Raw genomic sequence first — 111,198 nt, 5'->3', positions numbered from 1 at the left:
ACGAGCCTCGCAGCCCCGCACGACAAATCTAGGACGTCGCGGGGCGTTTTGCCAGAGGGTCGTGCACGATGTGCACCGCATCCGCCCGCAACGGCAGGAGAGCCGCCCGGCGCCACGTCGTCGCACCCGTCCATCCTCGGTCATGCCCGGCCACTTTTGGCCGACCTTGGCCGCGCTCAGCCCACCTTCAGCACGATCTTGCCGATATGCGCGCTGGTCTCCATGCGGGCATGGGCCTTGCTGGCTTCCTCGAGGGGGAACACCTGGTCCATCACCGGCTTGACGGTGCCAGCCGCGATCAGCGGCCAGACCTTCTCCTTCAGCGAGACGGCGATGGCCGCCTTCTCCGCCTTGGGACGCGAGCGCAGCGTCGAGCCCATGTGCGAGAGGCGCTTCAGCATCAGGCGCATATAGTCGATCTGCACCTTCGAGCCTTCCATGAAGGCGATCTGCACGATGCGCCCGAGCGGGGCGGCGGCCTCGTAGTTGCGCGCGATGTAGGAGCCGCCGACCATGTCGAGGATGACGTTGACGCCCTTGCCTCCGGTCTTCTCCTTCACCACGGCGACGAAGTCCTCGGTCTTGTAGTCGATGGCGTAGTCGGCGCCGAGCTTGCGGCAGACGTCGCACTTCTCGGCGCTGCCGGCGGTGGCGAACACGGTGGCGCCGAACGCCTTGGCGAGCTGGATCGCCGTGGTGCCGATGCCCGAGGTGCCGCCATGCACCAGGAAGGTTTCGCCCGCCTTCAGCCCGGCGAGGTCGAACACGTTGGTCCACACGGTGAAGAAGGTCTCCGGCAGCGCCGCTGCCTCGACCATGGAGAGCCCGGCCGGCACCGGCAGCGCCGAGCCGGCATCGGCGAGGCAGTACTGCGCATAGCCGCCGCCGGAGACAAGCGCGCACACCTTGTCGCCCGTCTTCCAGCCGCTCACGCCCTCGCCGAGGGCGACGATCTCGCCGGCGATCTCCAGCCCGGGAATGTCGGAGGCGCCGGGCGGCGGCGGGTAGAGCCCCTTGCGCTGCATCACGTCGGGCCGGTTCACGCCCGCGCCCGCGACCTTGACCAGGATCTCGCCGACGCCGGGGGCGGGCACCGGGCGCTGCTCGGGGACCAGGGCTTCCGGGCCGCCGGGGGTCGGCAGGCCGATGGCGGTCATGGTGGCGGGCAGATCGGTCACGGCATCCATCCTCTTCGCGGCAAAGCGTTCGTGCCGGCTTCGTAGGCCAGCGGGCCGTGACTGGCAACCGCGCCCGGCCGGGAATAGGATCGCCCGGCAGTGCCGGCAAGACGGAGGATGACCATGGCGATCGATGCGGACGACCTCTTCGGAGCGCCCCCGGCGAAGAAGCCGGCGACCCACGAGCTCGGCACCGACCTCTCCGCCCTGTCGGAAGCCGAGATCGAGGAGCGCATCGGCGCGCTCCAGTCCGAGATCGAGCGCCTGCGGCGCACGCTGGAATCGAAGCGCGCCTCGCGCACGGCGGCGGACACCTTCTTCAAGCGATAGGCTGCCCGCCCGGGCGACACGCACGGCGCGACGCAGCACCCGCGCCGGCCACGTGCCCGGGCCGTCACACCTGAAAGGAAGACCCATGAATATCCAGCGCGCGGGCGATCAGGCCTCCCGCAAGGGCCCCTCAGAATGGTTCACCGGCGAGGTGCGGATCGACCCGCTATTCGACGCGTCGGACCCGGCCCGGGTGGCCGGCGCCGCCGTCACCTTCGAGCCCGGCGCCCGCACCGCCTGGCACACCCATCCGCTCGGCCAGACGCTCGTCGTCACTGCGGGCGTCGGGCGCGTGCAGCGCGAGGGCGGCCCGGTCGAAGAGATCCGCCCCGGCGACGTGGTCTGGTTTCCGCCCGGCGAGAAGCACTGGCACGGGGCCGGCCCGGCCACGGCGATGACGCATATCGCCATCCAGGAGAAGCTGGACGGCAAGGCGGTCGACTGGATGGAGCATGTCAGCGACGCGCAGTACGGCGGCTGAGCGGCCGGGCGTCCCCGCCCGCCCCCGCCCGGCGCGGGCCAAGTATTCGGCGAATATCCGGGCGCCTCTTGCGCCGGGCATCTGCCTGCGTGCCGGCATCGGCACGCGGCTGCCCGCCTTAACTGCGCATTAAGCTTTCCGATCTATTACTGGTAGCGGTCGATTTTGGCCGTGAGTGGCCCCTGTCCACTCTGTTTGACGCATCCCTGTCTAGACTTTCGAGCCGCCCCTCCGGGCGGCTCTTTTTTGTGCGGTCCGCCGCCGCGGGGCTTGGCATGGCTGGACAGCCGGGCTCATCTGCGCGACAGGCTTGGTGCTGGCGCCTCGTGGCGCGATCAGTCGTCGGGACGGCAGGATGGGACACGCGGACAGGAATGAGCGGCAGCCGGTGAACCTCGCCGCGCGCCGCCTCGATTCGGCGGCGTTCGAGACGCTGTTCACCGAAGGCATGGCGCTGGTCGACGAGGCCGCGGCCTATCTCGACGGCAGCGGGCGCGCCGAGAGCCGCGCGCTCGACCGCACCGCGCTCAACGCCTATGCCCAGCAGAGCCTCAAGCTCTCCACCCGGCTGATGCAGCTCGCCTCCTGGCTGCTGCTGCAACGGGCGGTGGCCGAGGGCGACATGTCGGTGGAGACGGCGCGGCGCGAGGCGGCGAAGATCGACCTTCTGGGCTCGCCGCGCGACGAGGAGCAGGAGACCGCGCTGCCCGAGAGCCTGCGCGCGCTGGTCGAGCGCAGCCACACGCTGCAGGCGCGCATCGTCCGGCTCGATGCCGGCCTCGCGGCGCCGGAAGCTCCCTCGGACAACGCCGTGGCCGGCCATATCCGGCGGCTGCGCTCCAGCTTAGAGAGCGGCTGACGCGCGCGCGGGACCGGCCGGACGATCCGCCGGCGACCCCTTTCCGCAGTCCCGACGAACAAAAACCCTCGCTGAGGCGGCCGCCTCACCGAGGGTTGATCGTCCATCGCGGCGCGGCCGAATGGCGCGGGCGAGGCCCGCACCTGCCGCTTCGGAAGGCTCGTCAGGACTTTAGAAAGCCTGCAAACTTCTTCTGGAAGCGGGACACGCGGCCGCCGCGATCAAGAAGCTGGGTCGAACCGCCCGTCCAGGCCGGGTGGGACTTCGCATCGATGTCGAGCTGGAGGACGTCGCCCTCCTTGCCCCAGGTCGTGCGGGTCGTGTACTCGGTGCCGTCCGTCATCACCACCTTGACGAAGTGGTAGTCGGGATGGATGTCGCTCTTCATGGGTAGCATCCTCGCCGCCGCACGGCTGGTCCCTTCCGGGAACCATGCGGCGATCTCAAAAACGATCCTGCCGGAAATCCGAGCGGCTCTATAACCGAGACATGCCTGTGACACAAGCCGCCAGCACAGACGCCAACAAGACAGACGCGCTTCCGCTCCAGACCCCCGCCTTGAGCCCTCCCGCCAGCCCCCGTCCGCGCCTGAAGCCGCTCGCCACGCTGTGGCCGCACCTCAAGCGCTATCGCGGGCGCACCTGCGCCGCGCTGGTGGCCCTGGTCGCCGCGGCGCTGGCGACGCTGGTGGTGCCGATCGCGGTGCGGCGGATGATCGATCTCGGCTTCGACGCCGGCCATGCGGGCTATATCGACAATTATTTCGGCATGATGATCGTGGTGGTGGCGGTGCTCGCCGGCGCCTCGGCCGCGCGCTACTACCTCGTCATGACGCTGGGCGAGCGCATCGTCGCGGACCTGCGCTCGCAGGTCTTCGCCCATCTGCTCACGCTCGACGGCGGCTTCTACGACCAGGCGAAGTCGGGCGAGCTGATCTCGCGGCTCACCGCCGACACCACGCAGATCAAGTCGGCGGTCGGCGCCTCCGCCTCGGTGGCGCTGCGCAATATGGTGCTGTTCATCGGCGCCACGGCGATGATGGTTGTCACCAGCCCGTGGCTCTCCGCCACCCTGCTGATCGCGATTCCCGTCATCGTCGCGGTGCTGATCGGCGCCGGGCGCGGCGTGCGCAAGCGCTCGCGCAGCGCGCAGGACATGCTGGCGCAGGCCTCCGCCTATGCCGCCGAGGCAATCGGCGCGGTGCGCAGCCTGCAGGCCAACACCGCCGAGCGCGCCGCCGATGCGCGCTTCTCCGGCGAGGTCGAGCACGCCTTCTCCGCCGCGAGCGACGCGATTCGCGCCCGCTCCTGGCTCACCGGCGTCGGCATCTTCCTCGTCTTCGCCAGCGTGGTCGGCATCCTGTGGGCCGGCGCCACCGCCGTGCTCGCCGGCACCATGACCGCCGGCACGCTCGGCCAGTTCGTGCTCTACGCCGTGCTGGCGGCGAGCGGGCTCGGCCAGCTCGGCGAGGTATGGGGCGAGATCTCGCAGGCCGCCGGCGCCACCGAGCGGATCGCCGAGCTGCTGGCCGACCGCCCCAGGGTCGCCGCCCCGGCCAATCCCCTGCCCCTGCCCGAGCCGCCGCGCGGCGCGGTGCGCTTCGACAATGTCGGCTTCGCCTATCCCGGGCGGCCGGACCTGCCGGCGCTGAACGGGGTAAGCTTCGAGGTGAGCCCGGGCGAGCGGATCGCCATCGTCGGTCCGTCGGGCGCGGGCAAGAGCACGCTGTTCCAGCTCCTGCTGCGCTTCTACGACCCGCTCTCGGGCGCGGTGATGGTGGACGGCGTCGACATCGCCAAGGCCGACCCCACGGCGGTGCGCACGCGCCTCTCGCTGGTGCCGCAGGAAGTGGCGATCTTCGCCGCCTCGATCCGCGAGAACATCCGCCTCGGCCATCCCGACGCCAGCGACGCGGAGGTCGAGGAGGCCGGCCGCCTCGCCCGTGCCGACGAGTTCGTCGCCCGCCTGCCGGAAGGCTGGGAGACGCCGGTGGGCGAGCGCGGCGTCACCCTTTCCGGCGGCCAGCGCCAGCGCATCGCCATCGCCCGCGCCATCCTGCGCCGGGCGCCGGTGCTGCTGCTCGACGAGGCGACCTCGGCGCTCGACGCGGAAAGCGAGACGCTGGTGCAGCAGGCGCTCGACCGCTCGATGCAGGGCCGCACCACGCTGGTCATCGCCCACCGCCTCGCCACCGTGCTGTCGGCGGACCGGATCCTGGTGATCGACGGCGGACGCATCGTCGAGGAGGGCACCCATGCCAGCCTCGTCGCCCGTGGCGGCCTGTACGCCCGGCTCGCCGCGCTGCAGTTCGGCGAGGGTAATGGCGGCTGAGGGCAATGGCGGCTGACGCGCGAGCCCGGCCTCTCCGGCCGGCCGCCCTTCACGCCCGGCGCGGCGGCCGCTCCATCTTCAGCGTCGGCCGGCCCGAGGTCGCGTTTACCCCGTGGCCGACGACGTTGAAGCCGGCGCGCTCGTAGAAGCGCACCGCGCGCTCGTTCTCCTCATTGACGTCGAGCGACAGACCCTTGCGCGTGCGCGCTTCCGCGGCCGCGACGAGCTGGCGGGCGACGCCCTCGCCCCAATGGTCGGGATGCACCACGAGCTGGTCGACATAGCCGGTGCGCGGATCGACCGAGACGAAGCCGAGCAGCCGCGCCGCCTCGTCGTCCGTCACCGCGAGATCGATCACCGCGCCCTCGTCGATCAGCGTGCCGAGGCGGTGGAGCAGCCAGCCGCGCCGCGATTCGAAGTCGATCTCCGGAATGGTCTCCTGCCACGCCTCGACCCAGAGGTCCGCCATGGCCGGCATGCGGCCCCACTCGAAGGGTGCGAGCCGGGCAGCGGGGCGCTCCGTCATCGCCGCCGGCTCATCTCTCGGTGAGCTTGAGCTCGATCCGGCGGTTGCGGGCGCGCGCGTCGTCGGTGTCGGCGGTGTCGATCGGCTGGTACTCGCCGAAACCGGCGGCGACGAGGTGCTTGGGCGAGACGCCATGGGCGGCGAGATACTGCACCACCGCGATCGCGCGGGCGGCCGAGAGCTCCCAGTTCGACGGGTATTGCGGCGTCTGGATCGGGCGGTCGTCGGTGTGGCCGTCCACGCGCAGCACCCACGGGAGGTCGTCGGGGATCTCCTTCTCGAGCGCCACCAGCGTGCGGGCGATATCGTCGAGCGCGGGCATCGCCCCGGACCGAAGGTCCGCCGAGGCGCGGTCGAAGAAGATCTCGGACTGCATCACGAAGCGGTCGCCCACCACGCGGATATCCGGGCGGTTGCCGAGGATCGCGCTCAGCCGGCCGAAGAACTCGGAGCGGTAGCGCGTCAGCTCCTGCACGCGCTGCGCCAGCGCGACGTTGAGCCGGCGGCCGAGATCGGCGAGGCGGGTCTGGCTCTCCTTGTCCTTCTTCTCGGAGATGTCGAGCGCTTCCTCCAGCGCCGCGATCTGCCGGCGCAGCGCGGCGATCTGCTGGTTGAGCAGGGCGATCTGCGCCGCGGCCTGGGCGGTCGCATCCTTCTCCTGGCCGAGCTGGCGGGCGAGCTCGCTGTTGCGGTTCTCGGCCTCGGCGATCTGGTCCGGCGTCGCCAGCGCGGAGGCGGCGTCGCGCAGCGTGTCGCGCTCCTGCTGGAGCTGGGCGAGGCTGGCCTTCAGCGTGCCGATCTGGCTTTCGGAATCGGCGTCGCTGGCGCGCTCCAGCGCCAGCAGGTCGGTGAGTTCGCGGATCTGCTGCTGCAGCCGCGCCATGGCGTCGTCCTTGGAGCCGATCTCTTGCGTCAGCACGAACTGGGCAAGCACGAACACCGACAGCAGGAAGACGAAGACCAGCAGCAGCGTCGACAGCGCGTCGACGAAGCCGGGCCAGTAGTCGATGTGGCGATCGCCGCGGCGGGAGCGTCCGAGTGCCATCAGGCCCGCTCGCGGTTCGCCAGCGTCTCGTTGAGGCGCTCCAGAAGCTTCTTCACGTCCTTCTGCTGCTCGGCCTGCGCCTCCACCCAGTCACGCACCATCTGCTGCTCGCCGCGCATGTGCTGCACCAGCCCCTGCAGGCTCTCGGCGAGATGGGCCATGGCGGTGGTGACGCGCTGCGAGCCGGCCTCGGTCATGGTCCGGTCGAGCCGGGCGATGGCCTCGGTGAGCTGGGCGAAATCGGGCGGCGGCAGGAGGCCGGCCGGGGCCACCAGCGCCGGCGGCGGGGCCGGAGGCGGGGGCATGTAGGTCGGCGGCACCGGCACCGGGGCGGGCCTGCTGCGCGCCACGTCGGCGCCGAGGTCCTCCACCGTGGTGGAGAGCCAGTCCTCGAGGTCGGTGTAGAAGCGGTTCTGCGCCTGCCCGGCCTGCAGGTCGAGGAAGCCGAGCACCAGCGAGCCGGCGAGGCCGAACAGCGAGGACGAGAAGGCGATGCCCATGCCGCCCAGCGGCGCGGCGAGGCCCGATTTCAACGTGTCGAGCACCGAGCCCGATTCCGGCCCCACGCTCAGCGAGCCGATGACGCGGCCGATCGAGCCCACCGTCTCGAGAAGGCCCCAGAAGGTGCCGAGCAGGCCGAGGAAGACCAGCAGGCCGGTGAGGTAGCGCAGCAGGTCGCGCGCCTCGTCGAGCCGGGTGCCGATCGATTCCAGGATGCCCCGCATGGTCATCTGCGAGATCGCCATGCGCCCGACCCGGTCGCCCAGCAGCGACGCCATCGGCGCCAGCAGGCGCGGCGCGCGGCGCACCTCCAGGCCCGGATCGGCGAGGCGGAAGCTGTTCACCCACTCGACCTCGGGCAGCAGCCGCATGACCTGACGGAAGGCGAAGATCGTGCCGATGAACAGCACGCCGAAGATGACGCCGTTCAGGCCCGGATTGTTGAGGAAGGCCGACCAGATCTGCTGGTAGAGCACGGAGGCCAACGCCACGCACAGGAGCACAAAGACGAACATCCGCACCAGGAAGATCCTGGGCGATGAAAGCTTGTGAAAGGGATCCGTCGCATCCATGCCCCTGGCCATCTCCTTCAATCGCAGGCGCCTAGCCTGCGACGCCGCCCTTGCGCCGGACTATGCCACAGCGAGAGGGAAATGGAATGCGGGATTTCCCTTTTGTCGTCAGGCTTTGCGCAGCGCCGCCAGCAGGTCGCGGCGGATCGTCTCGTTGCCGGCGATGATGTCGCCCTTGGCCAGCATCTTGTCGCTGTCGTCGAGATCGCTGACATAGCCGCCCGCCTCGCGGATCAGCACGATACCGGCGGCCATGTCCCACGGGCTGAGGTTGCGCTCCCAGAAACCGTCGAACCGGCCGGCCGCCACCCAGGCGAGATCGGTCGCCGCCGAGCCGGTGCGGCGCAGCCCCGCGACGCCCGGCGCCAGCGCGGCATATTCGCGCCCGAACTGGTCGGTGCCGCCCCGTCCCATATGCGGCATGCCGCAGCAAACGACGGCGTCGGCGAGCCGGGTGCGGGCGGCGACGCGGATGCGCCGCTCGTTGAGGAAGGCGCCGGCGCCCTTCTCCGCGACATAGAGTTCGTCGGCGATCGGATTGTAGATCACGCCCGCGATCGGCACGCCGTCCCGCGCCAGCCCGACCGAGATCGCGAACAGCGGGATGCCGTGCAGGAAGTTGGTGGTGCCGTCGAGCGGGTCGATGATCCAGCGGTGGCTGTCGTCGGTGCCGTCGACCTCGCCGCTCTCCTCCATGATGAAGCCGAAGCCCGGCCGCGCCTTGGCGAGCTCCTCATGCAGGATGCGCTCGGCCTTGCGGTCGGCGTTGGACACGAAGTTCGCCGGCCCCTTCAGCGAGACCTGGAGATTTTCGACCTCGCCGAAGTCGCGGACGAGCGAGCGGCCGGCCTTGCGGACGGCCTGCACCATGACGGTGATGAGCGGAGAGCGGATCATGGAAGGTTTCCGGCGGATGCGAGGGCGGCGGCACGGGCCGGCCGCGAGGAATGGGCATGGCCTTCCTCCTGCCCTCCGGCCGGCATGGCGTCAAGGCCGGCGCGCCCGCGGAGCGTGGCGGGCGGAGCGCCTAGCCCATGCCCACGCCGCCGGACGGGCTCGGCCCGAGCTCGCGGGCGAGCTGCTCCAGGCGCTCGGCGGCGGAGACCACCGTGCTCGCGAGCGAGGCTTCGACCCGGCCGAGCTGGCGCGCCGCCTCGTCGCGCGCCTCGCGCTCGGCGCTGGCGTTGCGCTCGGCCTCGCCGAGCCGGCGGCGGACCTCGGACAGTTCGTCGGCGAGCGTGATGGCGGCCATCACGCTGAGCCGCTGGTCGCCGATCTCGCCGAAGGCGGCGCGAAGCTGGTCGATACGCGCGTCGACCTCGGTGCCGAGACGGGTGAGGTGGTCCTCCTGCCCGTCGTCGCAGGCCATGCGATAGGCGCGTCCGCCGATGGTGACCGTGACCTGTGCCATCCGCCCCTCAGCGTTCATGCGCGGCGAGCACCGCGCGGATGGTTTCCATGGCGCTGCCGAGCCGGCGCGAAACCTCGTCGGTCGCGCTCTCCATCCGCTCGGCGCGCGTCTGCGCGTCGTCGAGCTGGTCGGCGAGGCGCGAGCGGTCGATGCTGAGCACATGCACCTGCTGCGACAGCGCCGCCTCCTGCCGCTCCACCTCCAGCCGGCGTTCAATCGCCGACTCGAGGGTTCCAAGGGCCGCATCGAAACGCTTGAGCGCGGCGTCGAGGGCCGTGGATTCGCCCGCAGCCGGCTGATTCATGGGCAATAGCTCCGAAAGACGTTCCCCCGCCCCGCGCCTGCCCTTGCCCGGCGCGCCCCCGGGCGGAGGCGTCGCGGACGGAACGCGCAGGCGCAACGCAAACGGATGGTTTCGCACCCGATTCCGGCGACATTGAGCCTGCCCGTCCCGCCAGCGTCAACCGCGCGGCGGCCCGGCCGCGCGCGCAGGCCGCCGATCCGCGCCCGATCTTCGCCCCCAGGCTTGTGACATCCCCGGCTTTGACACGGCGCGGCGGGGTGATATCACTCGCCCGCCCGTCGCTGCCGCACTGCGGGATGTGGGGTGAGGCGCCGGCGGGCCGCATGCCTCGAGCCAGGAGCCCCGGAGCCAGGAGCCCCGACGGGCCCCGGCGGCCCACCAACAAGCCTCGGCGAGTGAGGCTCGCCCGGAACGATCACCGTCCAGCAAGCCTCGACGCCGAACCATTCGCCAGACCATTCGCCCAAACGCCCCAGACACATCGCCCAAGAGCAACGCGATCCCTTCGGAGACATCGGTCCTCATGTCGAACCGCGAAAAGCATGATCGCATGGCCAACGCCATCCGGGCGCTGGCCATGGACGCCGTCGAAGCCGCCAATTCCGGCCATCCGGGCATGCCCATGGGCATGGCGGACGTCGCCACCGTGCTGTTCGGCAAGGTGCTGAAATTCGATCCCACCGACCCGCACTGGCCGGATCGCGACCGCTTCATCCTCTCGGCCGGCCACGGCTCGATGCTGCTCTACTCGCTGCTCTACCTCGTCGGCTACGAGGGGATGACGATCGACGACATCAAGCACTTCCGCCAGCTCGGCTCGAAGACCCCCGGCCATCCCGAATACGGCCACACGGTCGGCGTCGAGACCACCACCGGCCCGCTCGGCCAGGGCCTCGCCAACTCGGTCGGCTTCGCGCTCGCCGAGCGCATGCTGGCCGCCCAGTTCGGCGCCGACCTCGTCGACCACCACACCTATGTGATCTGCGGCGACGGCTGCCTGATGGAAGGCATCTCGGAGGAGGCGATCGAGATCGCCGGCCGCCAGAAGCTCTCCAAGCTGATCGTGCTGTGGGACGACAACCACATCACCATCGACGGCGCGACCAGCCTGTCGGTGGCCACCGACCAGCTCGCCCGCTTCGAGGCCTCGGGCTGGGAGGCGACCCGGATCGACGGGCACGACCCCGACGCCATCCTCGCCGCGCTCGAGCACGCCAAGACCACCGACAAGCCCTCGCTGATCGCCTGCCGTACCACCATCGGCTACGGCGCGCCGACCAAATCCGGCACCAACGCCGTGCATGGCTCGCCGCTCGGCGCCGCCGAGATCGCCGGCGCCCGTGCGGCGCTGAACTGGGAATACGAGCCGTTCGTGATCCCGAGCGAGATCCTCGACGCGTGGCGCCTCGCCGGCCTGCGCTCGCGCCAGGCGCACAAGAGCTGGAGCCAGCGCCTGAAGGACGCCGAGCTTGACAAGCGCGCCGAGTTCGAGCGCCGGGTGCGCGGCGAGTTGCCCTCCAAGATGGGCGACGTGCTGGCTAACGTCATCACCAAGGCCCGCGCCGACGGCGGCGCCGTCGCCACCCGCAAGTCCTCGGAGATCGTGCTGGAGGCGCTGACCGCCGCACTGCCGGAGATGGTGGGCGGCTCGGCCGACCTCACCCATTCCAACAACACCAAGACCAAGGCCACCTCGGTCGACGTGGTGCCTCCCGCCTATGACGGGCGCTACGTCAACTGGGGTATCCGCGAGCACGGCATGGCGGCGGCGATGAACGGCATCGCCCTGCATGGCGGCTTCATCCCCTATGGCGGCACCTTCCTGGTGTTCTCCGACTATTGCCGGCCCTCGATCCGCCTCGCGGCGCTGATGGGCGTGCGCGTGACCTACGTGTTCACCCACGATTCGATCGGCGTCGGCGAGGACGGCCCCACCCACCAGCCGGTGGAGCAGATCGCCGCGCTGCGGGCGATCCCGAACCTGCTCGTCTTCCGCCCCTGCGACACGGTGGAGACGGCGGAGGCCTGGAAGCTGGCGCTGGAGCACAAAACCGGGCCGAGCGTGCTCGCCCTCACCCGCCAGAACCTGCCGCTGCTGCGCACCGATTCGAGCGAGCGCTGCCGCACCGCCAAGGGCGCCTACGAGCTCGCCTCGGCTTCCGAGGAGGCGCAGGTCTCGCTCTTCGCCTCGGGCTCGGAAGTCTCGCTCGCCATGGCCGCGCGCGACGTGCTGGAGGAACAGGGTGTGCCGACCCGCGTGGTCAGCGTCCCCTGCTTCGAGCTGTTCATGAACCAGCCGGAGGAGAGCCGCCGCCAGGTCGTCGGCAAGGCGCCGGTGAAGGTCGCCATCGAGGCGGCGATCCGGCAGGGCTGGGACGCGATCGTCGGCTCCGACGCCGCCTTCGTGGGCATGACCGGCTTCGGCGCCTCGGGCCCGGCGCCCCAGGTTTTCGCCCATTTCGGCATTACCGTGGACGGCGTCGTGCAGACCGCGCTGAGCCGCCTGGGGCGCTGATTCGAGCCCTTTCAGCTATGCGTCTGGCGCATGGGAAATGCGCCAGACCCGCCCCCAGGGGGCATCAGTAGAATGTGCGACTGGTGTCCCAACGTCCGCCGCGCTATGAGGCGCACGCGCGGATCGTGATGAGAAAGCTCACCTGGGGAATTAAACGTATGACGCTCAAGGTTGCCATCAACGGCTTCGGTCGCATCGGCCGCAACGTTCTGCGGGCCATCATCGAGTCGGGGCGCACCGACATCGAGGTCGTTGCTATCAACGACTTGGGACCGGTCGAGACCAACGCGCATCTCTTCCGGTTCGACAGTGTGCACGGCCGCTTTCCCGGCGAGGTGAAGGTCGACGGCGACACCATCGATGTGGGCCGCGGCCCGATCAAGGTGACGGCGGTGCGCAATCCCGCGGAGCTGCCGCACGCGGCGCTCGGCGTGGACATCGCCCTGGAGTGCACCGGCATCTTCACCGCCCGCGACAAGGCCGCCGCGCACCTGACCGCCGGCGCCAAGCGGGTGCTGGTCTCCGCCCCCTCGGAGGGCGCCGACCTCACCGTCGTCTACGGCGTGAACCACGACAAGCTGACCAAGGACCACCTCGTCGTCTCCAACGCCTCCTGCACCACCAACTGCCTCGGGCCGGTGGCCAAGGTGCTGAACGATGCCATCGGCATCGATCACGGCTTCATGACGACGATCCACTCCTACACCGGCGACCAGCCGACGCTCGACACCTTCCACAAGGACCTCTACCGCGCCCGCGCCGCGGCGCTGTCGATGATCCCGACCACCACCGGCGCCGCCAAGGCGGTCGGCCTCGTGCTGCCGGAGCTCGCCGGCAAGCTCGACGGCACCTCGATCCGCGTGCCGACGCCCAACGTCTCGGTGGTCGACTTCAAGTTCGTGGCCAAGAAGCCGGTGACGAAGGACGAGGTCAACGCGGCGATCAAGGCCGCCGCCGCCGACGGCCCGCTCAAGGGCATCCTCGGCACCACCGACCAGCCGAACGTCTCTTCCGACTTCAACCACGACCCGCGCTCGTCGATCTTCCATCTCGACCAGACCAAGGTACTGGAAGGCACCTTCGTGCGCGTGCTGTCCTGGTACGACAATGAGTGGGGCTTCTCGAACCGCATGTCCGACACGGCGGTCGCCCTCGGCAAGCTGATCTGAGTGCATTCCGGCCGGACCTTCCCCTGGGAGATCCGGCCGTTTCGTATCAAGATCAACTTATCCGAGGGAGAGTGCCCCATGAGCGAGGCTTCCGCCTTCCGCACCCTCGACGACGCCGACGTCGCGAACCGGCGCGTGCTCGTGCGCGTCGATCTGAACGTCCCGGTCGAGAACGGAAAAGTCACCGACGACACCCGCATCCAGGCCGTGCTGCCCACCATCCGCGAGATTTCGGACAAGGGCGGCAAGGTGATCCTGCTGGCCCATTTCGGCCGGCCCAAGGGCGAGGACCCGGCGCTGTCGCTGGCGCCCATCGCCGGCGAGGTCGCCTCCCGGCTCGGCCGCAAGGTCGCCTTCTGCCCGGCCACCATCGGCCCGGTCGCCGAGGCCGCCGTCGCCGCGCTCCAGCCGGGCGACGTGCTGCTGCTGGAGAACACCCGTTTCGACAAGCGGGAAGAGAAGAACGATCCCGACTTCGTCGCCGCCCTGGCGGCGCTCGGCGATCTCTACGTCAACGACGCCTTCGCCACCGCCCACCGTGCCCACGCCTCGACCGAGGGCCTCGCGCATCGCCTGCCGGCCTATGCCGGCCGCTGCATGCAGGAGGAGATCGAGGCGCTGGCCAAGGCGCTGGAAGCACCGGAGCGGCCGGTGCTGGCGGTGGTCGGCGGTGCCAAGGTGTCGTCGAAGCTGGAGCTGCTCGGCAACCTCGTCGCCAAGGTCGACATCCTCGTCATCGGCGGCGGCATGGCCAACACCTTCCTGGCGGCGCAGGGCAAGGACGTCGGCAAGTCGCTGTGCGAGCACGACCTCGCGCCGACGGCGCTGGAGATCCTCGACAAGGCCAAGGCGGCCGGCTGCGAGGTGGTGCTGCCGGTCGACGCGCTGGCGGCGACCGAGTTCAAGGCCAACGCGCCCCATCGCGTGGCCTCGGTCGACGACATCAAGGCCGACGAGATGATGCTCGACGCCGGCCCGGCCTCGGTCGGGAAGGTCATCGAACGGCTCAACACGGCGAAGACCGTGGTCTGGAACGGCCCGTTCGGTGCGTTCGAGCTGCCGCCCTTCGACACCGCGACGGTCGCGGTGGCCAAGGCGGCGGCCGAACTCACCGATGCGGGCAAGCTGCTGTCGGTCGCCGGCGGCGGCGACACGGTGGCGGCGCTGAACCATGCGGGCGTCGCCGGGCACTTTACCTACGTGTCCACCGCTGGCGGCGCCTTCCTCGAATGGCTCGAGGGCAAGGCACTGCCGGGGGTCGAGGCGCTCAGGCGCTGAGGCCCATCGGGGTCGGGACGGCTCGAGGATCGAGACATCCCGCCCCCGGATGCTACACTCCAATCGGTCCGGCCCCGTCGGAAACCAGGCTGCGGGGCCGGGTCCATCTGTTTCGCGCGGGAGAGAGAGATGACGGCTAGCCTCGAAGAGGTTGCGTATAAATTGGCGGCGGGCGGCAAGGGAATCCTCGCCGCCGACGAGAGTTCAAGCACGATCAAGAAGCGCTTCGACGCGATCGGCGTCGAATCGACCTTCGAGAACCGGCGCGACTATCGCGAGATGCTGTTCCGGTCGGACGAGGCGATGTCGAAATACATCTCCGGCGTCATCCTGTTCGACGAGACCATCCGCCAGAAGGCGGTGGACGGCACGACCCTGGTCCAGTTGATCGAGAATGCCGGCTCCATTCCCGGCATCAAGGTCGACCTCGGCGCCAAGCCGCAGCCGGGCTGCCCCGGCGAGACCATCACCGAGGGGCTCGACGGCCTCGGCGAGCGCTTCAAGGAATATTACGACCTCGGCGCCCGCTTCGCGAAGTGGCGCGCGGTGATCGACATCGGCTCGCACATTCCCAGCTACACCTCGATCATCGCCAACGCGCAGGCGCTGGCGCGCTACGCCGCGCTCGCCCAGGCGGCCGGCATCGTGCCGATCGTCGAGCCGGAAGTGCTGATGGATGGCGACCACGACATCGACCGCTGCTACGAGGTCACGGAGTGGGTGCTGAAGGAAGTGTTCCAGCAGCTCTTCTACGGCCGCGTGAAGCTCGAGGGCACGGTGCTCAAGCCCAACATGGTGATCGCCGGCAAGAAGTCCGCCAAGCAGGCGCCGGTCGCCGAGGTGGCCGAGAAGACCATCCGCTGCCTGAAGAACTGCGTGCCGTCGGCGATCCCGAGCGTGGCGTTCCTCTCCGGCGGCCAGTCGGACGAGGAGGCGACCGCCCATCTCGACGCCATGATCCGCGCCGGCGGGCTGCCGTGGAACCTCACCTTCTCCTATGGCCGCGCCCTCCAGGCCGCGCCGCAGAAGGCGTGGTCGGGCAAGCCGGAGAACGTCGCCGCCGGCCAGGCCGCCTTCACCCACCGCGCGAAGATGAACTATCTCGCCGCGCTCGGGCAGTGGAGCGAAGAGGTCGAGCAGAAGAAAGCCGCCTGATCCGCGCGGCCATCGCGAAAACATCGAAGGCGCCGCCCGCGGGTGGCGCCTTTATTCTTTGCCGGCTCAGGTACTTCCTGCAAAAAACCGCGTCTGCCGCTTGATCTTACGCAAGACGGCACCCAAGCTCCTCCCCTAGCCTTTTCTTCAGCCAGAGGGGAGAACGGGCCGTGCGACACGCGCTGAGGGGTGGCCCACCGCATATCGGCTTCGAGGTCGAGAACCTCGCCGGCGGCTCGGCCGGCACGCCCCGGCCCTCGACCGTCAAGCTGGAGGTGCGCCATGTCAGCTTCCGGTATGGCGACACGCTGGCGCTGAACGACGTCTCGCTGCCGATCCATGCCAACCGCGTCACGGCGCTGATCGGCCCGTCCGGCTGCGGCAAGTCCACGCTGCTGCGCGTCTTCAACCGCATGCCCGATCTTTACGAGGACCAGCGCGCCGAGGGCGAGGTGCTGCTCGACGGCGAGAACATCCTCGCCGAGCATGTCGACGTGCTGACGCTGCGCCGGCGCGTGGGCATGGTGACGCAGAAGCCCTCCCCCTTCCCGATGTCGATCTACGACAATGTCGCCATCGGCATGCGGCTCAACGAGGAGCTCGCGCCCTCCGAGCTCGACGCCCGGGTGGAGGACGCGCTGCGCCGGGCCGCGCTGTGGGAGGAGGTGCGCGACATCCTCGGCCACAGCGCGCTGAGCCTTTCCGGCGGCCAGCAGCAGCGCCTGTGCCTCGCCCGCACCACGGCGGTGCGCCCGGAGGTGATCCTGCTCGACGAGCCGTGCTCGGCGCTCGACCCGATCTCGACGGCGAAGATCGAGGAGACGATCGAGGGGCTGAAGGCGGTCAGCACCATCGTCATCGTCACCCACAACCTTCAGCAGGCCGCGCGCATCGCCGACTACACGGCGTTCCTCTATCTCGGCGAGCTGATCGAGTTCGGACCGACGCAGACCCTGTTCGCCACCCCCGCCGACGAGCGCACCGCGCGCTACGTCACCGGCAAGATGGGCTAGGCGGCCGGCACTCCCGGCACATCACGGCTCCGAACGAAAATCCCCGGCGCGGGCGCCGGGGATCAAAGCGTCGCGCCGTCACGGGCGCAGGTAGGAGGACCCGGCGCCCGCCCGATGGACATCACGTCACCGGGCAGGCGTCGGATCGTCGTCTTCAGGCCTCCACCCGGCGCGAGCCGGCGCCCGCCTCAGCGGCGGAAGCCGCCGCCATGGAAACCGCCGAACCCGCCGCCACCAAAGCCGCCGCCGTGGAAACCGCCACCGTGGAAGCCGCCGAAGCCACCACCGCCGCCGCCGCGGAAGTCGTCGAAGCCGCCGGAACGGGCGAAGTTGTCGACCCGCTGATCGCCGAGCTGCTGGAAGCTGCGCTGCTGGTTCAGCCGGTCGATCTGGCCCTGGTCGGCGTCGGCGCGCCAGTTGTTGCCGTCGCGATGCTCCCAGCCATTGGCCCCGTCATACTGGTGAATGCTGCCGTCGTGGTCGGTGTAGATGTTGCCGTTGTTCCACGCCACGCCGTTGCCGGTGCGGGCGTTGCCGGCGACGCCGCGGCTGTCCACGTTGAGCTGCCCGTTGTCGCGGGTGACGCCAGTCTCGGAGGCATGGCCGAAGCCGGTGGTCGGGTTGAAGTTGGCCGACTGGCGGCCGGCAGCGAAGTTGCCGTTGTCGACATTGCCGACCACACCCGAGCGGGCCGCGCCACGCGCGCCGGTGGCCGGGTTGTAGTAGCTGCCCTCGCGCCCGGCGCCGTAATTGCCGTTCCACGGGTTGAAGGCGGCGCCCGAGCGGCCCTGGAACGCGGTGCCGCGCCCGGTGACGCCGGAAATCGCGTTGCCCGCGCCTTCCGCCCCGGTCCAGGGATTGTAGCCCCAGGCATGGGTCACGGTCGCGCTGCCGCCCCAGCGGCCATAGATGTTGGTCCGGTTGACGTTGACGCCGGCCCACGGGCCGCCCCACGGGCCGCGGCCCCAATACGGACCCCAGTAGGGACCCCACGCACCCCAGTCATAGGCGGCGGCGAAGCCGAAGGCGAAGCCGCCGACCCAGCCGAAGGCGGCGTTGTAGCCATAGGTCGCCGGGCAGCCGTACCAGTAGGTGCCGACATAGCCGAGGCACTCATAGCCGGTGCCGTAGACCACCGTGCCGTCCGGCGCGATGGCGACGCCCATATAGCCGGGCGTGTAGCCGACCGTGACCACTTCCGGCGTCGACGCGTAGACCCGCACATAGGTCACGTAATGCAGCGGCGAGGTGACCGGGATGGTGTAGATCGCCGCCGGCACCACGGCGGAGACGAACCACGGCCCTTCCGGCGCGCCGGCGACGAACCACGCGCCCTGGAACAGCGCGTAGTAGCGCGTCGGGTCGAGCATGATCACCGGGGTGCGGGTGTTCTCGGCATAGCTGAGCGTGGTGCCCTTGATCGGCACGAATTTCGGCGAGCCGCCGTCGTACTGGACGGTGAGCTGGGTGTCGCGCGAGATGGTCGCGGTCTGCGGCACGGTCGCCGCAATCGCCGCCTCCTTGGCCTGCGGGGTGCCGGGCACCGCCACCAGCGCGTTGGCGACCGGGTCCTTCGGCGAGATCTTGGCGAAGTCGGCAGGCAGGCTGGTGCCGGGGACGTAGGTCCACGGCCCGCTCAGCCCCGCGCCGCGGAACCAGCGCCCGGAGACCAGCACGTAATACTGGTTGTTCGAGGGATCCATCAGCACCGCGTGGTCGGCATTGGCCATGCGCAGCAGCGAGGTGCCGTCCACCGGCACCATCTGCGCCGCGCCGGCGGTGACGACGAGCTCGGTCGGGCTGGTGGAGGAGACGACGGCCGGCGGCACGGCGGGCTTCTGGCCGTTGGCCGGCATCATGGTCTCGGCCGATTCCTCATAGGTCGCCATACTCCCGGCCGCCTCCAGCGAGGGGCTCGGTGCGGGGGTGACGACCCACGGCCCGTCGATCGACTTCGCCTCGTACCAGGTGCCGGCCGCCTGCAGGTGGAAGGCGCCGGCGGTGTCGACCAGGACCAGCGGGTGGGTGTTGACCACCCGCTGGAAGCCGGCCACGCCGTCGATCGCGTGCAGCACCGGCTTGCCGGCGACCAGCACCAGCAGCGTCGGCTTGTCGGCGAAGATGATCCTGGGCGGCGTGTTGTCGACCGGCTCGGTCATCTCCTTGCTGAGATTCTTTGCGGCGGCGTAGCTGGTGAGCAGGTGGTCGAGCGCGACCGTCATCCCCTCCGGGGGAATGTGCGCCTCCAGCGCGCTGCGCACCGCGACGTCCTGCGAAGTGTCGGTGGGCACGTCCACCTTGGTGATGGCGATGTTGCCGAGCTGGGCGATCTTCGCCGGCTTGTCGACCGCGACCCGGGCGGTGAAATGGGCGATGCCGTAGGTCGGCGTGCCGTCCTTCTTGCCGATGGCGACGGCGGCGCGGCCGGTGAGCTGGTCGCCGTCCCACGCCTCGATCAGCGGCTGGTAGAGCTCGAGCTGCTCGTCCCCATAGGCGAAGGTCTTCGGCCAGGCCAGCGCGGCCGGAACCGCCGAGCCGGCGGCATCGGCGGGTGCGGCGGCCTGTGCGGGCGGGGTGGCGGCGGGCTGCTGGGCGAGGGCCGGGGCGAGAGTAAGCGCGGCGGCGGTCGTCAGGACCGCCGCGCAAGTGGCGAAGCGAACGCTGTGGCTGGGCATGTTTCCCCCGAAAGGCGTCGCCGGCCGACGACAGGCCGGCCGAGGGGCGCGCCAGGAATCTTGGCGGTCGATGTCTACCACCTCTCCACGGCCGCGGTGAAGCGCCCGGCCGGGCCGGCTCGCGCGGGATTGAGCGGCCCGCGCGGGGCCTGCGCCGCGCGCGGCGCGTTCGGGGCGCTGGACCCTCGCGCCATCGGCGGCTAGATGAAGACCGTGCGACAGCGCCGCGCTTTCGCCGCCATCCTGCGACATGGCTCGAACATGGCCCGATCCCGAACGGAACCCCAACCGACCGCCCCCCGCCTCTATCTGCTCGTGCCCGTGACCGGCGCGGCGGAGGAAATCGCGCGGCTCGCCGATACCCTCACCCGTGCCGGTGGCGCGGTGGACATCGCCGCCGTGCTCCTGCGCACCGGCGCGGCCGACGGCGAGGCATCGTCCGAGCGGCTGCGCCCGCTGGTCGAGGCCGCCCATGCGATCGGCGCCGCCTGCCTCGTCGAGGGCAACACCGCGCTGGCCGGCGCGCTCGGTGCGGACGGCGCCCATCTCGACGGTCCCGACGCGCTGCGGGCGGCGCTGCCGGCCCTGCGCCCGGACGGCATTGCCGGCGTCGGCGGCCTGCGCAGCCGGCACGATGCCATGACCGCGGGCGAGACCGCGGACTATGTGATGTTCGGCGAACCCGACGCGAGCGGGCGCCGGCCCGCCTTCGACGCCACGCTCGAGCGCGCCCAGTGGTGGGCCCATCTCTTCGAGCCGCCCTGCGTCGCCTATGCCGCCACGCTGGAGGAGGTCGCCGCGCTCGTGGCCGCCGGCGTCGACTTCGTCGCCGTGGACGGCCTCGTGCTCGACGATCCGGTCGAGGGGGCGCGCGCCCTCGCCGCCGGCCTCGGCGGGGCGATGGCGACCGGCGCCGGGGCGGGATGATGGCGGCACCGCGCCACCACACGGCCCGGAACCCGGCCCGCCGCACCGCCGCCGGGCTCGCCTTGCTCGCGCTCGCCGGCCTCGCGGCCCCCGCCGCATGGGCGCAGGCGCCGGGCGTCGACTCGTTCGGCCCGATCACTGGTGCGACTCCGACCAAGGCCCCCGCCTCCATCTCGCTCGACAAGCCCGGCAGGGCAGAGGCCGGCAAGGATTCGGCGAAGAAAGGCGCGGCCGGCGACGCCAAGGCCGGCCAGCAGAAGGCTGGCCAGGAAAAGACCGATACTGCCTATGGCGCCTACCAGCGCGGGCATTTCAAGACCGCGCTCGATCTTGCCGTGAAGCGCGCCAACGCCTCGGACGACCCGGTGGCGATGGTGCTCGCCGGGCAGTTGCTCTCGATCGGCTACGGCGTGCGCCAGGATTCGACCGCCGCGCGCGCCTGGTTCGAGGCCGCCGCCGCCAAGGGCAATCCCGACGCCCTGTTCGCGCTCGGCTCGATCAAGATGCAGTCCTCCTCGACCCAGCAGAAGGACGAGGCGGTGGAGCTGTTCCGCAAGGCGGCAGAGAAGGGCAATGCGGAGGCGGCCTACAATCTCGGCCTGGTCTACCTGCAGGGCCTGGTGGCGCCCAAGGAGCCGGCCATGGCCGCGGACTGGTTCCGCCGCGCCGCCGACGAGGACCAGCCGGACGCGCTTTACGCGCTCGCCATCCTCTATCGCGACGGCAACGGCGTGCCGAAGGACCCGCTGGAAAGCGCCCGCCTGCTGCTGCGCGCCTCCGACCTCGGCAATGTGGTCGCGACCACCGAGCTCGCCATCATGGTGTTCAACGGCACCGGCGTTCCCAAGGACGAGGAGCGCGCGGCCGGCCTGTTCCGCAAGGCGGCGCTCGCCGGCAACGCCATCGCCGAGAACCGCTATGCCCGCATCCTCTCGGCCGGGCGCGGCGTGCCGGAGGACAAGGTCGCCGCCGCCGCCTGGCACATGATGGCCAAGGCGCAGAAGCTCGACGACCCGATGCTCGACAAGATGGTCGCCGCGCTTTCGCCCGAGCAGCGCACCGAAGCGGAAAACCGTGCAAAGGCATGGACCGCCTCCGCCACCATGTAAGGTCCGCCGCAAATGCTTCACGATTGGGCCTGATTGTGCCCGCCTCGACATTCCAGGCACCCGATCCTCGGGAGGAATCGTCCGCCCGCCTTGCCCAGGCCGCCGCGCACCGCTACTCATCTCCCCGCATCGCCGAGGGGAGCCGGCGAGCGCGGCCCACGCACAAGACCAGAGGACCCGGTTTGGCCATCGTCCGTCGCCTCCTGTCCCTTCTGCCGGACCTGCCGGAGAGCCGCCGCGCGGGTAGCGGCGCGCCGGGCCCCGCCCCGCGCCGGGACATGAGCGCGGTGCGCGGCGTGCTGGGCGCGATGGCGCTGTTCCTCGCTTTGCTGATGCCCGCCACGCCGAGCTTCGCGCTGGAGGCGGTGGCGATCCGGCTCGACGCCGCCGTGGTCGACCTCGCCCCCGCCATCGAGCGCCGCACCAGCGACAATGACCGCATCCAGGTCTCGACCGTTCCCGGCGCCGACGGCATCGTGCGCCGGATCGAGGTGCGCGCGGTCGCGCCGGGGGCCAATGGCAGCAAATGGGCGGTGTTCGCCCTCGCCAACAACACCGACGAGCAGGTGGACCGGCTGATCGTCGCGCCGCATTACCGCATGGTCGGCTCCGGCGTGCTCTGGCCCGACCTCGGCGACCGGCGCATCATCAACATCACCGCGAGCCAGGGCTTCCGGCCGGAGCGCCAGAACGACCCGGACGCGGACGTGTTCCTCATCACGCTCGACCCCGGCACGACGGTGACGCTGGTCGCCGAGCTCGGCGACGCGGACCTGCCCCAGCTCTATCTGTGGGAGCCGGAGGCCTACAAGGACAAGGTCAACTCCTTCACCCTCTACAACGGCATCGTCATCGGCATCGCCGGCCTGCTGGCGCTGTTCCTCACCATCCTGTTCGTGGTGAAGGGCAGCGCCATGTTCCCGGCCGCGGCGGCGCTGGCCTGGGCGGTGCTGGGCTATATCGGCCTCGATTTCGGCTTCTGGTCGAAGGTGTTCGGCATATCGCCGGTGGCGCAGCAGTTCTGGCGGGCGGCGGGCGAGGCCATCCTCGCCGCCACCCTGGTCGTGTTCCTGTTCGCCTATCTCAACCTCAACCGATGGCATGTGCGCTACGCCCATGTCACCGCCGGCTGGCTGGTGTTCCTCGCCGCGCTGGTCGGCCTCGCCCTGCTCGACCCCTCGGCGGCGGCAGGCATCGCCCGGCCCTCGCTGATGGTGGTCTCCTTCATGGGCTTCGGCGTGGTGATGTGGCTCGCCTTCCACCGCTACGACCGCGCCGTGCTCATCATCCCCACCCTGTTCCTGCTGGTGGTGTGGGTCATCGCCGCCGGCATGGCGGTGTCGGGCTATATCGGCAACGACCTCGTCGCCCCGGCCCTGCTGGGCGGGCTGGTACTGATCGTCATGCTGATCGGCTTCACCGTCATGCAGCACGCCTTCGCCGGCATCGGCTCGGTCGCCGGCAGCGCGCAGGAGCTGGAGCGCCGCGCGCTCGCCGTCGCCGGCTCGGGCGACGTGGTGTGGGACTGGGACGTCGACACCGACCGCATCCATGTCAGCCCGGAGGCCGAGCAGCTTCTCGGCCTCAAGCAGGGCACGCTGGAGACCGAGGCCGCCGGCTGGCTCGACATCATCCATCCCGGCGACCGCGACCGCTTCCGCGCCACGCTCGACGGGCTGCTGGACCAGCGCCGCGGGCGCATCGACCAGGATTTCCGCCTGCGCTCGCATGACGGGCACTATCTCTGGTTCAACCTGCGCGCCCGGCCGGTGGTCGGCACCGACGGCGAGGTGGTGCGCTGCATCGGCACGCTGTCCGACGTCACCGAGACCCGGACCGCCGAGGAGCGCATGCTCTATGACGCGGTCCACGACAATCTGACCGGCCTGCCCAATCGCGAGCTGTTCCTTGACCGTCTGGCCTCGGCCAACGGCCTCTCCCGCGCGGATGAGAGCCTGAAGCCGACGATCATGATGATCGACCTCGACCGCTTCAAGCAGGTCAATGCCAGCCTCGGCATGCCCGCGGGCGACTCGATCCTGCTCACCGTCGCCCGCCGGCTGATGCGCCTGACCAAGCAGCAGGACACGCTGGCCCGGCTCGGCAGCGACCATTTCGCGCTGATCCTGCTGTCCGAGCGCGATCCCGAGCGCATCACCGCCTTCGCCGACACGCTCCGGCGCACGCTGCGCGCGCCCATCACCTTCGGCGACCGCGAGATCTTCATCACCGCCTCGATCGGCCTCGTGCTGGCGGACGGGCAGAAGCGCTCGCCCGGCGAGATGCTGAAGGACGCGGAACTGGCGATGTTCTTCGCCAAGCGCGTGGGCGGCGACCGCATCGAGGTGTTCCGCCCGAGCATGCGCACCCACAAGCTCGACCGGCTGAGCATGGAGGAGGATCTGCGCCAGGCGCTGGAGCGCGGCGAGATCAATGTCGTCTACCAGCCCGTGGTCGACCTTTCGAGCCGCGCCGTCGCCGGCTTCGAGGCCATGGCCCGCTGGCAGCACCCGAGCCTGGGCACGCTCGGCCCCGACGACTTCCTGACCATCGCCGAGGATACCGGGCTGGTGGTCGATCTCGGCCTGTTCCTGCTCGACAGCGCGGCGCGCCAGCTCGGCGGCTGGCAGCGCGCCTCGCGCAGCGAGCCGATCTTCGTCTCGGTCAACATCTCCTCCCGCCAGATGCTGCGCCACGACCTGCTGCAGGACATCAAGGCGGTGCTCGCCCGCAACGTGGTGGCGCCCGGCACGCTGAAGCTGGAACTCGCCGAGTCGCTGGCGATGGAGAACCCGGAATACGCCGCGCAGATCCTGACCCGGATGCGCGAGCTGGGCGCCGGCCTGTCGCTGGACGATTTCGGCACCGGCTATTCCTCGCTCGCCTATCTGCAGCGCTTCCCCTTCGACACCATCAAGGTCGACCGCACCTTCATGAAGGCGCTGGGACGCAACGGCAACAAGGCGCAGCGGCCGATCATCCTGCGCACCATCATCAACATGGCGCACGATCTCGGCATGGACATCGTCGCCGAGGGGATCGAGACCGAGCAGGCCGCGGTCGCGCTCGGCAAGCTCGGCTGCCGCTTCGGTCAGGGCCGACTGTTCGGCGAGCCGATGAACGCCGAGGAAGCGCGCAAGCTCATCATCGCCGACGGCACGCCGCCCTCGCTGATGGAGCGCGGGCGCGCACTGTCCGAGCGCGGACGCCAGCTCTCGCGCGCCGCCGCCCGCGGCGTGAGCCGCACGAGCACCCGCAGCGCGGCGCCGGGCGAGCCCGCCGAGGCCGGCGCCAGTGCGGCCACAGCGGAAGCGGCGGCCAACGCGCGGCCTCAGCCCGATGTCCGTCCGGGCGCGGCCGAAGGCGCCCCGGCGGGCGGCGCGCCCAATGGGGCGACAAACGCTCCGTCGAACGCTGCCACGGCGAAGACCGGCGCGGTCCGCGGCCAGCCCCCGGCGGCTGCGCCCGTTCGGGGCGACCAGCCCCCGCCGCGTCCCGCTCCCCCGCGCCCGGCGCCTGCCAGAACGGCGGACGCCAAGCCGGCGGACTCCAAGCCGACGGGCGGCAATCCGGGGGGCACGGGTGGATCGGCCGGCGCCGGCCCGGGCGCCGCGCCCTCGACGAGCCCCGCCCTCGCCCAGTCCAAACCGACTTCCTGAGCCGGCCGACTTCCGGCCCTCCCCGCAACGCATGCGGAGCTTGCGAGCGGAACCCGGTTCGAAGGCATTTCGTGGGAAGCTGCCCAGCCACCGCGCATGGCGAGCGGCGCGCTTTTTGCCGGACGTGACCCGCCCGGGCGCGCGTCAGGCGTGACCGGAATCGGAGGAGAGCATGCCCGGATCGATGCCGATCTTGCGCAGGGCGCGCTCATATTTCGCCGCCGTGTCGGCGCCGAACACCAGCGCCGTGTCGGCCGGGCAGTGCAGCCAGCCATTCTGCTGGATCTCGTTCTCGAGCTGCCCCGGCGCCCAGCCGGCATAGCCCAGCGCCAGCACCGCGCTCGCCGGCCCGCCGCCGGCCGCGATCGCCTTCAATATGTCGAGCGTCGCGGTGAGGCAGATGCCGTCGTCGATCGGCAGCGTCGAATCCTGGATGAAGAAGTCGGCGCTGTGCAGCACGAAGCCGCGCCCGGTCTCCACCGGGCCGCCGCGCAGCACCTTCACCCCGCCGGCACTGTTCGGCAGGTGGATGCGCTCCTCCTGCGGGATCACGTCGAGCTGCACCAGCAGGTCGGTGAAATTGATGTGATTTGCCGGCTGGTTGACGATGATGCCCATCGCCCCCTCGGGCGAGTGCGCGCACAGATATATCACGGCACGGGCGAAGCGTTCGTCGCGCATGCCGGGCATGGCGACCAGCATCTGTCCGTCAAGGAAGGTCCCGCCGGACCCGCCGCCGGCACCCTCGTCGCTTCCTCGTCCCATCAACATGAAGGAAAGCGTAAACCCAAGTGGCGCATTTTCAACCCCGCGCCACCGGCCCCGGCTTTGCGGCGCCGAGGGGCTCACACGAAAGTGCGGGCCGCATACTTTCGCGCCGCGGCGGGAGAGGCTATCGCCATGGTCATGTCTCGCAGCTTTCCGATCGTCCTCGCCCTGTTCGCCACCGCCGCGCTCGTGCCGTTCGGCACCCGCGCCGCGCGCGCCGAAGCCGCCTCCGACTGGTCCGCGCCGGACGGCACGGCGGTGCGCCTTATCGGCGGGCCGGCCGACCACACCTCGCTGACCGGCGGCGTCGAGATCCGCCTCGCCCCGGGTTGGAAGACCTATTGGCGCTATCCGGGCGATGCCGGCGTGCCCCCGCATTTCGACTGGTCGGGCTCGCAGAATGTCGGCGGCGTGAAGATCCTCTGGCCGGCACCGATCCGCTTCGACGAGGGCGGGAGCTTGTCCATCGGCTACAAGAAGGACGTCGTGATCCCGATCGAGGTCACGCCGACCGACGCGGCCAAGCCCGTGACGCTGAAGCTCAATCTCGACTTCGCCGTCTGCGAGAAGATCTGCCAGCCGGCCAACGCCACCCTCAGCCTCGACCTTCCGCCCGGCGGCGACGCCCCCTCCCCCGCGCTCGCCGCCGCGCTCGCCAGCGTGCCGAAGCCGGCCACGCTCGGAGCGACGGGCACGCCGGCCATCGAGACCGCGGTGCTGGAGCAGGCGGGCGACGACAAGTCGATCCGCATCGAGGCCAAGACCTCGAACGCCGACCATGCCGATCTGTTCGTCGAGGGCCCGGACGAGAGCTGGGCGCTGCCCCTCCCCACCCGCGAGGCCGGCCCGGACGGCAAGATCGTGTTCGTGCTGCCGGTCGACGGGGTGCCCGATGGCGCCGACATCGCCACCACGCCGCTGCGCTTCACCCTGACCGACGGCAGCCGGGCGGTCGAGGTCGAGGCCCCGCTTTCCACGCACTGAAGCTTCTTCCCGAGAAGCGGGAAATGACTATGCTACCGCGCCAGCGGGCCCGTGCGGCTCCGCCGCCGCGCGCGTATGATCGCGGCCGGGCGGAGCCTGCGGCCGCGGCCCGCCGACCCGCGTGAAATCATTGCGTCGAAAGGAAAAGCCCATGACGATCAAGGTTGGCGACATGCTTCCCAGCGCCACGTTCCGTGTCGCCACCGCCGACGGGCCGGTGCCGAAGTCCACGGACGAGGTCTTCAAGAACAAGAAGGTCGTGCTGTTCGCCGTGCCCGGCGCCTTCACGCCGACCTGCCACAAGAACCACCTGCCGAGCTTCATCGCCCGTGCCGACGAGATCCTCGCCAAGGGCGTCAGCACCATCGCGGTGACGGCGGTCAACGACCCCTTCGTGATGGCGGCCTGGGAGAAGGCCTCCAATGCGGGCGGCAAGATCCTGTTCCTCTCGGACGGCAATGGCGAGTTCGCCAAGGCGCTCGGCCTCGACTTCGACGGCGCGGCCGCCGGCCTCGGTGTGCGCTCCAAGCGCTATTCCATGCTGGTCGACGATGGCGAGGTGCTGATCCTCAATGTCGAGGACGTGCCGAGCAAGGCCGACAAGACCAACGCCGACGTGCTGCTCACGCAGTTCTGACCATCAGGCTCCGGCGCGCATGAAGCCTCGCGCGCCGGGGCCGCCCGGCGGGGCACCCCCGCCGCTCAGGCGATGATGTCGGGGCAGATCTGGTCCTCGACGAAGCTGATCCGGTCCTTCAACGCCAGCTTGCGTTTCTTGAAGCGGGCGAGCTGGAGCTGATCGTTGCCCGGCATCTCGTGCAGCGCCTCGATCGCTGCATCCAGATCGCGATGTTCCTGCTTCAGGCGCTCCAGAAGGGCCCGAAGCTCGCGTTCTTCATCCGTCATCTGTGCCTAACGCTCGAACCGCGACCGATTCGCCCCGTTCCGGCCGGGGCGTTTCACGCAGTATCGCCGTCCTTCCGCCGCCCCGCAATACGGCCGCCCGCACGCCGTCGTGTTGCGGTGCAGCGCATCGTTTCGTCGACAGCGGTAGCCGCAAGTGACAGACTGATGACGTTCACTTCCAGAGACAGGGAGATATTGTCCATGTCCATGCAGGCGCATGTTGCGGAGTTGGAACGTCGCCACCAGGCGCTCGAGAAGGAGTTACGGGAGGAAGTAGCCCGACCGGGCTCCGATGAAGTCCGGGTCATGGACCTGAAACGCCGCAAGCTTCATCTGAAGGACGAAATCACGCGGCTCAGAGGCTCGCCGCTCCACTGAGCGGAGTACCTGGCGAAACTAACTCCGCCGCCGGCCTCGCAGGCCGGCGGTTTGTATTTCGGACCCCTTCCGGAACCGAGCCCCACGACAGGCCGCCCGACAGGATTTCCGGCATCGACCAAGGTCGTAAGCATTTCCGCCTTCTTGAAATCACAGCCGCGGGCCGGAATTCTCGGGTCTAGAACAAGAAGAACAACCGGTCCCCTGGAGACGCCACCATGTCCGCCGAGCCACGCTCCGATCGCGCGAGCCGCTACCCCGCCATCCATGCCCGTTCGATCGACGATCCCGAAGGTTTCTGGGGCGACGCCGCCCGCGCCGTCGAATGGATCGCTGAGCCGCGCGCGATCTTCGATCCCGCGCTCGGCGTCTATGGCCGCTGGTTCGTCGGCGGCCTCACCAATGTCTGCCACAACGCGCTCGACCGGCATGTCGACGCCGGGCGCGGCCAGCAGCCGGCGATCTACTACGACAGCCCGGTGACGGGCGCCAAGCGCACCGTCACCTATTCCGAGATGCTGCGCGAGGTGCGCATCCTCGCTGGCGTGCTGCGCGAGCTCGGCGTCGGCAAGGGCGACCGGGTGGTCATCTACATGCCGATGATCCCCGAGGCCGTGTTCGCGATGCTCGCCTGCGCGCGCATCGGCGCGGTGCACTCGGTGGTGTTCGGCGGCTTCGCGGCGGCGGAGCTGGCGAGCCGCATCGACGACGCCCGCCCCAAGGTCGTGCTCTCCGCCTCCTGCGGCATCGAGCCGAACCGCATCGTCGCCTACAAGCCGCTGCTCGACCTCGCGCTGACCATCGCCAAGCACGCGCCCTCGGCCTGCGTCATCTTCCAGCGCCCCGAGGCCGAGGCCGGCCTCAAGGAGGGCCGCGATCTCGACTGGGCGGCGATGCGCGAGAAGGTGGCGACGAGCGCGCGCGGCGTGGAGTGCGCCACCGTCTCGGCGACCGACCCGCTCTACATCCTCTATACCTCCGGCACCACCGGCAAGCCGAAGGGCGTGGTGCGCGACACTGGCGGCTACATGGTGGCGCTGCGCTGGTCGATGGAGGGGCTCTACGACGTCAAGCCCGGCGAGGTGTTCTGGTCCGCCTCCGACATCGGCTGGGTGGTCGGCCATTCCTACATCGTCTATGCGCCGCTGCTCGCCGGCTGCACCACGGTGCTGTTCGAGGGCAAGCCGGTCGGCACGCCCGATGCCGGCGTGTTCTGGCGGGTGATCGAGGAATACAAGGTCTCCGCGCTGTTCACCGCGCCGACCGCGCTGCGCGCGATCAAGAAGGAGGACCCGGAGGGCCTCCTGATGAAGGACTACGACCTGTCCACCCTGCGCACCCTGTTCCTCGCCGGCGAGCGCGCCGACCCGGACACGGTGGTCTGGGCGGAGACCAGGCTCGGCATTCCGGTGGTCGATCACTGGTGGCAGACCGAGACCGGCTGGGCCATCGCCGGCAACCCGGTGGGCCTCGGCGCGCTCGACGTCAAGGTCGGCTCGACCGGCGTGCCCATGCCCGGCTACCAGGTCGACATCCTCGACGAGGGCGGGCATCACGTCGGCCCGAACCGGATGGGCTCGATCGCCATCAAGCTGCCGCTGCCGCCCGGCTGCCTGCCCACGCTGTGGCAGCAGGACGAGCGGTTCCGGGAGAGTTACCTCGCCGAGTTCCCCGGCTACTACAAGACCGCCGATGCCGGCTTCTGCGATGCCGACGGGCAGCTCTTCATCATGGGGCGCACGGACGACATCATCAACGTCGCCGGCCACCGCCTCTCCACCGGCGGCATGGAGGAGGTCCTCGCCTCCCACCCGGACGTCGCCGAATGCGCGGTGATCGGCATCCATGACGAACTCAAGGGCGAGGTGCCCTGCGGCTTCGTGGTGCTGAAGGCGGGCGTGGCGCGCGCGCCGAACGAGATCGAGGGCGAGATCGTCGCCCTGGTGCGCGAGCGCATCGGCCCGGTGGCGGCGTTCCGCATCGCCATCGCGGTGCACCGCCTGCCGAAAACGCGCTCGGGCAAGATCCTGCGTGGCACGATGAAGAAGATCGCCGATGCCGAGCCCTGGAACATGCCGGCGACGATCGACGATCCCTCTTCGCTGGACGAGATCGCCGCCGCGCTGAGCGCGCGGGGGCTGCCGAAGGCTTCGGCGGCCTAGGCGCCGGCGGGGCCCGCCGGAGCGGACGCTCGCGAGACGAACGGACAAAACAAAAGGGGCGCCGGTGCGCCCCTTTTTTATTCCGCCGGAAAGGCGTTTCCGCCGCGCGGGAGCCCTCGTCCCGCCGCAGCCGGAAGGCTCACTCGTCCTCGGCTTCGCTCTTGCGCGAGCCGCCCAGCTTGGCGAACACGGTCTCGAGGTCGATCGCCTCCTCGCGCGGCTTCTGCGCCGGCACGAAGGGCTCCTGGGCACCGGCGCCGGTGGTGACGTCGGCGGGCAGCAGCGTCGCCCCACCCTCGCCGGCGGCGGCCGCCGGGCGGTCCTTGGAGGAGCGCTGCACCTCGATGTCGAGGTCGATCTGCGAGCACAGGCCGAGCGTGACCGGGTCCATCGGCGTCAGGTTCGCCGCGTTCCAGTGGGTGCGCTCCTTGATCGATTCGATCGTGGTCTTGGTGGTGCCCACCAGACGCATGATCTGGCTGTCCTTGAGCTCGGGATGGTTGCGCAGCAGCCAGAGGATGGCGTTCGGCCGGTCCTGGCGCTTGGAGACCGGGGTGTAGCGCGGGCCGCGGCGGCGCTTGGCCTCGGGCAGCTTCACCTTCGGCTCCAGCAGCTTCAGCCGGTGATTCGGGTTCTGCTCGGCGCGCTCGATCTCCTCGCGCGAGAGCTGGCCGGTGGTTACCGGGTCGAGCCCCTTGATCCCCTGGGCGACTTCGCCGTCGGCGATGCCCTTCACCTCGAGCACGTGAAGCTTACAGAAGTCGGCGATCTGGTCGAACGTCAGCGCGGTGTTCTCGACCAGCCACACGGCGGTGGCCTTCGGCATCAGGGGGGCGTTCGCCATGGGACGCGTCTCCTCAAAGATTGGTTCGGCCAGACAAGCAGTCTCACGCGCTCCGCCGCCCGACTGGGGCGGAGCCACGGACCGTCTCACGATGACCGGGATGACTTAAATATAGGCGCGCCGCTTCCATCCTGCAAACGCAAAGACACCGCCCCGCGCCGACGGCGGCCTCGCCTGTCGCTTTCGGCCGCGCCGGGAACATTTGCGCCGCTTAGGAAGGATTTAGCAACGCGGCGCCCGCTTCACGAAATAAATAGCGCACGGATCGGCCTCGCGCCGACCGTGTTGATCCCATGGGCGGCGCGGGCGGCCACGCCCTGCGCCCGGCAGAAACGGAACGAATGTCGATGAAACCGCTCTCCCTACTGGCGCTGGCGTTCGCGCTGGGGCTCGCCATGCCGGCCGCGGCGCAGGAAATGCCCGGCAAGGCGGACGTCGCCCGCATCTCCGGCGGCACCTACGGCGTGGACACCAACCACACGCAGATCATCTGGACCGTCGACCATCTGGGCCTCTCCCCGCTCTCGGGCATGTTCGGCGCGGGCGAAGGCACGCTCAATCTCGACCCGAAGGCGCCGCAGGCGGCGACGCTCCAGCTCTCCATCCCGATTTCGACCCTCGCCGTCACCTCGAAGAGCTTCGGCCAGGATCTCGGCGGCTCCGGCTTCTTCGACGTGGCGAAGTTCCCGTCCGCCACCTTCAAGTCCACGAAGGTGACGCCGCACGGGGCGAAGGCGACCGTGGAGGGCGAGCTCACGCTGCACGGCGTGACGCACCCGGTGACGCTCGAGGTGAGCCTGTTCGGCGCCGGCATCAACCCGCGCAGCAAGCGCGAGGAGATCGGCTTCACCGCGACCGCGACGCTCAGGCGCAGCGATTTCGGCCTCGGCGTCGCCGTTCCGCTGGTATCGGACGAGGTGAAGCTCGACCTGGTCGGCGTGTTCCGCAAGAATTCCTGAGCGCGCCGGCGGAGCGGCGGGGCGCCGCGCGCGCTTGACACGGAGGGCGCCGCCACCCATGACGGTGGCGAACCCCCGATGGACCGTATGATGAGCGCCGCCCCAAAGCCCGATCTGCGCATCCTGCTCTGCGCCCCGCGCGGCTTCTGCGCCGGCGTGGTGCGTGCGATCGACGCGGTCGAGCGCGCGCTGCAGATCTACGGCCCACCGGTCTATGTGCGCCACGAGATCGTGCACAACAAATACGTGGTCGAGGGGCTGAAGGCGAAGGGTGCCATCTTCGTCGAGGAACTGCACGAGGTGCCCGCCGGCACCAGCGCGCCGGTCATCTTCTCCGCCCACGGCGTCGCCCGGTCGGTGCCGGAGGAGGCCGCGCAGCGCAATTTCTTCGCCATCGACGCCACCTGCCCGCTGGTGACCAAGGTGCATCGCGAGGCGGTCGTCCATTTCAAGCGGGGCCGCGAGGTCGTGCTGATCGGCCATGCCGGCCACCCCGAGGTGATCGGCACCATGGGCCAGCTCCCCGCCGGCGCGGTCACGCTGGTCGAGACCGCCGAGCAGGCCCGCAGCTTCGCCCCGCGCGACCCCGGAAACCTCGCCTTCACCACCCAGACCACGCTCTCGCTCGACGACACGGCCGAGATCGTCGCCATCCTGCGCGAGCGCTTTCCCTCCATGGTCGCCCCGCACAAGGAAGACATCTGCTACGCCACCACCAACCGACAGGAAGCGGTGAAGCGGGTGGCGCCGCAGGTCGAGGCGATGATCGTGGTCGGCGCGCCGAATTCCTCCAACTCGCAGCGCCTGCGCGAGGTGGCCGAGCGCGAGGGCTGCCGCGCCGCCCTGCTGGTGCAGCGCGCCGGCGACATCGACTGGGACGTGTTCGGCTCGATCGCCTCGCTCGGCATCACCGCCGGCGCCTCGGCGCCGGAAGTGCTGGTGGAGGAGATCATCGACGCCTTCGCCGAGCGCTTCACGGTGCGGGTCGAGACCGTCTACACCGCCCATGAGGACGTCTTCTTCCCCCTCCCCCGCCAGCTCCGTCCGGACGCCGCCGAATAATCCCATGGCCGTCTACACCGACGTTTCCCCGGAAGAGCTCGAAGCCTTCCTCGCCACCTATGAGATCGGCCGCCTGCGTGCCTTCAAGGGCATCGCCGAGGGCGTCGAGAACTCGAACTACCTGCTGCAGACCGAGGCCGGCAGCTTCATCCTCACTCTCTACGAGAAGCGGGTGAACCCAGCCGACCTGCCGTTCTTCATCGGGCTGATGGAGCACCTCGCGAGCCGCGGCATCGACTGCCCGCAGCCGGTGAAGAACCGCGCCGGGGCCGCGCTCGGCACGCTCGCCGGCCGCCCGGCCGCGATCGCCACCTTCCTCGTTGGCACCTCGGTGCGCCGGCCTTCCGCCGGCCATTGCGCCGCGCTCGGCACCGCGCTCGCCGGGCTGCACAAGGCCGGCGCCGACTTCACCGCTTTCCGCCGCGCCAACGCGCTCTCCGTGCCCGGCTGGCGGCCGCTGTTCGAGCAGGCCGAAGCGCGCGCGGACACGGTGGCGCCGGGCCTTGCCGCCCTCATCGCCGACGAGCTCGCGACGCTGGAGCCGAACTGGCCCACCGGGCTTCCCGCCGGCGTCATCCATGCCGACCTGTTCCCGGACAACGTCTTCTTCACCGACGGAAGGCTCTCGGGGCTGATCGACTTCTACTTCGCCTGCAACGATTTGCTGGCCTATGACATCGCCATCTGCCTCAACGCCTGGTGCTTCGAGCCGGACGGCGCCTACAACCAGACGAAGGGCCGCGCCCTGCTCGCCGCCTACCAGGCCGAGCGCCCGCTGGAGCCGGCCGAGATCGACGCCCTCACGCTCCTGTGCCGGGGCGCGGCGCTGCGCTTCCTGCTCACCCGGCTCGTCGACTGGCTGAACGTGCCGCCCGGCGCGCTGGTGCGCCCGCACGACCCGAAGGACTATCTGCGCCGTCTACGCTTCCACCGCGCGGTGCGCAACGTGCGCGACTACGGCATCGCCCTCGCCGGGAGCGCGGCGTGAAGACCGCCCCGGGCACCGCGCGCGTCTTCGACGACGACGCCCCGCGCGAGGCCGCCAAGGGCATCGTCGCGATCTGGACCGACGGCGCCTGCTCGGGCAATCCCGGCCCCGGCGGCTGGGGCGCTATCCTGCGCTATGCCGGCGCGCAGAAGGAACTCTCCGGCGGCGAATCGCCCACCACCAACAACCGCATGGAGCTGACCGCGGCGATCGAGGCGCTCGACGCGCTGAAGCGCCCCTGCACGGTCGACCTCCACACCGACAGCGAATATCTGCGCAACGGCGTCACCAAGTGGGTCGCCGGCTGGAAGCGCAATGGCTGGCGCACCGCCGACAAGAAGCCGGTGAAGAACGTCGATCTGTGGGAGCGGCTGGAGACGGCCATCGCCCGCCACGAGATCCACTGGCACTGGGTGAAGGGCCATGCCGGCGACCCGATGAACGAGCGCGCGGACGAGCTCGCCCGCGAGGGCATGGCGCCCTACAAGCGCCGCCACGGCGGGAGCTGAGCCGCCATGGGCGCCGCACCCGATCCCGCGCCCGAACCTACCTCCGGCGCCGTCCGCGGCGCGCCTGCCGTGCTGCTGCGGCTGGAGGGCCTCGCGGTGCTGGCCGGCGGCGTGCTCGCCTATGCCGCGCTCGGGCAGAGCTGGTGGCTGTTCGCGCTGCTGTTCCTCGCGCCCGACCTCGCCATGGCCGGCTATCTCGCCGGCCCGGCCGCCGGCGCCCGGCTCTATAACGCCATGCACGCCCATATCGGCCCGACCCTGCTCGCGGCGGCCGGCTATCTCCTCGCCGATCCGTGGCTCGGGGCGCTCGCCGCGATCTGGTTCGCCCATAACGGGCTCGACCGCGCCCTCGGCTACGGGCTCAAATATCCCGACGCTTTCGGCCACACCCATCTCGGAATGATCGGCAAGGCCGCCAATCCCCGCAAAGTCGGGGCGGATCGCCCGACGGCGGATTGACAAAAGCCCCTCCGCTCCGCTATCAGCCGGGCCTCGAATTCAGGCAAGCTGGCGGATCGGGGCGCGGCCATGGAGGCGCCGTCTCATGCGCAGGCGCTATCGATCCGAAGGTTGAGTGTCATGAAGATCCGCAATTCCCTCAAGTCGCTGCTTGGCCGTCACCGCGACAACCGTCTGGTGCGCCGCAAGGGCCGCGTCTACATCATCAACAAGACCCAGAAGCGCTTCAAGGCCCGCCAGGGCTGAGGCTTCGCGCCCAGCGGCTTCGGGGACGGTTCGCCGGCCACCGGGGCAGGGCGTTCCGGGCGGCCGCGTTCACGTTTTCGCGGCTGGGCCGGCCAAGAATTGACGAGGGCGCCATCGCTCCTACACTGGAGCCATGCGCGCCCTTTTTGCTGCCCTGATGATCGCCGCGGCACCGGTCGCCCTTCCGGCCCCGTCCGCACTGGCCCTTTCCGCCCAATCGCCGGCCGACCAGCCGCCGGCGACGGTGCATGGCGCCACGCGCCGGGCCGCCGGCCTCGAGCGCATCCTTCAGGTCCAGACCCCCGGCGTGACGCCGGAGGAGGAGCCTGCGGACCCCGGCCTCATCGATCCCGAGATCACCGGTCCGGAAGACACCAATCCCGACGTCGCCACGCCCGACGGGCCGGACGAGAACGCGACCACCGGCGCCGCGAAGCAGGACAAGGGGCTGGAAGCGCAGGCCAAGGCCGAACCCGACCCCAAGAAGCGGCTCGACGCCCTGTTCGCGGCGCTGAAGGCGGCGCCGGACAAGGATTCGGCCAAGGCCATCGCCGACCGGATCGACATCGCGCTGGCCCCGAGCGGCAGCGCCACCGCCGACCTGCTGATGGGCCGGGCGGCGCTTGCGACCGAGGTGAAGGACTACGACCTCGCGATCGAGCTGCTCGACGCGGTGATCCGCATCGAGCCCGATCATCTGGAAGCGTGGAACAAGCGCGCGACGGTGTTCTTCCTGCAGGAAGACTTCTCCGATTCGCTGGCGGACCTTCAGCAGGTCGTCACCCGCGAGCCGCGCCATTACGGCGCGTGGGCCGGCATCGCCATCATTTGCAAGCAGATCGGCGACGACAAGCATGCGCTTGAGGCCGCGCGCCGGGCGCTCGCCATCTATCCCCACCTCGAATCGGTCGAGGACATGGAGAAGACCCTCTCGCTCAAGATCGAGGGTCGGCCGATCTGAGCGGGCCCCCGCTCAGACCCGCTCGTAATCCACGTAGCTGACGGCGAAGTCGTCCTTCTCGCCCTGCGGCGGTTCCTCGCGGGCGACCTCGCGCCACTGCGCCCGGTCGAAATCGGGGAAGTGGATATCGCCTTCCGGCGTGCCGTGCACCTCGGTCAGCCGCAGCCGGTTCGCCAGCGGCAGCGCCTGGGCATAGATCTGCGCTCCGCCGACCACGACGATCTCGTCGGCGCCGATCCGCTCCGCCTCGCGCTCCGCCTTCTCCAGCGCCGCGCCGAGCGTCGGCGCCACCATCACGCCGTCGGGCGTGACGAAGCCGGTGTCGCGGGTGATGACGATCGTGGTGCGGCCCGGCAGCGGGCGGCCGATGGCGTCGAAGGTGCGTCGCCCCATCAGGATCGGCTTGCCCCAGGTGATGGCCCGGAACCGCTTCAAATCGCCCGAAATGTGCCAGGGCAGCTGGTCGCCGCGCCCGATCACCCCGTTCGCGGCGATCGCCGCGACGATGGCGAGGGTCGGCGGCGTGCCGTTCTCGGTCCCGCTCATGCCGCTTTCCCGGTGAGCTGGGCCAGCGCCGCGTCGGCGGCGGCAAGGCCGGTCTGGTGGGCGCCGTGGGCGGTCGAATAGGCGTGCGGCGACACCGCCTCGCCGGCGAACATCACGCGCTCGCCGAGCGTCTGGCCGAGCCGGGCGCGCAGCGGCGCGAGGCCCGGCAGCGCGCAGCTATAGGCGCCGCCGATGAGCGGGTTGGAAACCCAGTTGGTGGTCGCCACGCCGGTGACGCGACGACGTATATCCGCACCGAAGGCGTCGGTGAGCGCGGCCATGGCGAAATCCTCCATTGCCTGAGGGCCCGCCGCGACGAGCCCGGCGGCATTGTCGCCACCGAGCTGACCGATCGCCATCGGCGCGCCGAACGGGTTGAGCACGAAATTGATCGGCCGGCGCGCGGGATCGCGCAGGTCGATCGTGTCGACATAGCTGGTCGGGCCGACGCCGAAGACGTCGCCGTCGAACCGGATCGCGACCTTCTCCGCCGCGCCGAGCGGCAGCGCCTCGAACGCCTCGGCGAGGTCGGGCGGCAGCAGCGGGGCGAAACGCAGCCCGCCGCGCGCAATCACCGTGGTCGGCACCGCGACGATGGCGAGCCGGGCGAGGAGCCGCCCGCGCGGCGTCTCCACCGCGACGCCGCTGCCGGACCAGTCCACGAGGCTCACCGGGCAGCCGGTGACGACCGGCAGGTCGGACGCCATCTGCGCCGCCGCGGCCTGCACCAGTGCACCATAGCCGCGCTCGACCGGGTAGTTCTCGCCCGTGTCGCCATAGGCGGCGTAGTCGAGCGTCGAGAGCCGCTCCGGCTCGGCGGCGGACATCAGGGTCATCCAGTGCCGCGCCAGCCGGTACCAGGGGTCGGCCGGGTCCATCACCTCGCTGGCGGCGATGTCGCGCCCTTCCTCGCCGGCCCGGTGGACGGCGGTGAAGGCGGTGTCAATCGAGCGCCACGCCGCCTCGCGCTCGACCTCGTCCGCCCAGCGATCCCCGAGATGGGTCGCCCGGGCCTGCCGCGTGCCGCGCTTGAGATAGGTGAGGCCGAGCTCATCGGCGGCGGCGCGCAGCGGGTTGACGGATGCCGAATGCAGCCAGTGGCAGCCCTGGTCCCACGGCACGCCGAGACTGGTCGTGTCGGTGAAGGCGCGCCCGCCGGTGCGGTCGGCCGCCTCCAGCACGACGACGTCGGCCCCGCGCTGGTGCAACCGGGCGCCCGCGGCGAGACCTGCGGCGCCGGCGCCGACAACGATCACATCACGCATGTCGCTCACGCCACTAATCGTTCAAGCACTATTTCTTGCGGAACGCGTCGAGCCGCACGACCTGGGCGCCCGACTGGCTCCCCGCCGGCTCGGCTTCCGGCTTCGCGCCGTCCGCGCGTTCCTGGTCGGCGGCGGCCTTGCCTTTGGCGCCCTCGGCCCTGGCACTATCGCCCTTGGCACCCTCGCCTTTCACGGCGGCCTTGGAAGTCTCGGCCTTCGCCACGTCGCCCCCGGCCTCTTCGCCCTCGCCGATGCGCGAGCGCCGCGTCTCCGCCGCGACGGGACGCGGCTCGGCACGGCCGGAAGCAGCCGGAGCGCTCTCGCTCCGGGCGCCGGACTTGGCGGGCTTCGCCTCCGCCTGCGACGACCGGGCGGCCGGAACGGGGCCGCGCGTGGTCGGCACGGAGGTGGGGCGCATGGCGGCGGGCGCGGGCTGGGGCGCCTCGACCTCGGCCTCCTCCTCGTCCGGTGCCGGCTCGAACTGCAGACCGAATTTCACCGACGGGTCGAAGAAGCCCTTCAGGCTGGAGAACGGCACGTGCAGCCGCTCGGGAATGCCGTTGAAGGACAGACCGACCTCGAAGAACGTCTCGCTGACGATCAGGTCCCAGAACTGGTGCTGGAGCACGATCGTCATCTCTTCCGGGTACTTCTCCTTCAGCCGCGGGGAAAGCCGCACGCCGGGCGCGCAGGTGTCGAAGGAGATGTAGAGGTGATGGTCGCCGGGCAGGCCGTCCTGGGCGACGTCGTTCAGCACGCGGCGCACGACGGCGCGCAAGGCGTCCTGCACGAGAAGGTCATAACGGATCAGATCGACGCTCATGCCGGCAATGAACCCGATTCCAGCCCCGACCGCCAGCCGGACCTAAGATTAAAAGAAAGTGGAGGCTTCTGTTGCCAGGTGCCTCCGAACCCCGCCTTACAGTGCTACCCGCAAGGACTTATTTCCCAGAGATCAAACCGCTCACGCGGCCTGAGCAACCGGAGCATAGTTGTCGTTGGCAACTATATGTTTGGTCCGATGACGGCGGTACCATGCCGAGCGAAAGCCTACCCTTTACGCCCTCGTCGATCCTGTTTCGCCCCCGCCGGAACCCACCGGGCCGAAAGGCAGGCGGGATGGGCTCGGGTGGAGGCGCCGGGTACTGCCCCCGGGTCCGAAAGGTTTATTGCGGTAACCGTTTATCGCCGTAGCCGGCTTGCGCCGGCACCCGGAATATAGGCGCTCCCCCTCCCGCTTGGAAGGGGCCGGGCGCCTCTCGCACAGTTACCTATGCGTCGGCGGCCTCAAGCCTCGGTCTGGTCGCCATATTGCAGGCGCTCGATCGGCAGCTTGCCGCCCTCGGTGCCGGCGAGCTTCTCGTCGAGATCGGTGAGCCGCGCGCGCAGCGACTCCATCAGCATCTGCCGCATCAGTTCGTAGTCGAGCTTCACGTCGGAATGGGCGCTGCGCAGCGACTGGCCGGCGCGCAGCACCAGCGCGGGCGAGGTGTTGGAGGCGTCGACCTTGAAGTCGAGCGGATGGGTCGCATCCTTCTCCAGAAGATTCAGATGCATGGCGAGGCGGTGATACTCGCTCGCCAGAGCCTTGGTGCTGTCGGTGGCCTTCACGGTGTCGGTCATCGGGCTCCCTCCTCAACGTCGGGCGGGCGCGCATGGCGCCGGCCTCGATGACAAGTACCACGCGGCCGCGAAGTTCCGATGATACCGCCGTACCTTACCGCCCGACGTCATGTCCCCTGCTGCGCCGCGAAAACGCCGCAGAATGATCACGTCCCGCAGCGGAACGTCCGCCGCTGCCGGCCGTTCTGGTCCCGTCTGGGGGAGCAGACACGGAGACGAACGATGAAGATCGCCAATCTGACGATGAGCGGCGTGGCCGCTACCCTCGGCCTGTGCGCCCTCTCGGCAACGCCCGGCCTCGCTCAGGACGTCTATGTGCGCACCACCGAGCCCGCCGGGCCGGTGCTCGCCGTGCCCGCAGAGCCGGGTCCCACCGTCATCGTGCGCGAGGAGCCGTCCTACGACGCGCCGGACTATGTCGTGACCCAACCCCCGCATGTGGTGGTGCGCGAGGCCCCGACCTATGAAGCGCCCGCCTATGAAGCCCCGGCCGATGAGCCGCCCGCCTACGAGCCCCGGCAGGTGATCGTCGCCGAGCCGGCGGACGGCCCCTATGCCGGCAATGGCTGGTACCGCGAGGTGCCGCCCTATCCCGCGCCGCTGCCGCGCGCGGTGAACCGCCGCGCCCCGGCGTCGGACTGCCGCATGGTGGAGCGCGAGACCCGGTCCGGCCTCATCCGCGTGAGCACCCTGTGCGAGTGACGTCCCTCTGACGCGACGCACGCGCCAAAAAATTGTGGTTCACGCCCGGACAGAAGGGCGGGTGGCCGTGCGCCGCCCGCCCTTGCGCGCTATATATAGTGGGTCGAAACGCCAACGGCCGGCCCCGACCACGAGAGCGGCGCGGCACATGAGAGGCTCATGCGGCAATATCACGAGCTCCTGGAACGTATCCTGCGCGAAGGCACGCGCAAGGACGACCGCACCGGCACCGGCACCTATTCCGTGTTCGGCCACCAGATGCGCTTCGCCCTGTCGAAGGGCTTCCCGCTCGTCACCACCAAGAAGCTGCATCTGAAGTCGATCGTCCACGAGCTGCTGTGGTTCCTCGCCGGCGATACCAACATCGCCTACCTCAAGGCCAACGGCGTCTCGATCTGGGACGAGTGGGCGGACGAGAACGGAGATCTCGGCCCGGTCTACGGCCATCAGTGGCGGAGCTGGCCCGACGGGCGCGGCGGGGTGATCGACCAGATCGCCCAGCTCGTCACCGACATCCGCCGCAATCCCGATTCGCGCCGGCTGATCGTCTCGGCCTGGAACCCGGCGGACGTGCCGAAGATGGCGCTGCCGCCCTGCCACTGCCTGTTCCAGTTCTACGTCGCCGACGGCCGGCTCTCCTGCCAGCTCTACCAGCGCTCCGCCGACGTGTTCCTTGGCGTGCCGTTCAACATCGCGAGCTACGCCCTGCTCACCCACATGGTGGCGCAGGTGACGAAGCTGGAGCCGGGCGACTTCGTCCACTCCTTCGGCGACGTGCACCTCTATCTCAACCATGTCGACCAGGCGCGCGAGCAGCTCGCCCGCACGCCGCGCCCGCTGCCGAGGCTGAAGCTCAACCCGGCGGTGGACGACCTGTTCGCCTTCCGCTTCGAGGACATTGCGATCGAGGCCTACGACCCCTACCCCGCCATCCGGGCGCCGGTGGCGGTTTGACGGATCACGGCATGTCGCTCGCTATCCGTCCTGCGCGTCCCGGCGATGCCGGCCTGATCCACGCCTTCGTGCGCGAGCTCGCCGAATACGAGAAGCTGCTGCACGAGGTGGAGGCCGGCGAGGCCGACATTGCGCGCGACCTGTTCGGGCCGAGCCCGCGCGTCTTCTGCGACATCGCGGAATGGGAGGGCGAGCCGGCCGGCTTCGCGCTGTGGTTCTACAATTACTCGACCTTCCGCGGCCGCCACGGGCTTTATCTCGAGGATTTGTTCGTGCGCCCCGCCTTTCGCGGGCGCGGCATCGCCACCGCGCTGATGCGCCATCTGGCGAAGCGCTGCGTCGCCGAGCGCCTCGGCCGCTTCGAATGGTGGGTGCTGAACTGGAACGAGCCGGCGATCACCTTCTACCGCTCCATCGGCGCAGTGCCGATGGACGAATGGACGGTGCAGCGCGTCAGCGGCGAGGCCCTCGTCCGCCTCGCCGGCGAATAGGCACGCCGCCGGTCGAAACCGGCGGCGCTTTCCGTTGCAAATCGACCGTCGAGGAAGCTGGCAGGCGAAGGTCCGCCGGCAGGGGACCGCCGCTCGGCGGCGATCCCCGTCCGTGTGCCGCGATCAGAGGGTGTCGCCCTCGTCATCGGCCGGCCCGCCATCCGGGTTCATCATGCCCGGACCCATGCCGTTGTGCATGCCGGGACCCATCCCAGGACCCATGCCAGGCCCCATTCCGGGTCCCCGGCCCATGCCCGGGCCGCACGGGCCGTGGCCGCCCATCATGGCGAAGCCCTTACCGTGCCCGCCGGGACCCCAGCCATGGTGCGGACCGTGGCCGAAGCCGCCCTGCTGCGCCTCGCGGAACAGCAGGTTGAAGCGGAACTTCTGGCCTTGGTCGAGCGTGCCGTAGAGCGGCTCCGCGGCATCGGCGAGCTTCTTCAGGGCCCTGCCCCGTTCGACCATGCTGTCGGCCCGCTTCTCGAGCCGGGCGACGACGTCGCCGTGCGGACCGTCGGGACCGGCGCCCATGCGGGGACCGGGGCCGGGACCCGCATCGGGACCCGCGCCGGGTGCCTGACCCATGTCGGGACCGGGCGCGCCGGGAGGCGGCGCACCGGGGCCCGGCGCCGGCTTGCCGTCCGGACCCGGTCGGCCCGGCCCGCGCATCGCCTGATGCTGCTCGCGCCAGTCGCGATGCTGCTCACGCCATTCCTGGCGCCAGCCGGACTGCTCCTTGGCGTAGTCGTGCAGCGCGGTCTCGAGCGCCGGCCACAGCTTCTCCTGCTCCGGCGTCAGCCGCAGGCCCGCCTTCAGCGCCGCGATGCGCGCATCGGCCATCGCGTCGGCATTCGCCGCCCGCTGTTCGGCCGTCGGCGGCTTGGGGGCCTCGGCGTTATTCGACTGGGCGACCGCAAAACTGGCACTCGCCAGAAGGGCTGTTGCGGCAGCAGCAATGATCGTGCGTTTCATTGGCCTCATCTCCTTTCGAAGTGAGGCCGATGCTGACGCACGACCGGCAACTTACCAAGTGAAACTTCCGTAATGTTCCAGTAGAAACTTACGGATACTTAGATGAACAGTCATTCATGTAGCTGAACGCCTGTTAACCGGGCGAGATCATCTTCTCCGGCCGCACGATTGCGTCGAATTCCTCATTCGTCACATAGCCGCCGCCGACCGCTTCCTCGCGCAGCGTGGTGCCGTTCTTGTGCGCGGTCTTGGCGATCTTGGCAGCGTTGTCGTAGCCGATCTTCGGCGCCAGTGCCGTGACAAGCATCAAGGAGCGCTCCAGCGCCGCCTCGATATTGTCCTCGCGCGCCTCGATGCCGACGACGCAATTGTCGGTGAAGCTCACCGCCGCGTCCGCCATCAGCCGCACCGACTGCAGGAAGTTGTAGGCCATCACCGGGTTGTAGACGTTGAGCTCGAAATGGCCCTGGCTGCCGGCGAAGCTGAGCGCCGCATTGTTGCCGAACACCTGCACACAGACCTGCGTCAGCGCCTCGCACTGGGTGGGGTTCACCTTGCCGGGCATGATCGAGGAGCCCGGCTCATTCTCCGGCAGGGCGAGTTCGCCGAGGCCCGAGCGCGGGCCGGAGCCGAGCAGGCGGATGTCGTTGGCGATCTTGAACAGCGACACCGCCACCGTGTTGATCGCGCCGTGCGAGAACACCATCGCGTCATGGGCGGCGAGCGCCTCGAACTTGTTCGGCGCCGAGGTGAAGGGAAGCCCGGTGATGGCGGCGATCCGCTCCGCCACCTTCTCCGCGAAGCCGACCGGCGCGTTGAGCCCGGTGCCGACCGCCGTGCCGCCCTGGGCGAGTTCCATCAGCGAGGGCAGCGTCTGCTCGATCCGGGCGATGCCGTTCTCAACCTGCTGGGTGTAGCCGGAGAATTCCTGGCCGAGGGTGAGCGGCGTGGCGTCCTGGGTGTGGGTGCGGCCGATCTTGATGATGCCCTTCCACTGCTGCGCCTTGTCGTTCAGCGCGTTGCGCAGCTTCTGAAGCGCCGGGACCAGCCGGTGGACGATCTCCTCCGCGCAGGCGACGTGCATCGCCGTCGGATAGGTGTCGTTGGAGGACTGGCTCATATTGACGTGGTCGTTGGGATGGACCGGCTTCTTGGAGCCCATCGTCCCGCCCAGCATCTCGATCGCGCGGTTCGAGATGACCTCGTTGGCGTTCATGTTCGACTGCGTGCCCGAGCCGGTCTGCCAGACCGCGAGCGGGAAATGGGCGTCGAGCTTGCCCTCCATCACTTCCTGCGCGGCGGCGATGATGACGCGGGCGAGCTCCGGGTCGAGCCTGCCGAGCTCGAGATTGGTCTCGGCCGCGGCCCGCTTGATGACGCCGAGCGCGCGAACCACCGGCAGCGGCTGCTTTTCCCAGCCGATCTTGAAGTTTCCGAGCGAGCGCTGAGCCTGCGCACCCCAGTACTTGTCCGCCTCCACGTCGATGGGACCGAACGTGTCGGTTTCGATGCGGGTCTTGCTCATGATTTCTTAGCCTCTCGGATCAGCGCGTCCTTAAAACCGTCCCAATCGGGCACGAGGGCCTGGGGCGCGGCCGGGTTTAGCATGCGGGGCAGGCCCCGCAAATGCGCCCTGCGGAGAGTGGGCGGACCAGCCGAAAACGCGGATATCAACCCCGTTTCACGAGGCCGTGATGCGCCCGGGAGCGGCGCCGGCGTGCCGCGACGCCTTGCGCCGCCTTGCGCGGCGCGAAAGTGACCCCTTCCCGTCCGCAACCTGACTAGACTGAACCGAGCAGTTCAAGCAACGCAAGGTAGAGATAAGCCTATTACCTACAGATTCGCGACTCACGATGGGGCTGCCCACCCGGCGAATGGTCTCCGGCCACCAAATCACGGACAAAAAAAAGTCTGTATGCGGTCAAATTGCTGCACTAGAGGTATATCGGAAGAGCAATCTGGGCGGATGCGGTATTATTCTACTTATGGCGGATCTGATCAACCTTCATCGACATCGCAAGCGCCTTCGTCGCGAAGCTGCGGAACAAATTGCCGCGATCAGGCGTTTGGAGTTTGGCCGGTCGAAGGCGCAGAAAACGGCGGAGTCTGCCCAGGAGCAGCGCCGGGCGAACTTGCTGGACGGCCATAGGCGAATTCGAGAGGATGAAACATGAAGAGCCCTGTGGTGAAGCGATCGATCGTTATTGCCGGGCACAAGACGAGCGTAAGCCTTGAAGATCAGTTCTGGGATGCGCTCAAGGAGATCGCCTCAAATCGGCGCAGTACGCTGTCGGAGATCGTCGCCTCCATCGATTCCGGTCGGAACCAGGGCAATCTTTCATCGGCGATACGGCTCTATGTGCTTGCCCACTATCGTAACTCTCCCAACATGCGCGACGGCGCCGATCACGGCGAACGCAGCATGCCCGTGCGGTCTACCGTTGCGTAACATTTCGTACATTCCCATATGACGCCACGCGACGGCGCGTTGTAACCCGGTGTCTCGTCACCTATAACGCCCTCGCCCGCGTTTCTCGCAACGAGAGCGCGGAATCGATCTGCACGGTGGCGTCTCACGGTTCTGCGTATGCGGGCCTGGGCGATCGGGCACGCAAACGGAGTAGCCGCGCAATGTCGTGGAAGAACCAGAGCGGTGGACCGTGGGGCAGCGGTCCGCGCGGTCCCTGGGGCACCGGCCCGCAATCGCCGGGACCAAATTCTCCCGATCTCGAAGACCTGATCCGCCGCGGCCAGGAAAAATTGCGCAGTGCGATGCCGGGCGGCTTCGGCAGCGGCAAGGGCATCATCCTCGTCGTCGCCCTCGCCATCGTCGCGTGGCTGCTGTCGGGCTTCTACCGCGTGGAGCCGGACGAGCAGGGCGTGGTCCTGCGCTTCGGCCGCTTCGTCGCGACCTCGAATCCCGGCCTGAACTACCACCTGCCCTACCCGATCGAGACCGTGCTGACCCCGCAGGTCACGCGCGTGAACCGCATCGACATCGGCATCCGCACCGGCGACGATCCCCGTCGCGGCGCCGCCATGCGCGACGTTGCCGAGGAGAGCCTGATGCTCACCGGCGACGAGAACATCGTCGACGTCGATTTCGCCGTGTTCTGGATGGTGAAGCCCGCTGCCGCCGGCTCGACCGAGGACATCGGCGCCGCCAACTTCCTGTTCAACGTCCAGAATCCCGAAGGCACCATCAAGGCGGTGGCCGAGAGCGCGATGCGCGAGGTGGTCGGGCGCACGAACATCCAGCCGATCCTCACCGGCGCGCGCCAGAACATCGAGACCGCCGTGCACGAGCTGATGCAGAAGACCCTCGACGATTACCAGTCCGGCGTCCTCATCACCCAGGTCCAGCTCCAGAAGGTCGACCCGCCGCAGCAGGTCATCGACTCGTTCCGCGACGTGCAAGCCGCGCGCGCCGACGCCGAGCGCCTGCAGAACGAGGCGCAGGCCTACGCCAACCGAGTCGTGCCCGAGGCCCGCGGCGAGGCAGCCCGCATCACCCAGGGCGCGGAAGGCTACAAGGAGCGCGCGGTCATCGAGGCACGCGGCCAGGCCTCGCGCTTCCTCAGCGTGCTGGCCGAATACCAGAAGGCGCCGGAAGTGACCCGTCAGCGCCTCTATCTCGAAACCATGGAACGTGTCTTCGGCGGCATGGACAAGGTCATCATCGACCAGAAGGCGAGCGGCAACGGGGTCGTTCCCTACCTGCCGCTCGGCGCGCTCAGCCCATCCTCCGCCAAGCCGGCCCCGGCCACGCAGGGAGTCGCGAAATGAAGCACAGCATCGGCCTCATCCTCGCCATTCTCGCCGCCGCCGTCCTGATCGTCCTCTATTCGGCGCTGTTCCAGGTCTACCAGACCCAGCAGGCGCTGGTGCTGCGCTTCGGCGAGCCGGTGCGCGTGATCGAGCAGCCCGGCCTCAACGCCAAGATCCCGCTGGTCGACAGCGTGATCCTGGTCGACAAGCGCATCCTCGACCTCGAGAATCCCTCGCAGGAAGTGATCGCCGCTGACCAGAAGCGGCTCGTGGTCGACGCCTTCGCGCGCTACCGCATCGTCAATCCGCTGCGCTTCTACCAGTCGGTGGGCACGGTGGAGGGCGCCAATTCGCGCCTCGCCACCATCCTCAACTCGGCGCTGCGCCGCGTGCTGGGCGAAGCCAGCTTCATCGAGGTGGTGCGTGACCAGCGCGAGGCGCTGATGGGCCGCATCCGCGACCAGGTGAACCGCGAGGCGCAGAATTTCGGCATCAACATCCTCGACGTGCGCATCCGCCGCGCCGACCTGCCGGAGGCGAACAGCCAGGCGGTGTTCCAGCGCATGCAGACCGAGCGCCAGCGCGAGGCATCCGAGATCCGCGCACAGGGCGCCGAGGCGTCGCAGGCCATTCGCGCCCGCTCCGATCGCGATTCTACCGTCATCGTCGCCGAGGCCAACGCCACCGCCGACAAGCTGCGCGGCGAAGGCGAGGCCCAGCGCAACGAGATCTTCGCGCAGGCCTACAGCAAGGATAAGGACTTCTTCGACTTCTATCGCTCGATGCAGGCCTACGAAGCCTCGATGAAGTCCGGCGACACCCGGATGCTGCTGGCGCCCGATTCGGATTTCTTCCGTTTCTTCAACAACCCGGTCCCTGCGGGCACCGGGGCGCCGTCGGCGCCCAGCGCTTCCGCCGCACCGGCACCCGCTTCCGGACCGGCCGCCACGCCGGCCCCGGAGACGGGCTCGCAGCCCAGCCCCGCCCCCGCGAACTGACGCGCGGGCCATGGCCGATCTCGTCGTCGCGCTCGGCCTCGTGCTGGTGATCGAGGGACTGATGCTGGCGGCGGCACCCAGTGCCGTGCGTCGCGCCATGGAGGCGATCGACCAGCTTCCCGACATGCCCTTGCGCATTACGGGGCTGGCCGGCGCCGTCATCGGACTGCTCATCGTCTGGCTGATCCGCGGCTGACGACGCCCGTCACGGCCTCGGTGCGAAGGCGCGCGAGGGCGAACCGCGGCCGGCCCTTCGCGGCGGCCTGACGTCGCGTCTGCCTCGCGTGGTTTTGGCTTGCATCGGACCGCGTCCCGGTTAAGCGTCTCCCGCTGAGGTGGTGCACATCCCGGCCAACCGGGCGGCCCGCCGGGCACGGCGCGACGGCGCGAAGGAGGCAGCATGACGAAGCGGGTTCACGGTCTCGGGCGGCGCGAGCGGGACGCCGAAGCTTCGCCCCTCGCACCGCTGCAGGCGTTCGCCCGGGCAGTGCCTCTTTCCCTGCCGCGCCGCGCCGGCGCCCTCCTCCTCGCCGCCACTCTGGCGGCGGGCGCCTTCGCCCTGATGCCGGTCGCCGGCCATGCCGCGTCGACCAAGGGGCCGGACACGGTCGCCGACACGGCCGAGCGGGTGATGGACGCCGTCGTCAACATCTCGACCTCGCAGACGGTCGCGCCCTCGCGCGGCGTGCCCACGCCCGAGCTGCCGCCCGGCTCGCCCTTCGAGGAATTCTTCGAGGAATTCTTCAAGCGCCGGCAGCAGCAGGGCGAGGACCAGACGCCGCGCCGCGTCTCCTCGCTCGGCTCGGGCTTCGTCATCGACCCGTCCGGCCTCATCGTCACCAACAACCACGTCATCGCCGACGCCGACGAGATCTACGCCAACTTCGCCGACGGCTCGAAGCTGAAGGCGGAACTGGTCGGGCGCGACACCAAGATCGACCTCGCCCTGCTCAAGGTGACGCCCGAGCCCGGCAAGACGCTCAAATCAGTAAAGTTCGGCGATTCGGATTCGCTGCGCGTCGGCGACTGGGTGATGGCGATCGGCAACCCGTTCGGGCTCGGCGGCACGCTCACCGTGGGCGTCATCTCCGCCCGTAACCGCGACATCAACTCCGGCCCCTACGACAACTTCCTGCAGACCGACGCCGCCATCAACCGGGGCAATTCGGGCGGCCCGCTGTTCAACATGGACGGCGACGTGATCGGCATCAACACTGCCATCATCTCGCCCTCGGGCGGCTCCATCGGCATCGGCTTCGCCGTGCCCTCCAACACCGCGACGCCGGTCATCGCCCAGCTCAAGGAGTTCGGCGAGACGCGGCGCGGCTGGATCGGCGTGCGCATCCAGCAGGTGACGCCGGACATCGCCGAGAGCCTGTCGCTCGACAAGCCGCACGGCGCGCTGGTCGGCTCGGTCACCGATGACGGCCCGGCCGCCAAGGGCGGCATCAAGGCCGGCGACGTGATCGTCGCCTTCGACGGCCACGAGGTGAAGGACATGCGCTCGCTGCCGATCATCGTGGCCGACACGCCGGTCGACAAGGAGGTCGACGTGGTCGTCGTCCGCCGCGGCAAGGAGGAGACGCTGAAGCTCGTCGTCGGCCGCCTTGACGAGGGCGACGACACCGAAGCCACCGACGAGACCCCGAAGGAGCAGCCCGACACGACCCCCGCCGAGACCACCAAGATGCTCGGCCTCGAAGTGAGCGAGCTGACCCCGGAGCTGCGCACCAAGTTCAAGATCAAGGACGAGCTGAAGGGCGTGGTCATCGTCTCGGTCGAGCCCAACACGCCGGCCGCCGATCGCGGTCTGGTCGCCGGCAACCTGATCGTCGAGGTCAACCAGGAAGCCACCGAGACGCCGGAGGACATCTCCAAGCGTATCGCCGAGCTCAAGGCGGACGGTCGCCGCTCGGCCCTGCTGATGATCAGCGACGCCGAGGGCCAGGTGCGCTTCACCGCGCTGCCGATCGACTAGCGCGCCGCCTTCGCCCGCGACGCCGCCCGGGCAGAGGCCCGAAGCGTCGCGGGATTTGCTCCGGTAAACGGCGAATCGGTTCGGCCGGATTTTCGTGGGTCGTTCGGCGGCTTGCCCGTCCGGCGTATGAACGCCCGCCGTGTTTCGGAGCGGTCGATCAGCGCAGAAGTCTGCCAAGGTCGCGCGGGGCAATTGCTAAAGCCACTGCGCAGGCCGGCGCCGGTCAGGCCGCGCCCGTCAGGGCTTGGGCGGCGGCAGCGGCGGGGCGTCGATGTTGGCGCCGGCGGTCTGGTCGGGATGCTTGTTCTTCGGCTCGGTGAGCTGCACCGTCCAGCTCTTCTGCTCGTGCGTGTCGACCTCGAAGAAGCCGGTGCGGTCGAAGCCGCGGGCGAGGCAGTCCTGGATGCCGCGAATGGTGAATTCCTTCTCCCGCGTGCACATGAAGGCCTTGCCCGACCACTCGCCGCCGAGGTCGTAATCGATCGCGTAGACGTAGTAGAAGCGGGCGACGAGGTCCCCGCGCAGCAGCGTCTCGCAGCTCTTGGCGCCGATGTTCCACCAGCCCTCGGTGGCCCAGACGTCGCCGTCCTTGTAGCCGAGCGCGATGCCCACCCGGCTCGCCGACTGGTTGCACAGGCGGAAATCGGCGGCGGCGGGTGTCGTCGCGGCGAAGATCGACGCCGCCGCCAGCGCCGGGATCAGCGCGCGCCACGTCGCGCGCGCGCTCAACCGGCGCGACGCGGCCCGGCGCCCGCCCCGGCGGGCAGGTGCGATCTCAATCGTCGATGAAGACAGCGCGGAAGTCATTGACGTTGGTACAGGTCGGCCCTGGCGTCAGAAGGTCTTCCAAGGGCTCGAAGAAGCTCGTGGAATCGTTATTGGCGAGAAAGGCGGCAGGATCGAGACCGGCCGCCTTCGCCCGCGCGAGCGTGTCGGGCATCACATAGGCGCCGGCGGGGTCGGAAGCGTCGCCGCCGCCGCCATCGGTGCCGTCCGTGTCGCCGGCCACCGCATAGATGCCGGCCGCCCCTTCCAGCGCGACGGCGAGCGCCAGCGCGAATTCCTGGTTCGGGCCGCCGCGGCCCTGGCCGCGCATGGTCACGGTCAGTTCGCCGCCCGAGAGCAGCACCGCCTTCTTGCCCGCCGCCTTCAGCTCGCGGGCCTTGGCCGCCTGCGCCGCCGCCACCTCGCGGGCCTCGCCCTCGAGATTGTCGCCGAGCAGGATCGGCTCCAGCCCCTCCTCGCGCACGATCCGCTCGGCGGCGACGAAGGAATCGGCCGGGCGCGCGACGAGAAGGTACTCGCTGTTGGCGAAGGCGGGATCGCCGGGCTTGGGCGATTCGTTTTCCGGGTCGCGCAGCGCCACCGCCACCGAGGGCGGCGGGTCGATGCGGTAGCGCGCCAGCACGTCGCGGGCCTCGGCCAGCGTCGTCGGGTCCGGGACGGTCGGCCCGGAGCCGATCACCGCCGGATCGTCGCCCGGCACGTCGGAGATGGAGAGCGTCACCACCTTCGCCGGCTGGGCCAGCGCGGCGAGGCGACCGCCCTTGATGCGCGAGAGATGCTTGCGGACCGTGTTGATCTCGGTGATGTTCGCGCCCGAGCGCAGCAGCGCGCGCGTCAGCGAGCGCTTGTCGTCCAGCTCGACGCCGACAGCCGGCGCGATCCAGTTGGCCGAGGCCCCGCCCGAGAGCAGCACCAGCACCAAATCGTCGGCGGTCGCCGAGGCGGCAAGATCGAGCGCCTTCTGCGCCGCGCCGAGGCCCGCCGCGTCCGGCATCGGATGGCCGGCCTCGACCATTTCGAGCTGGCGGGTCGGGCGGCCATAGCCGTGGCGGGCGACGCCGACGCCGGCGAGCCGCGCGGGATCGAGGCCCAGCGTGTCGAGATAATGCGCCTCGGCGACCTCCAGCATCGAGCCGGCCGCCTTGCCGGCCGCCAGCAGGATCAGCCGTCCGCTCGCGGGCGGCGGCGGCAGGGCCGGCGGCAGGCAGGTCGAAGGATGGGCGGCGGCAACTGCCGCCGTGAACAGCCGATCGAGAAAGGCACGCGCCGAAACGTCACTCATTCATTCCACCCTGCTCGTTACGAGCCGCTGTCCCGGCGGTTCGGCCGCCGCATCTTCTACCTTCGCCTTCTGCGCCGCCGCACGGAATCCGGCACCGAATCCGGCCCATGCGCGACACGAAACGCGCGTATTCCTATGGCACCCGGCGGGCTGCGTCACTATCCTGCGTCATCTTATCGTTCGCGACTGGGCCAATATGCGTCGCCTTTCCCGGGAAGATCGTGCCGAGGATCATGACGGAGGTCGTGACGAGGCGGCAACGATCGACGACCCGTCCTCCTTTCCCGCCTTCGAGGTGATCCCCGGCGCCGCCGAGGCCGGCCTGCTGCTGATCTGCGACCACGCCTCCAACGCGCTGCCCGCGGCCTATGAGGGGCTCGGCCTGCCGCCCGGCGAGCTGGAGCGGCACATCGGCTACGACATCGGCGTCGCCGGCGTCACGCGGCGGCTGGCGGCAACGCTCGGCTGTCCGGCCGTGCTGTCGCATTTCTCGCGGCTGCTGATCGATCCCAACCGCGGCGAGGACGATCCGACCCTCGTCATGCGGCTCTCCGACGGCGCGGTCATCCCCGGCAACCGCCATGCCGACGCGGACGAGGTGGAACGCCGGCTCGCCCTGTTCCACCGCCCCTATCACGCGGCCATCGAGGCCGAGATCGCGCGCGCCCTCGCCGCCGGCGCGGTTCCGGCGATCCTGTCCGTCCACAGCTTCACCCCGGTCTGGCGCGGCGTGCCGCGGCCCTGGCATGTCGCGCTGCTGTGGGACGCCGACCCGCGCTTCACCGCCCCGCTGCTGGAGGCGCTGCGCGCGCCGGGCGACCTCATCGTCGGCGACAACGAACCCTATGACGGGGCCCTGCGCAACGACTGCCTCTATCGCCACGGCACCTCGCGCGGCCTCGCCCACACGCTGATCGAGATCCGGCAGGACCTGATCGGCGACGAGGCTGGCCAGCAGGCCTGGGCCGACCGCCTCGCCGGGCTGCTGCCGGCCATCCTCGCCGAGCCGCTGCTGCACGAGCGGCACGCCTATGGCTCGCGCACCGGCCCGGTACCGCCTATCTATCCGTGAACGGCGCCCCTCGGCGCCCGATCCCCGGAGGCCGACATGACCGAGATCGACGAGAAGACCCGCACCGAGCTGGAGGCCGCCGCCTTCCGCCGCCTCGTGGCGCATCTGCGCGCGCGCACCGACGTGCAGAACATCGACCTGATGAACCTCGCCGGCTTCTGCCGCAACTGCCTGTCCAACTGGTACCTCGACGCAGCGCAGGAGCGCGGGCTTCCCCTGACCAGGGACGAAAGCCGCGAGATCGTCTACGGCATGCCCTATGAGGAATGGAAGGCCACCCATCAGGCCGAGGCGAGCCCGGCGCAGAAGGCCGCCTTCACCGGCCCCGGCGGGCACTGATCCGTCACCCCGCCGCGGGCGGGAGGCGCGCCCGCGCAATCCGGCCATGATATGGCGGTGGCGCGGATCGTCGCAAAGAACGGTGGATTGCGGGTGCAGCGCGCCGCGCGGCGTCGCCACGCCTTGACGCGGGGCTCCGCTTCGGGTCCTCATCGCCGCCCGAAATTCGAGCCTGCGCGGGCGCGGGCGCGCGCAGAACCGGGAGACATCATGTCCGACATTTCCTACGACCAGCCGGTCTCCGACGCCCCTGCGAGCTTCGCAAAGGACCAGCTCAAGGCCTTCATCGAGCGCATCGAGCGGCTCGAGGAGGAGAAGAAGGCCATCGCCGATGACATCAAGGACGTCTTCGCCGAGGCCAAGGGCAACGGCTTCGACACCAAGGCGCTGCGCGAGATTCTGAAGATCCGCAAGCAGGACGCCGACCAGCGCGCCGAGCACGAGGCCATCGTGGACCTCTACATGCAGGCGCTGGGGATGCTCGGCGGCAGCTGAGCCCGGCACTGCCGGTGGGAAGCGCCGGCAGACATCGCCGTCAGAGCGGGTCGCGCAGAGGCGCCGGCCCGGAGGCCATCGCCACCACCGGCACCGCCACCACGGCGGCGCCCTGGAAGCGCGAGGTCGACAGCCCGTTGGAGCCGTCGCCGCCGAAGCCGCCCGCCACCACCGAGCGCGGCGGGGCGACGAAATTGGCGAAGCGGCGAAGCTCGGGCTGGCGCAGGTGCACATTACGGGCGACGGTCGGCCCGTTGAACAGGCGCCGGATTTCGGCCTGCATCTCGGACGAATGGCCCTGCCCGGTCCGGCCCGCGGCGCTCGGCGTCGCGGCTGACGCCGTGCCCTGTGCCGCCGCCGGCGCGGGGGCGCGTCCCGGTTGGAGGCGCGGGCGCGGATAGAAGCCGGTCGCGGCGGAGGCATAGGCGAGCACCGGGCCGCCTTCGCCGCCGGCGCCGCGCGTAATCACCTCGGGAAGGGCAGCGCCGCCATCGGCCTCGGCCGGACGGGCGAGCGGGAGCGGCACCGGCGCGGCGCTCGCCACCACCATCGGCGCGGCACGCGTGGCTTCCGGCAGCGGCACCGCCGCTGCGAGAGCGGCCAGCGAGGGATCGACGCCGGGGGCGGGCGCGGGCCTGGGCATGGCCGAAGGTACGACAGCAGCCAGAACCGGCGCGGCGGGCTTGTCCATCGGAACGGCGGGCGCGGCCGTGGCAAGGCGCGGCAGCGGATTGGGCACGGGCATCGGGATCGGCGCGGCCGAGGCGAGCGCGACCGGCGCGGCAGCCTCCGACGCCTCAGCCTGGGACGCCGGAGCCTCTGCCGCAGGCGTCGCCGCGGCGGGCGTGGCGCTGGCGGTCACCACCGGCGCCGGAGCGCCGCTGTCAGCATCGTCGTCCTCGTCATCCTTGCCGAACAGCGAGGCGAGGAGGTTCTTGCGCGGCTTCGGGTTGTTGGTCGCCGCGAGGCCGGCGAAGCTCGCGCCGGCGCCGCCCGGCTCCTTGCCGCGCGCCTCCACCTCGGCGAGGGCGACCTGGTAGCCGGACATCGGCTTGCCGTCGGCCGGAATGTGCACGGTCTTGCCGTCCGGGAAGACGCGGGCGAGCTGGCTACGCGTCATGCGCGGCCAGTGGCGGATGCCGCCGGTGTCGAGATGGACGAAGGGCGAGCCGGAGGTAGGATAGAAGCCGACGCCGCCGCGCTGCAGCCGCAGGCCCGCCTCGCGGATCTTCTCCAGCGGCACGCCGGGAATGAAGAAGTCCATCGCCTTGCCCTGCATGTGCAGGCTGGTCTTGGCGACGCCGCGCGAGCGCTGGCGCAGCATGGCGTTGGTCCTGGGCGAACGATAGCCGCCGATCACCTCGATCGGGCGGCTCGCGTCGACGTCGCGATAGACCTCCCAGATGATGTCGAACAGCCGGGGGTCCATGTTGGTCGGCTCCTTGAGCCGCCAGTCCTGCATCAGCACGTTGAGCTGCTTCAGCGCGGAGGGAACGTAGCGCCCGTCCTTCTTGAAGGTGATGGTCGCGCTGACGCCGGAATGGACATGGTGGAAGCTGAGCGTGCGGGTATCGCCATTGGCGACCGCGTCCTCCAGCAGATCGGCGCTGCACAATGTGACCGCCGCCGCCAGCAGCGCGGCCTTCATCAGAGGACGAGTAGGTAGAGCCGGGATGATGCGCACGAACCTGGACCCGAGCAACAGTGTTTCCTCGAGACGACACGGTCCGCATGACCGTGGCGTACATGGTGAATACAGTCTTGTCGGGTCTGGTTAAGAGGCCGTTTACGGCCCACCCCCCACGCTTATTGCCTCCCTCGCTAGAAACGGACTGTGGCGAAAGAGTGCCATCACGCCAAATTCATACTGAACTACCGTGATAATCACCATTTTCCGATTTCGCGTGCTGAAAATGATACATCCGGCGCGCGGCGCGATCACTTCCGACCACGGCTGAAATGCGTGCAGTGCCGCATACTTGCCGGCGCCGAATCACGTCGACGCGGCATTACTTCCGCCTGAAGGATGCCGGAGCGGCAGGCTTTGACGAGGTGGAGGTTCGATTCGCCGGCGCAGCGGCGGGCGCCCGTGCGCCCGCCATCCGGAACTCTTGGGAAGGTGGCCCGCCCTCAGCGTGCGGAGATCACGCCACGCCGGTCGGCGACCCGGCTCGTGCCGTCGAGGCCGAGAATGGTCTTGGTCGCCTGGTTGATGCCGTAGAGGTCGTCGCGCGCGACGAGCCGGCCGCTCGCATCGACGAAGTTGGTGAAGTAGACGAGGTTCACCTGAATGTGCTGCTTCAGGTTGAGGTACTTCTCGTTGCCGCCGATCAGCCGCGAAATGCGCTGCTCGCCCCAGCCGTCATTGGGCAGGCCGAGGCCGAAGATCACCTCGGCGAACTTCAGCGGCTCGTAGACGCGCACGCAGCCATGGCTGTAGGCGCGATAGTCGCGGCTGAAGAGCGAGCGGCTCGGCGTGTCGTGCAGATAGACCGCGTACTTGTTCGGGAACATGAACTTCATGCGCCCGAGCGCGTTGCGCTCGCCCGGCGGCTGGCGGAACGAATAGCCCTGCGTGCCCCGGCTCCAGTCCACCGTGCCCGGATCGATGATGCGCCCGTTGCGCACCACATCGATGCCCTGGCGCTCCAGCGCATAGGGGTTGGCGCGCAGCGCCGGCAGCATCTCCTTGCGGATGATGCCGGGCGGCACATGCCAGGACGGGTTGAACACCACATACTCCATGTCCTGGGTCAGGAGCGGAGTCTGGTTCTGCGGCTTGCCGACCACCACCCGGGTCTCGTGCACCGTCTGCTCGTTGACGACGACGCGGACCATGAACTCAGGGATGTTCACCATCACATAGGCGGGCGCCACGTCGTGCGGCAGCCAGCGCCAACGCTCCATGTTGGCGATCACGTCGGCGACCTGGGGGGCGGAATTCTCGTTGAGGGCGCTCAGCGTGTCGCGCCCGACGATGCCGTCCACCTTCTGGCCGGCCATGCTCTGGAAGTCGCGCACCGCCTCGACCAGCAGGTCGTCATAGGTGGTGTCCTCCGGCGCCCCGCCGATGCCGAGCCGCTCGCGCAGCACCGGCACGCGCGGATCGCTGTCGCCCGGGCGCAGCAGCGGGCCGGACGGCACGGTCGGCGGCGGCAGCGCTGGCCCGGACTTCTCCAGCCGCGCGAGCTGCCTCTTCAGGAGCCGGTATTCGTCATATTGCGGCGCGAAGGACGCGAAGGTCGCGCGCGGGTCGGGCGAGCCGGCGAGCTGCGCCAGCACCGCGGCCGGGTCCGGCACGGTCGGGCTCGGGCCGATATTGTCGGAGATGCGCTTGGGGTCGAAGCGCCCGCTCTGCACGTGGCGCGCATAGAGCAGCGCCGCGCCGGCGAGACGCAGCTCGGCTTCCGCCACCGCCGCATCGGGCGCATCCGGCGTCAGCGCGGGCGCCACATAGTCGGCCGGGTTCAGCCCGTCCGCGAACGAGCCGGCGAAGGCCGCCACCGCCGCCTTGCCGAGCGGCGACAGGCCGCTCCCGGCGGTGAAGGCCGGGCGGTAGTCGCGCGCCGTGTAGAAATCGACCAGCGCCTGGCGCTCGTTCTCGCGCGCCACATAGTGGCCGGCCTGGCTCGACAGCAGATCGGAGAGATAGGTCGGCACCATCTGCCCGGGCGCCTGCGGCTGCTCGGCGGTGGCCGGGGTCGGGGCGGCCGGGGTCGCCCCGGGAGTGACAGCGCCCGGCGTCGGGGCTGCCGGGGTGGCGACGTCCGGGGTAGTAGAGCCGGGCGTCGCGGCGCCGGTGCCGGGCGCGCCGTTGCCCACCGAGGGCGTCGCCGGCGTCATGCCCTCGCTCGCGGGAGCGGCGGGCGTGTTGGAGACTGCGGCGGCCGGTTCGGCCGGCGGCACCATCTCGGGCGGCGCCGAGAGCGCGGCGGTGCGTTGGCGCACGGCCGGCCGGCGGTGCTCGTTCATGTCGAACGGCGCCGGCTCGTCGCCGGGCGAGGCCAGCAGCGAGGCGCCCTGCCCGGTGTCCTGCATGCCGGAGGCGGCGGGATCGAAGGCGGCGACCGCGTCGCCGGTGCCGTTGCCGGCCGGATCCACGGCGATCGGCGCGCCGGAGAACTCCTGCGCCCAGGCCGGCAACGGATGGGCCAGCGCCACGGCGAGGCCGGCGGCGACCGAAACCGCCAGCGCGCACGCGCCACCTGTCAGATAACGCCCGTTGCGCCGCATCCCAGCCTCTTTCCCGATACGCCCGACCATAAACCCTCTCCGCACCCTCGTACCATCCTGCAAGGCGGATAGCGGGCCCGCCACTTTCAATCGCGGGTCCATACCGGTTCAACTCACGAAAACGATAATGTTCCCGCTTGTCTGCCAGCCGTCGCTCTCATGCCACACCGGGACGAGGGCCAACCGTGCCGACAACGCACTGTGACCGAACGAAGTAAAGGTCATGTTAAGCATGATCGCAGCTTCGCCCCGCCGGCCGGCAAATCCGGCGCCGGGCACGCCCCACCGGCGCGGGGGCGCACAAGTTCCGCCCTGCCGCAGTTCCGCCTTGCCGCGGCAGGCGCGATTCCTATAATCCGCGCCTTCTTTTCGGGGGAATGAACCAGACATGAGCGAGCCCACGGCCGAGACGGCCACCGAACCGCGGCCGATCGCCATCATCATGGGCAGCCAGTCGGACTGGGAGACGATGCGCCACGCGTCGGAAACGCTGGACATCCTCGAAGTGCCCCATGACTGCCTGATCGTCTCGGCCCACCGCACGCCGGAGCGGATGTACACCTTCGCCAAGGGTGCGCGCGAGGCCGGCTACAAGACCATCATCGCCGGCGCGGGCGGAGCGGCGCACCTGCCGGGCATGGTGGCCGCGCTGACCCCGCTGCCGGTGTTCGGCGTGCCAGTGGAATCGAAGACCATGTCCGGGCTCGACAGCCTCTATTCCATCGTGCAGATGCCCGCCGGCATTCCGGTCGGCACGCTCGCCATCGGCCGCGCGGGGGCGACCAACGCCGCCCTGCTCGCCGCCGCCGTGCTGGCGCTTTCCGACGAGGCGCTGGCCTCCCGTCTCGACGCCTGGCGCGCGGCCCGCACCGAGGCCGTCGCCGAGCGGCCGGCGTGAGCGCGCCCATGCTGAAGCCCGGCAACACGATCGGCATTCTCGGCGGCGGCCAGCTCGCGCGGATGATCGCGCTCGCCGCCGCCCCGCTCGGCCTGAAGACGCACATCTTCGCCCCGGCGGGCGACAACCCCGCCTTCCAGGTCGCCGACGCGCACAGCAGCGCCGCCTATGACGACCTCGCCGCGCTGGAGGCCTTCGCCCGCACGGTCGACGTCGTCACCTACGAGTTCGAGAACGTGCCGGTGGCGACCGCCGGCCATCTCGAATCCTTCGTGCCGGTGCATCCGGGCCCGCGCGCGCTCGGCATCACCCAGGACCGGCTTGAAGAAAAGAGCTTCGTCGCCGGCCTCGGCATCCGCACCGCGCCCTTCGCCGCCGTCGACGACGAGGCCGGCCTCGAGGCCGCGCTCGCCACGGTCGGCCGGCCGGCGGTGCTGAAGACCCGGCGCTTCGGCTATGACGGCAAGGGGCAGGTGATGATCCGCGAGGGCGACGACGCATCCGCCGCCTTCGCCGCGATCGGCCGGCACCCGGCGATCCTCGAAGGCTTCGTGCCTTTCGAGCGCGAGGTCTCGGTGGTCGCCGCGCGCACCGCCGACGGGCGCTTCGCCGCCTATGAGGTGACCGAGAACGAGCACCGCCACCACATCCTGCACCGCTCCACCGTGCCGGCGGACGTCACCCCCGCGGTGGAGGCGTCGGCCAGCGCGATCGCCCGGCACATCGGCGGGGCGCTCGGCTATGTCGGCGTGTTCGCGGTCGAGCTGTTCCTGGTCGTCGAGGGCGGCGAGCAGGCGGTCATCGTCAACGAGATCGCCCCGCGCGTGCACAATTCCGGGCACTGGACGCTGGACGGCGCCGTCACCTCGCAGTTCGAGCAGCATGTGCGGGCCATCGCTGGCTGGCCGCTCGGGGCGGTCGAACGGCTGGGCCGGGTCGAGATGACCAACCTGATCGGCGACGAGGCCGACACGTGGCACGAGGTGCTGGCGGAGCCGGGCGCGCATCTTCATCTCTACGGCAAGGCCGAGGCCCGGCCGGGCCGCAAGATGGGCCACGTCACCCGCATCCGCCCCGAGGCATGAGCCGCCGGCCGGCGCAGGCGGACGCCCTCGTCCGTCTGTTTCGCACCGCGCTTCACAGGAACGTGCGGTACGCGCTTGAAATAATGCGCGGGCAGGCTGCGTATGGTCGATGAGACTTCTTCATCCGACCTCACCACATCGCTTGCCCCGCCATGCACTTCCTTCGCGAACGAAACGGCCGCCTCAGCCCCGAGAAGATCGTTGCCCTTCTCATCGTGCTGTACCCGCTCGCCCTGCTGATTGCCCGCGCGCTCAGCGGCGGCTTCACCACGCTGGAGCCGTTCGGCATCGGCGCGCCGGGCGCCGGCGGACCGGGGCTAGGTGCGCCGGGGCTGGGTGGCCCCGGACTTGGTACCCCTGGCCTCGACGGGCCCGGGCCGGCGCTGAGCGCGCGCCCGCTGGTGGAGGTGATCCGCGTCATAGGCGACTGGACCATCCGGCTGCTGCTGATCACCCTGGCGATCACGCCGGCGCGCCGGCTGTTCAACTGGCCGAAGCTGCTCGCCGCCCGCCGCACATTGGGCGTCGGCGCGGCCTTCTACATCGCCGTGCACTTCTCCTTCTATCTGATCGACACCGGCAGCCTCACGACCGCCGCGCGCGAGATCGTGCTGCGCATCTACCTCACCATCGGCTTCGTTGCCCTCGTCGGCCTCATGGTGCTCGCCGCGACCTCGTGGGACGGCGCGATCCGCCGGCTCGGCGCCGAGCGCTGGGCACGCCTGCACATGCTGGTCTACCCGATCGTCGCGCTCGGCCTGCTGCACTTCTTCATGCAGCAGAAGCTCGACGTCACCGAGCCGACGCTGATGGCCGGCTTCTTTCTGTGGCTGATGGGCTGGCGGCTGATGCAGCGCGCCGGACGCGGCACGGGCTTCGTCAATCTCGTGGCGCTCGCCCTCCTCGCCGGCCTCGCCACCGCGCTGCTGGAGGCCGGCTGGTACCTCGCCGCGACCGGGGTCGACCCGGTGCGGGTGCTCGCCGCCAATCTCGACTTCGGCTATTCGCTCCGCCCCGCCTGGTGGGTGGCGGCCACCGGCCTCGCCATCGCGGTGGCGAGCAGCGTGGTGCTGCGCTGGCGTCCCCTGCCCGCGCCCCGCGCCCGCACCGCGCGGGCCTGACGCGCTCTCGACGCCTCGCGCCGGTCGCTCGGGAGCGGGTCTATACGAGCTGCTGCTCCAGCCACGGCCAGGCCAGTTCGGCCGGCAGGGTGGTCCAGCCCTGAAGCTGGTGGCGGAACCAGGTGTCCTGCCGCTTGGCGTAGCGCCGCGTGTCGAGGATGCCGCCCGCGATCGCCTCCTCGAGCCCGATCTCGCCGGCGAGGTGGCGCCTCAGCCACGGCACGCCATGCGCCTTCAGGATGGTGCGGTCCTCGGGCAGGCGGCGTGCGTCGAGCGCCGCCACCTCTTCCAGCGCGCCAGCCGCCATCATGGCGTGGAAGCGCCCGGCGATGCGCTCGCGAAGCGCCGTGCGGTCGGTGGCGAGGAACAGCCGCGCCGTCTCCTCCTCTTTGAGCGGCGGCGGCGCGCCGCGCTCCTTCTGCCATTCGACCAGAGGCCGCCCGGTCGCCTCGAACACTTCGAGCGCACGCATCAGCCGCTGCGTATCTGAGGGGCGCAGCCGCTCGGCACTCGCCGGATCGAGCGCGGTAAGCCGGGCGTGGAGGCGGCCTGCATCCTCGCCGAGCCCGCGCACCCGCGCGCGGATTTCGGGCGGCACCGGCGGCATGGGCGAGAGCCCCTGGGTCAGCGCCTTGAAATAGAGCCCCGTTCCGCCGATCAGGATCGGCAGGCGGCCCGCCTCCCACGCCGCCGCGATCTCGCGCCGCGCATCCTCCAGCCAGTGGGCGACGGAATAGTCCTGCGCCCCGTCGACATGGCCGTAGAGGCGGTGCGGCGCGCGCGCCGCCTCCTCCCGCGTCGGGCGGGCGCTGATGATGCGCAGGTCGCGATAGACCTGCATGGAATCGGCGTTGATCACCACGCCGCCGCTGCGCTCGGCCAGCGCCAGGGCGAGCGCCGACTTGCCGCTCGCGGTCGGCCCTGCAATAAGCACCGCGCGCGGGCGGATGGCGGCCGCGCTCATCGGCCGGCCCGCCGGCAAATGGCGTCCGGCCATGCCGTCATCCGCGCATCACGGCGCTTCATCGCGCACCTTCCGCCTCTCCCCGCCGCCGCACCGGCGGCCTGCAGCCCGATCCGTCATGACCGATATTTCTTCCCACGTCGCCGTGCTGATTTCCAACCCGGCCGCCCCGGCGGTCGACGAGGCACTGATCGCGCGCGCCCGCGCAAGCCTTCCGGGCGCCGGTGCGGTGCGCGTCCTCGCCCCCGGCATCGCGGCCGAGATCGCCCTGCCGGGCGATGCCGACAGCGAGGCGTTGCGCGCGGCGCTCGCCCCGGCGCCGGTCGACGTCGCGATACTTCCCGTCGCCGGGCGGCGCAAGAAGCTGTTCCTCGCCGACATGGATTCCACCATGATCGGCCAGGAGTGCATCGACGAGCTGGCCGACTATGCCGGCATGAAGGCCCATGTCTCCGCCATCACCGAGCGCGCCATGCGCGGCGAGATCGCCTTCGAGCCGGCGCTGCGCGAGCGCGTCGCCCTGCTCAAAGGGCTGCCGCTGGCGGTGGTGGACGCGGTCATCGCCGAGCGCATCCGCCTCACCCCCGGCGGGACGGAGCTGGTGCGCACCATGCGCGCGCACGGGGCGCACACGCTGCTGGTCTCGGGCGGCTTCACCCTCTTCACCGAGCGGGTAGCGGCGCTGATCGGCTTCGACGCCCACCGCGCCAACGTGCTCATCGCCGACGGCGAGACTTTCGCCGGGCTGGTGGAGGAGCCGATCCTCGGCCGCGAGGCCAAGCTCGCCGCCCTCACCGACATGCGCGGCTCGCTCGGCCTTCCGCATGAAGCGACGCTGGCGGTGGGCGACGGCGCCAACGACCTCGCCATGATCGCCGAGGCGGGGCTTGGCGTCGCCTATCACGCCAAGCCGAAGGTGGCCGAGAGCGCGCCGGTGCGGATCGACCATGGCGACCTCACGGCGCTGCTCTACCTGCAGGGCTATGGCGCGGACGAGTTCGTGCACGGCTAGCGCGGCGCTCAGGGCGCGAGCGGGGGCATTATGATGCGGTTGCGCAGCGGGTCGGGCGGAATCTCGACCGGCGGCGCGAGCGGCGGGGCGGCGCTGCCCGGCGCAGGATAGAGCGGGTCCGGCGGCGGCGCGCGCGGCGTCGGCGGGGCCTGCGGCCGCACGGGCGCGGGCGTCTGCACCTGACGGGACGGCGCGGGCTGGGCCGGCGCGGATTGCGCGGGCGCCTGCTGGGGAGCGGGCATCTGCTGGGGAGCCGGCGCGGCGGGTGTCGCCGGGGCAGCGTCGGTCGAATGGCCGGCATCGGTCAGCGGGGTGCGGCCGTAGTCGGCCTCGAGCCGCTTCCGCTCGCGCTCCAGCACCCGCAGATTGATCGCGGCGCTGAGGCCGGTGATGTCGAAGCGCCGCTGCGGCGCCGCCAGCGCCCCGCGCCACTGCACGCCCGCCGCGGGCGAGGCCGGACCGTCACCCGACGAGACGTCGTCGATCTCCAGCGTGCTTTCGAACGACAGCGCGGCGACGTCGAGGCTGGAGGTCAGGGCGTAGCGCTGGTCGCCGACCGCGACGCGCGCCGTGGCGCTGCGCGCCACGCCGTTGACGAGGCTGAGCGCGCTCTCGACCCGGTCCAGCCGCAGCGGCCCGCGCGACAGGCCCTCATTGAGCAGTTGCACGGTGCGCGCCTGGTCCGGCGGCAGGCCCTGCTCGGTGGCGAGCATCACATATTGCAGCGCGCGCGGGTCGGTGTAGGCGATCTCCAGCCCGTCCACGACGATGTTGCCCTGCCCCTGCAGCGAGGCGGCGAGCGCGCGCGGCGAGCCGCCGCTGGCGGTCGCGTCGAGCGAGAGCGACACCTTGCCCTGCACGTCGGGACGCGGCACGCCGGCCGCCTGCAGCAATTGCGCGCCATTGGCGTCGGTCAGCGAGAGCCGCCCGTCGAGCTGGGCGACGTCGCCGCGCCGACGCAGCGTAAAATGGCTGGAGAACTTGCCGCCCGCCAGCCGGCCGGTCATCTCCTCCACCGCCGCGCCGCCATCGCCGAGCCGCGCCTTCAGCCGCGCCCCGCCGAGGCTGAGCCCGCCGGGAAGGTCGAAGGTGCCCACCTCGAGCGCCACCGTCGCGGGAACGTCCGCCAGCATGGCCGGTCCGAAGCGCCCATCCGGCCAAAGTCCGTTCGAGCCGCCATTGGAGCCCGCCCTGCCAGCGGGATGACCGCTCACCAGCGCCAGCGCGGCCGGCAGGCTGAAGCGCTCCATCGAGAGCGCCGCGTCATAGGGCTGCGGCAGGCCGGGCGTGTAGGAGGCGCGCCCGCTCAGCCGCTGCCCGCCGACCGTGCCGGCGAGCTCGCCGACGCTCCAGCTGTCGCCGTCACGCGACAGTCGGCCGTGCAGCGTCGCGGGAAGCGCGCCGGGCGCCCCGGCATCGACGGCGGGGAACAGGCGCGCGAGGTCGGCGCCGTCGAGGTCGAGCGTCAGGGCAGGCGAGAGCCGGCCGTCATCGTCCCAGCCGAGCTTTCCCTTCGCGGCGAGTTGGGCACCGGCGAAGCTCACCCGGCCGTCGAAGCCGGAGCCGAGCGTCGCCTCCAGCCGGGCGGCGCCGAGGCCGGCGCGCAGCCCCGGCACGCCGAGCCCGCCGAGCACCGCGCTGCCGTCGGCGATGTCGAGCGTGGCGCGCCCGTCGAGGGGCCGGTCGCCGCCGAAACCGGCGCTGACGTCGCCGCTCACCTGTCCGAGCCGGCCCTTCGCCTCCAGCGTCGTGCGCCCGGTCTGCGAGGCGAGGGTCAGCCCGACATCGAGCGGGGCGAGCGCCGGGCCAAGCGTGCGCGCGAGCGTGGCGGCGGGGGCGAGGCCGAGCGCCTGCGCCAGTGCCGGCAGGCCGTCGGCGCGCGGGCCGGACAGGCGCGCGGTGAAATGGGCGTCGGTCTCGCTGCCGCTGGCGCCGGGCGCGGCCAGGCGGCCCGAGCCGGTGAGGTTGAGCCCGGCGAGATCGGCGAGCGAGAGCCGCTCGATGCTGATCCCACTCGCATTGCTATGCAGCGCGACGTCCATCCCGGCGACGGTGACGCCGGCGAGCTTCACCGCCCTGCCGCTGAAGCTGAGCGCGAGGTCGAACCGCTCGCCGCCGAAGCCGAGCAGCCGGCGCAGCGGCGGCAGCAGCGGGTCGAGGTCGAGCTGCTCTGTGGAGAGCGCGGCATCGAGCTGCCCGCGGCTGTCGGCCTCGGGGAAGACATAGGCCCCGGTGCCGGACAGGCGCACCGGCCCCATGGTGGCGTTTATCCGGTCGAGCGCGACCCGGTCGCCGCCGAGCGCGATGTCCGCTTCCAGCCGCGCCGCGCCGTCCGGCAGGCCGGCGAGCAGCGTTGTCGCGTCGGGTGCCGCCCAGGCGGCAAAGGCCTGCAGGTCCTCGGCCGTGAGCACGATGGTGCCGGCGAACACCGCCGGGTCGCCCCCGGTACCGGTGGACGCCTTGCCCGCCCCGGCCTGCGGCAGCCGGCCGGCGAGCTTCACGTTGGCCCGCCCGGGCAGCCGCGCCTCCACGGTGCGCGCGCGCCAGCCCGCGGCCGACCAGTCGAGGCCGGCGCGCACCTCGCGCATCGCCGAATTGCCCATCAGAACGGTGTCGCTGGCGAGGTCGAGCGAGCCGGTGTCGGCGAGCCCCGCCAGCGGCGTCACGGTGCGCGCGAAGGCATCGATCGCGGCGAGCGGGGGCGCATTGCCGGTGGCGGCGTTGAGATCGATCTGCCGCGCGCCGAGCGAGAGCTGCAGCCGCGAACCGGACCCGTTCGTCCCCGTGCCGGCGACGAAGCGCGCATTGCCGGAGAGTTCGACCGGGTGGTCGGACATGCCCAGCGACAGGCTGAGATCGCTGACGTCGGCCGACTTCATGGTCGCCCGCACGCGCCCGGCGAGGCTCCAGGCGCCGAGAAGGTGCCCGCCGCCGACCGTGCCGTCGCTGTCGCGCAGGGCCGGCGCCTGCGAACCGCCGCCGCGCGTGAGCGCGGCCCGCCCCTCGAACACCGGGGAGCCGGCGGCAAAGCTCAGCGCGCCGTCGGCCTCGATCGCGACCGGGTCGCCGATGTCCTGCACCGAGAGCCGCAGCCGCGCCGTGCCGTCCTGCGCCCGCTCGGCCAGCGAAAGCCGGAGCTTGCGCCGCACCCCGCCGATCTCGACCGCGCCGTCGAGCCGCAGCGGGCCTGCGAGCCCACCGACGTCGCCGCTCAGATCGACGGCATCGAGGTTGAGCTCGCGGCCGCTGGCGCGGTCGAGGATCTGGACGGTGCCGTCGGTGATGCCGAGCGCGGCGATGCTGAAGCCGGCCGGCCGATTGGCGCCGGTCGGGGCCGCCACCCGGCCCTCGGCGTCGAGCACAAGGCGCAGATGCGGACGCACGAGATCGACCTGCTCGGCCACCACCTGGCCACGCATCAGCGCGCCCAGCGAGAACCGCCCGCTCAGTTCCTCGGCCTTGATGCCGGTGCCGGCCTCGTCGACGCCGACCGTCACCCCGTGCAGGGTGATCCGCGGCGCGGGCAGGATCCGCGCTTCGATCGGTCCGTCGATGACCACCGGGGCCCCAACGATCCGCGTCGCCTGGGCCTCGAAGGTCGAGCGCCATTGCGTCCAGTCGATGACGAGCGGTGCCGCGAAGGCGGCCGCCACCGCCAGGATGATGGCGCTCGCAATGGTGAGCAGCAGGTTCTGCACGCATCTCCTCCGGACCGGTCCGGCCTCGGCGCGCCCTTCACGGCAGCCAGCGCAGTCCGGCCCCGGTCATAGCGCTAGATTATTGATATTTTTCGCAATCTCCACGATGTCACGCAAAGCGTGAAATCAACCTGCCTGCAAGCCACGCACCAACCCGCATGCCGGGGCCCCCACGGCCGGCTCAGGGCAGGATCTTGCCGGGATTCATGATGTTCTGCGGGTCGAGCGCCGCCTTGACGGCGCGCATCGCGTCGAGCGTCGCCGTGCCGTGCTCGGCCTCCATATATTTGCGTTTGCCCTGCCCGACCCCGTGCTCGCCGGTCGCCGTGCCACCCATGGCGAGCGCGCGCTCGACCATGCGGCCGATGAACTCCTTGCACTTCGCCACGTCGTGCGGGTCCTCCATGTCGACCAGCGTCACGGTGTGGAAATTGCCGTCGCCGACATGGCCGACGATGGGCGCGACCATGCCCATCTCCTCGATGTCGTGCTTGGTCTCGTCGACACAGTCGGCAAGGCGCGAGAGCGGCACGCAGACATCGGTCGCCAGCGCCTTGGCGCCCGGCTTCATCGGCAGGCAGGCCCAGTAGGCGTCGTGCCGCGCCTGCCAGAGCTTCGAGCGGTCCTCCGGGCGCGTCGCCCAGGCAAACTCGCCCCCGCCATATTCGGCGGCGATCTCGCCGAAGCGCTCGGCCTGCTCGTACACGCTCGCCTCGGTGCCGTGGAACTCCACGAACAGGGTCGGCTGCTCGGCGAGGTCGAGCTTGGAGTAGGCGTTGCAGGCCTTCACCTGCACCTCGTCCAGCAGTTCGATGCGCGCCACCGGCAGGCCGGACTGGATGGTGAGGATCACCGCGTCGCACGCCTCGCGGATGGTCGGGAAGGCGCACACGCCCGCCGAGATCGCCTCCGGCAGGCCGGAAAGCCGCAGCGTCAGGCTGGTGATGATGCCGAGCGTGCCCTCGGCGCCGACGAACAGCCGGGTGAGGTCGTAGCCGGCGGAGGACTTCTTGGCCCGCCGCGCGGTGGTGATGACCTCGCCATTGGCGAGCACCGCGGTGAGCGCGATCACGTTGTCCTTCATCGTGCCGTAGCGCACCGCATTTGTGCCCGAGGCGCGGGTGGAGGCCATGCCGCCCAGCGAGGCGTCGGCGCCGGGATCGATCGGGAAGAACAGGCCGACGTCGCGCAGATGGTCGTTGAGCTGCTTGCGGGTGACGCCGGGCTCGACCACGCAGTCGAGATCCTCGGGATGCACCGCGAGGACGCGGTTCATGCGCGACAGGTCGATCGAGATGCCGCCCTTGGGCGCATTGATCTGGCCTTCGAGCGAGGAGCCGGTGCCGAATGCGATGACCGGCACGCCATGCTTCGCGCACGCGCGCACGACAATTTGAACCTCTTCGGTGCTCTCCACGAACACCACGGCGTCGGGCGCCTCGTTGGCGAGCCAGGTGATCGTGTTGGCGTGCTGCTCGCGGATTGCCCGGCCGGTCGAGAGCCGGTCGCCGAAGTGGCTGGAGAGACTGGCGATTACCGCCTGCGCCGCCGCGCCGTCCGCCGTGCCGCTCACGCGCTCCTCGACCAGATCCACCATGCCCGTCTCCTGCCAATCCCATCCGCCTGCACGCAATGCGAGGGAGGCATATACCTTATCGCGCGCGGCGGCGAGCCGTTCATGAGCGGGGCGAACGGTAAAAGTCGTCGCAAAACCCCGCTATCGCTGAATTTCAGTCAACCAATCGCCATCAAAACAGATGACGCTTGCATGGAAAGTCGGCACAATGCTCGCCAATAAGGCAGCGCGGGTTACGCGCTCAGCTGTCGGGATGATGTCATGTTGGACGGGATCGACTTCGAACCCGTGTTTTTCGCTCCGTTCGTTTCGTCCGTCATGACGGTCGAGACGAACTGGGTTGATTACAACGGGCGGCTGCAACCAGCCTATTACAGCCTGCTCTTCGACCGTGCGGTCGAGGAGGCGGCCTTCCTCGTCGGTCTGGGCCCCCACCCGATCGACCTCAGCGGTGCCTCCTTCTTCACCACCGAGTCCCATCTGCGCTTCCTGCGCGATCTTCGCGCGGGCCAGGAAGTCCGGGTGACGCTGCGCCTCATCAACTACGACGACAAGCGCATGCACCTGTTCCAGGAGCTGCATCATGCCCGCGAGGGCTGGACCGCGGCGACCTGCGAGCAGATCGCCCAGCATATGGAGCCGGAGAGCCGCCGCGTTTCCGCCTTCCCGGACGAGATGCTGGAGCGTCTCGCGCTGATGAAGGCGGCCCATCGGGCGCTGCCGATGCCGGAAGGTCTCGGCCGCCCGGTCAACATGCCGATCCACCTGTCCTGAGGCGTCGCCTCTCGGGAAGGTCGGTCTTCGGCAAGCTTCGGGCTGCCTGCTGTGCAGTGCACATTTTGCAGGCCAGCCATGATGTTGTGCGTCTTCTTGTGCAGCGCGAAATGTCTATCTTCCTGGAGCATAAACTTCCGCTCCAGAAAGGAGACAACTCATGGCGCACGCTTCTTTCGCCATCGCCGCCCCGTCCCGGACGACGCTGGCTTCCACTCCCGCCAAGCCCGGCTTCTTCGCGCGCTTTTTGCAGCGCGTCATCGAGGCCCAGACCAAGCATGTCGAGGCCGAGATGGCCCGGTATGAAGACCGCATGGCCGCCGCCCTGCGCGGCGTCGAGCGCAACGGCTGACCTCAGCCCTTTGACCTCAGCCTCTTGACCCCGGCCGGTCCGGGTCGCGCCTCGGGCGCCCCGCATCGGCCGCGAGCTCGAGCGTCGTCCACCCTTCGAGGGTGCGACGGCGCACCAGCCTCAGCCCCTGCGCGCGATAGGCGGCCAATGCCGCATTCGCGTGCGAGGGCAGAAGCCCCGACAGCACCACCCTTCCCCCGGGCGCCAGCAGGCGCGCGAGCGGCTTCGCTATGCGCTTGAGCGGCGCCAGCAGGATGTTGGCGACGATCAGGTCGTAGGGGCCGAGGCGTCCGAACGCCCCGGCGTCGAGCCCCGGTGCATGCAGGAAGTGGATATGCGGCGCCGCATGGTTGGCGCGGGCATTGGCGCGCGCGGTCGTCACCGCCACCAGATCGATGTCGCTGGCGACCACGGGAGCGTGGAACAGCCGCCCGGCGGCGATCGCCAGCACCCCCGTTCCGGTACCGACGTCGAGTGTCTTCGCCGGCCGGCGCCTCTTGCCATAGGCCGCGATGGCCGCGAGGCAGCCCTTGGTCGTGCCGTGATGGCCGGTGCCGAAGGCGAGCGCCGCCTCGATCTCGATGCCGATGCGGTTGGGGCCGACATTGCCGCGGTCATGGAAGCCATGCACGAGGAAGCGCCCCACCGCGACCGGCGCCAGCCCCTCCAGCGAGGCGCTCACCCAGTCCTTCCTGTCAAGCGTCAAGAACACCGCCGCCGCCGCGTGGTCGGGCGAGATCAGCGCCACCAGCTCGCGGACCGCCTCCTCGTCCGGCTCCTCGCCGAAATAGGCCTCGACCGCCCAGGGCGAGCCCTCGGCCGTCACCTCGACCTCGAAGGCGGAGGTGGCGACCTCGGCCGGATCGAAGCTCTCGGAGATGAGGTCGGCGATGAGGCGCGCCTCGTGCTCGGGCGCCTCGACCCGCATCACATGGGTCGCCCCGTTGGGCGGCAGTCCTTCGAGCATGGCGGTCCTCGCTGCGCGTGAAACGCGCGCTCCTTAGGCGAGGTGGCGGCGGAACGCCAGCGCCGCGTTGCCGGCAGGCACCGGCGCGGCCCTCACCGCGCCGCGCTTCTCACGCGGCCTGGACGAAGCTGTCCACCACCTTCTTCTCGCCGGCCTTGTCGAACTGGACGGTGAGCTTGTTGCCCTCCACCGTCATCACCTCGCCATAGCCGAACTTCTGGTGGAACACCCGGTCGCCGCGCTTGAAGGCCGAGGGCGAGCCGGAGGAGCGCGCGATCAATTCGCCCTCGATCACCCGCCCGCGCGCCGCCGAGGTCGCCGCATAGCGCGAGGGGCGGTTGTCCGAGAAGCCGGAATCGCTGAACCGTCCGCCGCCCCCGCCGGAATGGGATTCGCCGCGCCCCGCATTCTGCGCGCGCTGCCAGCCGGGCGTGGAATAGGACGAGCCGCCGAAGGTCTGCGCCTCGTCGAAGCGGCTCGGCCCGTAGCCGTAGCGCCCGCTCTGCCCGCCGCCCCAGCCCGAGCCGCCGCGCGATTCCGTCACCTCGACGTCCTTCTCGGACAATTCGTCGAGGAACCGGCTCGGCACGCTGGACTGCCACAGCCCGTGGATGCGCCGGTTGGAGGCGAAGAACACCTTGGCCCGGCGCCGGGCGCGGGTGATGCCGACATAGGCGAGGCGGCGCTCCTCCTCCAGCCCCGCGCGGCCCTGCTCGTCGAGCGCGCGCTGGTTCGGGAACACGCCCTCCTCCCAGCCGGGCAGGAACACGGTGTCGAATTCGAGCCCCTTGGCGGAGTGCAGCGTCATGATGTTGACGGCGTCGCCCCCGCCCGCGCCTTCCGCGTCCATCACCAGCGAGATGTGCTCGAGGAAGCCGACGAGGTTCTCGAACGGCTCCATGGAGCGCACGAGCTCCTTCAGGTTCTCCAGCCGGCCGGCGGCGTCGGCCGAGCGGTCCTTCTGCCACATCTCGGTGTAGCCGCTCTCGTCGAGCACGATCTCGGCGAGCTCGTGATGGGGCATGTTCGCCATCTGCTCGCGCCAGCGGTCGAAGGCGCCGACGAGGTCGCGCAGGGTCAGCCGCACCTTCGGCTTCAGCGCCTCGGAGCCGACGAGCTGACGCGCCGCCTCGACCAGCGGCAGGCCCATGGCGCGCGCATGCTCGTGGATCTGCCGCAGCGCGGCGTCGCCGAGCCCGCGCTTGGGCACGTTGACGATGCGCTCGAAGGCGAGGTCGTCGGTCGGCGAGGCGATGACGCGCAGATAGGCGAGCGCGTCGCGAATCTCGGCGCGCTCGTAGAAGCGCGGGCCACCGATCACGCGGTAGTTCAGGCCCAGCGTGACGAAGCGGTCCTCGAATTCGCGCATCTGGAACGAGGCGCGCACCAGGATCGCGATCTGCGACAGGGCGTGGCTGTGGTGCTGGAGCTGCTCGATCTCCTCGCCGATCGCGCGCGCCTCCTCCTGGCTGTCCCAGGCGCCGGTCACCGTCACCTTCTCGCCGCTCTCGCCCTCGGAGAACAGCGTCTTGCCGAGCCGCCCCTCATTGTGGGTGATGAGGTGCGCGGCGGCGCCGAGAATGTGACCCGTGGAGCGGTAGTTGCGCTCCAGCCGGATCACCTTGGCGCCGGGGAAGTCGCTCTCGAAGCGCAGGATGTTGTCCACCTCCGCGCCGCGCCAGCCATAGATCGACTGGTCGTCGTCGCCCACGCAGCACACATTGTGCGAGCCCTGCGCCAGCAGGCGCAGCCACAGATACTGCGCGACGTTGGTGTCCTGATACTCGTCGACCAGGATGTAGCGGAAGCGGCGGTGATAGTCGGCGAGAACGTCCGGATTCTCGCGCAGCAGCCGGATGCTCTCCAGCAGCAGATCGCCGAAATCCACCGCGTTCAGCGCCTTCAGCCGTGCCTGATAATCCGTGTAGAGCTTCTGCCCCCGCCCGTTGGCGAAGGCCGCGCCCTCGCCGGCCGGCACCTGCTGGGGCGACAGGCCGCGATTCTTCCAGCCGTCGATGGTGTTCGCCAGCAACCGCGCGGGCCAGCGCTTCTCGTCGATGTTCTCGGCCTGCAGGAGCTGCTTCAGCAGGCGGATCTGGTCGTCCGTGTCGAGGATGGTGAAGCCGGACTTCAGCCCCACCAGCTCGGCGTGCCGACGCAGCATGCGCACGCCGATCGAGTGGAAGGTGCCGAGCCACGGCATGCCCTCCACCTGCTCGCCGACCATGGCGCCGATGCGCTCCTTCATCTCGCGGGCGGCCTTGTTGGTGAAGGTCACGGCGAGGATCTGCGAGGGCCAGGCCCGCCCGAGCGAAAGGATGTGGGCGATGCGCGTGGTCAGCACCCGCGTCTTGCCGGTGCCCGCGCCGGCGAGCACCAGCACCGGGCCCTCGGTGGCCTCCACCGCCGCGCGCTGCTCGGGATTCAGCCCGTCGAGATAGGCCCCGCCGGGCGAGGACGGACCACCGGGATTGGCCAGCGCCGCGGCGCGCGCGGCAATGCCGCCCGGGCGCGGCCGAGGGGCGGAGGTGTCGGCCGGCAGGTCGAAGGGAATGTCGAAGTCGTCGCCGCCCGCGCTGTCGTGCGGCTGTTTACGTGGATCGGCCAAGGGCCCGCTCGCTGTCATGCACGTGATTCCTGCGCGAACAAAATGGCACCGGCATGCCCGTTTGGCGAGGGCGGCGCCTTTTTGCGCCGGTCAGGGGCGCGGCAGCGCCTTAACCACCGGCGAGCCGGGCGGCGGCAGGCTGCCGAACCAGCGCTCGTGGATGCGTGCCATGGTGCCGTCCTTCTTGATCGCGGACAGCGCCGCGTCGAGCGGGGCGGTCAGCGGCGAATGGCGCGCCAGCAGCATGCCGTAGCGGTCGTCGGTCGGCAGGCGCTGCACCACGGCGAGGTCCGGCGCCTTCAGCAGCCGGTAGAGCAGCGCCGGCAGGTCGCCGAAATAGGCGTCCACCTGCCGGCGGTGCAGCATGTCGACCGCCGCGTCGAGCCCTTGCACCGGCACGATGGGGCCGAAGCCGTAGTGCTGCGCGTTCCGCGTCAGCCACTGCTCGTTCGTCGTCCCCGGCTCGACGCTGACGGTCTTGCCCTTCAGGTCGGTGAGCGCGCGTATGTGCGAGGTCTTGAGCACGACGATGCCCTGCGAGGTATCGTAATAGGGCTGCGTCGAATCGAACGTCTTCAGCCGCGCCGCGGTCAGCGTGATCGAGCACATGGCGACGTCGATCCGCCCCGCCTCCAGCGCGGGCATCAGCTCCTGGAACGGCATCGGCACGAACACCACCTGCCGCCCCATCTCGCCGGCGATCGCCTCGATCGTGTCGACCTCGAATCCCACCAGCGCGCCGGAAGGGTCGTGGAACTCCCACGGCTTGTTGTCGGGAAAGGTGCCGACGCGGATCGGCGCCGGCCCGGCGGGCGAATCGGCCGGCTGCGCGAAGGCCGCCGGTGCGCCGGCACCGGCGAGTATCCAAAGGCCCACGAGGAGCAGCAGACGCAAGGCCGCGATCATGGAGTCTCCCATGCGCCGAGGCGATTGACGCGGTCTCCGTTCGCTCCGATGCTGACCCATCCACTCCAGCCAGTCCAGCCGGTCCTTTCCATGTCCTATGGTCTTTATCTCATGACCGCCCTCGCGGGCGCGCTCTATGTGCTGTCCCCCGGGCCGGCCTTCCTCGCCCTGTTCTCGCTCGCCGCCACCCAGGGCCGCGCGGCGGGTGCACGCTTCGTCGGCGGGCATCTGGTGGGCGACCTGTTCTGGACCGCGCTCGCCTTCGCCGCCATCATCGGCGTCAACCAGCTCGGCCCGCTGCTGTTCGACCTGCTCGGCATCGCCTGCGGCCTCTATCTGTGCTGGCTCGGCTTCAAGGCGGTGATGTCGCGCGGCGGCACCCCGGCGCCGGTGGGCGCCAGCCGGCCGGTGATGACCGGCGTGCTGTTCGGCCTCACCAATCCGAAGGCGTACCCGGTCTCGGTCGCCATGTTCACGGCGCTGACCGCGCATTACGCCGCCGGGCTGTCCTGGGACGCGGCGCCGCGCCTGCTCGTCGCCGCCTTCGCCGGCTTCGTGCTGGCCGACATCATCCTGGTCTGGGCGGCGGGTCTCGCGCCGGTGCGGCGCTTCTTCCTGCGCCACGGCACCGCCATCACCCGCCTCGTCGGGTTGATGTTCATCGCGTTCGGTGCCAAGTCGCTTCTCGATGCCGGCCGCGGCATCGCCCAACGCTCCTGACGCCGCAACGGACCGCCACTCATGTTCGAAGCCAGGTTCCAGACCTTCGCCGACGCCGCCGCCCCCTCGCTCGGCACCCAGCGCCTCGCGCTGCTACGCGCGGAGCTGGAGCGGCGCGGGCTCGACGGCTTCATCGTGCCGCGCGCCGACGCGCACCAGAACGAATATGTCGCCCCCTGCGACGAGCGGCTGGCCTGGCTTACCGGCTTCACCGGCTCGGCCGGCGTCGCGCTGGTGCTGCGCGAGGAGGCGGCGATCGTCGTCGACGGGCGCTACACGCTGCAGGCGGCGGACCAGGTCGACACTCAATCCTTCGAGGTCGTGCCGCTGGCCGAAACGTCGCCCGAGCGCTGGCTGGAGAAGCACCTGCCCGCCGGCGCGCGCTTCGGCTACGACCCGTGGCTGGTGACGGTCGCCGGGCTCGACAAGCTCGAGCGGGCGGCGGCCGCCGCCGAGGCGGTGCTGGTGGCGGTCGACGGCAACCCGGTCGACGCCGTGTGGGCGGATCGCCCGTCCGCCCCGACCGCCCCGGTGGAGCTACGCGACCTCGCCCTCGCCGGCGAGAGCACGGAGGACAAGCTCGCCCGCATCCGCACCGCGCTCGCCGAGGAGAAGCTCGACGCGCTGGTGATTTCCGACCCGCACGCCGTCGCCTGGAGCTTCAACATACGCGGCGGCGACGTCGCCTTCACCCCGCTGCCGCTCTCCTGGGCCATCGTCCCGCGCGAGGGCCGCGCCAGCCTGTTCATCGACGGGCGCAAGCTCTCCAACACCGCCCGCCACGAGCTCGCCCATCACGCCGAGATCATCGAGCCGGTGTTCCTCGACCGGGCGATCGACAAGGCCGCAACCGGCGGCGCGGTGATCCGGCTCGACCAGGCGACCGCCCCGGCCCTGTTCGCCGCGCGCATCGAGGCGGCCGGCGGCAGGGTCTCGACCGGCCCGAGCCCGGTGGCGCTGATGCAGGCGGCGAAGAACGCGGCCGAACTCGCCGGCATGCGCGCCGCGCATCTGCGCGACGGCGCCGCGCTGGCCCGCTTCCTCGCCTGGTTCGACGCCGAGGCGCCCAAGGGCGGGCTCACCGAGATCGACGCCGTGGCCGCGCTCGAGACCTTCCGCCGCGAGACCGGCGCGCTCAAGGACGTGTCCTTCCCCACCATCGCCGGGGCCGGCGCCAACGGCGCCATCGTGCACTACCGCGTCACCGAGGCGACCAACCGGCCGATCCGCGCCGGCGAGCTGTTCCTGATCGATTCCGGAGCGCAGTACGAGGACGGCACCACCGACGTCACCCGCACCATCATCGTCGGCGAGCCGAGCGCGGAGATGCGCGACCGCTTCACCCGCGTGCTGAAGGGCCACATCGCCATCGCCCGCGCCGTGTTCCCGGCCGGCACCTCCGGCGCCCAGCTCGATCCCTTCGCGCGCCAGTTCCTGTGGGCGGCGGGCGTCGACTTCGACCACGGCACCGGCCATGGCGTCGGCGCCTATCTGTCGGTCCATGAGGGCCCGGCGCGCATCTCCAAGCTCGGCACCGTGGCGCTGGCGCGCGGCATGGTGCTCTCCAACGAGCCCGGCTACTACAAGACCGGCGCCTTCGGCATCCGGCTGGAGAACCTCGAGATCGTGGTCGAGGCGCCCACGGTCGAGGGCGCGGAGAAGCCGCTGCTCGCCTTCGAGACGCTGACGCTCGCCCCGTTCGACCGCCGCGTCGTCGAGCGCGCCCTGCTCACGCCGGAGGAGGCCGCCTGGCTCGACGCCTATCACGCGCGGGTGCGCGCCGAGGTCGGCCCGCTGGTCGACGGCCCCACCCGGGCATGGCTCGAGGCCGCCACCGCGCCGCTGGCGGACTGACCGGACCGCGCGGCGGCCTCAAGAGAACCGGCCGCGCGAGACCATCCGCAGCAAGACACCGGGCTGTATAGGGAACGCCGGCGCAAGAGAAGCGCGCCGGAAGCATCCGCTTGCGCCTATGGAACGATCATTCGGACGCCGCGTTACCACTCCGATCGTTACAACGGGGCAGACGGAGGCGTCGGATGACCACCATTCTTCTCGTCATTCTCATTCTGATTCTGATCGGCGCGCTGCCGAGCTGGGGTTACAGCCGCAGTTGGGGTTATGGCCCCAGCGGCATCGTTACCATCCTGCTCGTAGTGCTGGTCGTGATGATGCTGACCGGGCGGGTCTGACCGGGCGGTCCCGACCTGACCGGGTCGGAACTGGCCGGGCCAAACCTGACGGGTCAAGCCTGACCGGGTCCGACCCGGCCGATCCGACCTTTCGGGAAGGCGAAGGCCGTCGCGTGTCCTCCTCGCGGCGGCCTTTCTTGCGCCCGGGCGCAGAGAGCGCTGCGGAAAGCGGCGCGACGCTCAGCCCTGCACCAGCGCCAGCCACTCGTCCTCGGTGAGCACGGCGACGCCGAGATCGCGCGCCTTGGCGAGCTTCGAGCCGGCATCCGCGCCGGCGACCACATAATCCGTCCTCTTCGAGACCGACCCCGCCACCTTGGCACCGAGCCGTTCCGCCATCGCCTTGGCCTCGTCGCGGGTCATGCGCTCCAGCGCGCCGGTGAACACCACCGTCTTGCCGGCGACGGCGCCGCCGGTGGCGGTCTGCTCCATCGGCTCGGTCGTCACCTCGGCCAGCAGCGCATCGAGCGCGGTCTCGTTGTTGGGCTCCTTGAAGAAGTCGACCACCGCCTCGGCGACCACCGCGCCGATACCTTCGGTGGCGACCAGCTCCTGCCAGGCCTCGTTGCCCTTGGGGTGCTCGCCGGGGCTGTCCTTCGGGTCCGGCATGATCGCCGCGAGCGCGGCCTCGCGCAGCGCCTCGATGGTCCCGTAATGGCGCATCAGCCGCTTGGCGTTGGTCTCGCCGACATGGCGGATGCCCAGCGCATAGAGGAAGCGGTTCACCGGCACCTGCCGGCGCGCGGCGATGGCAGCGAACAGGTTCCGCGCCGAGGTTTCGCCCCAGCCGTCGCGGTTCTTCAGCCGGGTCAGCGCGTCCGGCGCCGAATCGCGCGCCTCCAGCGTGAAGATGTCCGCCGGCTGGCGCACCAGCCCCCAGTCGTAGAACGCCTGCACCTGCTTCTCGCCCAGCCCCTCTATGTCGAAGGCGTCGCGCGAGACGAAATGGCGGATGCGCTCCACCGCCTGCGCCGGGCAGATCAGCCCGCCGGTGCAGCGGCGCACCGATTCGCCCTCCTCGCGCACGGCATGCGAGCCGCAGGCGGGGCACAGATGGGGGAAGGCGAAGGGCGCGGCCTCCTTCGGCCGGCGCTGCAGCTCGACCGAGACCACCTGCGGGATCACGTCGCCGGCGCGCTGGATCACCACCCAGTCGCCGATGCGGATATCCACCGGCTCGCCATCGACGGTGCCGCGGATCGGCTCGCCATCGCTGTCGATGCCGCGGATGTAGTCCTCATTGTGCAGCGAGGCGTTGGAGACGACGACGCCGCCCACCGTGATCGGGGTGAGCTTGGCGACCGGAGTGAGCGCGCCGGTGCGCCCGACCTGGATGTCGATCCCCTCGAGCTGCGTCACCGCCCGTTCGGCGGGGAACTTGTGCGCCAGCGCCCAGCGCGGCGAGCGCGAGACGAAGCCGAGCCGCTCCTGCAGGGCGAGGCTGTCGACCTTGTAGACCACGCCGTCGATGTCGTAGCCGAGCGCGGCGCGCTGTTCCTCGATCCGGTGGTAGTGCGAGAGAAGCTGCTCGGCGGAATGGCACAGTACCGTCAGCGGATTGGTCGGCAGGCCCCAGCGGGCGAAGGCCTTGATCACGCCGAACTGGGTGTCGCCCGGCAACCCGCCCGCGCTCACCTCGCCCCAGGCATAGGCGAAGAACTTCAGCGGGCGGCTGGCGGTGATCTTCGCGTCGAGCTGGCGCAGGCTGCCCGCCGCCGCGTTGCGCGGGTTCATGAAGGTCGGCTTGCCGGCCGCCTGCTGGCGCTCGTTCAGCGCCGCGAAATCGGCGTGGCTCATATAGACCTCGCCGCGCACCTCGACGGTGCCGGGCACGTCGTCGCCCTTCAGCCGGTCGGGAATCTCGCCGATGGTGCGCACATTGTTGGTGACGTCCTCGCCCTCGAAGCCGTCGCCGCGCGTCGCCGCCTGCACCAGCCGCCCGCCCTCATAGCGCAGCGAGCAGGACAGGCCGTCGATCTTCGGCTCGGCGGTGAAGGCGAGGTCGGCCCCGGCGGCGAGGCCGAGGAAGCGCCGCACGCGGGCGACGAACTCCTCCACCTCCTCGTCCGAGAAGCCGTTGCCGAGCGAGAGCATCGGCACCCGGTGGCGCACCTTGGCGAATTTGGCCGAGGGCGCGGCGCCGACCTTCTCCGACAGGCTGTCGATGCCCCGAAGCTCGGGATATTCGGCCTCGATCGCGTCGTAGCGCCGGCGCAGCGCGTCATAGGCGGCGTCGGAGACGGTGGGCGCGTCTTCCTGGTAGTAGCGCTTGTCGTGCGCGGCGATCTCCGCGCCGAGCCGGGCATGTTCGCTCGCCGCCTCGTCGGCGGTCAGCTTGGCGACGTCGATCTCGGGCGCGCGCGCGTTCATATGAGGCTATGTAGCGGATTCGGCGCTCTTGAGAAGCCGCTCCGCCGCCGCCCGCGCCTCGGTGGTGATCTCGGCGCCGGAGAGCATGCGCGCGATCTCCTCGCGGCGGTGGTCGGGAGCGAGCGGAGCGACGCTGGTCGCCACCCGGTCCTGCTCCGCCACCATCTCCTTGGCGATGCGGAAATGGTGGCCCGCCCGCGCCGCCACCTGCGGAGCGTGGGTCACGGCCACCACCTGCGAGCGCTCGGCGAGGCGGGCGAGGCGGGCGCCGATCGCGTCCGCCACCGCGCCGCCGACCCCGGTGTCGATCTCGTCGAACACCAGCGTCGGCGCCGAGCCCTTGTCGGCCAGCACCACCTTCAGCGCCAGCAGGAAGCGGGCGAGCTCGCCGCCGGAGGCGACCTTCATCATCGGGCCGGGACGCGTGCCGGGATTGGTCTGCACCCAGAACTCGACCCGGTCGAAGCCGTCGGCCTGCTCGTCGGCCTCGTCGCTCTGGCACTGAGTGATGAAGCGCGCGCGCTCGAGCTTCAGCGGCCCGAGCTCGGCATTCACCGCCGCGTCGAGCGCCGCCGCCGCGAGATGGCGGCGCCCGGACAGGTCGCGCGCCGCCGCGCGATAGATCGCCTCGGTCTCCTGCGCCTTCGCCTCCAGCGCCCGCAGCGCCTCCGCGCCGTGGTCGAGCGCGTCGAGGTCGTCGGCGAAGCGCGCCGCGACCGCCGGCAGGTCCTCGACCGTGCAGGAGAATTTGCGCGCCGCCGCGCGCAGCGCGAACAGCCGCTCCTCGATCCGCTCCAGCTCCAGCGGGTCGAAATCGGCCTCGCGCAGCGCCTCGTCGAGATGGGTGCGGGCGAGGTCCAGCGCGTTGAGCGCGGCGTCGATCGCCTCCACCGCCGGGCGCACCAGCTTGTCCGCCTCTCCCGCACGGCGCTCCAGCCGGCGCACGGCGGCGGCGAGGCCCGGGATCGGCGAGGCGGCGCCGCCCACCGCCTCCTGCGCCTCGTTGAGGTCGCTGGCGATCTTCTCGAAACGCATCATCTCCGCCCGCCGATCGGCCAGACGGTCCTCCTCGCCGGGCTCGGGCGCCAGCGCGTTCAGTTCCTCGACCGAATGGCGGATATAGTCCGCCTCCTTGGCGGCCTCATCGAGCCGCGCCTTCTCCTGCGCCGCCGCCTTGCGCGCCTCGCGCCAGCCCCGCCACAGGCCGCCCACCTCCTCGGCAAGGCCGGTGAGGCCGCCATAGGCGTCGAGCAGCGCGCGGTGCGAGGTGGCATCGACCAGTGCCCGGTCGTCGTGCTGGCCATGGATCTCGACCAGCCGCCGGCCGACGCTGCGCAGCATCTGCGCGCTCACCGACTGGTCGTTGACGAAGGCGCGGGTGCGCCCGTCCGCGTGCTGCATCCGCCGCAGTACCAGCGCGCCGTCATCGTCGATGCCGGCGTCCGCCAGCAGCGCCCGCACGGGGTGGTCGGCGGCGATGTCGAACTCGGCCGTCACCTGCCCTTGCCCCGCCCCGTGGCGCACCAGCGCCCCGTCGCCCCGCCCGCCGAGGGCGAGGGTGAAGGCGTCGAGCAGGATCGACTTGCCGGCGCCGGTCTCGCCGGTCAGCACGGTCAGGCCGGGCAGGAAGGAAAGGTCGAGCCGCTCGATGAGGACGATGTCCCTGATCGACAGGGCGGCCAGCATGCGTGACGCTCCACAACGAATCCGCAGGGTACGGCGACCCCGCCCCTTTTAGCAGGTCGCAGGCGCGGACGCACCGGTGTTCTTATTCTGTTCGAGAATGCCACGACTGGCCGGATGGAAAGCCAGCCATGCGGGGCCGGCCGGCGCGGGGCGGGCCGATCGGGCGGCCCGTCAGCCGAGACCGACGCCCTTGAACGCCTTGGCGATCCAGGATTCCTCGTTGAGCTTGGGGTCGACGCCGCGCGACTGCACCAGCTTGAAGGCGTCCTTGTACCAGGAGCTCTCCGGGAAATTGTAGCCCAGCACGGCGGCGGAGGTCTGCGCCTCGCTGATGACGCCGAGCGCCATATAGGCTTCCGTCAGGCGGTACAGCGCCTCCTCGACATGGCGCGTGGTCTGGTAGCGCGTCACGACCACCTTGAAGCGGTTGATCGCGCCGGCATAGTTGCGCTGCTCGAGATAGTAGCGCCCGACCAGCATCTCCTTGCCGGCGATCTGGTCGCGGGCGACTTCCAGCTTCTTCTTGGCGCTGACGGCGTATTCGGAATCGGGATATTTGCGCACGACGTCGTCGAGCGCGTCGATGGCGCGCTGGGTGCGGGCCTGGTCTCGCGAGACGTCGGGGATTTGGTCGTAAAAGGACGAGGCCATCAGGTACTGCGCATAGGCGGCATCCTCGGAGCCCGGATGCAGCGCCAGATAGCGGCGCGCGGCCGCGATGCACTCGTCGTAATTGCCCTGGTTGTAGTTGATGTAGGCGATCATCAGGATCGACTTGCGCGCCAGCTCCGAATAGGGGTGCTGGCGGTCGACATCCTCGAAGCGGCGGATCGCCTCGCCGTAATCTTCCTTCTCCATGAGGGTCAGGCCCTCATTGTAGCGCTGCTCGGCCGGAACGTCCGGGTAGATCTTCTCTTCCTTGTCGGTGTCGAACATGCTGGCGCAGCCACCGAGGCTGGCCCCGACGAGGACGAGGCCCGCGAGCCGCACCGCCAGCAGGCCGGCGGCGCGCTTTCGCCGCGCCTGGTCCCGGGAGGAGGAGAGGTCGGGACGGGCGAAGGAGAGAAGACGCATCACAGATATCGATCCCGATCTTGTCGATGTCGCCCGGCCGGCGCGCATCTACGCGCTAAAGCCGCTTTCCGACCGCATTATGGCGGCGATAACGTGGCTGCGGCACGAGGGCAAGCCGAAAAGACCGAGCGGGCATCATGGCTGCCGCCCGATGGCCGGCCCGGGCGACCGATCCGGCACGAAGCGCGGCACAGGAAGGACGGCGCAAGGAACGCCGGCGGGACGCTCAGAGCTCGGGGGCGTAGGCGGGCACCGCGACGGCGGCGACATCGGCCGTGCCGCGCACCGAACGGCGGGCCGGCAGGCGGGCCTCGACGATCTCGTAGGCCGAGCGGTCCGACAGCAGCGCGTCGACCACGGCGAAGTTAAGCTTGTGGCCGCCGCGATAGGAACGGTAGCGCGCCATCATCGGCAGGCCGCCGAGCGCGAGGTCGCCCACCGCGTCGAGCGCCTTGTGGCGCACGAACTCGTCGGCGTAGCGCAGGCCGGTGGTGTTCATCACCCCGTCGTCGCCGAGGCAGATCGTGTTGTCGAGCGAGGCGCCGAGCGCGAAGCCCGCCTGCCACAGCCGCTCGACATCGCAGAAGAAGCCGAAGGTGCGCGCCCGCGCCAGATCCTTGCGGAACACGTCCGGCGACAGGGTGGCGGCGTAGCGCTGGCGGCCGATCGCGGCGTGGTCGAAATCGATCTCGACCTCCAGCCGGAAGCCGACGTCGTAGGGCGAAAGCTCGCCGAAGCCGGTCTCGGTCTCGACCCGCACCGGCTTCAGCACGCGCAGATAGCGGCGCGGGGTGCCGGTCTCGATCACGCCGACCTCGTCGAGGGCGGCGACGAACTCGTCGGCGCTGCCGTCGAGGATCGGCACTTCCGGCCCGTCGATCTCGACCCGGGCGTTGTCGATGCCGAGGCCGGAGAAGCAGGCGAGCAGGTGCTCGACGGTGGAGACCGCAGGGCCGCTCGAATCGCGCAGCACGGTGGCGAGGTCGCTGCCGCGCACGGCGCTGCGGCAGGCCCGCACGGACTGGTTGGAGTCGGAACGGTGGAAGACGATGCCGCTGTCGGCGTCGGCGGGAGCGATGCTCAACCGCGCCATCTTGCCCGAATGAACGCCGACGCCCGAAAGGGCGACGCTATCGGCAAGAGTGGTTTGCACTACAGCATTCATTCCGGACCCCAGAACGGACTTCGTTACGCGTCCGCTCCCCTCTCCAAAAAACAACACAGTTAACCGCCATTAACGTTCCGGGAACCGAATCCCGTGACGGCTTTTCGTTGTCCGGACCATATCGACGCCCCCGGGTGGCGCCAACTCACTCTTGATTACGCTCTGTTACTGTGGCCTCGCTGCCGCAGTAGAGTCTAAAATCCTTTACAATCAATGAATTACACCCGGGCCTCGCGGCCCGGGTGCTGCATTGCGCAATCGCTTTGTTACAGGCTGGGATGCCAGCCCGCCGGCACCTCAGCCCTGGCGGCGGAGGAAGGCCGGGATATCGAGGTGATCGTCGTCCGCCGGACGCGGCGCGACCGGGCGGCCATGGGCGTCCATCGGGCGCGGCGCGGCCGGGCGCTTGGCGAATTCCGAACTCTCGGGACGGCGCTCGGCGAGGGCGCGCGGCTCTGCCTGCGGGGCGCGGCGCACCACCGGACGCATGTCCGCCGGCGGGTCGACCTCCTCCTCTTCCTCGGCATGGCGGCCGAGGCCAACATTGGCGAGGCGCTGAAGCAGCGTCATGCGCTTCTTCTCGTTCTGGTGATGCTCGGGCGCCTCGCCGCGGGCGGCGCGGATCTGGTTCTGCGCCGGCACCGGCAGCTCGTCGACGCGCGGCATGCGCGGCGACGGGCGCTCGGCCTGCGGCGGGATGAACGGCTCGAGCGTCTCGTCCTCATAGGCCGCCTCGCTCACCGCCGGGGCTTCCGGCTCGGCGTAGAGCGCGGGCTTGGGAGCCAGCTGGCGGATGGTCACCTCGTCGATCGCGGCCGGCGCGCGGTCCGGCTCGCCATAGACGTGGTCGTCGGCGGCGTGGGCGGCATAGGTCGGCTCGTAGCTCTCCTCCGAGGCGCCGTAGGCTTCCTCGTCCTCGGTCAGCGCGGCGGCCACCGAGTGCAGGGCGGCGTCGCGGCGGGCCTCGACGGCGGCGCGGCCGGCATTGGACATGCGGCGCCCGCCGATGTCGGCGAGGTTGGAGAAGCTGTGCGGGATCTGCTCGGGGATCACCGCCGGGTCGATGCCGGTCGCGACCACCGACACGCGGATCAGGCCTTCCAGCGTCTCGTCGAAGGTGGCGCCGAGGATGATGTTGGCGTCCGGGTCGACCTCCTCGCGGATGCGGGTCGCCGCCTCGTCCACCTCGAACAGGGTGAGGTCCTTGCCGCCGGTGATGGAGATCAGCAGGCCACGGGCGCCGCGCATCGACACCTCGTCGAGCAGCGGGTTGGCAATCGCCGCCTCGGCCGCATGCAGGGCGCGCTTCTCGCCGGAGGCCTCGCCGGTGCCCATCATCGCCTTGCCCATCTCGCGCATCACGGCGCGGACGTCGGCGAAGTCGAGGTTGATCAGGCCTTCCTTGACCATCAGGTCGGTGATGCACGCGACGCCCGAATAGAGCACCTGGTCGGCCATCGCGAAGGCGTCGGCGAAGGTGGTGCGCTCGTTCGCCACCCGGAACAGGTTCTGGTTCGGAATGACGATGAGGGTATCGACGCCCTTCTGCAGCTCGGAGATGCCCATCTCGCCGATGCGCATGCGGCGCTGGCCCTCGAAGTGGAAGGGCTTGGTCACCACGCCAACGGTGAGGATGCCGAGTTCGCGGGCCGCCCGGGCGATGACCGGCGCGGCGCCGGTGCCGGTGCCGCCGCCCATGCCGGCGGTGATGAACACCATGTGCGCGCCGGCGAGGTGGTCGCGGATCTCGTCCAGCGCCTCCTCGGCGGCCGCGCGCCCGACTTCCGGCTGCGAGCCGGCGCCCAGGCCCTCGGTCACGGCGACGCCCATCTGCACGATGCGCTCGGCCTTGGAAAGCGTCAGCGCCTGCGCGTCTGTGTTCGCGACCACGAAGTCGACGCCGCACAGACCCGCCGTGATCATGTTGTTGACCGCATTGCCGCCGGCGCCGCCGACGCCGAACACGGTGATCCGGGGGCGCAGTTCGCGGATGTCAGGTGCCTGGAGGTTGATCGTCATTGCTGTTGTCCCCTAACGCCGGCGGGCCCTCGTCCCGTCTCGATCACTATGGTGCCGGTTCCGCCGGCGCGGATTGGATGGAACACGTCAGAAGGCCTCCCGCAGCCAATGGCCAACGCGCGAGAAGTATCCGCTCTCCTCCCCGTGGGAGAGGCGACGGCGGCGGGCCTCGAAATGCTCGAGCCCCGCAACCTGCGGATAGACAAGAAGCCCCGTGGCGACGGCGAAGGTGGCGCCGCGCGCCGCCTCGGGAAGCTTGGAAATGCCGAGCGGGCGGCCGATGCGCACCTGCCCGCCGAGAACCTTGCCCACCAGCTCGGCATGGCCGGTGAGCTGGGCCGAGCCGCCGGTGAGCACGATGCGCCGCCCCGCCCCGGCCGAATGGCCGGAGGCGACCAGCCGGTCGCGCACCAGCTCGATGACTTCTTCCACCCGCGGGCGGATGATGCGCAGCAACTGCGACTTCGGGATCACCCGCGGCAGGTCGTGGTGGTCGTCGGCGATCGGCGGCACGGTCAGCATCTCGCGCTCGTCGGCGCTGATGGCGAGCACGCCGCCATGCAAGCTCTTCAGCCGCTCGGCGTCGGCAAGGCGGGTGGAAAGGCCGCGCGCGACGTCGTTGGTGACGTGCTGGCCGCCGACCGCGATGCCGTCGACATGCACGCAGTGCCCGTTCTCGACCACCGAGACGGTGGTGGTGCCGGCGCCGAAGTCGATCAGCGTCACGCCGAGCTCGGCCTCGTCGTCGGCGAGGGTCGACAGCGCGGCCGCATAGGGCGCGGCGACCATCGCCTCGACGCCGAGATGGCAGCGCTCGATGCACAGCAGCAGGTTGCGCACCGCCGCGCCGTCGGCGGTGATGACGTGCAGGTCGACGCCGAGCCGGCGCCCGAGCATGCCGCGCGGCTCGCCGATGCCCGACACGCCGTCGAGCGCGTAGCCGACCGGCAGCGCGTGAAGGATGGTGCGCCCCTCGCCCACCGCGAAGGTGGAGGCGGCGTCGAGCACGCGGCGGATGTCGCCTTCCGCCACCGCCGGCTCGGGCAGGTCGACCTCGGCGGCGAAGTGCTCGGAGGACAGGCGCCCGCCGGCCATCGACACCACCACGGAGGCGATCTGCACGCCGGCCATGCGCTCGGCCGCGTCGACCGCGCGGCGGATGGCGTATTCGGCCCGCTCCATGTCGATCACCGCGCCGCCCTTGATGCCGTGGGCGCTGGTGTGGCCGATGCCGAGCACGTCGATCGAATGGGTCCGCCGGCGCAGGCTGGAGCTCTCGCGCGGCTTCAGCCGGGCGATCATGCACACGATCTTGGAGGTGCCGACGTCGAGCACGCCCACCACGCCGCTGCGACGCGGCGCGAGCGGGCGCATCTTCGGCGCGATCTCAAAATACGACCGCATCATGTGCTGCTCCCCTTCCTCGCCTTGGCCTGGGCCTTGAGGTCGGCCTGACGCGCCTCGTAGGCGGCGTCGGAGAGGCGGACGGTCACGCGGTCGGGCAAGCGCAGATCGATGATGGTGACGTCGCGGCTGAGAAGCTGCTTGTCGCGGTCGAGCACGGCGAGCTGCTGCAGCGCGTCGTCGAGGCCGCGCTCGGGCAGGCGCACGTCGATGCCGTTGCCCATCTTCAGCGTCCAGCGGCGGTCGGCGACGCGGATGGCGGCGCGCACCTGGTCGCGCACGCCCGGCACCAGGCTCAGCGCGTCGACGATCTCGACCGCGTGGGACTGCGCGCCCTCGCCGACCACGATCGGCAGGCGGATGTAGCGCGGGTCGTCGGAATAAGGGGCGATGATGGTGCCGTCGCGGGCGATCACGTTGATCTTGCCGTCCTTCTGCCAGAGCGCGAAGCCCTCGCGCTCGACCACCTGGATGTCGAGCCGGTCGGGATAGAGCTTCTGCACCGTGGCGCGCTTGATCCAGGCGAGCTGCTCGAGCCGCTGGCGCGCGCCCTCGGCGTCGAAGAACGGCAGCGAGGAGGTCGGCTTGACGCCCGCCGTGGCAAGGATCTCGCCCGGGGAGACGTGGCTCTGGCCGTTCAGGTTGACGTTGGCGATCCGGAAACCGACGAGGTTTGCGCCGGTATCGGCCACGTCGCGGGCGGTCTCGATGGCGGCGGGCATGTGGCCGCCGCGCTCGAGGCCGTAAATGCCGGTGGCGGCGAACAGCAGGGCGACCAGCCAGATGCCGGCGCCGCGGTTCACCACCCGCGAGGCGGAGAGACCGACGAAGAACCGGCGACCGCCGATGATGGCGCGGTCGACGAATCGCGTGCGGCCCGGCCGCGCCGAACGGGCCCTGGCCGCAGGCCGGGACACGGCAGCCGGCGCCGCCTGGGAACCACGTCCCCGCGCTACCGTCCGCCCCGAATCTTCAGATGCCGCACCGGCGCGCCCGCCCGCAGGCTTCTGCCTGGGGTTCAGCGGTCGAGCGAGGCGTCCTCCACCATCCATCGTATCAGCTCACCGAACGAATAGCCTGCATGGGCCGCGAGTTCGGGCACAAGCGACGTCTCGGTCATTCCGGGCTGGGTGTTCACCTCCAGACAGACCAAACCGGATTCGTCCCCGGTCCGGTCGTCATAACGGAAGTCCGACCTACTGATGCCCCGACAGCCGAGCGCGCGATGCGCCTTAACCGCTAGCATCCGTACCTTTTGGTAAACATTCGGTAAAATTTGTGCCGGGAGAATGTGGCGGGAACCGCCCGGAGCGTATTTTGCTTCGTAATCGTAGAACCTTAAGTCGGATTGAATTTCGATGACGTCGAGCGCCTCATCGCCCATCACGGCGCAGGTGAGCTCCAATCCGGGGATGTAACGCTCGGCGAGAAGGGTATCTCCATACGCCCAGTCGTCGCGATTCAGCTCCTGCGGCGGGTGCTCCTGGTCCTCCGGGACGATGAAAACGCCGACCGAGGAGCCCTCGCGCACCGGCTTCAGCACATAGGGCCGCTCCAGCACATGGCCGCGCGCCGCCTCGAGCCGCGAGACCACGCGCCCCTCGGGCACCGGAATGCCGTTCTCGGCGAGGATGATCTTGGCCTGCGCCTTGTCCATCGCCAGCGCCGAGGCCAGCACGCCCGAATGGCTGTAGGGGATCTGCAGGATCTCGAGGATGCCCTGGATGGTGCCGTCCTCGCCCGGGCGGCCGTGCAGGATGTTCAGCGCCACGTCCGGCTTCAGCTCGGCCAGCACGCTGGCGATGTCGCGGCCGACATCGACGCGCGAGACCCGGTAGCCCACGCTCTCGGCGGCCTGCGCGCAAGCCTCCCCCGAGTTCAGCGACACCTCGCGTTCCGCCGACCAGCCGCCCATCAGGACGGCGACATGCTTCGCCATGCTCTTCTCCTCGTGCGCCGGCCGCAGGGGCCGCGGCGCCTAGTCCGCCGGAATGCCGATGCGCTTGATCTCCCACTCCAGCCCGACGCCGGAATGGGCCTTCACGCGTGCGCGGACGTCCTCGCCCAGCGCCTCGATGTCGGCGGCGGTGGCGCCACCGGTGTTGATCATGAAATTGCAGTGCATCGGCGACATCTGCGCCGCACCGCGCATCAGCCCGCGACAGCCCGCCGCGTCGATGAGCTGCCAGGCCTTGTGGCCGGGCGGGTTCTTGAAGGTCGAGCCGCCGGTCTTCTCGCGAATCGGCTGCGAGGCCTCGCGCGCGGCGGTGATTCGCTCCATCTCGGCGAGAATCGCCGCGGGTTCGCCCGGCCGGCCCTGGAACAGCGCCTGCGTGAAGACGAGGTCCGCCGGCGCGTCGGAATGGCGGTAGCTGTAGCCGAAATCGGCGTTGCCCAGCACGCGGACATTGCCCGCGCGGTCGACCGCCCGCGCCTCGACCAGCACGTCCTTCGTCTCGCCGCCATGGGCGCCGGCGTTCATGCGCAGCGCGCCGCCTATGCCGCCGGGAATGCCGCGATAGAAGGCGAGCCCGTCGATCCCCGCATCCGCCGCCGCCCGCGCCGCCTTCACGTCCGGCACCGCGGTGCCGACCCGCAGGCGATACCCCTCGTCCACCGCGATCGCATTGAAGCCGCGCCCGAGCCGGATGACGACGCCGGGCACGCCGCCGTCGCGCACGATGAGGTTGGAGCCGAGGCCGATCACCGTCACCGGAACCTCGCCCGGCAGCCGCGCCAGGAAATAGGCGAGGTCCTCCTCGTCTGCGGGCGTGAACAGCACCTGCGCCGGCCCGCCGACGCGGAACCAGGTGAGGTCCGCCAGCGGCTGGTGTGCGAGCATGCGCCCGCGCAGCCCGGGCATGCCGGCGGCAAGCTCGGGCGCGATGTCGGGAAGGCTCACGCCGCGCTCTCCCGCAGGGCGGTGAGCTGGTCGGGCAGGGCATAGGCCCACTGGCTGATGCTGCCCGCGCCGAGGCAGACGACGTAGTCGCCCGGCTTCATCAGGGAGCCGACGATCCCCGCCAGCGCCTCCGGCCCCGGCAGCGCCGTCACCGAGCGATGGCCCCGCGCGCGCAGCGCCTCGACCAGATGGTCGCGGTCGACCCCGGCGATCGGCGTCTCGCCGGCCGCGTAGACGTCGGCGACGATGACGTGGTCGGCATCGTTGAAGCAGGTCGCGAACTGGTCGAACAGCGACTGCAGCCGGGTGTAGCGATGGGGCTGCACCACCGCGATCACCTGCCCGTCGGTCGAGGCCCGCGCGGCGCGCAGCACCGCGGCGATCTCGACCGGGTGGTGGCCGTAATCGTCGAAGATCGTCACGCCGTTCACCTCGCCGGTGCGGGTGAAGCGCCGCTTCACGCCGCCGAAGCCGGCCAGCGCGGAACGGATCTGTTCGTCCGTCGCGCCGAGCTCGTGGGCGACGGTGATGGCGGCGGTGGCGTTGAGCGCGTTGTGCTTGCCCGGCATCGGCAGCACCAGCTCGCGCAGCTCGTGCACCACCCGGCCCTCGCGATCACGGAACAGCACGCCGAAGCGCGAGCGCCCGCCCTTCAGGTCGATGTCGACGAGGCGCACATCGGCCTGTGGGTTCTCGCCATAGGTGATGACGCGCCGGTCCTCGACATGGCCGACGAGGTCCTGCACCACCGGATGGTCGGTGCACATCACCGCGAAGCCGTAGAAGGGCAGGTTGTCGATGAAGCTGCGGAACGCCGCCTGCACCGCCTCGAAGGTCTTGAAGTGGTCGAGATGCTCGGGGTCGATATTGGTGACCACCGCCACCTCGACCGGCAGCTTGAGGAAGGTGCCGTCGCTCTCGTCGGCCTCCACCACCATCCATTCGCCATCACCCAGCCGCGCATTGGTGCCGTAGGCGTTGATGATGCCGCCATTGATGACGGTCGGATCGAAGCCGCCCGAATCGAGCAACGTCGCCACCAGCGAGGTGGTGGTGGTCTTGCCGTGGGTGCCGGCGATGGCGACGCAGCTCTTCAGCCGCATCAGCTCGGCCAGCATCTCGGCCCGGCGCACCACCGGCAGGCGCCGCGCGCGGGCCGCCACCAGTTCGGGATTGTCGCGCTTGATGGCGGAGGAGACGACCAGCACCTCCGCCCCGTCGATGTTCTCGGCGCGGTGGCCGACATGCACCGCGATGCCCTTCTCGACGAGGCGCTTCACATTGGCGCTCTCGGCGACGTCCGAGCCCTGGACCGTGTAGCCGAGATTGTGCAGCACCTCGGCGATGCCGCTCATGCCGATGCCGCCGATGCCGACGAAATGGATGGGCCCGAGCGAGAGCGGGAGCTTCATGCGATCTTCCTTCGGCCTGTGCGCGAGGTTCGCGCGGGCACAATTTCCGGGCGCGCAGCAATAGACGAGGCCGTCCGGTACGTCATCCCGCCTATGGTAGTGTCGCTAGCCATCGAGGCCCGCCGTGCGGATGACGAGCTCGGCCAGCCGTTCGGCCGCGTCCGCCCGTCCCAGCCGGTGCGCCGCCCCGGCCATGGCCGCGAGTTCCGCCGGCTCCGCCATCAGCGCGGCGATCCGGGTCGCGAGGCTCTGCGGGGTGAATTCGGCCTGCGGCACCAGCGCCGCCCCGCCCGCGCCGGCGAGCGCGGAGGCGTTGGCAAGCTGGTCCTGGTCGATCGCCCCCGGCAGCGGCACGAGGAAGGACGGGCGCCCGATCACGCACAGCTCCGCCACCGTCGAGGCGCCCGAGCGGGCGATGACGAGGTGGGCGCGCGCCATGCGGGCGGGCAGGTCGTCGAAGAAGGGCGCCACCTCGGCCGCGACGCCGAGGCGGGCATAGGTGGCGCGGACCTGGTCGAGATCTTCCGGCCGCGCCTGCTGCACGATGGAGAGCCGCGCGCGCAGCGACGGGTCGAGCCGCTCGATGCCGGCGGGGACCACCTCGCTCATCACCCGCGCGCCCTGGCTGCCGCCGAACACCAGCAGCTCGAACCGCCCGCCCGGCTCCGGCGCCGCGAACGGCGCGACCGCCGCGATCACCGCGGGCCGGACCGGGTTGCCGGTGTGGTGCGCCTTGGCGGCGAGCGAGGGGTTGCCCTTCAGTATGTCGGGATAGCCGGTGGCGATGGCGCTGACCCGCGAGGCCAGCATCGCATTGGCCCGGCCCATCACCGCGTTCGCCTCATGGATCAGCGTCGGCCGGCCGGCGAAGGCGGCGGCGAGCAGCGGCGGCACGGTGGGATAGCCGCCGAAGCCGACCACCGCCGCCGGCTTCAGCGAGCGCATCAGTGCGAAGCCCTTGAGGACGCCGGTGCCGAGCGCGAGCGCGGTCCGCGCCAGCGCCACGGGCGAGCGCCCGCGCACCGTGTCGGCCGGCAGCACGTGGAGCCGGCGCGCGGGAAAATGCCCGGCATAGCGGGCCGCGCGCGCGTCGGTCGCGAGGTCGACCGCGATGCCGCGCCGCCCGAGCGCGGTCGCGAGAGCTTCGGCGGGAAACAGATGGCCGCCGGTTCCCCCGGCGGCGATCAGCACGAGCGGCGTGTCCGGCGTGGCCATGGCGCGCCTCAGCCCGGATGCGCCAGCGGCGCGCCTGTTGCCGGGGCCTTGCGCGTGCCCAGACGGGTGCCGAGCCGCTCCAGCTCGGCCAGCGTCGAGACCCGCGGGCGCCGGCGCGTCAGCGCGAGCAGCATCCCCATGCCGTAGGCCAGCGAGAGCAGCGACGAGCCGCCATAGGACACGAAGGGCAGCGTCATGCCCTTGGCCGGCATCATGTGCAGGTTGACCATCATGTTGATGCAGGACTGGAGCCCGAACAGGATCGACAGCCCCGCCACGGCGAAGCGCACGAACGGGTCCTCGTCGTTCATCGCCCGCGACAGCGCGCGCAGCACGATGAAGGCGAACAGGCCGGCGATCATCATGCACAGAATGGCGCCGAACTCCTCGCCGGCGACGGCGAAGATGAAGTCGGTATGCCCGTCCGGCAGCACCTTCTTGAAGGTGCCCTCGCCCGGCCCCTGCCCGAACCAGCCGCCATTCATGAAGCTGTCGATGGCGAGGTCGATCTGGTAGGTGTCGCCCGAATCCGGGTCGAGGAAGCGGTCGATGCGCTGGGTGACGTGCGGCACCGTCGCATAGGCGATGAACAGCCCCGTCGCGCCGATGCCGCCAAGACCGATCACCCAGATCATCCTGAGCCCGGCGAGGAAGAACAGGCTGCCCCAGACCAGCGAGACCAGCATGGTCTGGCCGAAGTCCGGCTGCAGCACCAGCGGCGTCACCACCATGCCCAGCAGCGCGATGGCGAGGAGCTGGCCCGGCATCTCCGGCCGCCGCACGCTTTCCGAGAACAGCCAGGCGGCGATGATGACGAAGCTCGGCTTGAGGAATTCGGAGGGCTGCACGGTCACGCCGAGGATGGTCAGCCAGCGCCGCGCGCCCTTCACCTCCGGGCCGATGACCAGCGTGGCGAAGACGAGGCCGAGGAAGACCAGGAACAGCACCAGCGACAGGCGGCGTATGTTGCGCGGCGACAGGAACGAGGTCGCGATCAGCACGATCAGCGCCGGCACCAGATACATCACCTGCCGGTGCACGAAATAGAAGGGATCGGGAATGCCGAGGCGGGCCGCGATCGGCGGGCTGGCGGCCAGCGCCAGCACGATGCCGATGATCATAAGTGCGGCCAGCGCGCCAAGCAGCAGCCGGTCGATCGTCCACCACCACTCGCCGACAATGGTGCGTTCGGCACGCGAAATCATCTACGCCACTCCGGAAGAACGTTCTCCCGACTATCGAGTGGTTAAGGTTGACGTCAGCTTAATGCGCCCGCCGGCAACGCCTCAGGCGGAGCCGATCGCCCCGCGGTCGAGCGCAACCCGGTCGCGGCCGGCGCGCTTGGCCGCATAGAGCGCCTGGTCGGCACGCATCAGCAGCGCGTCGATGTCGAACGGGGCCGCGGCGGTGGCGACGCCGATACTGGCGGTGAGCACCACTGGCTCGGCCTGCGCCGAGATCGCCAGCGTCTCGATCGAGCGGCGCAGCTCCTCCGCGCGCTCGGCCGCCTTGTCCTGGCTGAGGCCGGTCAGCAGCGCCACGAACTCCTCGCCGCCGAGGCGCGCCAGCACCCCGTCGCCGACCACGGAGCGGCAGCGCTCGGCGAAGGCGCGCAGCACCGCGTCGCCCACGGCATGGCCGTGCAGGTCGTTCACCACCTTGAAGTGGTCGATGTCGATCATCATCACCGAGACCGGGTCCCCGGACGCCGCGGCCGTGTCCAGCACCAGCTTGGCGTCGGCGAAGAAGCGGCGGCGGTTGCGCAGGCCGGTGAGCTCGTCGGTCTCCGCCCGGTGGCGCAGCTCGGCCTGCACCTGCTGCTCCTGCGAGACATCCCAATAGACCAGCACCGGATGGTCGCCGATGCAGCGCAGGCGGAAATGGACGAATTTCTGCGTGCCGTCCTTGCAGGTGACCTTCCAGTCGTTCATCGGCACCGCAACGCCGTCCGCCTGGGAGGCGGCCAGCGCCTCGTCCCACGCCTTCATCGCCGCGTCGCGGTAGGCGGGATCGGGATAGGCGTGCTCCCACCAGTCGTCGAGGTCGATCAGCTCGTCCTTCTCCCAGCCGAACAGGCGCTGCGCATGCGTGTTGGTGAAGACGCAGTCGCCGTCCTTGTCGTAGATCTCGATGCCGACCGGCATCCATTCGAGCACCGCCTGAAGGTCCTCGTAGATGGAGGAGATGGCCTTCCCCTCCTCCTTCCCGACGACCTCGCCGCACAGAGTGACGAGCCAGTGGCCCGGCGGCTCGTCTACGGGCGAGAGCTCGAGCCGGAACGCACGCGGATGGCCGGGAAGACGCGCGGTGACGGACGGGGCGCCGGCCGCATGAGCGCCGGCATCGGCGCCGGTGTCGGGAGTGTCGCGCCGCACTGCCGCCCGCGCCAACTGCGCGGCCGCCTCCGCCCCGACCAGCCGCTCCAGCGCCATCGGCAGGAACGTAGGGCTACTGGGCTCGGAGGTGTCGCCCGGCTCGGCACTATCGCCCGCGAGCAGCCGTCGCATCGCCCCGTTCAACGCCAGCACCCTGTCCGCTTCCGGCGCCAGAAGGAGAAGGGGCACGTTGACCCATTCCATCCATGCCGGGGGTGCGGTGTCTGCCATGCGTGTTTCCCACTCCTTCCACACTATATGGTCGAGTGCCGGCTATTTTGGTGGTAACCGAAGACCTTCAACGAGCGTACGGAACGCATCGCCGCGCAATTCGAAGTTGCGGAACTGGTCGAAGCTCGCGCAGGCGGGCGAGAGCAGCACCACGGGATGGGGCAGGCCGGAGGCCGCCGCGTCGCGCGCCGCCCTCTCCACCGCGACGTCGAGCGTGCCGCAGATCTCGTGCGGCACCGCCTCGCCGAGCGTCGCGGCGAAGTCCGGCGCGGCGACGCCGATGAGATAGGCCTTGCGCACGCGCGGGAACAGCGGCTTCAGCGGCACGATGCCGCCCTCCTTCGGCTTGCCGCCGGCGATCCAGAAGATGTCCTCGAACGAGACCAGCGCCCGCTCGGCCGCGTCCGCATTGGTCGCCTTGGAATCGTTGACGAACAGCACGCTGCCGATGGTGCGCACCTGCTCCATGCGATGGGCGAGGCCGGGAAAGCTGCGCATGCCGGCGGCGATGGTCTCGGGCGCGAGGCCGAGCGCATGAGCGGCGGCGAAGGCGGCGGCGGCGTTCTGCGCGTTATGGGCGCCGCGCAGCGAACCGATGCCGGCGAGCGGCAGGGTGAAGGTGCGGCGCCCGCGCTCCATCACCGCGAGATCGGTCCCGTCGAGATGGATGCCGTCGTCGAGCGGGCCGAGCACGGAGATGCGCACCACGCGCGTGCCCGCCGCCTCGACGCGCTCGGCGATTCCCCGGCACCAGGCGTCGTCGACGCCGATCACCGCCGTCCCGCCGGCCCCGACCCCGGCGACGAGACGTTCCTTGATCTCGGCGTAGTGCTCCATGGTGCCGTGCCGGTCGAGATGGTCCGGCGACAGGTTGAGCAGGATACCCACCGTCGGGTCGAGGCTCGGCGCCAGGTCGATCTGGTAGGAGGAGCATTCGACGACATAGACCCGCCCCGGCGCGGGCGGCTCCAGCCCCAGTATGGCGGGCCCGAAATTGCCGCCGATCTGCGCGTCGCGGCCGCCTTCGCGGATGAGATGGGCGAGCAGCGCGGTGGTGGTCGACTTGCCGTTGGTACCGGTGATCGCCGCCATCGGCGCCGGCTGGCCGATGCGCCGGCGCTCGCGCACGAACAATTCGATGTCGCCGATCACCTCGACCCCGGCCGCCTGCGCGCGCCGCACCGTCCAGTGCGGCTCGGGATGGGTCAGCGGCACGCCGGGCGCCAGCACGAGCGCCGCGAAGGAACTCCAGTCGGCCGCGTTCAGGTCGCCGGTCGGGATGCCCTCGGCCGCCGCCTTCCCGACCGAGGCGGGGGAATCGTCCCAGGCCGTCACCCGCGCGCCGCCGGCCATCAGGGCGCGCGCCGTCGTGAGGCCGGAGCCGCCGAGGCCGAACAGGGCGACGGCGCGATCGTTCAGGGTGTTCACGGGAATCATGTCGGTGACGGGGATCTCGAGCGGACCGGGAGGCGGTCGGAAGGACCGTTCAATTGGCTAGCGCATTTCCACGCCCAATGAAATGATCGGTGGAACGCTGACGAGATTGCGCATGCCACACGTCACCCTGCTCCCCCTCGGCTCGACGATGCGCGTCCTGCGCCCGCATCCAAACCTCTACGCCTTCTATGATGGCCGCATCGAGGGCGCACGCGCCTGGTCGGCGGCGCCGAACTGGCTCGACGACGGTGCCTATGCGCTCGGCGTGTGCGTCTACGCGGTGGTCGATGGCACCGACGCGATCGTCTACGACACCCACATCTCGCTCGCCCATGCCCGCGCCATGCGCCGCACGCTGGAGGAGGCGGGCGTGCGCACCATACGGGTCGTGCTCAGCCACTGGCATGACGACCATGTGGCCGGCAACGAGGTGTTCGCCGATTGCGAGATCATTGCGCTTGCCGCCACCGAGCGCGCCCTCGCCGCCCATCGCGCGGCGCTGGAGAGCGGCGATCCGCCGATCCACCCGCTGGTCATGCCCAACCACGTGATCACCGGCCCGACCCGCCTGAAGGTCGGCGCGCTGACGGTCGAGCTGGAGCCGGCCGAGATCCACAGCCATGACGGCCTGATCCTGCTGCTGCCGGAGCTGGGCATCATGCTCGCCGGCGACACGCTGGAGGAGCCGATCACCTATGTGGCCGAGCCCGAGCGGCTGGGCGCCCATCTCGAGGAGCTGCAGCGCGTCAAGGGGTGGGGCTACCAGCACATACTGCCCAATCACGGCGCGCCCGACGTGATCGCCGCCGGCGGCTACGGGCCGGAGCTGATCGACGCCACGATCCGCTATGTAAGGAAGCTGATCCGCACCCGCACCGACATGTCGCTGGCCGACCAGGACCTGTCGACCTTCATCGCCGGCGACCTCGCCACGGGCACCCTCACCTATTTCGGGCCCTATGAGGAGGTCCACGCCAACAACGTGAAGAAGGTGATGGCGCTGCCCTGAACGTTTTTGTCCGGACGCCGCGCCGCCTCAGCGCAGCTTCAGGGTCGAGAGGCCGATCAGCGCCAGCACCACGGCGATGATCCAGAACCGGATCACGATCTGCGGCTCGGTCCAGCCGAGCTGCTCGAAATGGTGGTGGATCGGCGCCATCTTGAAGACGCGCTTGCCGGTGAGCTTGAAGGAGATCACTTGCACGATCACCGACACCGCCTCCAGCACGAACAGTCCGCCGATCACCGCCAGCACGATCTCGTGCTTAGTCGCGACCGCGATGGTGCCGAGCAGGCCGCCCAGCGCCAGCGAACCGGTGTCGCCCATGAAGATCTGCGCCGGCGGCGCGTTGAACCACAGGAAGCCGATGCCCGCGCCGATGATCGCGCCGCAGATCACCGCCAGCTCGCCGACGCCGGCGACGTAGTGGATCTGCAGATAGTCCGCGAACAGCACGTTGCCGGAGAGGTACGAGATCAGCCCGAAGCTGCCCGCCGCCACCATCACCGGCACGATGGCGAGCCCGTCGAGCCCGTCGGTCAGGTTCACCGCATTGCCGGCAGCGACGATGACGAAGGCGGCGAAGATGACGAAGAACCAGCCGAGGTCGAGCAGCAGATCCTTGAAGAAGGGGAACGCCACTGAAGAAGAGAGCGGCTCGCGCCCCACATGCATGATGATGACCGCCGCCGAACCGGCGATCACCGCCTCAATGGCGAGCCGCGTGCGCCCGGAAAGACCGGCATGGGTCTGCTTGGTCACCTTGAGATAGTCGTCATAGAAGCCGATCAACCCGAAGCCGATGGTGACGAACAGCACCACCCACACATAGGGGTTGGACAGGTTCGCCCACAGCAGCGTCGCCACCATCAGCCCGGAGAAGATCATCAGCCCGCCCATGGTGGGCGTGCCCTTCTTGCTGAGCAGGTGCGACTGCGGCCCGTCGGTGCGGATCGGCTGGCCCTTGCCCTGCTTCAGCCGCAGCAGGGCGATGATCGCCGGCCCGAACATGAACACGAAGAGCAGCGCGGTGATGATCGCGCCGCCGGTCCGGAAGGTGATGTAGCGGAACACGTTGAGGGCCGGGAGGCTCTCCTGGAACTGGGCCAGCCATTGCAGCATCGGATCAACCTTCCGGGGAGGACATGCGCGGGCGCACGGCGCGGCGGCGGGCGGAGCGCGGCGCGACCGGCGGAGAAAGGGTGAAGGGGCGCATCCGCATCATTCGGAGGCATCCGCCTGCGCCGCCTCGGGCGCGGGGAACCGCTCGATCAGGGCACGCGCGAGCGGGCCCATGCGGCTGCCGTTCGAGCCCTTCACCATCAGCACGTCGCCACCGCGCAGGCGGTCGGCGACGAGGGGGAGCAGCGCCTGCGCGTCCGGCGCCCAGGCCTCGCGCCGGTTCTCCGGCAGCGCCTCCCAGAGCGCGCGCATCTGCGAGCCGGCGCAGAAGACCAGATCGGCGCCCGCCGCCGACGGGGCGAGCTCGCGGTGCATCGCCTCGCCCGAGGGACCGAGTTCCAGCATGTCGCCGAGCACGGCGATGCGCCGCCCGCGTCCGGCCACAGGGCAGCCGGCCAGCACGGCGAGGGCGGCCCGCATCGAGGCCGGATTGGCGTTGTAGCTCTCGTCGATCAGCGTCGCGGTGCCCCCGCGCACGCCGAGCATGGTGCGCACGCCCCGCCCCGGCGGCGGGCCGAGCGAGGCCAGCGCCATGGCGGCGAGGCAGAGATCCGCGCCGGCGAGCTTGGCGGCGGCGAGTACCGCCAGCATGTTCTGCACGATGTGGCGCCCGGGAAGCCCGACCTTGAAGCTCACCGTCTCGCCCATCACGTCGGCGATGGCGGTCGAGCTCTGCGGCTGCAGCGCCACGCTCAGCAGGCGCACCTGCGCGCTCAGCGCCTCGCCGAAGCCGACCACGGTGTCGATCCCCGCCGCCCGCGCCGCCTCGGCCAGCCGGTCGAACTGCGGGTTGTCGCGGTTGAGCACCGCCGCCCCGCCCGGCTCGACGCCGCTGAAGATCTCCGCCTTGGCGTCGGCGATGGCCTCGATATTGGGGAACTGCGCGATGTGGACCGGCTCGATGGTGGTGATGACCGCGATATGCGGGCGCACCATCGCCACCAGCGGCGTGATCTCGCCGGAATGGTTCATGCCGAGCTCGAACACGCCATAGGCGCTGCGCTCGGGCATGCGCGCAAGCGACAGCGGCACGCCCCAGTGATTGTTGTAGGACGCGGCCGAGGCATGGGTCGGCCCGTCCGCCCCGAGCGCCAGCAGCAGCGCCTCCTTGGTGGTCGTCTTGCCGACCGAGCCGGTGACGCCGACGATCCGCGCCCGCGTGCGCTCGCGGGCCGCGCGGCCGATCGCCTGCAGCGCGGCGAGCACGTCGTCGACCGCGAGCAGCGGCGCCTCGGGGGGCATGTCGGGAACCCGCGCGCGCTCGACGATGCTGAGCGCCGCCCCGCGCCCGGCCGCCGCGCCGACATAGGCGTGGCCGTCGCTATTGTCGCCGCGCAGGGCGACGAACACGTCGCCGGGCTGGAGCGTGCGGGTATCGATCGACACGCCGCCGATCGCCACGCCGTGCGTGCCGATGAGCGTGCCGCCGGTCGCGTGCACGAGCGCGTCGGGCGTCCAGAGCGGCTCGGCGTCGGCCATCGCGTTCAGCCTCCCAGGCAGTGCGCCGCGACGTCGCGGTCGGAGAAGGGGAGTGTCCGGTCGCCGATGATTTGGCCGGTTTCGTGGCCCTTGCCGGCGATTAGCACGACATCCCCGGAATGCGCCATCGCCACGGCGGCGCGGATCGCCTCCGCCCGGTCGCCGATCTCGCGCGCGCCGGGCGCGGCGGCGAGGATCTCGGCGCGGATCAGCGCGGGGTCCTCGCTGCGCGGATTGTCGTCGGTCACGATCACGACGTCCGCCTTCTCGGCGGCGATCGCGCCCATCAGCGGGCGCTTGCCCCGGTCGCGGTCGCCGCCGCAGCCGAACACCACGATCAGCCGGCCGGAGACGTAGGGCCTGAGCGCGTCGAGCGCGTTGGCGAGCGCGTCGGGCTTGTGGGCGTAGTCGACGAAGACGCTGGCGCCCTCCTTCGCCCCGACCAGCTCAAGCCGCCCCGGCACGCCCTGGAGCGTCTCCAGCGCGCCGAGAGCCTCCCCGGCCGAGGCGCCGGTGAGCATGACGAGGCCGGCGGCGATCAGCGCGTTCGCGGCCTGGAAGGCGCCGACCAGCGGCAGCCGGAGCGAGAAGCGCTCGCCGTCGGCCTCGACCTCGAGCCGCTGGCCCAGCCCCTCGTCATGGCGGCCGAGCAGCGCGATGCCGGCCCCGGCGACGCCGATGCCGAGCACGTTCAGCTCGTGGTCGGCCGCGATCTGGGCGACATGGCTTCCCTCGGTCGTGTCCACCCACACCGCCGCCCCGCCGCCGCGCGGCAGCAGGTCGCGGAACAGCCGCAGCTTGGCGTCGAGATAGGCCTCCATGCTCGGATGATAGTCGAGATGGTCGCGCGACAGGTTGGTGAAGGCCCCGGCCGACAGGCGCACCCCGTCGAGGCGGTACTGGTCGAGCCCGTGCGAGGAGGCCTCCAGGCACAGATGCGTCACCCCCTGCCCGACGAGATCGTGCAGGGTGCGGTGCAGGGCGATCGGGTCCGGCGTGGTCAGCGAGCCGTAGACCGCGCCCGAGGGCGCGACCACGCCCAGCGTGCCGAGGCTGGCGCTGGCATGGCCGAGCTTCTGCCAGATCTGGCGCGCGAAGGCCGCGACCGAGGTCTTGCCCGAGGTGCCGGTGACGGCGGCGATCGTCTCCGGCTGATGGGGAAAGGCGCGCGCGGCGGCGAGCGCCACCGCCCGGCGCGCATTGCCGACGCGGACATAGGAGATACCGGGCTCGATGCCGTCGAGCTCCGCCTCGCCGACGACCGCCACCGCCCCGCGCGCGAGCGCGTCGCGGGCGAAGGCCATGCCGTCCGCCTTCGAGCCGGCCAGAGCGAAGAACACGTCGCCGGCGCGCGCCTTGCGGCTGTCGAGCACCGGATCGGCGACCTCGATCGCCGGATCCGCCGCCTGGTAGTCGGCATCCGCTCCCACCATTTCCCCAAGCGTCAGGGTCCGGTGGCGTTTGGTCGTCGACAGGGTCGGATCAGACATCCTCGTGGTCCTGCTCGCACGGAGCACGGCGGGCCCGAAGGTCCGTCCGGCTATGGCAATAGCCGATTCCGGGCCCGTGACGCACCGGAAATCGGCGGCCTGGCCTATTGCGCCTGCGCCACCTTGGCGGAGCTGGTCAGGATGCTCTCCGGCGAGGGCAGGTCCGGGCGCGGCATGATGCCGAGCATCGGCGCGACGCGCTGGATGATGTTGGCCGTGGTCGGCGCGGCGTTCCAGCCGGCGGTGGCGTAGCCATAGGTGCCTTCGACCGCCTTCGGCTCGTCCAGCATCACCAGCACAAGGTACTGGGGATCGTCCATCGGGAAGGCGGAGATGAACGAGGTGAGCAGCTTGGTCTTCGAATAGCGGCCATTGACCACCTTCTCCGCCGTGCCGGTCTTGCCGCCGACGAAATAGCCCGGCGTGTTGGCCTTCTTGCCCGAGCCCTTCACCGCGTTGAGGCGCATCAGATAGCGCATCTTGACGCTGGTCTCCGGCTTGATGACCCGCACTGCGACCTTGGCCACTTCCTCGGGCGTGCGCTTGAGGAAGGTCGGGGGGATGAGCCAGCCGCCGTTCACCAGCGCATCCTCGGCCATCAGCACCTGGATCGGGGCGACCGCGAGGCCGTGGCCGAAGGCGATGGTGGCGGTGTTGAGCTCGCCCCAGTGCTTGGGGACGATCGGCGCCGCGCTCTCGGGCAGCTCGGTGCGCAGCCGGTCGAGCTGGCCCATCTTCTTCAGGAACGCCTTGTGCGCGTCGACGCCGAGCGCCAGCGCCATCCGCGCGGTGCCGATGTTCGAGGAGTAGATGAACACTTCCGGCAGCGTCAGCACGCGGTTCTCGGCGTGGTAGTCGTGGATCCTGAACCGGCCGAACTGCAGCGCCCCGCGCGCGTCTAGCGTCGAGTTGAGCGTGAACTTGCCGCTGTCCAGCGCCATGGCGAAGGTCAGCGCCTTGAAGGTCGAGCCCATCTCGAACACGCCGGTCGTCAGACGGTTGAGGTTCTTCGGGTCGAGCGAGCGGGCCGGGTCGTTGGCGTCGAAGTCGGGGAGCGAGGCCATGGCGATGATCTCGCCGGTGCGCACATCCACCACCGTTCCCGCCGCCGCGATGGCCTTGAACTTCTCCTTGGCATTGAACAGCTCGTCGCGCAGCACGTGCTGCACGCGCAGGTCGAGGGCGAGCTCGACCGGCTCCTGCTGCCGGTCGGAGGCGAAGCCGGCGAGGTGGAGATCGGCGAGACCGCGCGTGTCGATCCACTTCTCGATGCCGGCGATGCCCTGGTTGTCGATATTGGTCGAGCCGAGCACATGGGCGCCGAGCGTGCCGCCGGGATAGACGCGGCGGTTCTCGGTCATGAAGCCGATGCCCGGCAGGCCGAGGGCGTGGATCTCGCGCTGCTGCTGCGGGGTGATGTCGCGCTTCAGCCAGACGAAGCCGCGCTTGCTGGAGAGCCGGTCGCGCAGTTCGTCCACGTTCAGGTCCGGCAGGATGGCGGTCAGCGCCTCCACCGCCTCGTCGACGTCGATCAGCCGGCGCGGCTCGCCATAGAGCGAGGCGGACTTGACGTCGGTGGCGAGCACCAGCCCGTTTCGGTCGAGAATGTCCGGCCGCGCCGAGGCCACCGCGTCGGCGGCGAGGCCGCGCCGCGCGATCGTGCCCTCGGGCACCGAGGCCAGCATGGCGAGGCGCCCGGCGATCGCGACATAGGCGCAGGCGAAGAACAGCATGCACAGCACGATGCGCGCCCGCGCGACCGCGTGCGGCTCCGGCCGGCCGCGGCCGATGGCGGCGCGCACGAGGCCGACCAGCAGGCGCACGACGTATAGCGGCAGGCGCAGCAGCACGCCGGGCAGTGCGACCAGGCCCGCCTTCAGATGCGCAGCGATGGAGGAAGACGACATGGCCATGAGAAGCGACCTCCGTGAGCTACTGTCCGACCGTGCCCGGAGGCAGGAGCGGCCGGGATGCGGCGGGATTGAGCGGGGCGCCGAGCGCACCCTGCGGACCGACGAAATGCGCGCGCGGCGGCGCCATGTTGCCGGCCGCCGGCATGGCCGACAGCGGCAGCGGCGCGCCGGGCGGGTCGTCGTCGCCCGAGGCGTCGGCCAGCGGCCCGTCGCCGGGCAGCGGCGCCGGCCGCGGCCCGGACGTCGCGGGCGCGGGCTTGGGCACCGGCTTGGCGGAGGTCGGCGCGGCGCGGGCGGGCGTGGGTCCGTCCACCAGCGCCTCGATCATGCCGCCGAGCGAGTCGGAATTGTTCTCGGGCTTGGCCGGCAGGCTCGCTAGCTGGTCCATGTGATCGACGTCGAGCGGCTGCATGTCGAGATGGTTCTCGGCCAGCGCCTGGATGCGGTCCGGCGCCGTGCGGCGCGCCCATTCGGCGTTGAGCACGGCGATGCGGTCGCGCTCCTTGTGGATCTCGTCGCGCAGCTTGGCGATCTTCTGCGCCTCGAAGGCGGCCGAATATTTCACCTGGTAGACGGCGCCGGCCGCGGCGAGAAGGGCGATGACCGAGACGGCATTGAGTATGCGGAACATGTCTCGACCTCAGCGGCTGCGGGCGTCGGCGGCGGGAAGCGGGGGCAGGAAACGGTCGAGGTCGCCCGGCGGATGGGCCGGCGCCTCGGTCCTCTCGGCCGCGCGCAGCTTGGCCGAGCGGGCGCGCGGATTTCGTGCCGTCTCCTCGTCTCCCGCCTCGACGGCGCCGCGCGCCACCAGCCGGAAGCTCGGGGCGGGTCCGTCCAGCGCGGGCATGTGGCGCGAGCCGGCCGACGCCTTGGCGCGATGGGCGAGGAAATTCTTCACGATGCGGTCTTCCAGCGAATGGAAGGTGACGACCACCAGCCGGCCGCCGGGCTTCAGCGCCCGCTCGGCCGCCGACAGCGCGCGGGCGAGCTCGCCCAATTCGTCGTTCACCGCGATGCGCAGCGCCTGGAAGCTGCGCGTCGCCGGATGCGGCTCGTGCGGCTTGGCCCACACAACCTTGGCGATGATCTCGGCAAGCTGGAGCGTGCGCTCGATCGGCGCCTGGGCCCGCGCGGCCACGATGGCACGGGCGATGGCGCGCGACTGGCGCTCCTCGCCGAAGCGGTAGATCAGGTTGGCGAGGTCGGTCTCGCCGAGCCGCGCCACCAGATCGGCGGCGGACGGCCCTTCGCTCGACATGCGCATGTCGAGCGGCCCGTCGCGGCGGAAGGAGAAGCCGCGCTCGCCCTCGTCGAGCTGCATGGAGGAGACGCCGATATCCAGCACCACCCCGTCGACGAGGCCCGTGCCCTCGGCTTCCACCACCTCATCGAGCCGGCTGAAGCGCTCATGTGCCAGGGTCAGCCGCCCGGCGCTCTCGGCGACCAGCGCCTGCCCGTCGCGGATGGCGTTGGGATCGCGGTCGATGGCGATGACGCGGGTATCGGCCGCCTCGAGGATGGCGCGGGTATAGCCGCCCGCGCCGAAGGTGCCGTCGACATAGACGCCGCCGTCGCGCGGCGCGAGGTGGGAGAGCACCTCCGCGAGCAGGACGGGCAGATGGCGGGCCGGTCCGCCGGCAGCGTCCGTCTCCGAACCGCCGCGACCCGCCATCACGCCTCCTCGCCGCGGGTTTCCCCCGCGTTCCGGGAACCGAGCTGCCGCTTCAAGGTCCGCACCTTCGCCGTGGCCTCCGCGAGGTGGGACCGAAAGCGCTCCGGCTCCCAGATCCGAAATCGGTCGCCGAGGCCGACCAGCATGGCCTCGTCCTTGACATGCGCATGCGCCTTCAACGTCTCGCTCAGCACCACACGCCCCTCGGGATCGAGCTTCAGGGTCTCGATCGCCCCATAGAGCGCGCCCGCCAGCTCCTCGCGCGCTTCCGAATAGGGCGGGAAGCGCTCGACCAGGCTGTCGATCCCCGCCATCAGCCGGGCCCCTCCCGCTTCCAGCGCCGGCAGGTCCAGCGCCGGGTGGCAGTAGAGATGCTCCAGCCCGTCGCGCGCGATCAGCGCCCGGAAGGCGGCGGGTACCGACATCCGGCCCTTCGAATCCAGCCGCATCGCATAGGTCGATACGAAACGATCCATCGGCCCGGTACGCCCCGTCACAGCTACGCCATCCGCCGCCAGCACGCCGCGCGGCACCGGACGCCGCGTGGGCGCCGCTGACCTTGTCGACTTGGTACTGCAACGGAATGATTTGGGTTACCATGGGATATGATGGGCGTCAATGGAACGGCTGCCAATGGACCCCGGGCGCCGCACCGCGCGACGCACCGAACCATCCGGCCGGTGATGGCCGATTAACGCTGCATGAACCTTAAGAATCGGTTGAATCCCGATCGGCGCCCGCTTAGCTGGCGCCATGAAAGAGATGCCCGCCGCCTCAGCGCCCGACTTCCCGGCCGACTCGCCGCTCGCCGCCGAGGTGCTGGCCTCGCCCAATCACGGCGAGCGCATCGGCATCGGCGCGCCCGACATGCTGGTGCTGCACTACACCGGCATGGAATCGACGCCCGAAGCGCTCGACTGGCTGCGCTCGCCCGAGAGGCAGGTCTCCGCGCACTATCTCGTGTTCGAGGACGGACGCATCGCCCAACTCGTGCCGGAGGCGCGGCGGGCCTGGCATGCCGGGGCGGCGCGATGGGCGGGCGCGAGCGACATCAATTCGTGCTCGATCGGCATCGAGATCGCCAATCCCGGCCACGCGCACGGCTACCCGCCCTTCCCCGCGATCCAGATCGAAGCCGTCACCGCGCTCGCCAAGGACATCCTCTCGCGCCGGCCGATCCCGCCCGACCGGGTGCTCGCCCATTCCGACGTCGCGCCGCTGCGCAAGGACGACCCGGGCGAGAAGTTTCCGTGGGAGGTGCTGCACCGCGCCGGCGTCGGCCACCTGGTCGAGGAGGTGCCGCCGAGCGACGGGCGCTTCTTCATGCGCGGCGAGCACGGCCAGCCGGTCGAGGCGCTGCAGGCCATGCTCGCGCTCTATGGCTATGACGTGCCGGTCTCCGGCAGCTATTGCGCACAGACCGAGGCGGTAGTGCGCGCCTTCCAGCGCCATTTCCGCCGCGCCCGCGTCGACGGCATCGCCGACGTCTCGACGCTGCAGACGCTCTATCGGCTCTCGATGTCGCGGCCCGAACGTCCGGCCGACGAAGGCGCGCCGTTCGCCTGATTCATTTGCATGCCTATATTGACGGCGACCCCGACGGATTGCTGCGTGGGGCCATCTACACGCGCAAGTTTCGTTCGCAAACGTTGCGGTTGCGCCACACTGTGACTCGACGGTGACGCGACAATCGCGCACGCCGAGGCTATTGCCACGCCCGCGCAGGATTCGAGCCTCATTGGGGACAGATTTTCGGGGATTTTCCCCGCCGATCTTCCTCAGCCCACAAAGGCAAAATCCTGGTAATGAACTTTCTTCGCGTCTCCTGTGCTTCCCTCGCCGTCGCGTTCATCACCCTCTCGGGCGCGAACATCGCAAGTGCCAAGTCGAACATCAAAGATCCCGTCTCTTCCACCACGTCTAAACAGACCTCGCGCGAGAAGCTGGCCGACCTCGTCGACAGCGAGGCGCGCGCCAATGGCGTGCCGGTCGCCCTTGCCCGCGCCGTGGTGCGCATCGAAAGCAACTGGAACAGCCACCTGACCGGCCGTGCCGGCGAGGTCGGGCTCATGCAGATCAAGCATCAGACCGCGCGCGGCGTCGGCTATCGCGGCTCGCGCGCCGCGCTCTATGAGCCCGCCACCAACATCAAGTTCGGCATGCGCTATCTCGCCGGCGCCTATCGCCTCGCCGAGGGCGACACCTGCGGCACCGTGATGCGCTACCAGGGTGGCCACGGCGCCCGGCGCATGTCCTCGGCCGCGCGCGTCTACTGCTCCAAGGCCCGCACCCTCATGGCCGCCAACTGAGCCGCCACGGCACCGACACGTTTCGCGCATGGCGGCCGGGCCGGCTCAGGTCTCGCGTGCCCCCGGCCTCCATGCGCGGTCTCCCGGCTTTTCCCGACGATCCGAACGAAGGCCCCTGCGCAATGTCGGCGGGGGACGCGACTTGACGCGGGCTCCGCTCTCCCCCATTGCTCCCCCGCCAGCCGGCCGGACGGCCGCGTCGCCCTTCGGGGCGCCGAGGAAAGTCCGGGCTCCACGGAGACACGGTGCCGGATAACGTCCGGCGGGGGCGACCCCAGGGAAAGTGCCACAGAGAACAGACCGCCTCGGATTCGTCCGCGGCAAGGGTGAAACGGTGCGGTAAGAGCGCACCGCGCGGCCGGCAACGGAAGCGGCACGGCAAACCCCACCGGGAGCAAAGTCGTATAGGGGTGGCACGAGGCCGGGCAGCGATGCCCTGCCTCAGGTCCTGTCTCCGGACAGCCGCCCGGGTTGACTGCTCGAGGCGCCGGGTAACCGGCGTCCCAGAGGAATGGCCGTCACGCGGGAGCGATCCCGCCATACAGAACCCGGCTTACAGGCCGGCTGGCATCTTGAACTCTCCGTCCAGGCAGGTTTCCTGTCCGGCCTGTGCCATAGATGATGGCGCCCAGGCCCGGACGGAAGGAAGCTGCCTCATGTGCACCCGCACGCTCTATGTCGGTACGGAAGATCTCGTCATTACCGGACGCAACATGGATTGGAAGGAGGACATGTACTCCAATCTGTGGGTGTTCCCCGCCGGCATGAAGCGCGACGGCGCGGCCGGGCCGCAGTCCATCGCCTGGACCTCGCGCTATGGCAGCGTCACGATCAGCGGCTACGAGGCCGGCACCACGGACGGCATGAACGAGAAGGGCCTCGTCGCCAACATCCTCTACCTCGCCGAATCCAGCTACGGCCCCCAGGCGGGCGCCGGCCCGTTCCTCAGCATCGCGCTGTGGGGCCAGTACGTGCTCGACAATTTCGCCACCGTCGCCGAGGCGGTGGATGCGCTCGCCGCCCACCCTTTCATCCTGCTCGCGCCCATGCTGCCCAACGGCTCGGAGGCGACGCTCCATCTCTCGGTCTCCGACGCGAGCGGCGATTCGGCGATCTTCGAATATCTGGCGGGCGAACTCGTCATCCATCACGGCCGTGACTATGTGGTGATGACCAATTCGCCGCCCTATGAGCAGCAGGTGGCGCTCAACGCCTACTGGCAGCGCATCGGCGGCCTCACCTTCCTGCCCGGCACCAACAACGCCGCCGACCGCTTCGCCCGCGCCTCGTTCCTCCTCGGCGCCATCCCGCGCAGCCTCGACAAGGCCTATATCGCCGGCGTGCCCGATCACACCTACGCCCATCAGGCCGTCGCCTGCGTCATGAGCGTCCAGCGGGCCGTGAGCGTGCCGCTGGGCATCACCACGCCCGAGCAGCCGAACATCTCCTCGACCATCTGGCGGAGCGTCGCGAACCAGCGGGACCTGATCTACTATTTCGACTCGGCGACCCGCCCGAGCGCCTTCTGGATCAACCTCGCCAAGCTCGACCTCGCGCCCGGCGCGCCGGTGCGCAAGCTCACCATCGCCAATGGCGAGGTTTATGCCGGCGAGGTCAGCGCGGTGTTCGCGCCCGCCGAGCCCTTCGCCCCCCTCCCCGCCCGGCCCGAAGCCGCCTGACCCATCCGCCCGGAGCCATGCCCATGCCCCTTCGCATCATCCTCGCCGGCGCCACCGGCTGGGTCGGCCGCGCCCTCGTGCCCGCCATCGCCGCCGCGCCGGATCTCGACCTCGTCGCCGCCGTCTCCCGCGCCACCGCCGGCACCGAGATCGATGGCGCGCCCGTCTTCGCGACCGTCGGCGAGGCGCTCGCCGTCCCCGCGGACGTGCTGATCGACTACACGAAGCCGGACGTGGTGAAGGCGAACGCGACCGCCGCGCTCGAGGCCGGGCTCGCCGTGGTGGTCGGCACGTCGGGCCTCGACGCCGACGACTATGCCGGGCTCGACGCGATCGCCCGCGCGAAGGGCGTCGGCCTGCATGCCGCCGGCAACTTCTCCATCACCGCCACGCTGATGAAGCGCTTCACGCTGGAGGCGGCGAGATATGTCGCCGATGTGGAGATCATCGAATACGCCTCGGCCGGCAAGCCGGACGCGCCCTCGGGCACCGGGCGCGAGCTCGCCGAGGCATTGGCGCAGGTGCGCCGGCCCGCCACCAGCCGCCCGGTCGACACCGTGGTCGGCCTGCCGCAGACGCGCGGCGGGGCGATCGGCACCGGCGCGAACGAGGTACGGGTGCACGCGGTGCGCATGCCCTCCTTCTCGCTCGCCATCGAGAGCATCCTCGGCGCGCCGGACGAGCGGCTGACCATCCGCCACGACGCCGGCTCCTCCGCCGCGCCCTATGTCGCCGGCACGCTGCTGGCGGCGCGCAAGGTGGGCGGCTGGACCGGGGTGCGGCGCGGCCTCGACATGCTGCTCGACTGAAGCGCGATCAGTCCGCGCCGGCCTCGGCCTCGGGCGCGGGGATCGGGCTGGCGAAGGCCCTTTCCGCGGTGAAGGAGCGCACATTGCCGGTCGCATGACCCGCCCCGCCACCGCCGATCGAGCCGGTCGCGGTGGTGTCGATGCCGAGCCACTGCGCCAGCGGGACCGAGGCCGGCGGCAGCGGGATGCCCGGCGGGCGCGAACTCGGCGGGCGCGAGCCTGCCGGCGGCGCGGCGCGTGCCGGCGCCGGATAGGCGGAAGGCGGGGGATAGGCCGAGGGAGGCGGATAGGCAGCGGGCGGCGGGTAGGATGGGGCCGGATAGGCGCTCGCCGGCTGCGAGGGATAGGCCGAGGGCGCGCTCTGCGCCGGATAGGCCGACCGCGGAGGCGCACCCGCCGGCGGCGTGAGCGGGGTCGGCGCGCCGTAATCGGGCGTCGGCGAGCGATAGTCGGGGTCGACGCCATGGCCATAGGCCGGCGCGGGCGCGTTCGGCGCCAGCACCATCGGCGCACCGGGCGCGGAGAGCGGCACCGGCGCGCCTGCCGTCTCGGGCCCGGGCGGCGGCGGACGGCGCCCGGCGGACGGCGCGGGAGCGACCGGCGTCCGGGAGATCGGCGCCGAGGAGAAGATGGTGGCGTTGGCCGGCGCATAGCCGTCATCCTCAGCCGGCTCGGTATCGACGACCGGCGTCGCCTGCGGCGGCGCTGAGACCATGGGACGCGCGTTCCACGGCGCCTGCCCGGGGGGCGCCTTGTAGATCGGGTTCACCATGGGCGGCGCCTTGTAGATCGGAGGGCTGAACGGCGCCGGAGGCGTCGGCAGCGCGACCTTCGGGTTGCACGCCAGGTGCCCGGAGGAGCGCCGCATCAGGTCCACATGGATGTGGTCGTAGTGATAGATGTTGTAGCCGGGCCCGAGCACGGTCGAGAAGCGCTGGCAGCCGGTATATTGCACCGTGCGCAGGAAGCCGCGCTCGTCGGTGCTGCCCTTCCAGCCGGTCTTCACCGAAATCTCGCGCCCGTCCGCCAGCACGAAGCCGCCGATGTCGAGCGCGTTGCCGAAGGCGTGCTCGGAAATCTTGCCCGAGGGCCCGCCATTCATGTTGCGGCAGGAATAGGAGGAGAGCTGCTTGACCTTGGCCACCGGCTGGCCGAACCAGGCCATGGCGGCGGGCTGGATGTCCTCGAGCATCCAGCGGTCGACCGAAGCGGTGATCGGGCAGGCCAGCGTCGCCTTGGGCGAGAGCTCGATGGCCCCGTCATTGAAGGCGAGCACCTTGAAGGGATGGTCCATCCCGCAGGTGCCGGCGCCGTCGACCTCGCGAACGGGAATGGTGTAGGCGGAGGGCTTGACGAGGCCCTCCGCCAGGCACCGTTCCTCTGCTTCCGAACGCCAGGGTTCGCGCTGCTCGAGCCCGAACTTGCAACCGGACAGCCCCAGGAGGACGAGCGGGGCTACGAAAAACCAGGAAACGCCGCGCGTCATGAGGGCAAGCTAGGCGACGTTGGTTGACAGCCGGTTAAGCAAGCCGCGTCATTTGCGCAGACAAATGAAAACGGCCGGAGGTCGCCCCCCGGCCGTTATTTCGAAACTCGAACCTTATTACAGGTTCTTGACGATATCCTCGACCATTTTCTTTGCGTCGGCGAAGAGCATCATGGTGTTGTCGCGGAAGAACAGCTCGTTCTCGACGCCGGCATAGCCGGCGGCCATGCCGCGCTTGATGAACAGCA

100 protein-coding genes and 3 other RNA genes (1 of these 103 only partly in view) are annotated in these 111,198 nt (G+C 70.3%); 50 read left to right on the top strand and 53 right to left on the bottom strand.

Annotated features, from left to right (window positions below; translation table 11 throughout):
* A non-coding RNA gene (ssrS, locus tag NVS89_RS21070) (6S RNA) lies at positions 1-19 on the bottom strand (it extends 138 nt beyond the left edge of the window).
* A gap of 157 nt (positions 20-176) precedes the next feature.
* Complete coding sequence (locus NVS89_RS21065) at positions 177-1,178, bottom strand: NAD(P)H-quinone oxidoreductase (protein ID WP_258734733.1); 1,002 nt, start codon at positions 1,176-1,178, stop codon at positions 177-179.
* A gap of 123 nt (positions 1,179-1,301) precedes the next feature.
* Between NVS89_RS21065 and NVS89_RS21060 the strand changes: the two genes are divergently transcribed.
* The 3 genes from NVS89_RS21060 (at position 1,302) to NVS89_RS21050 (ending at position 2,848) form a co-directional block, all read left to right on the top strand.
* On the top strand, positions 1,302-1,508 hold the full coding sequence (locus NVS89_RS21060; RefSeq protein WP_258734732.1) for a DUF1192 domain-containing protein: 207 nt from the start codon (positions 1,302-1,304) through the stop codon (positions 1,506-1,508).
* Positions 1,509-1,593: 85 nt separating this feature from the next.
* Entirely contained in the window at positions 1,594-1,989 is a 396-nt protein-coding gene (locus NVS89_RS21055; protein ID WP_258734731.1) for a (R)-mandelonitrile lyase, read from the top strand.
* A 355-nt stretch (positions 1,990-2,344) separates the two neighbouring features.
* Complete coding sequence (locus NVS89_RS21050; protein ID WP_258734730.1) at positions 2,345-2,848, top strand: DUF1465 family protein; 504 nt, start codon at positions 2,345-2,347, stop codon at positions 2,846-2,848.
* A 163-nt stretch (positions 2,849-3,011) separates the two neighbouring features.
* Here the strand turns inward: NVS89_RS21050 and rpmE are convergent, their stop codons facing one another.
* Complete coding sequence (rpmE, locus tag NVS89_RS21045) at positions 3,012-3,236, bottom strand: 50S ribosomal protein L31 (RefSeq protein ID WP_258734729.1); 225 nt, start codon at positions 3,234-3,236, stop codon at positions 3,012-3,014.
* Between the two features lie 101 nt (positions 3,237-3,337).
* On the opposite strand from rpmE, the gene NVS89_RS21040 reads away from it, so the two are divergent.
* The gene (locus tag NVS89_RS21040; RefSeq protein ID WP_374114616.1) at positions 3,338-5,179 is read left to right on the top strand and encodes an ABC transporter transmembrane domain-containing protein; all 1,842 of its coding nucleotides are present in this window, start codon (positions 3,338-3,340) and stop codon (positions 5,177-5,179) included.
* Between the two features lie 49 nt (positions 5,180-5,228).
* Here NVS89_RS21040 and NVS89_RS21035 read toward each other — a convergent pair whose 3' ends face one another.
* From NVS89_RS21035 to NVS89_RS21010, 6 genes are all read right to left on the bottom strand, one after another.
* Positions 5,229-5,705, bottom strand: a complete 477-nt coding sequence (locus NVS89_RS21035; protein ID WP_258734727.1) for a GNAT family N-acetyltransferase — start codon at positions 5,703-5,705, stop codon at positions 5,229-5,231.
* Positions 5,706-5,715: 10 nt separating this feature from the next.
* The gene (locus NVS89_RS21030) at positions 5,716-6,750 is read right to left on the bottom strand and encodes a peptidoglycan -binding protein (RefSeq protein ID WP_258734726.1); all 1,035 of its coding nucleotides are present in this window, start codon (positions 6,748-6,750) and stop codon (positions 5,716-5,718) included.
* Positions 6,750-7,823, bottom strand: coding sequence for a flagellar motor protein MotA (locus NVS89_RS21025; protein WP_258734725.1), 1,074 nt, complete (start codon positions 7,821-7,823; stop codon positions 6,750-6,752). Before NVS89_RS21025 ends, NVS89_RS21030 begins: the two co-directional genes overlap by 1 nt.
* 108 nt (positions 7,824-7,931) lie before the next feature.
* Positions 7,932-8,720 (bottom strand): inositol monophosphatase family protein, encoded by a 789-nt coding sequence (locus NVS89_RS21020; protein WP_258734724.1) that lies wholly within the window; start codon positions 8,718-8,720, stop codon positions 7,932-7,934.
* Between the two features lie 130 nt (positions 8,721-8,850).
* Positions 8,851-9,234, bottom strand: a complete 384-nt coding sequence (locus tag NVS89_RS21015; RefSeq protein ID WP_258734723.1) for a cell division protein ZapA — start codon at positions 9,232-9,234, stop codon at positions 8,851-8,853.
* 7 nt (positions 9,235-9,241) lie between these two features.
* On the bottom strand, positions 9,242-9,538 hold the full coding sequence (locus tag NVS89_RS21010) for a DUF4164 domain-containing protein (protein WP_258734722.1): 297 nt from the start codon (positions 9,536-9,538) through the stop codon (positions 9,242-9,244).
* A gap of 523 nt (positions 9,539-10,061) precedes the next feature.
* Between NVS89_RS21010 and tkt the strand changes: the two genes are divergently transcribed.
* From tkt to pstB, 5 genes are all read left to right on the top strand, one after another.
* Positions 10,062-12,053, top strand: coding sequence for a transketolase (tkt, locus tag NVS89_RS21005; protein WP_258734721.1), 1,992 nt, complete (start codon positions 10,062-10,064; stop codon positions 12,051-12,053).
* A 158-nt stretch (positions 12,054-12,211) separates the two neighbouring features.
* Entirely contained in the window at positions 12,212-13,222 is a 1,011-nt protein-coding gene (gap, locus tag NVS89_RS21000; RefSeq protein ID WP_258734720.1) for a type I glyceraldehyde-3-phosphate dehydrogenase, read from the top strand.
* Between the two features lie 78 nt (positions 13,223-13,300).
* Entirely contained in the window at positions 13,301-14,500 is a 1,200-nt protein-coding gene (locus tag NVS89_RS20995; RefSeq protein WP_258734719.1) for a phosphoglycerate kinase, read from the top strand.
* Between the two features lie 129 nt (positions 14,501-14,629).
* Positions 14,630-15,655, top strand: a complete 1,026-nt coding sequence (locus tag NVS89_RS20990) for a class I fructose-bisphosphate aldolase (RefSeq protein ID WP_258734718.1) — start codon at positions 14,630-14,632, stop codon at positions 15,653-15,655.
* A gap of 170 nt (positions 15,656-15,825) precedes the next feature.
* On the top strand, positions 15,826-16,668 hold the full coding sequence (gene pstB, locus NVS89_RS20985; RefSeq protein WP_374114615.1) for a phosphate ABC transporter ATP-binding protein PstB: 843 nt from the start codon (positions 15,826-15,828) through the stop codon (positions 16,666-16,668).
* Positions 16,669-16,856: 188 nt separating this feature from the next.
* On the opposite strand, the gene NVS89_RS20980 is transcribed toward pstB, so the two are convergent.
* Positions 16,857-19,343: a carbohydrate-binding family V/XII gene (locus NVS89_RS20980; RefSeq protein ID WP_258734717.1), complete on the bottom strand. Its 2,487-nt coding sequence runs from the start codon at positions 19,341-19,343 to the stop codon at positions 16,857-16,859.
* A gap of 261 nt (positions 19,344-19,604) precedes the next feature.
* On the opposite strand from NVS89_RS20980, the gene NVS89_RS20975 reads away from it, so the two are divergent.
* From NVS89_RS20975 to NVS89_RS20965, 3 genes are all read left to right on the top strand, one after another.
* The gene (locus NVS89_RS20975) at positions 19,605-20,270 is read left to right on the top strand and encodes a thiamine phosphate synthase (protein WP_258734716.1); all 666 of its coding nucleotides are present in this window, start codon (positions 19,605-19,607) and stop codon (positions 20,268-20,270) included.
* Complete coding sequence (locus tag NVS89_RS20970) at positions 20,270-21,379, top strand: tetratricopeptide repeat protein (RefSeq protein WP_258734715.1); 1,110 nt, start codon at positions 20,270-20,272, stop codon at positions 21,377-21,379. Before NVS89_RS20975 ends, NVS89_RS20970 begins: the two co-directional genes overlap by 1 nt.
* 278 nt (positions 21,380-21,657) lie before the next feature.
* The gene (locus NVS89_RS20965) at positions 21,658-25,038 is read left to right on the top strand and encodes an EAL domain-containing protein (protein ID WP_374114618.1); all 3,381 of its coding nucleotides are present in this window, start codon (positions 21,658-21,660) and stop codon (positions 25,036-25,038) included.
* A 144-nt stretch (positions 25,039-25,182) separates the two neighbouring features.
* Here the strand turns inward: NVS89_RS20965 and NVS89_RS20960 are convergent, their stop codons facing one another.
* Positions 25,183-25,809, bottom strand: coding sequence for a YqgE/AlgH family protein (locus NVS89_RS20960; protein WP_258734714.1), 627 nt, complete (start codon positions 25,807-25,809; stop codon positions 25,183-25,185).
* A gap of 129 nt (positions 25,810-25,938) precedes the next feature.
* Here NVS89_RS20960 and NVS89_RS20955 point away from each other — a divergent pair, with 129 nt between their 5' ends.
* Both NVS89_RS20955 and NVS89_RS20950 read left to right on the top strand, forming a co-directional pair.
* The gene (locus NVS89_RS20955; RefSeq protein WP_258734713.1) at positions 25,939-26,790 is read left to right on the top strand and encodes a protein-disulfide reductase DsbD domain-containing protein; all 852 of its coding nucleotides are present in this window, start codon (positions 25,939-25,941) and stop codon (positions 26,788-26,790) included.
* Positions 26,791-26,941: 151 nt separating this feature from the next.
* Complete coding sequence (locus NVS89_RS20950) at positions 26,942-27,427, top strand: peroxiredoxin (RefSeq protein ID WP_258734712.1); 486 nt, start codon at positions 26,942-26,944, stop codon at positions 27,425-27,427.
* Between the two features lie 65 nt (positions 27,428-27,492).
* On the opposite strand, the gene NVS89_RS20945 is transcribed toward NVS89_RS20950, so the two are convergent.
* A complete protein-coding gene (locus NVS89_RS20945) occupies positions 27,493-27,696 on the bottom strand; it encodes a YdcH family protein (protein ID WP_258734711.1) in 204 nt (67 codons plus the stop codon).
* A 201-nt stretch (positions 27,697-27,897) separates the two neighbouring features.
* On the opposite strand from NVS89_RS20945, the gene NVS89_RS20940 reads away from it, so the two are divergent.
* Both NVS89_RS20940 and NVS89_RS20935 read left to right on the top strand, forming a co-directional pair.
* A complete protein-coding gene (locus NVS89_RS20940) occupies positions 27,898-28,074 on the top strand; it encodes a YdcH family protein (RefSeq protein WP_258734710.1) in 177 nt (58 codons plus the stop codon).
* A 218-nt stretch (positions 28,075-28,292) separates the two neighbouring features.
* Positions 28,293-30,236 carry a propionyl-CoA synthetase gene (locus NVS89_RS20935; protein ID WP_258734709.1) on the top strand — a complete coding sequence of 648 codons (1,944 nt, stop codon included), beginning with the start codon at positions 28,293-28,295 and terminating at the stop codon, positions 30,234-30,236.
* A 139-nt stretch (positions 30,237-30,375) separates the two neighbouring features.
* On the opposite strand, the gene NVS89_RS20930 is transcribed toward NVS89_RS20935, so the two are convergent.
* Positions 30,376-31,080, bottom strand: coding sequence for a DUF1013 domain-containing protein (locus NVS89_RS20930; protein WP_258734708.1), 705 nt, complete (start codon positions 31,078-31,080; stop codon positions 30,376-30,378).
* Between the two features lie 341 nt (positions 31,081-31,421).
* On the opposite strand from NVS89_RS20930, the gene NVS89_RS20925 reads away from it, so the two are divergent.
* From NVS89_RS20925 to NVS89_RS20895, 7 genes are all read left to right on the top strand, one after another.
* The gene (locus NVS89_RS20925) at positions 31,422-32,039 is read left to right on the top strand and encodes a YceI family protein (protein ID WP_258734707.1); all 618 of its coding nucleotides are present in this window, start codon (positions 31,422-31,424) and stop codon (positions 32,037-32,039) included.
* A gap of 90 nt (positions 32,040-32,129) precedes the next feature.
* The gene (ispH, locus tag NVS89_RS20920; protein WP_258734706.1) at positions 32,130-33,101 is read left to right on the top strand and encodes a 4-hydroxy-3-methylbut-2-enyl diphosphate reductase; all 972 of its coding nucleotides are present in this window, start codon (positions 32,130-32,132) and stop codon (positions 33,099-33,101) included.
* A gap of 4 nt (positions 33,102-33,105) precedes the next feature.
* Entirely contained in the window at positions 33,106-34,089 is a 984-nt protein-coding gene (locus NVS89_RS20915; protein WP_258734705.1) for a homoserine kinase, read from the top strand.
* Positions 34,086-34,598 carry a ribonuclease HI gene (gene rnhA, locus NVS89_RS20910; protein WP_258734704.1) on the top strand — a complete coding sequence of 171 codons (513 nt, stop codon included), beginning with the start codon at positions 34,086-34,088 and terminating at the stop codon, positions 34,596-34,598. The genes NVS89_RS20915 and rnhA overlap by 4 nt, the downstream gene beginning before the upstream one ends.
* Positions 34,599-34,604: 6 nt before the next feature.
* Positions 34,605-35,057, top strand: a complete 453-nt coding sequence (locus NVS89_RS20905) for a DUF4260 domain-containing protein (protein WP_258734703.1) — start codon at positions 34,605-34,607, stop codon at positions 35,055-35,057.
* Between the two features lie 120 nt (positions 35,058-35,177).
* Complete coding sequence (gene ykgO / locus NVS89_RS20900; protein WP_013167868.1) at positions 35,178-35,303, top strand: type B 50S ribosomal protein L36; 126 nt, start codon at positions 35,178-35,180, stop codon at positions 35,301-35,303.
* 133 nt (positions 35,304-35,436) lie between these two features.
* Positions 35,437-36,264, top strand: a complete 828-nt coding sequence (locus NVS89_RS20895) for a tetratricopeptide repeat protein (protein WP_258734702.1) — start codon at positions 35,437-35,439, stop codon at positions 36,262-36,264.
* Positions 36,265-36,276: 12 nt separating this feature from the next.
* Here NVS89_RS20895 and NVS89_RS20890 read toward each other — a convergent pair whose 3' ends face one another.
* From NVS89_RS20890 to NVS89_RS20870, 5 genes are all read right to left on the bottom strand, one after another.
* Positions 36,277-36,810 carry a dihydrofolate reductase gene (locus tag NVS89_RS20890; protein ID WP_258734701.1) on the bottom strand — a complete coding sequence of 178 codons (534 nt, stop codon included), beginning with the start codon at positions 36,808-36,810 and terminating at the stop codon, positions 36,277-36,279.
* On the bottom strand, positions 36,807-38,075 hold the full coding sequence (locus tag NVS89_RS20885) for a flavin monoamine oxidase family protein (protein WP_258734804.1): 1,269 nt from the start codon (positions 38,073-38,075) through the stop codon (positions 36,807-36,809). The genes NVS89_RS20890 and NVS89_RS20885 overlap by 4 nt, the downstream gene beginning before the upstream one ends.
* Positions 38,076-38,103: 28 nt before the next feature.
* On the bottom strand, positions 38,104-38,898 hold the full coding sequence (locus tag NVS89_RS20880) for a ClpXP protease specificity-enhancing factor SspB (protein ID WP_258734700.1): 795 nt from the start codon (positions 38,896-38,898) through the stop codon (positions 38,104-38,106).
* A 57-nt stretch (positions 38,899-38,955) separates the two neighbouring features.
* Positions 38,956-39,323: a transfer-messenger RNA gene (ssrA, locus tag NVS89_RS20875) on the bottom strand.
* Between the two features lie 39 nt (positions 39,324-39,362).
* Entirely contained in the window at positions 39,363-39,698 is a 336-nt protein-coding gene (locus tag NVS89_RS20870; RefSeq protein WP_258734699.1) for a hypothetical protein, read from the bottom strand.
* A gap of 222 nt (positions 39,699-39,920) precedes the next feature.
* Here NVS89_RS20870 and NVS89_RS20865 point away from each other — a divergent pair, with 222 nt between their 5' ends.
* The 3 genes from NVS89_RS20865 to NVS89_RS20855 all read left to right on the top strand — a co-directional run bounded on the left by NVS89_RS20865 (position 39,921) and on the right by NVS89_RS20855 (position 41,845).
* A complete protein-coding gene (locus tag NVS89_RS20865) occupies positions 39,921-40,400 on the top strand; it encodes a hypothetical protein (protein WP_258734698.1) in 480 nt (159 codons plus the stop codon).
* A gap of 159 nt (positions 40,401-40,559) precedes the next feature.
* Complete coding sequence (locus tag NVS89_RS20860) at positions 40,560-41,354, top strand: thymidylate synthase (protein WP_258734697.1); 795 nt, start codon at positions 40,560-40,562, stop codon at positions 41,352-41,354.
* Between the two features lie 11 nt (positions 41,355-41,365).
* Complete coding sequence (locus NVS89_RS20855) at positions 41,366-41,845, top strand: GNAT family N-acetyltransferase (RefSeq protein ID WP_258734696.1); 480 nt, start codon at positions 41,366-41,368, stop codon at positions 41,843-41,845.
* 123 nt (positions 41,846-41,968) lie between these two features.
* On the opposite strand, the gene NVS89_RS20850 is transcribed toward NVS89_RS20855, so the two are convergent.
* Positions 41,969-42,817, bottom strand: coding sequence for a hypothetical protein (locus NVS89_RS20850; RefSeq protein ID WP_374114614.1), 849 nt, complete (start codon positions 42,815-42,817; stop codon positions 41,969-41,971).
* 133 nt (positions 42,818-42,950) lie between these two features.
* Entirely contained in the window at positions 42,951-44,342 is a 1,392-nt protein-coding gene (gene fumC, locus NVS89_RS20840) for a class II fumarate hydratase (protein WP_258734695.1), read from the bottom strand.
* Between the two features lie 328 nt (positions 44,343-44,670).
* Between fumC and NVS89_RS20835 the strand changes: the two genes are divergently transcribed.
* The 6 genes from NVS89_RS20835 to NVS89_RS20810 all read left to right on the top strand — a co-directional run bounded on the left by NVS89_RS20835 (position 44,671) and on the right by NVS89_RS20810 (position 49,561).
* Positions 44,671-44,991 carry a DUF4169 family protein gene (locus tag NVS89_RS20835; RefSeq protein WP_258734694.1) on the top strand — a complete coding sequence of 107 codons (321 nt, stop codon included), beginning with the start codon at positions 44,671-44,673 and terminating at the stop codon, positions 44,989-44,991.
* Entirely contained in the window at positions 44,988-45,266 is a 279-nt protein-coding gene (locus NVS89_RS20830) for a ribbon-helix-helix domain-containing protein (protein ID WP_258734693.1), read from the top strand. The genes NVS89_RS20835 and NVS89_RS20830 overlap by 4 nt, the downstream gene beginning before the upstream one ends.
* 182 nt (positions 45,267-45,448) lie before the next feature.
* Positions 45,449-46,603 (top strand): FtsH protease activity modulator HflK, encoded by a 1,155-nt coding sequence (gene hflK, locus NVS89_RS20825; RefSeq protein WP_258734692.1) that lies wholly within the window; start codon positions 45,449-45,451, stop codon positions 46,601-46,603.
* Complete coding sequence (hflC, locus tag NVS89_RS20820; RefSeq protein ID WP_258734691.1) at positions 46,600-47,583, top strand: protease modulator HflC; 984 nt, start codon at positions 46,600-46,602, stop codon at positions 47,581-47,583. Before hflK ends, hflC begins: the two co-directional genes overlap by 4 nt.
* Positions 47,584-47,593: 10 nt before the next feature.
* On the top strand, positions 47,594-47,779 hold the full coding sequence (locus NVS89_RS20815; RefSeq protein WP_258734690.1) for a DUF2065 domain-containing protein: 186 nt from the start codon (positions 47,594-47,596) through the stop codon (positions 47,777-47,779).
* 204 nt (positions 47,780-47,983) lie between these two features.
* On the top strand, positions 47,984-49,561 hold the full coding sequence (locus NVS89_RS20810; RefSeq protein WP_374114613.1) for a Do family serine endopeptidase: 1,578 nt from the start codon (positions 47,984-47,986) through the stop codon (positions 49,559-49,561).
* Between the two features lie 237 nt (positions 49,562-49,798).
* On the opposite strand, the gene NVS89_RS20805 is transcribed toward NVS89_RS20810, so the two are convergent.
* Together NVS89_RS20805 and NVS89_RS20800 are read right to left on the bottom strand one after the other, a co-directional pair.
* Positions 49,799-50,368 (bottom strand): DUF1036 domain-containing protein, encoded by a 570-nt coding sequence (locus NVS89_RS20805; protein ID WP_258734689.1) that lies wholly within the window; start codon positions 50,366-50,368, stop codon positions 49,799-49,801.
* On the bottom strand, positions 50,337-51,629 hold the full coding sequence (locus NVS89_RS20800) for a glycerate kinase type-2 family protein (protein WP_258734688.1): 1,293 nt from the start codon (positions 51,627-51,629) through the stop codon (positions 50,337-50,339). The genes NVS89_RS20805 and NVS89_RS20800 overlap by 32 nt, the downstream gene beginning before the upstream one ends.
* Before the next feature lie 196 nt (positions 51,630-51,825).
* Here NVS89_RS20800 and NVS89_RS20795 point away from each other — a divergent pair, with 196 nt between their 5' ends.
* The 3 genes from NVS89_RS20795 (at position 51,826) to NVS89_RS20785 (ending at position 53,535) form a co-directional block, all read left to right on the top strand.
* Complete coding sequence (locus NVS89_RS20795; protein ID WP_258734687.1) at positions 51,826-52,701, top strand: N-formylglutamate amidohydrolase; 876 nt, start codon at positions 51,826-51,828, stop codon at positions 52,699-52,701.
* A 36-nt stretch (positions 52,702-52,737) separates the two neighbouring features.
* Positions 52,738-53,040: a DUF1244 domain-containing protein gene (locus NVS89_RS20790; protein WP_258734686.1), complete on the top strand. Its 303-nt coding sequence runs from the start codon at positions 52,738-52,740 to the stop codon at positions 53,038-53,040.
* Between the two features lie 210 nt (positions 53,041-53,250).
* Positions 53,251-53,535, top strand: coding sequence for a DUF2312 domain-containing protein (locus tag NVS89_RS20785; RefSeq protein ID WP_258734685.1), 285 nt, complete (start codon positions 53,251-53,253; stop codon positions 53,533-53,535).
* 40 nt (positions 53,536-53,575) lie between these two features.
* On the opposite strand, the gene NVS89_RS20780 is transcribed toward NVS89_RS20785, so the two are convergent.
* Positions 53,576-55,237, bottom strand: a complete 1,662-nt coding sequence (locus NVS89_RS20780) for a peptidoglycan L,D-endopeptidase MepK (protein ID WP_309486575.1) — start codon at positions 55,235-55,237, stop codon at positions 53,576-53,578.
* Positions 55,238-55,665: 428 nt separating this feature from the next.
* Positions 55,666-57,768 (bottom strand): L,D-transpeptidase scaffold domain-containing protein, encoded by a 2,103-nt coding sequence (locus NVS89_RS20775; protein WP_258734684.1) that lies wholly within the window; start codon positions 57,766-57,768, stop codon positions 55,666-55,668.
* A 388-nt stretch (positions 57,769-58,156) separates the two neighbouring features.
* Here NVS89_RS20775 and purE point away from each other — a divergent pair, with 388 nt between their 5' ends.
* The 3 genes from purE (at position 58,157) to NVS89_RS20760 (ending at position 60,872) form a co-directional block, all read left to right on the top strand.
* Positions 58,157-58,666, top strand: a complete 510-nt coding sequence (gene purE / locus NVS89_RS20770; RefSeq protein ID WP_258734683.1) for a 5-(carboxyamino)imidazole ribonucleotide mutase — start codon at positions 58,157-58,159, stop codon at positions 58,664-58,666.
* A gap of 8 nt (positions 58,667-58,674) precedes the next feature.
* The gene (locus NVS89_RS20765) at positions 58,675-59,751 is read left to right on the top strand and encodes a 5-(carboxyamino)imidazole ribonucleotide synthase (protein WP_374114617.1); all 1,077 of its coding nucleotides are present in this window, start codon (positions 58,675-58,677) and stop codon (positions 59,749-59,751) included.
* 152 nt (positions 59,752-59,903) lie between these two features.
* On the top strand, positions 59,904-60,872 hold the full coding sequence (locus tag NVS89_RS20760; protein ID WP_258734681.1) for a protein-methionine-sulfoxide reductase heme-binding subunit MsrQ: 969 nt from the start codon (positions 59,904-59,906) through the stop codon (positions 60,870-60,872).
* Positions 60,873-60,912: 40 nt separating this feature from the next.
* On the opposite strand, the gene miaA is transcribed toward NVS89_RS20760, so the two are convergent.
* Positions 60,913-61,869, bottom strand: a complete 957-nt coding sequence (gene miaA / locus NVS89_RS20755) for a tRNA (adenosine(37)-N6)-dimethylallyltransferase MiaA (protein ID WP_258734680.1) — start codon at positions 61,867-61,869, stop codon at positions 60,913-60,915.
* Positions 61,870-61,954: 85 nt separating this feature from the next.
* Here miaA and serB point away from each other — a divergent pair, with 85 nt between their 5' ends.
* Positions 61,955-62,848 carry a phosphoserine phosphatase SerB gene (serB, locus tag NVS89_RS20750; protein WP_258734679.1) on the top strand — a complete coding sequence of 298 codons (894 nt, stop codon included), beginning with the start codon at positions 61,955-61,957 and terminating at the stop codon, positions 62,846-62,848.
* Positions 62,849-62,856: 8 nt separating this feature from the next.
* On the opposite strand, the gene NVS89_RS20745 is transcribed toward serB, so the two are convergent.
* Together NVS89_RS20745 and NVS89_RS20740 are read right to left on the bottom strand one after the other, a co-directional pair.
* The gene (locus tag NVS89_RS20745; protein ID WP_258734678.1) at positions 62,857-66,546 is read right to left on the bottom strand and encodes an AsmA family protein; all 3,690 of its coding nucleotides are present in this window, start codon (positions 66,544-66,546) and stop codon (positions 62,857-62,859) included.
* Positions 66,547-66,727: 181 nt separating this feature from the next.
* On the bottom strand, positions 66,728-68,143 hold the full coding sequence (locus NVS89_RS20740) for an FAD-binding oxidoreductase (RefSeq protein ID WP_258734677.1): 1,416 nt from the start codon (positions 68,141-68,143) through the stop codon (positions 66,728-66,730).
* 297 nt (positions 68,144-68,440) lie between these two features.
* On the opposite strand from NVS89_RS20740, the gene NVS89_RS20735 reads away from it, so the two are divergent.
* Together NVS89_RS20735 and NVS89_RS20730 are read left to right on the top strand one after the other, a co-directional pair.
* On the top strand, positions 68,441-68,896 hold the full coding sequence (locus tag NVS89_RS20735; protein ID WP_258734676.1) for a thioesterase family protein: 456 nt from the start codon (positions 68,441-68,443) through the stop codon (positions 68,894-68,896).
* Positions 68,897-69,056: 160 nt separating this feature from the next.
* Positions 69,057-69,248 (top strand): hypothetical protein, encoded by a 192-nt coding sequence (locus NVS89_RS20730; RefSeq protein ID WP_258734675.1) that lies wholly within the window; start codon positions 69,057-69,059, stop codon positions 69,246-69,248.
* Between the two features lie 16 nt (positions 69,249-69,264).
* Here NVS89_RS20730 and NVS89_RS20725 read toward each other — a convergent pair whose 3' ends face one another.
* The 3 genes from NVS89_RS20725 to NVS89_RS20715 form a co-directional block, all read right to left on the bottom strand.
* Positions 69,265-70,215: a 50S ribosomal protein L11 methyltransferase gene (locus NVS89_RS20725; RefSeq protein ID WP_258734674.1), complete on the bottom strand. Its 951-nt coding sequence runs from the start codon at positions 70,213-70,215 to the stop codon at positions 69,265-69,267.
* A 109-nt stretch (positions 70,216-70,324) separates the two neighbouring features.
* Entirely contained in the window at positions 70,325-72,823 is a 2,499-nt protein-coding gene (locus tag NVS89_RS20720; RefSeq protein WP_502550540.1) for an ATP-dependent helicase, read from the bottom strand.
* Positions 72,824-72,913: 90 nt separating this feature from the next.
* Positions 72,914-73,729, bottom strand: coding sequence for an ABC transporter substrate-binding protein (locus tag NVS89_RS20715; RefSeq protein WP_258734672.1), 816 nt, complete (start codon positions 73,727-73,729; stop codon positions 72,914-72,916).
* Between the two features lie 90 nt (positions 73,730-73,819).
* Between NVS89_RS20715 and NVS89_RS20710 the strand changes: the two genes are divergently transcribed.
* The 3 genes from NVS89_RS20710 to NVS89_RS20700 all read left to right on the top strand — a co-directional run bounded on the left by NVS89_RS20710 (position 73,820) and on the right by NVS89_RS20700 (position 76,641).
* Complete coding sequence (locus tag NVS89_RS20710; RefSeq protein ID WP_258734671.1) at positions 73,820-74,449, top strand: LysE family translocator; 630 nt, start codon at positions 73,820-73,822, stop codon at positions 74,447-74,449.
* A gap of 21 nt (positions 74,450-74,470) precedes the next feature.
* Positions 74,471-76,303: an aminopeptidase P family protein gene (locus NVS89_RS20705; RefSeq protein WP_258734670.1), complete on the top strand. Its 1,833-nt coding sequence runs from the start codon at positions 74,471-74,473 to the stop codon at positions 76,301-76,303.
* 185 nt (positions 76,304-76,488) lie between these two features.
* A complete protein-coding gene (locus tag NVS89_RS20700) occupies positions 76,489-76,641 on the top strand; it encodes a DUF3309 family protein (protein ID WP_258734669.1) in 153 nt (50 codons plus the stop codon).
* Between the two features lie 180 nt (positions 76,642-76,821).
* On the opposite strand, the gene ligA is transcribed toward NVS89_RS20700, so the two are convergent.
* The 14 genes from ligA to murD all read right to left on the bottom strand — a co-directional run bounded on the left by ligA (position 76,822) and on the right by murD (position 95,931).
* Positions 76,822-79,011 carry an NAD-dependent DNA ligase LigA gene (ligA, locus tag NVS89_RS20695; RefSeq protein ID WP_258734668.1) on the bottom strand — a complete coding sequence of 730 codons (2,190 nt, stop codon included), beginning with the start codon at positions 79,009-79,011 and terminating at the stop codon, positions 76,822-76,824.
* A 6-nt stretch (positions 79,012-79,017) separates the two neighbouring features.
* Positions 79,018-80,697: a DNA repair protein RecN gene (gene recN, locus NVS89_RS20690; protein ID WP_258734667.1), complete on the bottom strand. Its 1,680-nt coding sequence runs from the start codon at positions 80,695-80,697 to the stop codon at positions 79,018-79,020.
* Between the two features lie 171 nt (positions 80,698-80,868).
* Complete coding sequence (locus NVS89_RS20685) at positions 80,869-81,771, bottom strand: outer membrane protein assembly factor BamD (RefSeq protein ID WP_258734666.1); 903 nt, start codon at positions 81,769-81,771, stop codon at positions 80,869-80,871.
* A 226-nt stretch (positions 81,772-81,997) separates the two neighbouring features.
* Positions 81,998-82,936: a UDP-3-O-acyl-N-acetylglucosamine deacetylase gene (gene lpxC, locus NVS89_RS20680; protein ID WP_258734665.1), complete on the bottom strand. Its 939-nt coding sequence runs from the start codon at positions 82,934-82,936 to the stop codon at positions 81,998-82,000.
* Between the two features lie 297 nt (positions 82,937-83,233).
* Positions 83,234-84,955 carry a cell division protein FtsZ gene (gene ftsZ / locus NVS89_RS20675; RefSeq protein ID WP_258734664.1) on the bottom strand — a complete coding sequence of 574 codons (1,722 nt, stop codon included), beginning with the start codon at positions 84,953-84,955 and terminating at the stop codon, positions 83,234-83,236.
* A gap of 87 nt (positions 84,956-85,042) precedes the next feature.
* Positions 85,043-86,359, bottom strand: coding sequence for a cell division protein FtsA (gene ftsA / locus NVS89_RS20670; RefSeq protein ID WP_258734663.1), 1,317 nt, complete (start codon positions 86,357-86,359; stop codon positions 85,043-85,045).
* A complete protein-coding gene (locus NVS89_RS20665) occupies positions 86,359-87,276 on the bottom strand; it encodes a cell division protein FtsQ/DivIB (protein WP_258734662.1) in 918 nt (305 codons plus the stop codon). The genes ftsA and NVS89_RS20665 overlap by 1 nt, the downstream gene beginning before the upstream one ends.
* Before the next feature lie 101 nt (positions 87,277-87,377).
* The gene (locus NVS89_RS20660) at positions 87,378-88,298 is read right to left on the bottom strand and encodes a D-alanine--D-alanine ligase (RefSeq protein ID WP_258734661.1); all 921 of its coding nucleotides are present in this window, start codon (positions 88,296-88,298) and stop codon (positions 87,378-87,380) included.
* A 39-nt stretch (positions 88,299-88,337) separates the two neighbouring features.
* Positions 88,338-89,261, bottom strand: coding sequence for a UDP-N-acetylmuramate dehydrogenase (murB, locus tag NVS89_RS20655; protein ID WP_258734660.1), 924 nt, complete (start codon positions 89,259-89,261; stop codon positions 88,338-88,340).
* Positions 89,258-90,673: a UDP-N-acetylmuramate--L-alanine ligase gene (murC, locus tag NVS89_RS20650; RefSeq protein ID WP_258734659.1), complete on the bottom strand. Its 1,416-nt coding sequence runs from the start codon at positions 90,671-90,673 to the stop codon at positions 89,258-89,260. The genes murB and murC overlap by 4 nt, the downstream gene beginning before the upstream one ends.
* A gap of 105 nt (positions 90,674-90,778) precedes the next feature.
* Positions 90,779-91,888: an undecaprenyldiphospho-muramoylpentapeptide beta-N-acetylglucosaminyltransferase gene (gene murG / locus NVS89_RS20645; RefSeq protein WP_258734658.1), complete on the bottom strand. Its 1,110-nt coding sequence runs from the start codon at positions 91,886-91,888 to the stop codon at positions 90,779-90,781.
* Positions 91,889-91,896: 8 nt separating this feature from the next.
* Positions 91,897-93,093 carry a putative lipid II flippase FtsW gene (ftsW, locus tag NVS89_RS20640; RefSeq protein ID WP_258734657.1) on the bottom strand — a complete coding sequence of 399 codons (1,197 nt, stop codon included), beginning with the start codon at positions 93,091-93,093 and terminating at the stop codon, positions 91,897-91,899.
* An 81-nt stretch (positions 93,094-93,174) separates the two neighbouring features.
* Complete coding sequence (locus NVS89_RS20635) at positions 93,175-94,494, bottom strand: sensor domain-containing diguanylate cyclase (protein ID WP_258734656.1); 1,320 nt, start codon at positions 94,492-94,494, stop codon at positions 93,175-93,177.
* A 42-nt stretch (positions 94,495-94,536) separates the two neighbouring features.
* Positions 94,537-95,931 carry a UDP-N-acetylmuramoyl-L-alanine--D-glutamate ligase gene (gene murD, locus NVS89_RS20630; RefSeq protein ID WP_258734655.1) on the bottom strand — a complete coding sequence of 465 codons (1,395 nt, stop codon included), beginning with the start codon at positions 95,929-95,931 and terminating at the stop codon, positions 94,537-94,539.
* A 112-nt stretch (positions 95,932-96,043) separates the two neighbouring features.
* Between murD and NVS89_RS20625 the strand changes: the two genes are divergently transcribed.
* Positions 96,044-96,940 (top strand): MBL fold metallo-hydrolase, encoded by an 897-nt coding sequence (locus tag NVS89_RS20625; RefSeq protein ID WP_258734654.1) that lies wholly within the window; start codon positions 96,044-96,046, stop codon positions 96,938-96,940.
* Between the two features lie 27 nt (positions 96,941-96,967).
* On the opposite strand, the gene mraY is transcribed toward NVS89_RS20625, so the two are convergent.
* From mraY to NVS89_RS20590, 7 genes are all read right to left on the bottom strand, one after another.
* Complete coding sequence (mraY, locus tag NVS89_RS20620; RefSeq protein WP_258734653.1) at positions 96,968-98,053, bottom strand: phospho-N-acetylmuramoyl-pentapeptide-transferase; 1,086 nt, start codon at positions 98,051-98,053, stop codon at positions 96,968-96,970.
* 99 nt (positions 98,054-98,152) lie between these two features.
* Entirely contained in the window at positions 98,153-99,592 is a 1,440-nt protein-coding gene (locus tag NVS89_RS20615; protein WP_258734652.1) for a UDP-N-acetylmuramoylalanyl-D-glutamyl-2,6-diaminopimelate--D-alanyl-D-alanine ligase, read from the bottom strand.
* Between the two features lie 5 nt (positions 99,593-99,597).
* Complete coding sequence (locus NVS89_RS20610) at positions 99,598-101,082, bottom strand: UDP-N-acetylmuramoyl-L-alanyl-D-glutamate--2,6-diaminopimelate ligase (RefSeq protein WP_374114612.1); 1,485 nt, start codon at positions 101,080-101,082, stop codon at positions 99,598-99,600.
* Between the two features lie 104 nt (positions 101,083-101,186).
* A complete protein-coding gene (locus NVS89_RS20605) occupies positions 101,187-102,995 on the bottom strand; it encodes a peptidoglycan D,D-transpeptidase FtsI family protein (RefSeq protein WP_258734651.1) in 1,809 nt (602 codons plus the stop codon).
* A gap of 19 nt (positions 102,996-103,014) precedes the next feature.
* A complete protein-coding gene (ftsL, locus tag NVS89_RS20600; RefSeq protein ID WP_258734650.1) occupies positions 103,015-103,626 on the bottom strand; it encodes a cell division protein FtsL in 612 nt (203 codons plus the stop codon).
* A 9-nt stretch (positions 103,627-103,635) separates the two neighbouring features.
* Positions 103,636-104,667, bottom strand: coding sequence for a 16S rRNA (cytosine(1402)-N(4))-methyltransferase RsmH (rsmH, locus tag NVS89_RS20595; RefSeq protein WP_258734649.1), 1,032 nt, complete (start codon positions 104,665-104,667; stop codon positions 103,636-103,638).
* On the bottom strand, positions 104,667-105,143 hold the full coding sequence (locus tag NVS89_RS20590) for a division/cell wall cluster transcriptional repressor MraZ (RefSeq protein WP_258734648.1): 477 nt from the start codon (positions 105,141-105,143) through the stop codon (positions 104,667-104,669). Before NVS89_RS20590 ends, rsmH begins: the two co-directional genes overlap by 1 nt.
* 286 nt (positions 105,144-105,429) lie before the next feature.
* On the opposite strand from NVS89_RS20590, the gene NVS89_RS20585 reads away from it, so the two are divergent.
* The 5 genes from NVS89_RS20585 (at position 105,430) to dapB (ending at position 109,464) form a co-directional block, all read left to right on the top strand.
* Positions 105,430-106,233 carry an N-acetylmuramoyl-L-alanine amidase gene (locus NVS89_RS20585; RefSeq protein WP_258734647.1) on the top strand — a complete coding sequence of 268 codons (804 nt, stop codon included), beginning with the start codon at positions 105,430-105,432 and terminating at the stop codon, positions 106,231-106,233.
* A 239-nt stretch (positions 106,234-106,472) separates the two neighbouring features.
* Positions 106,473-106,976, top strand: coding sequence for a lytic transglycosylase domain-containing protein (locus NVS89_RS20580; RefSeq protein WP_258734646.1), 504 nt, complete (start codon positions 106,473-106,475; stop codon positions 106,974-106,976).
* A gap of 178 nt (positions 106,977-107,154) precedes the next feature.
* An RNA gene (gene rnpB / locus NVS89_RS20575) (RNase P RNA component class A) lies at positions 107,155-107,548 on the top strand.
* A gap of 84 nt (positions 107,549-107,632) precedes the next feature.
* Positions 107,633-108,655, top strand: a complete 1,023-nt coding sequence (locus NVS89_RS20570; protein WP_258734645.1) for a linear amide C-N hydrolase — start codon at positions 107,633-107,635, stop codon at positions 108,653-108,655.
* A gap of 23 nt (positions 108,656-108,678) precedes the next feature.
* A complete protein-coding gene (gene dapB / locus NVS89_RS20565; RefSeq protein WP_258734644.1) occupies positions 108,679-109,464 on the top strand; it encodes a 4-hydroxy-tetrahydrodipicolinate reductase in 786 nt (261 codons plus the stop codon).
* 7 nt (positions 109,465-109,471) lie between these two features.
* Here dapB and NVS89_RS20560 read toward each other — a convergent pair whose 3' ends face one another.
* Both NVS89_RS20560 and NVS89_RS20555 read right to left on the bottom strand, forming a co-directional pair.
* A complete protein-coding gene (locus NVS89_RS20560; RefSeq protein ID WP_258734643.1) occupies positions 109,472-110,950 on the bottom strand; it encodes an extensin-like domain-containing protein in 1,479 nt (492 codons plus the stop codon).
* A 117-nt stretch (positions 110,951-111,067) separates the two neighbouring features.
* Positions 111,068-111,198: NAD(P)(+) transhydrogenase (Re/Si-specific) subunit beta (locus tag NVS89_RS20555; protein ID WP_258733595.1), on the bottom strand; the 131-nt coding region annotated here is incomplete at its 5' end.

Source organism: Ancylobacter mangrovi, from assembly GCF_024752355.1.
GTDB classification, from domain to species: Bacteria; Pseudomonadota; Alphaproteobacteria; order Rhizobiales; family Xanthobacteraceae; genus Ancylobacter; species Ancylobacter mangrovi.
The sequence above is the reverse complement of the archived record's forward strand: the minus strand, read 5'-3'. Positions and strand labels throughout refer to the sequence as shown.

What these genes read in the sequence shown, in the direction of transcription:
- gap (WP_258734720.1), top strand. Translation starts at nt 12,212, where the DNA reads ATGACGCTCAAGGTTGCCATCAACGGCTTCGGTCGCATCGGCCGCAAC.
- NVS89_RS20705 (WP_258734670.1), top strand. Translation starts at nt 74,471, where the DNA reads ATGTTCGAAGCCAGGTTCCAGACCTTCGCCGACGCCGCCGCCCCCTCG.
- ispH (WP_258734706.1), top strand. Translation starts at nt 32,130, where the DNA reads ATGAGCGCCGCCCCAAAGCCCGATCTGCGCATCCTGCTCTGCGCCCCG.
- NVS89_RS21040 (WP_374114616.1), top strand. Translation starts at nt 3,338, where the DNA reads ATGCCTGTGACACAAGCCGCCAGCACAGACGCCAACAAGACAGACGCG.
- NVS89_RS20580 (WP_258734646.1), top strand. Translation starts at nt 106,473, where the DNA reads ATGAACTTTCTTCGCGTCTCCTGTGCTTCCCTCGCCGTCGCGTTCATC.
- NVS89_RS20605 (WP_258734651.1), bottom strand. Translation starts at nt 102,995, where the DNA reads ATGGCCATGTCGTCTTCCTCCATCGCTGCGCATCTGAAGGCGGGCCTG.
- NVS89_RS20660 (WP_258734661.1), bottom strand. Translation starts at nt 88,298, where the DNA reads ATGGCGAAGCATGTCGCCGTCCTGATGGGCGGCTGGTCGGCGGAACGC.
- NVS89_RS20995 (WP_258734719.1), top strand. Translation starts at nt 13,301, where the DNA reads ATGAGCGAGGCTTCCGCCTTCCGCACCCTCGACGACGCCGACGTCGCG.
- NVS89_RS20740 (WP_258734677.1), bottom strand. Translation starts at nt 68,143, where the DNA reads ATGGTGGATCTGGTCGAGGAGCGCGTGAGCGGCACGGCGGACGGCGCG.
- NVS89_RS20975 (WP_258734716.1), top strand. Translation starts at nt 19,605, where the DNA reads ATGGCCCGATCCCGAACGGAACCCCAACCGACCGCCCCCCGCCTCTAT.
- rsmH (WP_258734649.1), bottom strand. Translation starts at nt 104,667, where the DNA reads ATGGCGGGTCGCGGCGGTTCGGAGACGGACGCTGCCGGCGGACCGGCC.
- NVS89_RS20560 (WP_258734643.1), bottom strand. Translation starts at nt 110,950, where the DNA reads ATGACGCGCGGCGTTTCCTGGTTTTTCGTAGCCCCGCTCGTCCTCCTG.
- NVS89_RS20810 (WP_374114613.1), top strand. Translation starts at nt 47,984, where the DNA reads ATGACGAAGCGGGTTCACGGTCTCGGGCGGCGCGAGCGGGACGCCGAA.
- NVS89_RS20585 (WP_258734647.1), top strand. Translation starts at nt 105,430, where the DNA reads ATGCCCGCCGCCTCAGCGCCCGACTTCCCGGCCGACTCGCCGCTCGCC.
- NVS89_RS20715 (WP_258734672.1), bottom strand. Translation starts at nt 73,729, where the DNA reads ATGATCGCGGCCTTGCGTCTGCTGCTCCTCGTGGGCCTTTGGATACTC.
- NVS89_RS21060 (WP_258734732.1), top strand. Translation starts at nt 1,302, where the DNA reads ATGGCGATCGATGCGGACGACCTCTTCGGAGCGCCCCCGGCGAAGAAG.
- NVS89_RS21030 (WP_258734726.1), bottom strand. Translation starts at nt 6,750, where the DNA reads ATGGCACTCGGACGCTCCCGCCGCGGCGATCGCCACATCGACTACTGG.
- NVS89_RS20775 (WP_258734684.1), bottom strand. Translation starts at nt 57,768, where the DNA reads ATGCGGCGCAACGGGCGTTATCTGACAGGTGGCGCGTGCGCGCTGGCG.
- NVS89_RS21020 (WP_258734724.1), bottom strand. Translation starts at nt 8,720, where the DNA reads ATGATCCGCTCTCCGCTCATCACCGTCATGGTGCAGGCCGTCCGCAAG.
- NVS89_RS20700 (WP_258734669.1), top strand. Translation starts at nt 76,489, where the DNA reads ATGACCACCATTCTTCTCGTCATTCTCATTCTGATTCTGATCGGCGCG.
- NVS89_RS20880 (WP_258734700.1), bottom strand. Translation starts at nt 38,898, where the DNA reads ATGAGCGTCGATCTGATCCGTTATGACCTTCTCGTGCAGGACGCCTTG.
- NVS89_RS20790 (WP_258734686.1), top strand. Translation starts at nt 52,738, where the DNA reads ATGACCGAGATCGACGAGAAGACCCGCACCGAGCTGGAGGCCGCCGCC.
- NVS89_RS20785 (WP_258734685.1), top strand. Translation starts at nt 53,251, where the DNA reads ATGTCCGACATTTCCTACGACCAGCCGGTCTCCGACGCCCCTGCGAGC.
- NVS89_RS20905 (WP_258734703.1), top strand. Translation starts at nt 34,605, where the DNA reads ATGGGCGCCGCACCCGATCCCGCGCCCGAACCTACCTCCGGCGCCGTC.
- ligA (WP_258734668.1), bottom strand. Translation starts at nt 79,011, where the DNA reads ATGAACGCGCGCGCGCCCGAGATCGACGTCGCCAAGCTGACCGCCGAC.
- NVS89_RS20805 (WP_258734689.1), bottom strand. Translation starts at nt 50,368, where the DNA reads ATGACTTCCGCGCTGTCTTCATCGACGATTGAGATCGCACCTGCCCGC.
- NVS89_RS21050 (WP_258734730.1), top strand. Translation starts at nt 2,345, where the DNA reads ATGGGACACGCGGACAGGAATGAGCGGCAGCCGGTGAACCTCGCCGCG.
- NVS89_RS21025 (WP_258734725.1), bottom strand. Translation starts at nt 7,823, where the DNA reads ATGGATGCGACGGATCCCTTTCACAAGCTTTCATCGCCCAGGATCTTC.
- NVS89_RS21035 (WP_258734727.1), bottom strand. Translation starts at nt 5,705, where the DNA reads ATGACGGAGCGCCCCGCTGCCCGGCTCGCACCCTTCGAGTGGGGCCGC.
- NVS89_RS20950 (WP_258734712.1), top strand. Translation starts at nt 26,942, where the DNA reads ATGACGATCAAGGTTGGCGACATGCTTCCCAGCGCCACGTTCCGTGTC.
- ftsA (WP_258734663.1), bottom strand. Translation starts at nt 86,359, where the DNA reads ATGCGGTCGTATTTTGAGATCGCGCCGAAGATGCGCCCGCTCGCGCCG.
- NVS89_RS20635 (WP_258734656.1), bottom strand. Translation starts at nt 94,494, where the DNA reads ATGGCAGACACCGCACCCCCGGCATGGATGGAATGGGTCAACGTGCCC.
- fumC (WP_258734695.1), bottom strand. Translation starts at nt 44,342, where the DNA reads ATGAGCAAGACCCGCATCGAAACCGACACGTTCGGTCCCATCGACGTG.
- hflC (WP_258734691.1), top strand. Translation starts at nt 46,600, where the DNA reads ATGAAGCACAGCATCGGCCTCATCCTCGCCATTCTCGCCGCCGCCGTC.
- NVS89_RS20730 (WP_258734675.1), top strand. Translation starts at nt 69,057, where the DNA reads ATGGCGCACGCTTCTTTCGCCATCGCCGCCCCGTCCCGGACGACGCTG.
- NVS89_RS20795 (WP_258734687.1), top strand. Translation starts at nt 51,826, where the DNA reads ATGCGTCGCCTTTCCCGGGAAGATCGTGCCGAGGATCATGACGGAGGT.
- NVS89_RS20930 (WP_258734708.1), bottom strand. Translation starts at nt 31,080, where the DNA reads ATGGCGAACGCCCCCCTGATGCCGAAGGCCACCGCCGTGTGGCTGGTC.
- NVS89_RS21055 (WP_258734731.1), top strand. Translation starts at nt 1,594, where the DNA reads ATGAATATCCAGCGCGCGGGCGATCAGGCCTCCCGCAAGGGCCCCTCA.
- NVS89_RS20940 (WP_258734710.1), top strand. Translation starts at nt 27,898, where the DNA reads ATGTCCATGCAGGCGCATGTTGCGGAGTTGGAACGTCGCCACCAGGCG.
- serB (WP_258734679.1), top strand. Translation starts at nt 61,955, where the DNA reads ATGACCGATATTTCTTCCCACGTCGCCGTGCTGATTTCCAACCCGGCC.
- hflK (WP_258734692.1), top strand. Translation starts at nt 45,449, where the DNA reads ATGTCGTGGAAGAACCAGAGCGGTGGACCGTGGGGCAGCGGTCCGCGC.
- NVS89_RS20725 (WP_258734674.1), bottom strand. Translation starts at nt 70,215, where the DNA reads ATGCTCGAAGGACTGCCGCCCAACGGGGCGACCCATGTGATGCGGGTC.
- NVS89_RS20860 (WP_258734697.1), top strand. Translation starts at nt 40,560, where the DNA reads ATGCGGCAATATCACGAGCTCCTGGAACGTATCCTGCGCGAAGGCACG.
- NVS89_RS20945 (WP_258734711.1), bottom strand. Translation starts at nt 27,696, where the DNA reads ATGACGGATGAAGAACGCGAGCTTCGGGCCCTTCTGGAGCGCCTGAAG.
- murG (WP_258734658.1), bottom strand. Translation starts at nt 91,888, where the DNA reads ATGGCCACGCCGGACACGCCGCTCGTGCTGATCGCCGCCGGGGGAACC.
- NVS89_RS20980 (WP_258734717.1), bottom strand. Translation starts at nt 19,343, where the DNA reads ATGCCCAGCCACAGCGTTCGCTTCGCCACTTGCGCGGCGGTCCTGACG.
- NVS89_RS20710 (WP_258734671.1), top strand. Translation starts at nt 73,820, where the DNA reads ATGTCCTATGGTCTTTATCTCATGACCGCCCTCGCGGGCGCGCTCTAT.
- miaA (WP_258734680.1), bottom strand. Translation starts at nt 61,869, where the DNA reads ATGGCCGGACGCCATTTGCCGGCGGGCCGGCCGATGAGCGCGGCCGCC.
- NVS89_RS20970 (WP_258734715.1), top strand. Translation starts at nt 20,270, where the DNA reads ATGGCGGCACCGCGCCACCACACGGCCCGGAACCCGGCCCGCCGCACC.
- NVS89_RS21010 (WP_258734722.1), bottom strand. Translation starts at nt 9,538, where the DNA reads ATGAATCAGCCGGCTGCGGGCGAATCCACGGCCCTCGACGCCGCGCTC.
- NVS89_RS20625 (WP_258734654.1), top strand. Translation starts at nt 96,044, where the DNA reads ATGCCACACGTCACCCTGCTCCCCCTCGGCTCGACGATGCGCGTCCTG.
- NVS89_RS20815 (WP_258734690.1), top strand. Translation starts at nt 47,594, where the DNA reads ATGGCCGATCTCGTCGTCGCGCTCGGCCTCGTGCTGGTGATCGAGGGA.
- NVS89_RS20800 (WP_258734688.1), bottom strand. Translation starts at nt 51,629, where the DNA reads ATGAGTGACGTTTCGGCGCGTGCCTTTCTCGATCGGCTGTTCACGGCG.
- NVS89_RS20735 (WP_258734676.1), top strand. Translation starts at nt 68,441, where the DNA reads ATGACGGTCGAGACGAACTGGGTTGATTACAACGGGCGGCTGCAACCA.
- ftsW (WP_258734657.1), bottom strand. Translation starts at nt 93,093, where the DNA reads ATGATTTCGCGTGCCGAACGCACCATTGTCGGCGAGTGGTGGTGGACG.
- rpmE (WP_258734729.1), bottom strand. Translation starts at nt 3,236, where the DNA reads ATGAAGAGCGACATCCATCCCGACTACCACTTCGTCAAGGTGGTGATG.
- NVS89_RS20990 (WP_258734718.1), top strand. Translation starts at nt 14,630, where the DNA reads ATGACGGCTAGCCTCGAAGAGGTTGCGTATAAATTGGCGGCGGGCGGC.
- NVS89_RS20835 (WP_258734694.1), top strand. Translation starts at nt 44,671, where the DNA reads ATGGGGCTGCCCACCCGGCGAATGGTCTCCGGCCACCAAATCACGGAC.
- NVS89_RS20890 (WP_258734701.1), bottom strand. Translation starts at nt 36,810, where the DNA reads ATGAGCGGGACCGAGAACGGCACGCCGCCGACCCTCGCCATCGTCGCG.
- NVS89_RS20590 (WP_258734648.1), bottom strand. Translation starts at nt 105,143, where the DNA reads ATGGATCGTTTCGTATCGACCTATGCGATGCGGCTGGATTCGAAGGGC.
- NVS89_RS20915 (WP_258734705.1), top strand. Translation starts at nt 33,106, where the DNA reads ATGGCCGTCTACACCGACGTTTCCCCGGAAGAGCTCGAAGCCTTCCTC.
- purE (WP_258734683.1), top strand. Translation starts at nt 58,157, where the DNA reads ATGAGCGAGCCCACGGCCGAGACGGCCACCGAACCGCGGCCGATCGCC.
- mraY (WP_258734653.1), bottom strand. Translation starts at nt 98,053, where the DNA reads ATGCTGCAATGGCTGGCCCAGTTCCAGGAGAGCCTCCCGGCCCTCAAC.
- NVS89_RS20960 (WP_258734714.1), bottom strand. Translation starts at nt 25,809, where the DNA reads ATGTTGATGGGACGAGGAAGCGACGAGGGTGCCGGCGGCGGGTCCGGC.
- NVS89_RS20865 (WP_258734698.1), top strand. Translation starts at nt 39,921, where the DNA reads ATGAAGATCGCCAATCTGACGATGAGCGGCGTGGCCGCTACCCTCGGC.
- NVS89_RS20885 (WP_258734804.1), bottom strand. Translation starts at nt 38,075, where the DNA reads ATGCGTGATGTGATCGTTGTCGGCGCCGGCGCCGCAGGTCTCGCCGCG.
- murD (WP_258734655.1), bottom strand. Translation starts at nt 95,931, where the DNA reads ATGATTCCCGTGAACACCCTGAACGATCGCGCCGTCGCCCTGTTCGGC.
- NVS89_RS20965 (WP_374114618.1), top strand. Translation starts at nt 21,658, where the DNA reads ATGAGCGCGGTGCGCGGCGTGCTGGGCGCGATGGCGCTGTTCCTCGCT.
- NVS89_RS20685 (WP_258734666.1), bottom strand. Translation starts at nt 81,771, where the DNA reads ATGCGTCTTCTCTCCTTCGCCCGTCCCGACCTCTCCTCCTCCCGGGAC.
- NVS89_RS20925 (WP_258734707.1), top strand. Translation starts at nt 31,422, where the DNA reads ATGTCGATGAAACCGCTCTCCCTACTGGCGCTGGCGTTCGCGCTGGGG.
- NVS89_RS20935 (WP_258734709.1), top strand. Translation starts at nt 28,293, where the DNA reads ATGTCCGCCGAGCCACGCTCCGATCGCGCGAGCCGCTACCCCGCCATC.
- NVS89_RS20765 (WP_374114617.1), top strand. Translation starts at nt 58,675, where the DNA reads ATGCTGAAGCCCGGCAACACGATCGGCATTCTCGGCGGCGGCCAGCTC.
- NVS89_RS20955 (WP_258734713.1), top strand. Translation starts at nt 25,939, where the DNA reads ATGGTCATGTCTCGCAGCTTTCCGATCGTCCTCGCCCTGTTCGCCACC.
- ykgO (WP_013167868.1), top strand. Translation starts at nt 35,178, where the DNA reads ATGAAGATCCGCAATTCCCTCAAGTCGCTGCTTGGCCGTCACCGCGAC.
- NVS89_RS20850 (WP_374114614.1), bottom strand. Translation starts at nt 42,817, where the DNA reads ATGAAACGCACGATCATTGCTGCTGCCGCAACAGCCCTTCTGGCGAGT.
- NVS89_RS20855 (WP_258734696.1), top strand. Translation starts at nt 41,366, where the DNA reads ATGTCGCTCGCTATCCGTCCTGCGCGTCCCGGCGATGCCGGCCTGATC.
- NVS89_RS20760 (WP_258734681.1), top strand. Translation starts at nt 59,904, where the DNA reads ATGCACTTCCTTCGCGAACGAAACGGCCGCCTCAGCCCCGAGAAGATC.
- murC (WP_258734659.1), bottom strand. Translation starts at nt 90,673, where the DNA reads ATGAAGCTCCCGCTCTCGCTCGGGCCCATCCATTTCGTCGGCATCGGC.
- NVS89_RS21015 (WP_258734723.1), bottom strand. Translation starts at nt 9,234, where the DNA reads ATGGCACAGGTCACGGTCACCATCGGCGGACGCGCCTATCGCATGGCC.
- NVS89_RS20570 (WP_258734645.1), top strand. Translation starts at nt 107,633, where the DNA reads ATGTGCACCCGCACGCTCTATGTCGGTACGGAAGATCTCGTCATTACC.
- NVS89_RS20830 (WP_258734693.1), top strand. Translation starts at nt 44,988, where the DNA reads ATGAAGAGCCCTGTGGTGAAGCGATCGATCGTTATTGCCGGGCACAAG.
- tkt (WP_258734721.1), top strand. Translation starts at nt 10,062, where the DNA reads ATGTCGAACCGCGAAAAGCATGATCGCATGGCCAACGCCATCCGGGCG.
- ftsL (WP_258734650.1), bottom strand. Translation starts at nt 103,626, where the DNA reads ATGTTCCGCATACTCAATGCCGTCTCGGTCATCGCCCTTCTCGCCGCG.
- lpxC (WP_258734665.1), bottom strand. Translation starts at nt 82,936, where the DNA reads ATGAATGCTGTAGTGCAAACCACTCTTGCCGATAGCGTCGCCCTTTCG.
- dapB (WP_258734644.1), top strand. Translation starts at nt 108,679, where the DNA reads ATGCCCCTTCGCATCATCCTCGCCGGCGCCACCGGCTGGGTCGGCCGC.
- ftsZ (WP_258734664.1), bottom strand. Translation starts at nt 84,955, where the DNA reads ATGACGATCAACCTCCAGGCACCTGACATCCGCGAACTGCGCCCCCGG.
- NVS89_RS20870 (WP_258734699.1), bottom strand. Translation starts at nt 39,698, where the DNA reads ATGACCGACACCGTGAAGGCCACCGACAGCACCAAGGCTCTGGCGAGC.
- recN (WP_258734667.1), bottom strand. Translation starts at nt 80,697, where the DNA reads ATGCTGGCCGCCCTGTCGATCAGGGACATCGTCCTCATCGAGCGGCTC.
- NVS89_RS20615 (WP_258734652.1), bottom strand. Translation starts at nt 99,592, where the DNA reads ATGGCCGACGCCGAGCCGCTCTGGACGCCCGACGCGCTCGTGCACGCG.
- NVS89_RS20895 (WP_258734702.1), top strand. Translation starts at nt 35,437, where the DNA reads ATGCGCGCCCTTTTTGCTGCCCTGATGATCGCCGCGGCACCGGTCGCC.
- NVS89_RS20610 (WP_374114612.1), bottom strand. Translation starts at nt 101,082, where the DNA reads ATGTCTGATCCGACCCTGTCGACGACCAAACGCCACCGGACCCTGACG.